Below are 115,343 nucleotides of genomic sequence, written 5' to 3' on the forward strand. Positions count from 1 at the left end.
TGTGGGCACATAGTTAAACGTTACGCCACCATTTGGCACGTTGGTCGATACGCTCTGTGTATCTTTTCGATATTCAAAACCAAAAGCTGAAGCAACGGCGCCTGCTGGAAGTTCAAATAAATCACCAGTAACAAATCCAGATACCGTTACCTGATCAATATCCGTTGTAATGGAAGGATTGGCGCGAATATAGTCTGCCGCTTCAGGTGTGATCGAGCCTTCGCCGAAAAGGTTGATTGGTACACAGCCTTGGCTACGTGCTTGCTCATCTTTACACTGAACCGTACCATCATCAAGGCGTTCAGCATTTAGCGCTTGTTTGACTCGTGCAACGTAAATTTCGTTACTGCGGGTTTGCTCTTGCTTAAATTTGCCGTAGCCAACAGAAACGTCCCACTCCCAGTCATTCCAAATATAACCACGTAACCCACCCCAAGATCTGATAGTTGTTCTCTCATTACTAGTGATTATATTTCCCACTTCGGTGAATAGCCGATCCCACTTCACGCCTTTGGAGCTAGCCTCTGCACGAATTGCTTCTGGCATATAGGGGTTATCATAAGGAATCCGACCTATACAGTCTGAGCCAAATTGACTGCTATTTGGATCATAGGTAACAATCGCATCACATTCATCCTCGCTTTCAGGCGACTTTACGTTGCGCGAGGTATTTCGGCTGTATTGCATTTGAAAGTAAGCTTCAGTACCCGAGTCAAACTCATACTCTGTTTTTACTGCCGCAGAGAGGTCTTTGTCCGGTACTCTCAACATAGTGAACTGGTTGATGTGGATACCATGGAGCTCTTCTTGCCAATCGTCGCGTAAGGTTGTGCCATCATACCAAAAACCTGAGTTTGGCTTAGTGCTACTTGACTCATCAAATACACCACCAGGGATAGAGTCGCTCAAACTAGTCCATTGTGATTTATCAATATCTTTCATGCAACGGTAAGCGCTTTTGGTATCTGGATCGTAGTTTGCTGTGAGCATTACATTGCACATACGATCATCATCATAATCCCAGCTATCTTGTTGCTGAGCACGTTTCCTGTCCCAGTAGCTCAATCCTTTTTCTTCGTCGTATGAGGTACTAATGAAAAGGTAGCCTCTGCCATCATGGTAAGTTGTGCCGTAGTCCGCACTTATTGTGTATTCCTGAGCGCCACCTTCGGTACTTTCACCGCCTCGGGCACTAAATGTTGCCCCTTCCTGGTCTTGTTGAGTAATAATATTAACGACACCTGCAATGGCATCGGAGCCATACGCTGCAGAAGCGCCTCCAGTGATAATTTCAACTCGCTCAACCATACCTTTAGGGATGGTTGATAGGCTGACATAGTTACCCGAATAGCTGTTGGATACGACTCTTCTTCCGTCGATCAAAGTCAGTGTTCGGCTAACACCCAATTCGCGCAAGTCGATAGTTGAAAGTCCGGTATTTTGCACACTGCTTTGCGAGTTACCATTACCGGTCCCCTCACTCACTTGGGGCATTTCTTCAAAAAGAATATCTGAAAGCGAACCTAAACCTGCATCATTTAGCGACTCGGCTCCCATTGTGGCGATAGGGGTTGACACTGAAAAGCTATCACGTTTGATGCGAGAACCGGTGACGACGATCTTTTCTAGTGATTTATCTTCATTTTGTGCTTTAACTACCGCATTATTTTGTTCAACTTGCTGACGGTCGATTTGTTGCTCTTCGGCAGTTGCCATATTGCTGCAGGCGAGCGCGATAGATAGGGCGAGTAATTTAATATTATTGTTAGGTGACACGGGAGTCCCTCTTTTTTAATTTCTGATTGTTGTTTATTTTTGGGGCTTGAAGAAAGAAGTACGTATCTTATTGTGCTGATTAAACTACAAAAAAGTACGGCTTCTCATTTTACCCATTGTGACTATCGCTAATGTTCACGCAATAAATTCGACATCTATTCTTTGACGTTTTTATCTCTATTTAATATCTATTGAAAAATAAGTATTAAATTCAATTATTTATATTGTTTTTTGAGGGTGGGAGTGAATTTCTATCATGATGTTTATCGCGTTAATTTTGTCTTTTGGTCGCTAATTTAGGTATGATTTACATCGTGTTTACTCATGGTTGGAAAAATGCAGCACAGCGCGACTTATCAGTTACTACATGTCAATATTGATCCGGTTGGGCATATACTATCCAGTAAAGGACAGGTATGTTGCGTGCAACCAAAATTTATTGAAGTGCTGACGGTACTAGCGCGTGCTTATCCGAACGTTGTTGCGAGAGAAGAAATAATAAAAGAGGTTTGGGGAGGGAATCTATTTGTTGGAGAGAAAGCACTTACCAATGCCATTTGGCATCTTCGCAAAACTTTCAAAGCACTGAGTAGCGCCAGCGAAGATGGGCGTGACAAGGAAGATTACGAAATAATAGAAACGATAAGAAAGTCTGGATATAGATTAAAGATTGAACCCATTTTTATAGAAGCCTGCGATACACCCACTAAGCAAAGCTCGACTTTATCGACGCAAGCAGTTGGTGTTGTGGCAATATTATTGATTGTATTTATTGCCTTTCTTTATTTTCAAGTTTTCCAGCCTAAGCAACAACTTGAAGAAGTAACAGACTTCCCAGGTCGTGAGTTATTTCCTAGCACCTCTCCGGATGAACGATACTTGGCATTTGCGTGGCGTAAGTTTGGGAGCCATGCAGGGTTATATTTAAAGAACTTACTGAAACCAGAAGCCCCTCTCAAGGCGCTAACTGATGGTCCTGAAAATGCATCCGTGTCAGTATGGAGCCGAGATAATCAAACTTTATTTTATATAGAGAAACATGCAGGGAAATGTACCATCAAGTCGTTACATGTAGTGACGGGTAAAAAGTCAAAAATAGCAAGCTGTGTTGCAGACATAACAACCGTTTTAACTTATTCCGCAGAGAAAAACCTCCTTGGATTTATCGCCAAGCAGCCAGCTGGTAACCCAAAAGTAACCTTATTGAATTTAAATGATAAAACAGCAACTGAGTTGGGCTGTGAGTTAGATTGTCAGGGGAGTGAGCTTGAGAGCATAGCTCTTTCACCCGACGCCAAGCAAATAGTGATTAGTCGAAACCTACCCAATGGGCTTGAGAATTTATATTTAAAAAGTCTAGAGACTGGGAAGGAAGTTACTCTACTAAGCGGGCATGACGATTTACGGGGAATAAGCTGGCATCCAACTGATGATTATTTAGTTGTATCATCAATTGAACATGGTGCTCGTACGGCATATAAACTGGCGCTCGATGGTAAAGTGTTAGGGACGCTACCATTTGATGGCCTAAGTTACCCAAGCTTTAGTCGTTCTGGATATTTGTATTTTCATGATTGGAATATTAATACCTCCATTATGAAGCTTGACCTTAATGCGCAAGTTGCCAGTTCACCCTTTCCACTACTACAGTCACAAACTAGTTTTCGTTATCCCAGTTACTCATCGGTATCGGAGCGTTTACTTTTCGTGTCCAATCAATCAGGATTTGATGAAATCTGGGTTTCTAATTTGGAAGGTGATCAACGAAAACAGCTGACTGCGCTTGGGCTACAGGCAATGCATCCTGCTTGGTCCCCGGATGGTACTAAAGCGATTTTCACGACAAAGTCACATAAAGGAAGTCAACTTCAACTTTTGGACATGGTTACTCAACAAGTGACACGGTTAGAAACAGGGCTTAAATATCACGGTAAACCCAGTTGGTCTCAAGATGGCAGCTCAATTTATATTTCTGATGGTAATAATGTATTTCGCGTTTTTGTTGATTCAAAAAGCGAACCCGTGAAGTTAACGGCGGGCACCACCGTAGTTGAACATAACGGGGTGTTGTATGTATATAAAAGCGAACCGCAAGAAATGTGGCGTATGGAGATTACAACTGGAGACAAAACGCTTTTATTTAAAAATGCACATTTGGCCTCAAGTGCAAGTTGGTCTGTTTCTGATTCAGGGCTCTATTATTTGTATGTTCAGCGTGGTGATTTTCGTATTAGCTATTTTGACTTTGCCAATAATGCGCACAAAGATATTATCCGAGTTCCAGAGCGCAGCTTTAGCCGAAGTCGCGGTCTTACATACATAGCAGAAAAACAATGGCTGCTATTTACCGGTTATGAAATCCCGCAAGTGGATATAAAACGAATCCAAATGTAGCACTAATAGTGACTTTTGGTTAAGTAACAAAATATAGGCATTTAGCCCTAATTTTAAGGACGTAAACAATGATTGAAGTTGGAAAAAAATTACCACATGCAGAGCTGAGCGAGCTCACCTCTGACGGTATGATTCATCATGAAGTAACGACACTTTTTTCAGGTAAGAAAGTTGTACTTTTCGCAGTTCCTGGTGCCTTTACACCAACTTGCTCAGCATCTCATTTACCTGGTTTTGTCGTGAATGCAGATAAGTTTTTTGAAAAAGGTGTTGATATTATCGCATGTATATCAGTAAACGATGCCTTCGTAATGAAAGCTTGGGGTGATGCACAAAATGCAGAAGCAATTATGATGCTTGGAGACGGCGATGCAAGCTTTACCAAGGCGTTGGGGCTCGAAATGGATACCGCAGCATTTGGCGGTGTGCGTTCGCAGCGTTACGCTATGATTATTGAAGATGGTGTTGTGACAAAGCTCAATGTAGAACAACCTAAGCAATTTGAAGTAAGTAAGGCTGAAGTCATTTTAGACGCGCTGTGATTGCAAAATTTAAAAGCTAGAGTCAAACAGCGAAGCAATCAGCCTGCAATCCGTAAATGATGCTTTAAAACTATATGCTCTAAGGTTGAAGCCAATTGTTTCATGACTCTTGCAACAACATTACCTTGTTTATATCACCAGATAAACCCCATGATATATGATGTTGGTAATCCAAACCTCAGGTTAAACACACTCCATAAATGGAAGAGTACGATATGAGGCAAAATGAAATTGGTTTAGTTATCGGAGAGTTTTCTGCAATGTCAGAGGTCGATAAGTGATGGGAAAGTCGGTTCATAATTTTGATGAGTGTGGTTACGTTCTAAAACCCAAGTTTATATCCTCCACTGAGCTTAATAAGATAAAGCAGGTTGTTTTAGCATTCCATCGAGCCTGGCAGAATGATAATAGTGACTTTTATCAAAATAAGGCAGTCAATTCTGCTTATCTTACCGCACCAAAGTATCTAGACGAACAGCAAAGGCTTGTCCTTTTTAAATTTATTGCCTCTGCTTCACTCTTTAAGCTCGCGTCAACGATATTCACGCGTGAGTTTGGGTTTATGAATACTCAACTATTCTTTAATCCCGTGAATGCAAGCCAACTAAATTATTGGCATCGAGATCCTCAATATCATTTAACCATTGAGGAGCAAAAACAAGCATTGTTGTTGGGGCCTGAAGTTGTTCATTTTCGGTTAGCATTGGAAGATGAACCAGGAATAGAGCTGATCCCGGGTACTCATAAACGTTGGGACTTACCTCAAGAGCTAAATGTCAGGTTAGAACAGGCAGGGTATCGAAACCATAACAATCTACCTAACAGTGAGGTTATAGCGCTAAAGGCCGGAGATCTTCTTGTATTTTCAGCCAATATGATACATCGAGGTGTGTATGGAAAAAATCGTTTAGCATTGGATGTGTTGCTATGTGAGAAGCGCCCAGAACTAATGACTTTTATGAGAAATGATTGCCTGCCAAATAGTATGCAGCTTGCTGAAGTAGATTACCCCAATTTATTTTCTTAGTTTGGTAAATAAAAATGAAGCTTTATATGAATGCAAAGCTTCATTTTTATCCATTGACACTATCTAGAACGATTTCCAGTTCCATACAAAGCTTGTGCGCATTCGTTAGTGTCTTTCCAAGTTCCATCTTTGTATAAAACTCGGGTTACGCAAGCTCTAGCATCTCTGAAACTACTCGAGTCTCTACCGTTATCTTTAAACTGACAGTATTGTGTTGTACCACAATCCCAAACGCCTGTAGCGGACGCACTGTAGTTCCATCTAACCTGCTCAATCGGTTTTGTCGATTGAAAACGGAAGCTTACAGTAGGCTTTGGTGACATAACATCATGAGTTACACACATATCTTGCCACTCTTGTGGGGTACTCGTAGGGCTAATTACACATTGTACACTTTCTGAGCTTGAGGCGTGGCCTGAAAAGACAGAAGTCGTGAGAAATAACAAGGCTGATATTGAAAATTTCATACGCATAACCCCTTAGAATGGATTGCTTGACTGCTTTGAGTAATGCCCATTAGCGCAATGGTTTGTATTTTCCCACGTCCCATCTTTATAAAGTACTTTTGTTACACAGGCCGAAGCATTGTAGAACAAATCGTTATTTTGTCTGCCATTATCGCGGAAGCTACAGTATGTACTGCTACCACAGTTCCAGCTCCCTGTAGCGGATGCACTATATGACCAAACCACATCTGCAACATCTTTGTCTGCAATGAATCTAAATGCAACGGAGGGACGGTCTGTGTTAGCCATCGCTGAACAGAAGTCGGGTTCAAAAAACTGTTGTGTACTAGTTCCACCGATCAGGCACTCAACGTGTGCTGCTTCAGCTTGCTGTGAGTAGGTAGTTGTAGCGAGTAAAAGTAGTGTGCTTGAAATTATCGTTTTTTTCATTTTTATATTCCTTATAATTCAAATTATTATTGGTTTGTGATGAGCTCTAGAACCTAGAACCTAAGTTATAAATCGCAGTTGCGCATTCGTTCATACTTTTCCATGTGCCATCTTTGTAAAGTACTCTGGTGACACACGCTGTTGCATCTCTCAAAGGTGAGCTGTCGAGCCCATCATCATAAAAAACACACTCAGTGCTTGGACCACAGTCCCATCTACCAGATAATGGTGTGCTGAAACGCCACGTCACATGCTCTACAGGTTTGGATGGTTCAAATTGAAAGCTTACGTAGGGTCTCGAGGATGTTACTCTTTGGCTCCCACAAAAATCGGGTTTCATTTCCTGAGGGGTACTCGTAGGGCTTACAGCGCACAGCACTTGATCTGCTAGTGCATTAGTCGAACAAATTGCTAATCCGAATAGAGCGGAAGTAAGTAATAACTGTTTTATCATTTTTTCTCTCCTTGTTTTTGTTTTGTTACATTTATTTTATTTTGTGTGCGATTGTCAATTTAACTTTAATTACATAAATTTGATTGGGTTGGTTTTTGTACTGAAAAGCGGGACTTTAGATTGAAAAATAGCCAGTTTAAAGATGGAGATAAATTTTATTGTGCTTCTTATTTAAATAGTAAATGATTGTAAATGGTCAAAGTTTTTTAACGATCAAGAGATGGCCTTAATGAAAGTGATTAGCTCGGGTTACTAATACTTGCCAAGCAAACAGCTTTAGTGCGTTTACTTTCAACTGCTCGTTTACTGTATGTAATGTGATTGTATCGATTTCTCTGATTTAAATATCAGTATGCTAGGTGTTTTCTAAGTGCTCTGGCTAGACAAAGATAAATTATGGGCCCGTTGCGTAGGCCCATATTTGAATTAAGCTGACGTTAGAAGTCGCATTCGTAGGATTGGGTAAGGCTTTCCCATATCGTCAGTTGGTGAGCGCTCATACACTTCAAAACCTTTAGCTTCATAAAAGCCGACGGCTTCGGGGTTTTGCTCATTGACATCAACAAACTGCACATTTTGTGTTTCAAGCGCAAAGTGAAGCAGCTCAGTTCCGACACCTTGTCCTCTGCATTTCGCCAGTACAAACAACATCTCGATCTTTCGGTCATGTATACCGATAAAACCGACGATATTCGCATCGCTATTTTTTACACAGTGCAGCGTAACGTTTGGAAACGCCTGTTCAATAATAATAGGTTTAAAATAAGCGATATCCGCCTCAGTGATAAAATCATGAGTGGCTCGCACAGAGTCTTCCCAAACAGCCAGTAGTTCTTGGTGATCGCTTGGTGTAACTGGACTTATCATCATTTTTCCTTTTGTTTAATAAAACAGTCCAAATGGGTAAAGCGATAAACAAAAGGAAGATTGGCCAGCGGGACGAGCATAACATACCCGATGCATGAAGGGTACAACGGGTATATTCAGATAAATTACTTGTATGTGGTTGTGTAGATAGTGCGCCCTTAACTATTCATCTAGTTGAAAAAATGCAACCTGATCGGTAAGTAGTTTGGCTTGATTTTCCATATTTCTACCTGAACGAGATGTTGTTTCAACCAGAGTAACGTTCTGCTGAGTAATATTATCCATTTGCGCGATGGTGGTGGAAACCGCAGCTATCCCTTCAGCTTGCTCTTTCCCAGCGTTATCTATGTCAGCCACCATTTTGCTCACCTCGGCAATTGATTGCATTAGCTCATCGAAAGTCGTGCCAGACTCGTATACAAGTTTGCTGCCTTGCGCCACAGCATCAACGCTATTTTTGATCAATGCTTTGATTTCACGTGCCGCTGATGCACTACGTTGAGCAAGGTTTCTTACCTCTCCGGCAACCACGGCAAATCCGCGTCCAGCCTCACCAGCCCGGGCTGCTTCAACGGAAGCATTGAGTGCTAAGAGGTTGGTTTGGAAAGCGATTTCGTCAATGACACTGATAATGTCAGAGATTTTCGTGCTGTAAGATTCGATTTTACCTACTGCGGCAATGGCATCATCAATCGATGCTTTACCTGAGTGTGCTTTTTCTCTAACAATAGTCGCTTTCTCTGCGGCATTGCTTGCGCTACTCGCATTCTTTTTAACCGTAGCGGTAAGCTCTTCCATAGTAGCGGCGGTTTCTTCTAAGCTCGCCGCTTGATTTTCAATGCGGCTATTGAGTTCTTCGTTGTTATTCGCGATTTGTTTAGCTACATCAAACACTTGCTCTGCACCGTTGTTTATGGTGTTAACTAAATCACTTAATTTGTCGAATAATCCGTTCATCGCTTGTTGCAGCACCGAGAACTCGCCACCTAAGCGGTGGGTGATCCTATGTCTTAAATCACCTTGTTCCATTGCCAAGATAGCATCTTTAATATGTTCAACCGCTTGTTTTTGTTCTGTGATATCCGTTGCATATTTAACGACTTTAAAGGGGCGGCCTTGTTGATCGAGGATAGGGTTATAAGACGCTTGGATCCATACCTCTCGACCTTGTTTTGCCAACCTTAAGTATTGTCCTGAGTCGAACTCACCTCGGTTGAGCTTTTGCCAAAATTGCTGGTATTCAGAGCTAGTGGCTTGTTCGTGTGTAGCAAAAATACGGTGATGTTTACCTTTGATTTCGTCAAGTGAGTACCCCATCGTATCTAGGAATGACTCATTGGCCCATAAAATAGTACCATCCATTGCAAACTCAATGACGGCTTGTGACTTACGAATGGCTTGAAGCTGACCATCAAAATCAGCAGCAGTGGCCTTTTGCTCGGTAATGTCCGTTGCGAACTTAACGACTTTTATCGGCTTGCCTTGCTCGTCTAAAATTGGGTTGTAGGTGGCACTAATCCAGATTGCTTTGCCACCTTTGCCGAAACGGTGAAACTCTCCGGCTTCAAATTGGCCCTGTTTTAAACGCTGCCAGAATGCTTTGTATTCACTGCTTTGCGCGTAAAAGCTGTCGACGAACATGCTGTGATGCTTGCCAATGATTTCTTCTTTCTTGTAGCCCATAACAGACAGGAAATTTTCATTTGCTTTTAAAATATTACCTTGCAAATCAAACTCGATAACAGCTTGCGAGCGATTGATGGCTTTGAGTTGTCCGGCAAAGTCGAAAGACGCCAGTTTTGCTTGAGTAATATCGGAGGCATATTTGACGATTTTGTCCAACTGGCCATTTTCGTCATAGATGGGGGTATACGTTGCTTGGATCCACAGAATGTTTCCTGATTTGGTTAGGCGTTTAAACTCACCTGATTGATGTTTACCTTGTCGTAAAGCGTGCCAAAAGTCTTGATATTCGCTGCTCTCAGCTTCTTCTTGTGCCACAAAGAGTCGATGGTGTTGACCTTGTATTTCACTTAATGTGTAACCAACCGCATTTAAAAATAGCCTGTTTGCAGTCTTTACGTTGCCGTAAGGGTCAAACTCAATAACGGCTTGAGTTTGTTTGATGGCATCAACTTGCCCTTGAAAGTCAGCGGCTTTTGATTTTTGTGCGGTGATATCTGAGGCATATTTTACGACTTTGATAGGTCTATTGTGTTCATCAAAAATTGGATTATAAGTGGCTTGGATCCATATCGTTTTACCTGATTTTGTTTGCCTTGCGAATTCACCTTCAAAAAATTCGCCATTATTTAAGCGTTGCCAAAATGCTTGATATTCCTCACTGGCTGCGTAGTCATCCTTAACAAACAGACTGTGATGCTTGTCTTGTATTTCTTCTAAGCTGTATCCCATAACGGACAAAAAGTTGTCATTCGCGCTCAGCACTTTACCGTGCATGTCGAACTCAATAATCGCAAAGGACGCTGATAAAGCTTGTAAATTTGCACTCATGTTGGCAATGTTGGTGAGGTAATGACCGATGTCAGTCGCAATAACTAAAATTCTGCCTTCTTGAGTACGTGATAGCTCCAGTAACAACTTCTTCGGTTTGTTGTCATTCGCTGTATTGAAAGAGAGCTCAACCTTTGCATGTGCTTGGTGCTCAAGTTTAGCTAGTCCACGCTTAAGTACGGCGGCATCTTCTGAGGTGTGACATATAAAAGCGAGTGACTTCAGCTCGTGGGTAACTGGGTATTCGAGTAAACGGTTAAAGGCTGGACTAACCTGAAAAATATCTGTTTGATAATCCACTTCTAAGTAAGGGGTTGTTGCCTTAAAGTGTTGAAATAGCGCTGTATCTTGTCCATCTTGCTTTTTTGCTTTTCCCAAGCCAAACGTAATCATATATAAGCCACCCGTAGCGGTAAATTTTAACAATATTAACTATAGTAAAGTTGCTTAGGTCCGCCACAAAATAGCCGCAAAACAAGCATATAATCGTGCGACTTAAAGCAAATTACCATCACGGATAATAAGGGTATAGCCGTAACTCAAATGTCTTGGTAAAATCTTCGCCAATTTTTATAAAAACGAGCATTAAGATGGGCAGAGCATTTGAAGTCCGCAAAAACGCCATGGCAAAAACGGCGGCGGCAAAAACAAAAGTAAACTCAAAATACGGAAAAGAGATTTACGTTGTTGCTAAAAATGGCGGCGCAGATCCTGAAACGAACTTGTCACTACGTCGTTTAATCGACAAGGCAAAGAAAGATCAAGTTCCTGCACACGTTATTGATAAAGCAATCGAAAAAGCGGCAGGCGGTGCAGGTGAAGATTACACGCCAGCGCGTTACGAGGGTTACGGTCCAGGCAACAGCATGATCATCGTTGACTGTTTAACAGACAACATGAACCGTACTATCAAAGATGTTCGCTTACCGTTTACCAAAACTGGTTCAAACTTAGGTAACCCAGGTTGTGTGGCGCATATGTTTGACCACTTTGCAATCTTAGGATTTGCAGGTGATGACGACGAGTCAGTTTTGGAAGCGCTAATGATGGCTGATGTTGATGTTACTGACGTAGAAGTTGAAGACGGCCAAGTTTCTGTTTTCGCACCTCACACTGAATACTTCAAGGCGAAAACTGCACTGACAGAAGCGTTTGAGGGGATCACGTTTGAGGTAGACGAAATCACTTGGGTGCCGCAAACTCACGTAGAAATTGAAGATCCAGAAGCAATCGAGACATTCGAAAAGCTAATCAATATGCTTGAAGATGTGGATGACGTACAAAACGTTTACCACAATGCGATTGTTAAAAGATAAGCCGCTTATCGATATAGCGCATAAATAGTTAAGGCCGACATCGTTCGGCCTTTTTATTGCCTATGCTTTACACCTCGCAACATTAGTTTTTATCATGGCAACAGGAAACAATAATAGTAGCGTTTGCGAGCCAATATAGATGACCCAATTAACGTGCCTTGCAATGGGAAAGTAGCCATCCCCTTGGTTTGCGAACAGCCAAAATTGACCGATAATAGCATCCGCTAGCATTGCTAGGATAAAGCCGCTGGCAACTGCGAAGTTGGCTTTTTCGTTGAATTTAACGTTTTGAATAATAAGCCAAAAGCCAAATACGCCGAGCAAGGTCACTAATAAGCTATAACTTGCGCTCAACAGCAGGGAGTATTGGCTTATCGTGGGTAGGTACATCATTTGATAGCTAAGCGACGATAACGTAATAGACACCACAACCAATACGGTCGCGGTTGCTAATGTTAATGCAAATTCCCGCCTTAAAAACCGAATAAGCAGTCCGAGTAAAAGCCCATAACCAAGGGCAAAAAACCAAATAGAGTCGATCAAGTAGTCATGCTTTATGGTTTGATCTTGACGATGATAAAGCTCAAAGAAATTGAAGTTGACGATATCTCCGCAAGTACATAAGAGCAGGGCTATCCAACAGAGTTTTATGTCTTTGTGCAAACTGCTGGGGCTAGTAGCCAAGCTTGTTTTACGAACATGCCACCCTAATCGCAGCACAAGAAGTAGTACGGCTGATGGTAAAATCCATTGAAATAAGGCTTGGTGACTTTGCCAAAGTGGGCTGCTGCCAAGCAATGACGTAACCGTTGCAATGCCAAGTAAAAGCAATGTGATAGGTTTATAGTGGACGGTTTGCAGTATATTATTCACAGTCATTCCTTGTTGGCAATTATGACAAGCTGTTTAGAGGCTCGTTTTTCACCTTATGCAAAGTGTAATAATTATCTGCGTAATTGCCTCTTGCTGTATCAATTTACAGTACAATCATTTACAGTATTTGTCTTGCAGATCTATTACATTGCTACTTTTTATAAGGGTAACTCGTTCATGTCTAATCTTAAACTCAATATAGCGCTTTCATGCTCAGTTCTTGCATTGGCTTTTTCTGGGTTTAATGTCATTCAAACCAAATTAGCAACCTCTCCTGTGGCAACGCACGTGTATCAGAGTCCTACTCAACAGCCTCACTATAATGCAACTCAGTATACGCAGGGCACTCAGATTTCAACTGACGAGTCTGAACAAATTGCTCAGTTAATGGCTCGGATCAATAAACTTGAAACGAGGTTACAGGCGTTGTCGATGGAAAAATCAGATTTACTCTCTGAGCAGGCGCCGGATGAGTTTGAGTCTTTAATCTTCTCTTTGATAGAAAAGCGTGAACAGCAGAAAATCGACGAGATGAAAGCAGAAAACCCCATTTATGGCTTTTATGAAGACTTACCCGAAGACTACGAAATGCGGATAAAAACTGATCCTGAGTACGCAAGTCAAATCAGCAACGACTTAAAACAGAAAATTCTAAATAACAGTTTGCCGGCGGCAGAACGTTTAGCGGCAATGAGTCAGCTGCAAATGAACATGTTTATGCTAAATCGCAATGAATTAGAGCAATATGATTATCAAGCAGTAGAATCTATCCTCAATATGACGCATAACATGAGTGATGAAAAGTTGAGGCTACAGGCGCTTGAGCTTGTGTCGCGTACACCTATCGTTGATGAGCGTTTGTCACAATCGTTTGTGAAAATGTTAGAGCAAGAGCCTAATGATTACGTGAAAAGTCTCGCTGCAGAAGGGTTGATGTCACAGTACTTCCAGTCCGGCGCCGATCCAAAGCAGCAGCAAAGGATCGCACAAGATTTGCTGTCTCTCTACGAAAATGCATCGGATCCTAAGGTTAAAGCCATCCTCAAGAACTTGATGGGCGATGAGCGTATGCTAGAGGAGCTAAAGCGCCAGTCTAACGGCTGACGTACATTAAGGCTAACTGAGTGAGAAGCTGAGCTTTACCAAACTTTAGTACTTTTAGTAATAGTTGCACTTGGGTGTTCAGCTTAATCCTCGACTCTAGTTAATTAATACCGAAAATCAAGGAATGATAAATGCAAATCGTTGCACTTGATGCGAGTTTTCCATCGCTTGATACATTAATAGCAGAAATCGATGCGCTGATGAATTCGCTATACCCAGCTGAAAGCAACCAGCTATCGGCATTGCAAGAGTTATGCTCACCTACTGCGCATTTTATTGGCATTGTCCAGCATGACGAGATCATTGCTTGCGGCGCAATCGTCGAAAAGCATCATGATTGTCTCTATGGTGAGTTGAAAAGACTGTATGTAAAGCCAAATCATCGCGGTCTTGGTTTATCAAAAGCAATCTTGTCCGAGTTAATCGCTTTTGCAGATAATCGTCAATATCCACTGATACGGTTAGAAACCGGAGTTAAGCAACCAGAAGCTCTCAGGTTATATGCGCAGTTTGGTTTTATCGAAAGAAAAGAATTCGGTGATCACAAATCGGATCCGCTGTCTGTCTATATGGAGTTAAAACTTGGAAAATAAGCAGTTAGATATCGAATACGAAGTAATCAAGGAACATATCAATGAGTTTCCGACCCCCATCACGTTTAAACAAGGTGCGAGATTGACCGTTGGTGAAGAATATGAGGGCGAGGAGGGGTGGGACAATTGGTTTTTCTGTGAAACTGAGGAGCAAGTGTCTGGTTGGGTACCTGCTCAAGTGTTTCGCTTAGTCAATCCCAAACAAGGTGTTGCATTAATGGACTATACCGCTCAGGAACTATCGGTAGTTCAAGGTGAACACCTGTTGGGGCATAACCAACTCAATGGTTGGATGTGGTGCTCAAGTAAAAAGTCAGAGCTGCAAGGTTGGGTACCGCTTCGTAATCTAACACCAATCTAGCGGATGTTGCTTTTTAGCAACACCTCTCTTTTTTCTCTGCTACTTTTTTAAAATACTTCTGTTTTTCGTCAGTTTCCTGCTCACTCCGTCACTTTTATAGCAATTGCTTTGGGATGAAAACCTATTTTAATGTGTTGATTTTTAATTCTTTTTATTTGTTTTCTGATTTTTTAGGAAAGATAAGGAAAAATTTTCGATATTTTTATAAAAATTTTTTCTGGCGACTCTGCTCAATACCGAATGTGAATGATTGTCGCATGAAACTTAACCGCTTTGGGCTGCACTTACACCCTAATTTTTTAAGGTGTTGCTTTTATGCGACAGTTTAACTTATTGAAAATAAATAAGTTTTAATTTTATCTCGACATCTCCTGTTGCTAAATGGCAACAATCTCACTGAATCCATCCTTAATGAAAATTCATCTTTGTTTTTAACTTGTTGATTTTTATATTCTTTTAAACTTTGGCATCAAAGTTGGAATAGTTATCTCGAAAGCAAAAAACATTCGCTTCAACACAAACCAACGTAGAGAAGCAGAAACGACAAGTTTAGAAATATGAGAGGAACTGATTATGAAAACTTTAGCAATCGCACTATCAGCAGCTGTACTTTCTTTCGCATCAGTAGGTGCTCACGCAAACTCTGAGTTTGATAAATACGATGTTGATGGAGATGGTTACATCTCACTAGGCGAATCAAAAGCAAATCCAAATTTGATGGCGCAGTTTAAAGACCTTGACGCCGACCAAGACGGCCAATTAAGCCAGTCTGAGTTTGATAACTTTGAAGGCTAGTCACAAGCCGACGACATAATAGCAGAGTTTAAAATATACCCCAATTTAAGGAAAAGATTATGAAAAATGTATTAGCAGCACTATCTATCGCAGGTTTATCAATGGTTTCAGCATCAGCACTAGCTGGTGGCGATTTTGAAAAATTGGATACTGATGGCAACGGTTCAATCAGTGTAGCAGAAGCAAGTGTGAGCGCTTCATTAACTGAGCAGTTTGCAGATCTAGACACTAACGCAGATGGTGAGCTAAGTAAGTCTGAATACGCAAATTACGAAGGCTAATTTAGCACTGAGTTTAACAATGGGTTAGGCCACGTGCCTGACTCAAAAAATAACACAATTGAAGGATTAGATTATGAAAAACGTACTAGCAGCACTATCTATCGCAGGTCTATCAATGGTTTCAGCATCAGCACTCGCTGGTGGCGATTTTGAAAAACTAGATACTGATGGCAACGGTTCAATCAGTGTAACTGAAGCAAGCGTGAGCACTTCGTTAACTGAGCAGTTTGCAGACTTAGACACTAATGCCGATGGTGAGCTAAGCAAATCTGAGTACGCGAACTACGAAGGTTAATCGCTAGGTGGGCGTAGCGCCCACTGCCTTTAACACCATTACGAAAACGACAGAAGGATTGGACTATCATGAAAAACGTATTAGCAGCACTTTCAATTGCAGGTTTAACATTCGCTTCAGCTTCTGCATTAGCTGGTGAAGATTTCACTAAATATGATACTGACGGTAACGGCACTATCAGCATGACTGAGGCAAAAGTAAATCAGTCCCTTGCAGAGCAATTTACGCAACTAGACAGTAATGCCGACGGTGAGTTAAGCGAGTCTGAATTCGCAAATTACCAAGGCTAATCAAGCCGTCCAAAAGCAAATCATATTTAGGAAATTTTAGGAGCAGAATGATGAAAAATGTACTTATCGCACTATCAATCACAGGTCTAACATTGGCTTCAGCAAATACTATTGCTGGTGAAGATTTCGCAAGCTATGACACAGATGGCAACGGTGCTATTAGCATGAGCGAAGCAAAAGTAAATACAGCGCTTATCGAACAGTTTAAAGACTTAGATGTAAACGCTGACGGAGAACTAAACGAAACTGAGTTCTCTAACTTTAAAGGTTAATTTGCGACTAGAGCCGCAATGAGAGACGGGCATAGTGAGGAGAATGGCTATGAAACTTAGAACGGTATGTGCAACGACCATAGGTGTATTGGTGAGTACGATGGCACTGGCAGCAACCTTGTCATTTCAAGATGTAGACAAGGATAAAGACGGGCAGATCAGCCAGCAAGAAGCATCAGTATCATCAACACTACTTGGTCAGTTCGAGAAGCTAGATGCAGACAAAAATGGTCAGCTAAGTGCTTCTGAATTCTCTAACTTTAAAGGCTAGGAGGTCACAATGAAAAAGTTAGCAACAGCAATTACAGCCGCCACAGTACTTTTTTCCGGCTCAGCAATGGCAGCAGAATTTAACGATTTTGACTTAGACAAAGATGGTTTTATTTCTAAAAGTGAAGCGTCACTGTCAGAATCTCTTGCTTCAATCTTTGATAAGCTCGACAGCGACGGAGATGGCAAACTGTCTGAGAAAGAATTTAATCAGTAAGCAAGTGGCAATCCAAAGCGCCACGCCTCCCCAAGCTCGACTTTGTGGTCGGGCTTTTTTATTTCGAGCTACTAGACAGCTTAAGGTGTAGATAGGGAATGGATTAACTTAATTCATTCATTGATCCAACGAAGCTCGCGGATCCATTGCTGCATTTTAGGAAAACCTTGCTTTGGGCAAGTCATATCCCACGCACTGAGTAATGGGTAGCCGAATCCGTTTCCTTCCCTAAAAGCAATTACGAAGCTAGCGCTAGCGCCTTTATAGCCATCCTTATGTAATACGACCTCTAGAGGCAATCCAATATATTGGATGGCAGCAACCGACCAAGCAATGGCGGCCATTTCTTCGCCTTGCATGGCTTGTTTCTCTCGGCCATTTTTTAGGCCATTTTTATACACATCTTCATGAAGTTGGCCGCGGAATATTGGCTCGCATACGGCGATATGGCCAGCTTCGTGCAATATATCACCTGGATATCGCAATTTCTCATTATCAATATAGAGCGTGCCCATTACCGTTTTTAGACCCGGTAAAAACGTATTTTCCTCGACTTCATGAAATCGAAAAGGTAGCTGGATTTCGGTGAGAAAATCACAAATGCGTTTAGTATGCTCGTGCATGGTAATTCCTTTAATTGGCCAACTTACATTTTTAAGTGAGTTTAACCTAATGTTTCATTTGCGCAAATTACCATAAATTACAACTTATTATAGAGGTAGCTTGATCACCGCTAGCATTTCACCATCCTCTTCATTGATTCCAATTTCTTCAAAGCCAAAGCTCGCGTAAAACGCTTTTGCAACGGGGTTGCTCGGTACATAACAGATTTCTATGGTGGTAAGGTTTGGTGTCTGCTTGATTTCTTCGAGTGCGAGGGTGAGCGCTTTACGCCCAATCCCTTGTTGCTGAAATTGCTGATCAACCATAAAGCGCCAAATGGAGATGCGCTCTATACTCTCTTGTACCCACATTAGCATCCCAACAGCTTCATCATCTTGATAAATTGCGCGTGTGGTATAGCCATCATTAAATGTTGATTCCACGATGGAAAACATGTTGCAGGCTACCAAATCTTGCTGCTCAGGGCTGACATCTAAATCGCAAATGGCTTCGTAGTTTTGTTTATCAATGGCTCTTAGAGAGATATTCATCACGGCGTCCTTGTATTGTTATAGAAACACTATTTCAAATATGGTTGTTTTGGCAAGAGAAAGTTTGCTTTATTAGCCGCACAATCATTGACCGTTAAGCGCTTCTTCCCCACACTGGAAAGCACCTTCGGCTTTATGTCGTTTTGCCTAAAACAAGGACCTTGTGATGCAGCTTACCAGATTACTTAATATCTCCATTCCTATGATCCAAGCGCCAATGGCAGGTGTGCAAAATTGGCGCTTAGCGGTCGCAGCGACCAATGCCGGAATACTCGGTTCAATCCCTTGTGGGATGCTGAGTAAAGAGCAGGTCGTTGTAGAAATTGAGCATTTTAAAGCATATGCTTCAGGCCCATATAACCTTAACTTTTTTTGCCATGAGATGCCGGAGCCTGATCCTTATCAGCAAGACAAGTGGAAGAAAAAGCTGGCTTCATATTACGATGAGCTTGAGTTAACACCTACTGATGAAATGGGGATCTTAAGACGCCCATTTGATAGGGAAATGGCTGAGGCCATTGCGCCTTATAAACCTCCCGTGATCAGTTTTCATTTTGGGCTTCCTGATACTGAATTGGTCGAGCTCGTAAAATCGTGGGGGACGACTATTTTGTCTTCCGCAACGACCTTGGAAGAGGGAATATGGTTAGCTGAAAATGGTGCAGACATTGTGATAGCGCAAGGGATTGAAGCGGGTGGGCACAGGGCAACCTTCACCGAGACAAAACTTGAGTCTCAACTGCATACTCGACAATTGGTAACTATCCTTAGTGATGCGCTATCTGTGCCTGTAGTGGCTGCCGGGGGGATTGCTTCTCATCATGATGTTACTATGATGCACGAATTGGGTGCCTGTGGAACACAAATCGGCACTTGCTTCTTACTGTGTGATGAAGCAAGCACCTCTTTGGTACATCGTGATGCACTTAAATCACTGGCTGAGCCGTCTGCCGTGACCAATGTGTTTTCTGGTCGCCCTGCCCGTGGGATTGAAAATCGGCTAATGATAGATCTTAACTTCATTAACGAAGACGTACCGACTTTTCCATATGCATCAGCTGCTTTGACGCCATTGCGCGCTGCTGCTGAAAAGCAAGGATGCGGCGATTTTAGCCCCCTTTGGGCAGGCGTTAACCGCCAAGGTTGCATGGAAGTCAGTACACAAGAGATGGTAGAACATCTATGGAATGTTAAATAAAACATTTAAGTTAACAAATTTGACACATTTCGAGTTTATGCTCTAGCGTTTTATGACAAGGCCAACTCTGTTGTGCCTTGCTCTTTGTTACCTACGTAAGTCGATTATTTGCTTGGGTGACGTATTCGTTATGACAATAATAAACACGGAGTCGTGCATGAGACATTCTATTTTAACCGCAGCGTTATTTGCCTCTTTTTCATCACTGGCAACCCCTACTTGCCCAAGTATTACCGCATTAGAAACCCATTATGCTGCACCTAATATGGTCAAGCGTAGCTTTTCTAGCTCGTTTAACAAATACTTATCTTGGTTGCCGAGTTACCATATGGTGCACGATCAAGTAACCGCTGCCGGTGCTACAACTCAGATCACTGCTAAATTTGACTACGGTAGCATCACTCATAAAGACTTGGAATTCGAGTCGGTGGAGTTTTACTACCGTGCTGAGTCGGACACAAATTGGCAGTATCTTGGTGAGCAAACCACCAATGGCGATGGCAAGGCGTTTATCACCTTGCCCGAGTTATCGGCAGGGCAGTATCGTATATACGCAGGCGTACCAGCTGATGGCACCGGTGCACAAGGTTATGTCACGGTTGTTGAGCCAGGTACTCAAGCGGTCCTGTTTGACATCGATGGCACATTAACCGAATCCGATGCCGAGCAAATAGGCGACTATACAGGAATAGATCATGCCGACCCCAAAGATGGCGCCTATGATTTAGTTCGTCACTATCTTGATTTGGGCTATCAGCCCGTATTCTTAACAGCCAGAGTGTATTGGTATGCTAAAGGGACGCGCGGTTGGTTAAATTGGATGGGCTTACCGCAAGGCTTTCTACGCACATCACTCAGTAATGAAACCAGTTTGTTTAAAACAGCAGAATATAAAACTGCGGAGATTAATCGCTTAAAGGCGCAGGGCATTGATGTCGTTCGTGCTTATGGTAATGCCAAAACAGATGCTGAAGCCTTTATCAAAGCGGGGATCCCAGCTTCAGAGGCGTTTACTATTGGCTCTGATGCCGGGTATTACGGTACCACAGCTATTACCGGCAATAGTTACCAAGTGCATTTAGGTGAGCTCACAACTTATCCTCATGCTGACTGCTTGTAGACCTTACCCTCGATTGAATCTAATTTTTAGAAATTCGCGAAAGGAGCCGTATTTTGGCTTCTTTTGGGGGTACCCTGTGCGTGCTAACCTCTGGGCCTAGGTACTAACTTACACTGCCATTATTTACTTTTGTTTACGTAACATTCATCAAAATTTCATTTTTCACACTATTCTGGCTTGACCTCTGACCATTGTAATCTAAAGTTTATTTGTTACTAAATTGTAATAATTGGAGCAAGTACATGAAAAGGTTAATTCTCAGCGCCCTGCTTGGGTTGCTATCGATCGTTACCTCTCCCGCCCACAGCGGTGAGGAATTAGAGTATCCCGTGGTATTAGTTCACGGTCTGTTTGGTTTTGATAATCTGCTCGGAGTAGATTATTTTTATCGCGTACCACAAGTGATCCATGATGAAGGTGGGCAGGTTTATGTTGCAGAAGTATCATCAGCCCATAATTCAGAATTGCGTGGTGAGCAACTACTAGAGCAAGTTGCGTTGGTTCGAGCATTAACGGGTAAAGACAAAGTTAATTTAATTGGTCACAGCCAAGGTGCGCAAACTATTCGCTACGTTGCCTCAGTTAAACCTGAGTGGGTGGCCTCAGCGACTAGTATTGGTGGCGTAAACTGGGGTAGCCGTTTTGCTGATGTTGTTCGCGGTGGAGTAGACAATGGTTCATTTTCGGAGCAGTTTTTAGCGTCGCTTGCTAACGGCCTTGCGGGGTTGATTGATTTGCTATCTGGTAAAGCCACCGCACCAAAAGACGCACTCGAAGCACTAGGTGCTTTGACCACGGCTGGCACATTAGCATTCAACCAAAAATACCCAGAGGGTGTGCCAAGTCATTATTGTGGCGAAACGCAAAGTCTAGCGAGCAATGGCGTGCATTATTTTTCATGGAGTGGCAGCAAAGCATGGACCAACGTATTTGACCCCGCTGACAACGCACTTGCACTGTTCTCTCAAGTTTTTGATGAGGCCAACGACGGCCTAGTATCAGCTTGTTCTAGTAATTTAGGTCAGGTGATCAATAACCAATTCAAAATGAACCATTTAGATCAGGTAAACCACACCATTGGTATTCATCACTTGTTCGAAACAGACCCATTAACCGTTTATCGCCAGCATATTCGCCGCTTAAAAGGTTTGGCGCTATGAAAAAGTGGGGCCTTTTGCTAATCATTTTGACTATGCTGTCGCTGGTTTATATCGAGAGTGAACAGCAAGAGACGCCGCGTCATGTTCCCCGGTTCGCGGAGTTATCTGAGCTGAAAAATGATGCGCATAAGGTCCCACAACCCACAAGGAGTGCATCTGTAAGCGTACATTGTGAGACCATTAATAAACAGCATAAGCATCAAATCGACGATTGGCTTTTTGAGCTACAAAACCATAACCAAGCCGAGCAGTGGCAAGCTTATCTGGAATTATTACCACAATGCCTTCACGAAGTTGCAGGTCTCTACGTGCAATTTAAGCAGGCCTTAATTGATGTGGATACGCATCTTAATCTACTAGAACGTGTTGAGCTGCTACACGCACTGCAGCGGCAATTTTTTACGGATGAAGTGATAGCAGTTTGGTTTGAAGATGCTAATGCGTGGGATACTCAAGCTTTGAGTCGCTGGCAAATTTTGTCAGACGCATCTATATCTGAATCGCAAAAGCAGCAATTAATTGAGACGCATATCAGTGGGCTTCCAAAGCGTGAACAAGTGTTATTTCAAACCTCAGCCCAGTTACACACCCTAAACGCAAACTGGCAGCAAAAACACTATAACGAACTAAGTGCTGAATATGGCGATAAAGCCGCAACTCGTATACTTGAAGTCCAGAAGCAACAACAGCATTGGCAGCAAAAACTACAAAGCTTTATGCTGCAAAAGCAAAATATTCTAGCCGAGCTTGGTGATAGCCAAATCGCAAAAGAAAGAGTCGAGTTACTACTCAAACAAACCTTCACGGAGAACGAGCAAAAGCGAGTTGCTGTATTGGTTAAGTGATAATTTTTTAGTTATTGATAAGATGTATAGGCCGGTTACATGGAGCAGCCGAACCAGCAGCCATGAGCCCATCTTGATAACTGGTCAATACAATCAAACAAGCAGTAAAACATGAAAATTGAACCAAACCTGTGGCAGCTTTATTTACAAGTATATTTTCAACCGTTACGGCCAACCCGCTTTGATACACGGGGCGCTATCTTGAGCCTTTGGAATCCACATGGAAACGTACTTTGTGAAGATAAAAATCAGCGCTTATCACGATTTTGGCAAGGGGCTTTACAACGCGCAAATGTGCCTTATCAGTTGCTGTGGGGCGGTGATCAGCAAATGCAATATCGAGAGTTAAGTGTTTATATAAAGTGTGATTTAGCATCGGGGTTTCGGTGGGCGGCACGATTAAACCAATTGGGATTTTATTTTGTCGAAAATAATCACTTGCACCTCTATAACAGTAGCGATAAAGCACAAAGCGATGTGGTGACGGATAAGTTCGCATCTCGGCTTTGCTTTGTAGCATTGCCTAAAAATAACTCTGGATGTCTAGCTGCGCGAGGCGCTGTTTAGCCGTTTAATAACAGGGCTATCGATAAAGATAATGCTCAGTTGAGAGATCGAGTGAAGAGGCGATTCAATCAAGTTGCCTCACGCCGTTTCACCGATTTCTTCATCCACCAAGCTTTTTATTTCCTGCCTCACCCACTGGTGGATTGGGCTATTGTGATGAATGAGATGCCAAAATTGTTCAACTTGAAAATCGGCAGTGTGGAACGGTAAATCGGCTACCGTGATGTCATAACGTCTACTTAAATGAGTGACCAGACGCTTTGGTAAAGTGGCAATCAGATCCGTGTTAATCAATAACTCCGGCACCATCGAAAAATGTGGTAAAGATGCCACTACTTCTCGCTGAGCATCCAACCTTTTTAGCTCATGATCCATATCCGTTTTGCACAAGCCATTACCAGAAACGATGAGATGTCGGCTCTGGCAATAGCGCGCTAACGTCATAGGCTGATGAGCCCATTGATGCTGACAACACATTACTATGGCATAATTGTCATTAAATAAACGCTGTTTAAATACGTTGGTGGGTGTCTCATCTGTGGAATACAGTAATAAATCCGCCACCTTTTCCAAGTAGTCATGAAGCGGTATAAACGAGTTGTAAGACACAATTTGTAATTTCAAATTTGGAGCTCGCTGTTGCAAGCGCGCCAACAATTTCGGCACAATCATCATCATTTCGAAATCCAGCGCCCCTATAGTGAACACGCCCGAGTATTGCAGAGGGTCAAACTCATCATCCACCAACATATGACGAATAGTAGTGAGTGATAGCTCCAGTTCGCTACGAAGGCGCTCGCCTTTTGCAGTTAAACGGTACTCATTTTTCACCTTTACCAACAATGGATCACCAAATTGCTTTCGCAAGCGCATCAGGGCTCGGCTCACTGCTGGCTGGCTCATGTTTAATGCATGAGCGGCTTGACTAATATGCTTGTGGATCAACACCTTCTCTAAGATCGTTAACAGATTTAAGTCAATACTGCGTAGATTCAACTCAGGTACACCCATGCCATCACCGTATAAAATTATGCGTAAATGATCTACATACTATAACAAACATGCATTTTTGATATGTTTGTTTTTGTTTTATCTTTTTTTCATCTTATTGAGGAGAGAAAAATGAAACTACCCACCCTAGCTTTAACCCCTATTGCTGCTGCAGTGTTTACTTTTAATGTCAGTGCGTTAGGCCATGACCATAATAACCAACACGCGATTTTATTCCCTGGTGAAACGGCTCAAATCGAAGTTGAACCATCAGCAAAGCACTCGCTGAAAATCGGCCAAAAAATCAATAACCTTTATGAACGCCAGTTTGATGACAGTAAATTCACTGTACAGAAATTGGGTAAAAACACCTACTGGATCGGAGTAAATTACTACAACGCTACCGTTGTGGTGTCCAAAGACTCGGTGTTGCTGATTGACCCTCTTGGTGATGGTCGTATTGATGCGCTGTTTCGAGGTATTCAATCCATCACCAATAAGCCGATCACAGCTATTATGTACTCTCATTATCACCTAGATCATGTAGGTGGAGGTAATCAACTTATTGACTTAATTAAGAAAAATTACCCAAGGGTGGGGCGTGTCCGTGTTATCGCGAGTCAAACCGTTGCTGACAAGATCAACCTTCACGCTGAATTGAACGAAAACGGTGTGAGAACCCCTAAAGTTCCTGCACCAAATGAAGTGTACGATTTGAAAAGAGCTAGAACGGTCAAATTTGGCTCAATAAGGCTGAAGATGATGGCACCAGAAGGTTCTGGTCACACACCAGATAACACGATGATTCTAATTCCAAGCGATCGCGTGCTGCATTTCGCTGACATGATTAACCCTGATCAACTGCCGTTTTACAATTTCGCGGGAGCGGAAGATTTCCATGGTTACGAAGTGGATCTACAAAATCTTCTGAGGAAACCGCTCAGTAAGCACTGGAACTTTATTAATGGCGGCCATGGCAATATAGGCTCAAAAAAGGACGTAAAAGATCTGCTGGAATACATTGCTGATGTTAGAACGGAAGTCGGTAAACAATTAGAAGTTGCGCCCTACACCCCAATTTTTAGTGACGGCAACCACTTCGTTTGGTTCAAACGCTGGCAAGAAGAGATCATCAATAATGTGCATTCCGAGCTAGCGAACAAATATGGGCACATGTATGGTTTCGATTCAGGTGCGGTGGAAACCCACGCAGCCATCATTTTGGCTGATATGATTGATCATTAAGTTCACTCGGCGCGCTAAGCGCCGATTTTTTGTGCATCAACTAAATTGAAGAATCGGCTCTCTACCTGTTGCATAAAGCCAACTACCCATGGCCAGTAAGATAAATTATCAACCATATTTGTCTACCCGAGGGTCTCTAGTACCTGAAACTAATTTACAAATTGTCTGGTGAAAACACTGCGGGCATGTGGTGCGAAAACGCATGTTAGCTATATTTTGACCTTAGTAGATGTGCAGCACGAATAAAAAACAGGGCCTAAATCAGGCCCTGTTTGCGCTACTTAATTGGTTTATTTTAAGTCAAAGCGGTCTAGTTGCATTACCTTCACCCAAGCGGCGATAAAATCGTCTACAAACTTCTGTTTGGCATCGTCTGATGCATAGACTTCGGTAATTGCGCGAAGTTCAGAGTTAGAACCAAAGATTAAATCAACCGGTGTTGCCGTCCATTTTATCTCTCCAGTTTTACGGTCACGACCTTCGTATAAGCCTTCTTGCCCCTCTACTTTTGACCATTTAGTCGACATATCTAGCAGGTTAACAAAGAAGTCGTTGCTCAACTGACCTGGTTTGTCAGTAAATACACCGTGCTCTGCGCCTTTGTAGTTTGCGTCTAAGCTACGCAGGCCGCCTAATAGTACCGTCATTTCAGGTACAGATAAGTCCAGCATATTGGCTTTGTCTACTAACATTTCAGTTGGTGACATAAACGCTTCATCACTGTAATAGTTACGGAACGCGTCTGCCTTTGGCTCCAGATAGCTAAATGATAAGACGTCCGTTTGTGCTTGTGAGGCATCGGTACGGCCCGGTTTAAACGCTACATTTACTTTGTAACCTGCGTCGTTTGCGGCTTTTTCAACTGCTGCAGAACCACCTAACACAATCAAGTCGGCAATAGAGACTGCTTTTTTGCCAGCGCGCTTATTAAAGCGGGTTTGAATGTCCGTCAATGTAGCTAGCACTTTGTTTACTTCGTCAGGGTTGTTTACCTCCCAACTTACCTGAGGCTCGAGGCGTAAACGGCCACCGTTTGCACCACCACGCATATCAGTAACACGGTGGCTAGATGCTGCCGACCATGCCGTTCTGATCAGTTCTTGCTTTGTTAGACCTGAGTTCAAGATTGATTTTTTCAGTGCGCTGATGTCCTTGTTATCAATCATCTTGTAATCCGCTTTTGGAATTGGATCTTGCCAAGTCAGTACTTCGCTTGGTACTTCTGAACCCACATAACGGGCTCTTGGACCCATATCACGGTGGGTCAATTTGAACCAAGCCTTCGCGAACGCCAACTCATATTGCTTTGGATCTTTGCGGAAGCGTTCAATGACCTTACGATATTCAGGGTCAAATTTTAATGCTAAATCCGTGGTGAACATTATTGGTGCGTGGCGTTTACCTTCAATGTGGGCGTCTGGCACTAGGTTTGCCGCAGCTTTGTTGTCAGGGATCCATTGGGTCGCACCTGCTGGGCTTTTTGTCATTACCCAGTTGAAGTTCATTAGGTTGTCGAGATAATTGGTTGACCATTGAGTTGGTGTGACCGTCCAAGCCCCTTCTAAACCGCTTGTTGTGGTGTCTGCACCTTTACCCGTGCCGCATTTATTTTTCCAACCTAGGCCTTGTGCTTCAATCTCTGCTGCGGCTGGTTCTTTACCCACACAATCAGACGGCTTTTTCGCGCCATGTGCTTTACCAAAGGTGTGACCACCCGCGATAAGTGCGACCACTTCTTCGTCGTTCATGGCCATGCGACCAAATGACATGCGAATATCTTTTGCGGCAAGTAATGGGTCTGGTTTACCGTGTGGGCCTTCAGGGTTGACATAAATAAGTCCCATTTCAACTGCTGCCAATGGGCCCTTTAGTTTACCTTTTTTGTCACGACGCTCGTCTTTTAAGAAAGCATCTTCTGGCCCCCAATAAACTAAATCAGGTTCCCAATCGTCTTGACGGCCACCGGCGAAACCAAAGGTCTTAAAGCCCATTGACTCAAGCGCAACGTTGCCTGCTAAGACCATTAAGTCTGCCCACGATAGGCTACGGCCGTATTTTTGTTTAATCGGCCACAATAATCGTCTTGCTTTGTCTAAGTTCGCGTTATCAGGCCAGCTGTTTAACGGATCGAAACGTTGTTGGCCACCTGCCGAGCCACCACGGCCATCGTGTACACGATAGACCCCAGCGCTATGCCATGCCATACGGATCATAAAGGGACCATAATGACCCCAGTCGGCAGGCCACCAGTCTTGCGAATCAGTGAGTGTTTGCTCAATGTCTTTTTTGACTTGCTTAAGATCTAGTTTGCTAAATTCAGCGGCATAGTCAAAGCTTGCGCCATAAGGGTTGGATTCTGGGCTGTGTTGTCTTAATGGGCTTAGGTTTAGTTGTTCTGGCCACCAAAATTGGTTGGTTTTCGCTTCGCTCATTGCAGCAAAGCTCGGGGCTGATAGCGTTGTTGTTACTGCGAGCGCTACGGCAGACAACATCGTTCTAGATTTTCTATTCATGGGGTTTTCCCTCGTAATTAAAGTGTGTCTCAAACTGCGTGTTAAACTTTAGTTCACAAATTAAAAAGAGAAAATCCAGAAAAACAAATTGGTATGTTCGGAAAAATAAATCGATAAAAAATCTAACTTATCAAAGTGTTATATTTATTTTCTATAGCAAGAATATTTTTGAAGTAAAACTTTAATTTAGTCTTTTGCAATAATTGGCTTAAAACAGAAAGCTTGTAAGATCATATTGAATTTTGGTAGCTAGCTAGGTGCACAAAGATAGTGCTTAATAGTCTCGTAATTGTATTGGGTATGAAAAAATATACGGCGGAGTAATGAGTCCTACTCCGCTTTATTCGCCAATATTGAAAATAGCAATGGAACTTGATGCCCTTTACTCAATAACTGAAAGCCTTGTCCAGACACTGCCTCTAAACCTTCAAAGCAGTTATATGGACTAAAAGGGTGCTCATCGAAGTGGGTAATTGTAAGACCAGCTTGCATTAAGGACTGCATCACTTCGGCGATTGAGTGTGGCCAAGTCGCAATGGTTTGTTTGCTATCTTGGTGGTTTTCGGTATAGGTTGATTCTTCGCTAATATCAGGCTGAGTTTGTGGGAAATAAGGGTAACCCAAATGAAGGTCAATGCTTGGGTGAAACTCCACGAAACAAAACTGACCGCCGGGCTTCAATGCACGGGCAATAGTGGCAGCCCACTGAGATAAATCTTGCAACCAGCAGATGGTGCCATAGGATGCAAAGACAATGTCGAATTGTGTGGTATTCTCAAGCCCAAATTGCGCGATATCCTGACAGATAAAACTGGCATCAAGCCCAGTTTGCTGAGCCAATGTATTTGCTCGGGTAATGGCTTCTGTCGAAAAGTCGACACCTGTTACCTTAGCCCCCAGCCTTGCGAATGACAGGCTATCTAAGCCGAAGTGACATTGTAGGTGAAGCAGACTCTTGCCTGATACATCACCAAGTAGCTCACATTCAATGGGATTGAGCGAAGAGGTACCTTGCAAAAAGCGATTGACGTCATAAAACTCAGAGTCAAAATGTGCCTTGGCTCGTTCTTCCCATGCCGCACGATTGAGAGAGACATAATCCATATTGAATTCCCTATTTTTGTGGATTTTCTTTAACAATAAACAAGTTAGATAAATTAGTAAAGAAACCGAGGCAAGGCTGCCCCGGCTTGGTTGGGATCCCGTTTATTTCTTCGGATCGTGCTTGTCGAACCACCACTGAATATAAGCCACTTTGTTTAGCAGGTTGGATGGCCTTTTGGTGATTCCGTGTGAGGCATCTGGAATTCTGACCATAGCTGTTTCTACACCTTGTAGCTTAAGCGCCTGATAATACTGCTCGGTTTCTGAAATTGGTGTACGATAATCCGCTTCACCTGTCAGTAGCATGGTTGGGGTTTTTACATTACCCACATAGCTAATAGGCGAGCGTTTCATATAATGTTCCATGTGCTCCCATGGTTTTCCTGGGAACCAGTAGTCCGCAAAAAATGGATAGAAATCTGCAGTTAATACAAAGCTATACCAGTTAATCACCGGCTTTGCCACGACCGCTGCTGCGAATCTATCCGTGTGACCGACAGTCCACGCAGTGAGTACGCCGCCACCTGAACCGCCCGTAACAAACAAGCGGTCTTTGTCTATATAGCCTTCGCCAATCAGGTGATCGACACCTGTCATTAGGTCGTCAAAGTCATGGCTTGGGTAGTTATGGTGGATAGTTTGAGCAAACTCTTTGCCGTAGGAGTCGCTGCCTCGTGGATTCATGTAAAGCACGACGCTGCCTTGGGCGGCAAAAAGTTGTACTTCGGCGCTAAAATGTGGGCCATAGTTCGCAACTGGGCCACCGTGGATCTCAAGTACGAGCGGATACTTTTTAGATTTATCGAACCCAGGAGGGTAGGCGACCCAAGCTTGAATTGGCAGTTGATCATGTGTCGACTTTAGCCAAACTTCTTCAACTTTTGCCAGTGTTTTATCGCCAAGGGCATCTTCGTTAAGCTTTGTAATTGGTCTTGGCTCGCCGCGTTTTACAATTGCGACATCGGCAGGGCGCTGGGTATCTGCAAGTGTAAAAGCCACTAGTCCACGATCACTGATGGCATAGTCACCACCTGAATAGGGGCGACCAAAACTAACACTACCAATGGCATCCGTTATCTGCTCAAAACGCCCTTTTAGCGGCTGGTAGCCAAGTGTGGTTTTCCCTTCACTGTCGTAACTTACATAGACGCCACGGCTGTTGTCGGCCCAAGTGATAGAGGCAAGGCTTCTATCTAAATCGGCTGCATAGGTTTTGGTTTCGCCTGATTTGAGATCTTTGACATAGAGTAGGCTATTCTCGTAATTGGTTTTTTTATCATCATAACCAAGGTAAGCCAGATAGCGGCCATTAGGTGACACCTCTGGGTGATTATCTGGGCCAACTCGGTCAGTTACCGCTGTGATTTCAAGCGAGTTTAGGTCTAGCTTATAGACTTCGCTGTTGGTTGGGTTTAATTGGTTATCCTTGTGGCGATTAGCCGAAAAATACAGTGCCTTTGCGTCATCAGCAAAACTCAGTTCGCCGCCATGATCAAAGTTGCCTGAGGTTAACTGTTTTGCGTTGCCACCGTTGGCGTCAATTTTGAAAATATGATTAAAGCCCGGTTCGGTATAACCAGCACCGTCGGCGCGATAATATACCTCATCGATAAATACGGGTGGTTTTGCCCATTCTGCCCCCTTGGGTTTTCCTGTAACAGATATCGGTGGTGCCTTTTGGCTGGGAACAAACTGGCTAAAGTATAAGCTTTTACCATCTGGTGACCAATGTAGTCCTGATGGTCCATGAGCTAAATTGCTGATCTTGGCAATGGCACCGGTTGCTAACCATTTCACATAAATTTGGCTGCTACCGTCGCGAGTAGAAACAAAAGCGATGCGATCATTACTAGGCGACAGCACAGGAGAATAATCCATGTGCAATCCAGAGGTAACTGGCTGCATTGCATTGGTAGCAAGGTCTACAGACCAAATATTACCGACTTTTCTATCACTTTTGATATCCATGCGGTTGCGCACGAAGAAGACTTTGTCACCGTCATTGGTGATGTCAATTTGATTAGCATATTCAAGATTAAATATATCGGTTGGCTCAAGCGATGCGGCTTGCACAGCGCAAGCTGAGCTTGCAATAGCGACGCCTGCTAGAAAGTATTTCATGACTCATCCTGTTTCTAATTATCATTTCCACTATGCGCCATATTGCAGCTTAATCAACTCTTTGCGGTGAACAAATTAAAAATCTATAAAAAGTGCTTTACCTCAACTTAGCTTGCGGTTTTATCGTTGCCAGCAGTTAACGAAATTTATAATGAAGAGGATGATATGTACTTAGAACACGTAAATTTGGTAGTTAGCGACCTAGAAGAGGTGCTTCACTTTTATCGCGCCGCATTTCCTCACTGGAAAGTTAGAAGCAAAGGGCAAGGCGAGTGGTACGGCAAAGCACGAACATGGCTGCACTTTGGTGATGACTATCATTATATAGCGTTTAGCGATCACGGTGAGGGTCACAACAGAGCACTCGAAGGTCACCAAGTCGGCTTGGCACATTTTGCCTATGTGGTTCAAAGTATCGAGCGTGTCGTTAATAGGCTAACCGAAGCGGGTTATGCGGTCGATAAAGTCGGGGCGCAGCATCCACACCGAAAAAACGTTTACTTTATTGATCCAGCTGGATATGAAATTGAGTTTGTGGAATATATGAGTGATCTGCCTTCTGAGCGTAATAGTGATTAACTTGCTAAGAAGCGTAAGTGTTACCCATGTTATAGCTATAGCGAGTGGTTAGAATGAGGGAGATCTAGTGTTTTTAAAAACAAATGATCCGCCCTCATTTGGTGAGTACCGCTCTGTTATTACTTAAGCAACCCAAACTTCTCGTCATTTACCCACTCACCGTTAATTTGGAAGTTATGTTTTAGCGTGCCTTCAAGCTCAAATCCTAGTTTTTTGAGTAAATGGTGAGAGGCATGATTTCCTTGGGTAACGGTGGCGATGAGCTTGTGGTAATTACATTCGTGCAAGGCAAAATCAATGACGGCTTTAGAAGCTTCAAAGGCGTAACCCTTTCCTTGAAATTCGGGGGAAAGCATAAAACCTAACTCGGCCTGTTGAAATGGGGCCCACATACTTAAAAATCCGTGTAGCCCGATTGGGGTCGCTGTGGCCGTTTCTTCAATCACTAAGGTGAGCCAGGTGTTATCTTCTTTGTGCCACTGCCCAAGTCCGGCGCTTAAACCACGGTTAAACTTTTCACGCAGCGTAGCTTCATCGGTAATCTCACCGATGAAACGCATGACATCTGGTTGTTGATGAAGTTCTAACCATAGCGGCCAATCTGTATTAAGTATAGGTCTTAAGGTAAGTCTTTCTGTTGTGAGCTGCATGTAAAGTCCTTTCGCTTAGTTAACTTTCACTTATTAAACATGTACGGCCAGACTATCACAAATTATTGATTTATCACGTTTCTTATTTCTTCAATTAAGGCAATGCTCGCCTCGTTGTCACCGTGAACGCATAAGGTGTCGGCACGTAAGGAAAGTGACTTCCCACTTGCAGTTGTAACACTGCCTTGCTGGTGTAATTGCTTAACTTGCGCAAGTAGTGCTGATTTGTCATGTACTGCGCCCGCTTCAGAGCGGGGAGTCAGTAAGCCTTCATCGGTGTAAAGCCTATCGGCAAAGGCTTCAAAAATCAGTGATACGTTATAGTCGTCGGCGAGTTGTTGGTGACTTGCTTGTTGCGCAGTGGCTAGCACCATCAACTTAAGCTCACTTGGATAGTGTGAAATGGCCCTGATAACACAGCTTAATATCCTTTGTGACTTCATCATATCGTTATAAAGTGCGCCGTGTGGTTTTACATAACTTAGCGTCAAGTCTTGCACCTTTGCCATCCCTTCAATTGCGGCAATTTGGTAATGTAAGGTGTTGATGATCTCTTGCTCTGAGAGTTGCATTGAGCGGCGGCCAAACCCTTGGCGGTCTGGATAGCTTGGATGTGCGCCAAGCGTCACTTGATGCGTGTTGACCAGCTTTAGTGTTTGCTCGAGTACATCAGGATCTCCTGCGTGAAAACCGCAAGCGACATTGGCCATGTCGATATGCGGCATTACGTGTTCGTCTAACCCCATTTTCCAAGCGCCAAAGCTTTCACCCAAGTCGCAATTTAATAACATGCTTATTTCCTACTACGTTACTGCAAGCTCTAAATCTTGTCTATCTGTCACCAATAAATGGTGTGGACTATTCATAATACAAAACTCAGGTGCCGCTTTTGCTATGGCTAACTGAGCTGTTAGGCTGGAACCCCAAAAAACCGGAAGCTGCCCCTCTTTACAAATCAATGGCTCGCCAAAATTAGGCTTGCTAAGATCTTTGATCCCAACCTCATTAGGTTCACCAAAATGAAGTGGCAACGCATAGGGAAGTCGGCTCAGTGTTGCCGCTTGAATGGCACTAATAAGATTTTGCTTGGTTAATGGGCGCATCGCCAATATTTGATTCGCCTCGTACTTATCTACTGAATTGCAAGGCAAATTACTGATGTAGAGTGGTAAAGGCGTGGTTGGATTCGCCGATGGCGGGTTTATTCCATACTGCGCGAGTAAGTTATCAAAAGAAAGATAACTGGCAAAAGCAAAGGTAACTAAATCGTCGCGCCAGTGCTCTTCTATATTATGGCATTCTTGGGCGAGCTGGCCATGCTTTAAAATCTGATACTTGGGGAGGTGGTAGCGAATGTCTATATCTTTCCCCAAAGTGTCAAAGTTAAAATTACCCGGCTCGCTGGGCGGAATAATTAGCTTGCAAACAGATTGATTACTCTCACAAAAGCGAAAGAATGAATATGCTTCGCTTTGTGGCAAAATAATCACATTACATTGTGTGAACCCAGGCACGAACCCTTTAGTAGGGCCCGTATAATCACCATCCTTGATCAATTTTCTTATTGCATGTGGTGCACTTAAAGAAGCACTGGGATCCATAGATTCCTCCAATTAGTGGTTTACTGTAACAGGCAGTGAACCTTCCGCATTCGCTATTCCTAAAATCACTTTGGCCAGCGCCGTGTAGGCAGGCCCAGCTACTTTTTTATCATGATTTACGTCTACATTATAAGCATAACTTGCTAATACTGCGTTACTAAGAGGGCCAAAGGTACTAATTTCGTATGGTGCTCTTAGGCTGATAAATAGCTGCTTTTTACCCAGTTCCTGACCGTAGTGCAGTAATGCTTTCAGCGCCTCAGGTTGTACATTACGCGCCACCCCATGTTCTCGTAACTTTTTTACATCATCCATGCCGCCAATTTCTACCGCACTTTGTGGTGGGGATGCATGTGCGGCGATTATCACATCGGCCTGTTTAATTGCATCATGTGCAATGTTTGGGTCGTAGGCTTGTAGGCTTGTACAAGAAAGTGTGAGCGAGTTTTTGCTGTATGTTTGTAACGCTTGCTCCAGTGCAAAACATTTTTGTCTGTCAGGCATGATAAGGTGAACAACTTGTGCGTTATCTCTGAGCGGCAATACACCATCATTTTTTACTTCGGTGATAGCCGCTAGTGCAAGCTCTGCTTCTAAGCGACGATGGCTTGGATTACCCAGTGTTGAATTGGCAATGGCCAAAGAAGCGCTCGATTGTGGCAGCTTTGTCTTGAGCTTAGCGATACGGGCCATAGAACTGCTAAGTTGTGCTTGGTTTAGTTTATTGGTATCAAGCGCGTCGGCTAGCTGAGCCATATATTGCTCAAAGCGTTTGATGTCTGCACGATTGCGAATAGCAATAGGCATTAGCGCGATATCCACGCCGGCATTAAACGTTTCAATTGTAGCATCGACTGGGTTAAAAAAGTCGCTGATCCCAGCCATATCTAGCGCATCGGTGACGGTCACGCCTTGGTATCCCAACTCGTGTCTCAGTAGTTGTGTCATGATCTGATAAGACATAGTCGCAGGCCTTATCATGCTCTCACCTTGAGAGTTGACGACTTTACTGTTGTCGAGCGCCGGATATTGAATATGGGCAGTCATTATCATGCCAGGAGGCGATGCTTTGATTATCTCGGCAAAGGGCAATAAATCTTGCTGGTTAATTTTGTCGCGGTCGTGATCAACACGAGGTAGTCCCGTGTGGCTATCAACATGTGTATCACCGTGGCCAGGAAAATGCTTTAGCGCAGAGAGAACGCCTGCGGCCTCAAATGCTTTTACCTGAGCAAGACCTAATTTGGCGACCACTTTTGGATTTTCCGAGAATGAACGCACATTGATCACCGGGTTGTTCGGGTTGCTGTTCACATCTACCGTTGGGGCGAAGTTTACGTTGATCCCTAAGCTATTTAGCTCCTTTCCAATTGCGCTTGCCACTTTGGTTGCGTAAGTATCACCCTGTTTTGGATAGGTTGCTCCAATACTCATATTGCCGGTAAACGACGTTGCTTGTTCACGATTTATTCGCGCAACACGGCCACCTTCTTGATCTATGGCAATAAATAAAGGAAGTTGACTTTTACTTTGTTGTGCCGCACTTTGCAAAGCATTGGTTAGACTGACGATTTGCGCGGTGTTTTGCACATTTTCGGCGAACAAAATAGCGCCACCGATGTCATATTTACTAATTAATTCGGACAGCTCAGGCGGTAAAGTTGTCATCGCTGCTCTACAATCTCCACTTGGCCTTTTGCTTTCACCGCAGTAATAGCGGAAATCGAGCATAAGCTTTTGTCCAAGCATTTGCGAAGTGGTCAGTGGCACTTGTGCTGCTGTTGCGTGAGCTGAAGTGATGAAACTCATGAATGTGATAGTTCCTAAAGTAGTGAGCAGAGATAATAATCGCACAATCAATAATAAACGCTGAATAAAATTGCCTACACTTTAACACTGATTTAGAAGCGACTACAAAATGCTTTCTATTAGGCGATAACAGCATAAATGAAGCACAGATTTTAAAAGGAATAAAAAATGAACAACCATATAAACTATGTAGAATTAGCAGCAAAAGACTTAGTAGCAACACAAGCTTTCTTCGAGCAGGTGTTTGATTGGCAATTTGAATCTTACGGGCCAGATTATATTGCGTTTGCAAATTCAGGCCTTGATGGCGGCTTTTTCCGAGCCGATGTGTCTTCTAAACAAGCGCAAGGTGGAGCGCTCGTAGTGTTGTACAGCGATGAATTGGAAGCCGTGCAAAGCAAAGTAGAGCAAGCGGGCGGAGAGATAAGCAAGGCTATATTTGAATTTCCTGGCGGTCGTCGCTTTCACTTTATTGAGCCGAGCGGCAATGAATTTGCGGTGTGGTCTAAATAACTTGAGTTTAAAAATAATTAGTTGACATATTCCTTATTCAAACCTCAGCTTAAATAACCAGGCGATGTGCTGTAAAGCCCCTTTACAGCACACGTAAATACTGAAGTTTTGCTGCAATAATCTTTCGTTTTCAGAACAGATAAAAACTTGAATTCGTTGCTATTGTGAACAATAGTTATTAAACACTGATGCAAGCATCTTTTTGTGTTTGATACCTACTTACTGCGTAATCAGCCGATAGACTTATCTAACGAGTTTAGATTCAGCGTAGAAGTGCCGATAGTAAGGGCAATAATTGTACAAAACACCGCTAAACGCATCATCACCATACTTAGGTTTGAATAGGCAATGAGACGGATATTCTTAGTTGTTGGTATTTTACTCTCCTTAACCATGCTTATGGCCGATAAATTGGGCTTATTCTTACTGTCACCAGTGACTTTTATCATCATCATCGCTTTAGTTTTTTTGTTTGTAGCACTGCTTTGGTGGCAAGCTCAAGATACTAAAAAAATTATGGTTGATGATGACTCTACCGTGCCACAAGCGGTGTTAGACAGCGATGGCGTTATTCTACAAGCCAATGACCAAATGCAATCCATACTGGGTGTTGGCAGTACAGTAATAGGGTTAAAACTTGAAAATTTAATCGCTGTGAGCGGTAACATCCATAGTGAGGGCAAGAGTGGTGCAACAAGCATGTTCGAAGCGCTTGTTATGCAAAGTTATGGTAATTGCACGACTAAACACAGTGGCAAAGTTATTAGTCCTGTTGCTTTACCAATTAAAGTCGCGGATACCGTTACAGGGTATCTCTGTTATTTTAATTCTAGCAACAGAGAAAATCGCCTAGCTCAGGCACTAGAAGAAGAAAAGGAATTGCTCGAAGTGACGCTGAGCTCTATTGGTGATGGCGTGATCTGTACAGACGTAAATGGCGTGATCACTTATATTAATCCAGTCACAGAAGCCATTCTCGCGATGTTAAATGAAGAAGTGGTCGGGCGGCGATTTGATGATGTGATGTCTATGTATCACGAAGAAACCAAAGCTTCGGTGAATCAATTCCCTGAACTTTGCCTAAAGCAAGGCCATACCATTTGTTTACCTGAACTCACTTCCATCACCAATCATCTTGGTCTTACCTTTGCTATCCAAGATTCCTTCTCTCCTATTATAGCTAAAGATGGCAGCTACCTTGGCACTGTAATGGTCTTTCAAGATGTGACAGAGTCGAGATTAATGGCGAAAAAAATGAATCACCTTGCTCATCACGATGCATTAACTGGGTTACCCAATCGCTTATTGCTGCATGACCGTTTAGTGCAGGCTTGTAAACGAGCCAAGCGCATGAGTCACCAGTTTGCTTTGGTATTTATTGACGTCAACAAATTCAAAAAAATCAACGACTCACTGGGGCACGATTATGGCGACTTATTACTCAAAGAAATTGCGAGTCGATTAACTCAGCAAATTCGAGGGTGCGATACCGTTGCCAGAATGGGAGGCGATGAATTTGTGTTACTCATTGACGGGATCCAAGATAAAAAATATGTACGTAAGGTGGTGAGTAAAGTATTGAGTAGCGTTAATGGACAATATTGTTTGCGCCAAGTTAGTCTAAAAGCTACGGTGAGTGCTGGCGTTGCAATTTACCCTGATGATGGTGACAACACGGAAGCTTTGTTAAAGCATGCTGATACCGCAATGTATCGAGCTAAAAAAGCCACACAAACGGAGTTTCAATTTTATAACGCACGCCTAGATCACGAGTCGGAGCAGCGTTTAGTGCAAGAAAGTCGGATCATTCAGGGGTTAGATAATCGAGAGTTTATTCCTTATTACCAGCCTATTGTCGATGCGCATACCCGCAAGATTAAAAAACTTGAAGTGCTCGCAAGGTGGCAGCAAGATGAACAATTGTTGGTACCTGAAGACTTTTTTGAAGCGGCATGTGATGGCGATCTGATGGTAGAAATTGGGCAACAGCTCAGAGCACTGGCCTTTCAGGCGATGAAAACATGGTTTTACGAGTACGATAATCTCGTGGTTAGCTTTAATTTTTCGCTTGCTGAACTTACCAATAAAACCGTAATAAAAAACTTTATGGAGCAGGCTGCGCAACATCAGTTGCCATCTCGGCAAATTGAAATAGAAATCAAAGAAGTTGACCTGATAGAGCTACTTGATAAAGCACCGGAAGTGATGGCGGAATTAGAGCAAACCGGTATGCGGATCTCAATTGATCATTTTGGTGTCGGGCATACTAGCATGCTGTACTTGCAGAAGCTCACGTTTGAAACCATTAAAATTCCACCGGCTTTCCTTGCTACCCCTCAGTCGGTTGCCTCACAAAATGATATTGCAAAACTGATTGTACAGATGGCAAAGAGCTTGGATGTAGAATGTGTAGCGGTAGGTGTTGAGACCGCGTTGCAAGCTAAGTCTCTTAATCTCAATGGCTGTCACCTTATCCAAGGCAACCACCTTTTTGCTCCGGCCCCAGAGCCCGAGATCACCCCGATTCTCAGTACCCATATGAGCATAGAACGGCGAAGATTAGGTCAAAACTAAATTTAACGGTTTCTTTAATTGTACGCAAATTCAAGCCCCGAGTGCATCATCTGCTAAATGCATAACACTTTGTCGATGTCTGGATGAGAAAATATTAATATTCAGGATCGACTAACGAGGCGTACCTACACCTTACCGCCCAAATTGGTTAAATTTTAGGAGTGGCAACTACCCAGCGATAAGGAGGCATGACGCGGTGAAACATTGTCAATAAGCTCGATTTGAAACAGGCGCTTTTGTGGTGTTTGTGTAGTTGGTTTTATTTTTACACTCAAATTGGAATGTTTTGTAGTACGATCGTTTAGATCTTCAAATAATTCAACAAATTAAATTGGTTTCAGGATAAAATAAGATGATTTGGACTTGGTTGTTAACGTTTTTGACTTGTCCTGATCTAATTCTCATAAACTTGTATTTAGTTAAAAATCTAAGGCAGTAGCACGGAACTATAGTTTATTTTTTCGTTATTAATTTTCCAAATATATTGCATAAAATCCACTAGAACAACTAATGTCCTTTGTTTTTTCAAAACTTTCAATATTAATATAGTGATCTATTTTATTATCGAGTGTTGTTGAGTGCATATTTGAATAATTTATTGTGCAGATTCCCTCGTTAATTAATCTAATCCTTATCTTAGTCAGCTTAGGTGCCATCATTTTAACTATAAAACCAGCTTCCGATATCGCTTGATTATACTGGGAAATAGCTTTGGTTACTTCTTTAGCTTTTAGTGTACTTGAGTTATCATTTTTTATCAACATGTCTAGCCCAATGTGAACTCTACCTTTACCTGTTTTATTTAAATATGCTTTTGGATTCTTCTTATATAAATTTTCTGAAATTTCCATTTCTATATTTCCATTGTAATCAGCATTGAATTTACGCTCCCAATCAACTCCCTTTAAAGTTAGTATTAGTTCATTTTTATTAAGTTTTTGGTCTTCTGGTGTCAACCTTATTTTGAAAGAAAGTTTATTAAATTTTCTTAAATCTTGGTCGAATAACAAATTAATTGAAGTGGATTCAATAATTTGTTTATACTCAATGTGACCTTCATTGGCTCTTAATAAAAATGCAGATAGCAAAGTTGAAAATAAAATTATAAATTTAATCATTGATAACTCCGTTTATAAGTTTCCTAAATATACTTACTCCATTTGTTTTTGATAGTGAAGTGTCTAGTGATATTATTGGTAATGAGGGCTCTTGTGCTAATTCACACGCAATTTTAATTGCTGAAAATAACCCACCTAAATAGTCTATGTAACCCAATTCATGGCCTATCTTTGCATTTATAACTTCTCCATTTTCTAATATTTTCAACCTGTTAATGTCAATGGGTCTAAACTTCTTTATACTATCTATAAAGTTATCGTGGTTATTCTTTATAACGGTTGTGATAGAACTCTTCTCATCTTTATTAGTAGAAAAATAATTTAGAGAGTCTTTTTCAACCCCACTACTTACAACTTCATACTCAACCCCAAGTTGTTCTAGGAGGGAAGATATATTAAATTTCCTATATATCGCTCCCATATTTCCAATAAGAGATGAAGGAGAGGCTACTACCTTGTCACATGCCATCGCGATATAAAAAGCAGATGATAAAGCACTATCCGTTACAAGCCCAATAACAGGTATATCCAATTCTTGCTTAACAAACTGTAAACCTTCAACTAAACTCTCTGCTGCCCCTAAACTCCCTCCTGAACTCGAGATTCGTAAAATAATAGCTTTAATTTCATGGCTATTTGAAGGTAGCGCCCTGATCTTAAAAAGCATATTCAAAGTATCCTTTTCGGATACATTGTTCACTATTGATATCATAGCTATTGCCTTGTTCTTTTTTGATTTTTTTTTAAACATCTTAAATATTCACTATAAGATAAAATACAGCAATGTCTGTAAATATATGGATTAATAACGGTATGAAAAGTGAGCCTGTTTTCCTCGCAAGAAGAGTTAAAGTACAAGCATATATAAAAGTCATTGCAAAGCCAATATTTCCACTAGGAAATCCGAATTTATAATGAGCAATAGCAAAAGTGGAAGCTTGAATTAAAGTTGATAAGTTGAAACTAAAATTTAATTTTAATAGAGTTTCTTGGAAAACTCCTCTAAACAACCATTCTTCAAGAAATGCATTTGCAATTGAAAATAAAAAGGCAGTAATTAAAAGTTGTGTAAAAGGTAAGTCTGGGATCATCTTATTTAAAAGCTCAATATCAGAATTTGAGTTATAAGCCCATATAAATAAGGATGAAATAGATGTAAATAAAACTGCTCCTCCAAAAAAAAATCCTTTTTTTTGCTTGTAAATGGTGAAGTTCAAATAGTATTCTTTTTCTTCGCTAAAGTAAGTTATTACTACAAACGCCAAAAGTGGAAAAATTAAATGGATTGGCCAGGTGAAGAGGTGTGGGAAAAATATAACAACTGTATATTTAACTAAGATTATAACTGATATGTTTATCAATTTAGTTCTAAAAATAAAAGTTAATAGCGATGATGAAACAATGGTAATATAAATTATGGAGTAATTGTTTTTTGAAATATATAATGTTCCAAAAAAATCAACTATTAAAAAAGTGTAGGTTAAAAACAGCTCAAGCCGGTGATTAAGTTTCAATTGCGTCATTCATCTGCTCTTCAAAAATTTTATAGTAGTTTCTTTTCCTTTTTACCAAAAGTTCATGATTTCCAGATTCTATAAATTTACCTCTATCCATAACTATAATTTTATCAGCATGTCTAACTGAGGATAATCGATGTGAAACGATAATGACTAATTTTATAAATTTACTATTTTTAATTAACTTATAAAGTTCCTGTTCTGACTCAGAATCCAAAACAGCTGTAGCTTCATCTAAAATTAAAATTGGCTTCTTTGACAAGATAGCCCTAACAAATGCAACTTTTTGCTTCTGCCCTGTGGAGAGTGCGCAAGTTAATTTTTCATCATAGATATCTATGTTATTCTCTCCAAGCTTACTCAGCATGAGTTCAATCAAGCTTTCATCACACCTACCTGAAAGTGAAATATTTCGCTCTATACTGCGATTTAATAAAATTGCTTCTGATCCTAAATAATTGATAAAAGGAGATAGTTCAAAATATCCACTGCACGAACCGTTAAAAACGATACTGCCATCATTTGGTATATTACACCCTCTTATTAAATTCAATAAGGAACTTTTTCCAGAGCCACTTTGCCCAACGATAGAGTATATTTTATTTTTATTAAATTTGAATGATAAATTTTTAATGTGAAAGTCAGAGTTAGGATAAAAAAAGCTAACGTTTTCGAAAGTTATATTGTGTTCAAAATGTTTTATTTGAGTTTTTTCTACTTTAAATTCTTGAGATATAAATTTATTGATATTATCAAAAGAGCATTTTGCTCTCCTGATTGAGGAGTAGTTTGACGAAAATTGGTTGAACGATCTTCCCGCTAATAATATGTAACTAACAAATCCAATAATTGATCCTGTTGATATGTTTCCAATAGAAACTAAATAAGAAGATAAATTTATAAGTAGGACCAATAGGATTAAAGAAAATATTAACAACCCCCCTCCAAATACTGCCTGAAATTGATTTTTCTTGTAAAGAGCTATGAGTGAATTTTTTTGCCAATCAGTCATGTTGCGAATTTCACTATCTATCACATTAAATGACTGAATCAAATCAACTTTATTTATCAATTCTAAAGTTCTTTCTGTTGCCTGATTTGTTGTTTTTTGAAGAATTATTGTAAGGTTTTCAATCTTTTTCTCTAAGAAAAGATTTAATAAGGCTAATCCAGATATAGAAATTATGATTACAGCTGTTAGTGAAATGGAAATAAAAGAAAGGAATAGTAATGAAAAAAGCAATAGTGAAAAATTAAAAATAATTGGTATTATTGAATTTCCAATTGCTACAGATAGTATTGAAATATCATTCAAAAATATAGAGTTTGGTTTAGGTAGGTGATTCTCTCTATCAATTGGAGGCGTTTTTAACCACTTTTCTATGAACTCTATTTGGATTGAGGCTCCTATTTCACTCGATAATTTTGAAGAAAAATAGAAATTAATATTTGCGACCCCTCCCATAAATATAAGGTAAGTACATGCTACTAGAGATGTTCTCGTATCTACATAAGAAAAGCTTTTAGACATTAAAGACTGAAGAATGCTTGGTAAATAAAGCAGTAGCATGGCTAGCAAGAATGATGTAAAAAGGCAAATTATAAAAACCTCTTTTTGTTGAACGTATTTGCTTATAACATATCTAAAAAGCTTAGATGTCATTTTTAATTACCTCAACTTCGAGAGATTGAGCAAGCCTAATTTTATCAAGTAAACCAGCCCATCCACTATATTTATATGGTAATTCGCTGACTTTATTAAACATTTCAAAATCAAGTTTTTTTGAGATGACACCATAATCTTCATTTTTTAGCTTGTTATCTAAATAAACTGGTTTTCCAAACTCTGTAACATATTTGTCATCTTGTAAAAAAATATGAAACGGGAGGATAGTTGCATTAAATTTTGCAGCTAACTCAAGAATGCTTAACGGGAATACAGATTTCTGATTTGATATATTTGAGAAGACAAATCTGTTAGTTTGAGTAGGAAGACTATCTACTCTCATAGCAAGTATTTCATTTTTTTTCAGTGATTTAACAAGCTGTATTCCAACTCTTTTGCTATCAGCTTCGATTCCTGATATAGAATTACCAGAAACAATAGATAGTTTTTCATAAAATCCCACTTTATTAAGAATATCTAAAGCCAACTTAGGTTGTACGACCTTAATTTTACGATCTATATTTGAATTCTTTAGTAAACCTAAATAATGAACTGTAAATGAGTTTAATAGTAGTATTATCGGCTTATTTCGATTGTCGGCATCCAGAAAGTTTTCATACTTGTTATATCTGATATTATTTTGGCTCCAGACTTTAAGTTGCTCGATATCCTTTTCATGTAAAAAGCAGTTCAATACAACATTCTTTGCATCGTTAACCTGCAAACTCCAATAACCTTTAAAAGCCTTTAAACTTCTTAAACCAAGTAAAATTCGCATAGCTTCTAATGATTTTGGTGTACCTTTTTTAATAAACAAACTATCAAAAAACCAATAAGAACCAACAATATGTGAGACTATAGTCCAAAATGGTTTAGGAAGCTTACAGGCAATAATTGCCCATTTCGGTAACATTAGCGAAGTTGAATCATCCATAACTGCTCCAGAAATAGCGAGCATTACACGCTCGCTAGAGATATTAAATTTTTTATTAGTTTTAGTTCTCAGGATCTGGCTGAGGTGGTTGTGGTGGTTGTGGGAAGGAACAATTATCTCGACAAACACATGTTGCTGATGACGAAACAGACGTTAAGTTAGAGCCTTCTACTATAGAAGCTTTATCACCGTTAATTACCTTAACTTTTCGCTTCATATTTGAAAGTCTTTTTTCCATAATTTCAATCCTTTTCTTTGTGTAATAATAATTTTCCTTTAAGTCCTTTATTATGAACTTACAACAAAGGAATTTCAGGCTCTCATATAAATAAATATATGTCAACATCAATTTTGATCCTACTGTTTTAAGGGTGTTGGTGTTTTAAAATAGAAAATTACTAAAGCAAGTTTCCTATATTTCATAATGATTCTCTATATTTTTTTGTTTCTTAATACAATGTTTTTCAATATTCATACTTAGGAAGTAATTAGAAGAATCACTTCCTTTTAGGCTGTGTTTCCTTGTTTCATCACATTATCAACACACTCACTCCAATCACCTGAAAGAGGAGTTCTGCATTTCAATTAGTAAACTATCTAGTTCAGCTTTAGCTTGAACAGACCCTCATTTTTAGTGTGATTTACCAGTGCGCAAGTACAGAATGTTAGGGTAATTAAAGTAAATAATACTTTAATTTATGATTTTGTTATTGTGGATTTCACAAAGAATTAAGGTTGAAAAATCACTGAGTTCTGTATTTTTTACCTTATTTATGTGAATGTATTTTATGGACTGTTGAGAGTTTTTATGCTTCTTTTAGTTTGTTGCGAATAATTCTGTAAATTGAAATTGTAAAATGTTAGGAGGGTAGGGTGAAGTAATAACTGTTGGCGATTTTATTTTTTATCTCTTAGTATAAAAAAGTTGCCCAACTAATTTTATATTATTAAAAATATTTCAATAAACTAAGCGCCACAGGGTGAGAGCATACTTTGTTAACTACCATTAACCAAAAATAAGCTTTGCCCTGAATTCATCGTCAAAACTGGCGAACACACTTGCTACGTATCGAAACTTTACGTCCTGTGTGCTGTTTTACAAGTTGCGAACAACCCGTCTGAACAGCGCCATATTCTACGCCGAAATAGGCTTACTTATCTGGCAAGCCTCCTCCTTAAACACGACATCCAATACCCAATGCTGCTGGTTCTCGATGTGCCAATGGTGGCGGATAGCTTTTTGTAACATCTGTGCACCAGGCTCAACTGAAGTAACATAAAAGTGTGTGTCTATTTTTGTTGTTGAGCCGAACTTACTGTGCCTTTCGACGGCGACCAGCGAAGTGAGTCCAGGCCATTTTTCTCTTATCTCTTCAGGCAGATTGTTGGCCTTCAGCACATAAGTGATGCGTATTTCCTGACGTCCATGACCATTGCAGACTTGTACATCTTCAGGCAAGTTCATTTCTTCTTCGAAAGCTGTTTCAAAACATGAAGAGACTGCTTTATAAAGTGTTTTCTGATTTGCTTTGATCTGAACCAGATAGTCAGCCCCTCTTGAAATCAATGCTGAAAGTGTCGCTTTCTGACAACATAGTGCATCTAGTGTGACGATAGAATCCGAAATATCGAGCACATCTAATAAGGCCCTAACTGCCGGTATCTCATTGAACTTATTTTCTACCGTTCGCTGATACAAAGTTAAACCAGACTCGCAATCAAAAGCAGACACCAAGTGTAAGTTATCCTCACGCTTTTTACTGGCACCGCGCAGGGTTTTGCCATCAAACGCAATGATTGGCTTACCTGACTGAGACCGTTGCTCGTTGACCCAACTGAACGAGGCCAAAACCAACGAATCAGTCTCTACTGTCTTAAGAATTCGTGCAATGCTATGTCGCGTTGGAATACCGTGTTTAGATACTCTGAACTGTAGGAGCCAAGACAGCTTGCTGTGCCCAAACACTTCGATATCTTTCCAGCCTTCACAGCCGGATAACACCGCCGAAATGATAAGAAACAAGACATCAGTAAGATCATGATGTTGGTTAATAGAAGAACGCTTATCTTCAACAAGTTCAAGGTGGCTAAATAACGACATAGATGACAAGTAGATAGTGATAATGTGGGCGTTATTAGCTCGGTAAAAAGCTGGGTGTTAAAGCCTTTTTACAAAGTGTGATCCTACCGTGCTAAGCGCCAAACCTTAAACCAAAAATCATTTGGGTACAGAAATGTTTAAGTACGCACTAAAATTCGGTAAATCAATTTATCAAAAAAATATTCCTAAAACTTTCCCTTCGTTCGTTTATAGATTTACAGAGCTTCACTCACTTGCTCTGCCAACAACAAGAATGAAGGGAATACCATGAGCAATAATACATCTCGTTATAACAAACATCTTATTGCGCTTGCTATCAGTGGCGCGTTATTGGGTTCGCACACTGCGGTTGCACAAGCGAAAGAGACGCAAGAAACTACAGAAAAAAAGAAACTACTCGACCTTGAGCGAATTGTCGTGACTGGCAGCGGTGGGCGCGGCCAGACTAAATTGGAATCATCGGTCTCAATTACCACATTAAACGCCGAGCAGTTGGCGCGAGAAGCACCGCTAGGTACGGCGGATCTATTGGAAAGCGTGCCAGGCTTTTGGGTTGAAGATTCAGGTGGTGAAACCAACAATAATGTTGCGCCTAGAGGACTACGTGGCGGTGAAGGCTTCCGTTACATTGGCGTTGAAGAAGACGGGCTACCTGTGGTGTACGACGGCGTTTGGGTTGATTTTTATCAGCGTCAAGATATTACGATTGAACATATGGAAGCGGTTCGTGGGGGCACCTCAGGCCTACTGACCACAAATGGCCCCGCGGCGTTAGTAAACTTTATTACCCGTAAACCGGATGATATTGAAGAAGCGACGATCCGCTTAACTGCTGCCGATTACGGCATGTATCGCGGCGAGTTCTTTTATGGCGCACCCATTAGTGACAACTGGAAAATGTCGATAGGTGGCTCTTATCGTCGTTCTGATGGTGTGAGAGACACAGAGTTTACCGCAGATCACGGCGGTCAACTTCGACTCAATTTAGTGCGTGAATTCGATAAAGGCCAACTCACGCTGTCTGCCAAACACCTCAATGACCATACCACTTTCTTTGTGCCTATTCCGCTTAGAGATCAAAGCGACCCTAAAGGCATTGCTGGTGTTGACCCACAGCATGGCACCTTGATTGGTAATGGTCAGCGCTTTTTACACTATTTACAGCCTGATGGCAGCTATAAAACACGAGACCTTAAAGATGGGCAGCATACCAAGTTTAGTACCCTAGGCTATCACTTAGATTGGGAGTTAAGCGACCGTTGGCTACTCAATACAGCTGGCCGTTACTCACAGTTTGAAAACGACATGTATATTTTGCTTAACTTCGATAACTCGACGCTCGTCAATGCCAATACCCGACTTGGGCAGCAAGATGTGCAAAATATGCTGGACCAGTTTGCCAGTGATGGCGCCGTTGCCGCACGGTACCGATACGTCGATAGTGGTGAAATACTGACAGATGTTAGCAATTTAAACGGAAACGGCTTAGTCACCACAAGCTACCCGCTTTATTCGCGCTACGATGCTGAGCAGTTTGTTAATAAGCTCAATTTCACCTATGAAGGTGATCAGCACACGCTGACCATAGGGTGGTTATTTGCCTATGTAGATGCGGATTCCTTGCCAGTTGATAAATGGGAATCGCAGTTTTTAACGGAAGTAAAAGACAATGCTCGATTACTCGATATTGTTGCAGTTAACAGCAATCAGCAAGTGGTTGGTCAACTAACCGACCATGGCTCAACAGGTTATGCTCCTGGTTGGGGTCAGGCAACCGCTTTTGGTACCAGTACTTCCAACTCTTTATTTATTAATGAACAATATCAAGCAACCGATAACCTTCGTATTGACGGTGGTGTACGGATTGAGTGGTTGGAGCTAGATAGCACCGCCTCCGCAACCACATTTGCACAGCCTGTTGCGGGCGCTTTTGACAGCGCTGGTAATGACATAGATAACAATCTTGCCAACAATTACGTCGATATGCCGTCACACAAATTCCTGTCAAAAACTCGTAGCGAAACCGAAACCGCATGGACGGTGGGATTCAATTATACCTTCTCAGATGACGTGTCAGTATTTGGTCGTTATGCCGACGCCTTCGAAATGCCAAGGTTAATGAGCTTCGGTCAGAATATTCACTCTGGGGTTGATGCCGATTTTAATGACAGCGTTAATCTAACCTTTAGCGAGTTGGGTGCTCGCTATGCTGGTGATTCAATTGGCGCATCACTGACCTTGTTTAGAACTAAATTTAATGACTTAGTGGAACGTAATTTTACCGGCAGCGATGGTGAGGTGGCGAACCAAACCATAGATACAGTCACCGATGGTCTTGAGTTTGAAACAGTGTGGCAGGCGCATGACAATTTACAGCTTGAGCTGACAGGCGTGTTGCAAGACCCAAAAATGGAAGGATTTACCGGAGCATTTGCACATTGGGAAGGCAAGCAAGTGAAGCGCACACCCAAAGTGCAGCTTAGGTTAACGCCAACCTACTACTTTGACGATGGTGATATCTATTTAACTATTCACCATTTAGGGGAGCGTTACTCAGATGGGGAGAATAAGTTTGAGCTCCCTGCCTACACCACAATCGATATGGGGGTGAATTATCGCTTTACCGACGCGGTTGCGCTGCATGTGAAAGCGACAAATATCAGTGATGAGCTCGGGTTAACCGAAGGAAACCCGCGGGCCATCAACGATGTTCAAGCAGGATACGACTATTACTATGCTCGGCCGATCTTAGGACGCACCATCAGCGCCTCGCTGACGCTGAATTTTTAGGGCCTAATCGGGTTCACCTGAGTGCGCTTAGTTCATTGTTGCTTAACTTTTTGCTCAGCCCACTATGTAGCAAGTCGAGCGCCGTGACCAAAACTCACTCAGGGGAACAAAAATTAAATAGCAAAGGTCATTAGACCCTGTATTTCCCTTGCTAATTTGCACACTGCCCAGTGCTCATTAGTTCACTCAAGCCCGCTAAAAGCGGGCTTTTCTCAGGAAGTTATTTATGAACCAGAGTGTCTTTTATACATTTTTGCAAAGCAGTTTATTACTGTTTTCTTTGTTGCTCACACCACTTTGTGCAGCGCTACAGATCACCCCAAAACCACTGAGTGCTAGTGTTGGTAATGGTCACTTTAACCTTACCCATGACAGTAAAATTACCTTTAACCAGCAGCAAGCTCAAAGCGTTGCGCAGCAATTAGCGACCTTTTTACGCTCGCCTACGGGCTATCAGTTGCCAGTGTCTCAGGCTGATAGCACAACTAAAAATAGTATTGCCTTTAAGATTGTCGATATACCGCTATCTCAAGAGGGATATGCGCTGAGCGTGACGCCTGAAGGGGTTGAAATACAAGCGAATACTGCGACCGGATTATTTTGGGGGATGCAGTCACTGCGACAATTACTCCCTGCTGAGATAGAGTCGCGTATGCCCATCAATCAGGCGAATTGGGCAATACCTGCGGTAGAAATAAAAGATCAGCCCCGATTCTCATACCGTGGCATGCATTTAGATGTAAGTCGGCACTTTTTCGATGTGGCGTTCGTGAAGCGTTATATCGATTGGCTGGCGATGCATAAATTCAATGTCTTTCAGTGGCACCTAACCGATGATCAAGGCTGGCGAATCGCCATTGAGGCGTATCCTAAACTAACCGAGATTGGGGCAACACGGCCTCGTACCGTGGTTGGCCATACCTATGATTATCAACCACTGTTTGATAATAAAACGGTATCGGGCTTTTATACCAAGGCGCAAATTAAGGAAGTGATTGAGTACGCGCAGGCGCGACATATTGAAGTGATCCCTGAAATCGATATTCCGGGGCACAGCAGTGCGATGCTTGCTGCATATCCCGAGTTATCTTGCCACCAGCGCGCAGTAAAGGTACAGCCGCAGTTTGGTATTTTTGAAGATGTGTTATGTCCCCGTGAAGACGTGTTTGCGTTTCTTGCTGTTGTATACAAAGAGGTTGCCGAGCTATTTCCGAGCCAATATATCCACATTGGTGGTGATGAGGTGATAAAAAAGCAGTGGTTAGAAAGTCCCGAGGTGAAAAAGCTGATGCAACAGCATCAGTTAACCACACCTGAGCAGGTGCAAAGCTATTTTATTAAACGGGTCGCTAAAATCGTCCAAAATCTTGGTAAAACGGTGATTGGTTGGGATGAAATATTAGAAGGAGGGGTAGCGGATGACGCCGTGATCATGTCTTGGCGGGGCACGGAAGGAGGCATCCAAGCTGCAAAAATGGGCCATCAGGTGATCATGAGTCCTTATCAATATATTTATTTTGATGCCTATCAATCGCGCAATCTTGACGAGCCCAAAGCCATCCACGGGCTTTCAAGTCTAAAAAACGTTTATCAATATGAGCCACAGCCCAGCCACTTAAGCGCTGAGCAACAAGCCTTTGTTATTGGTGCGCAAGGTGCACTTTGGACTGAATATATAAAAACCCCTCGTCATGCTGAGTATATGCTTTTTCCGCGCTTGAGTGCGCTGGCCGAAACATTGTGGTCGGATAAAGCACAAAAGTCGTGGTCTGATTACAGCCAATATCGTTTACCCGCGCTTTTAAAACGCTACCAGCAGATGCACCTCAATACCGCTTATAGTAGCCATAAGCCTATTATTTCAAGCGAGGTTAACGGGCAGCAGCTCGTCGCCACCATCACCTCTGAAATTGCCGACACGGCTATTTACTATACCTTAGACGGCAGCGAGCCAACGCTACAATCGCAGCAATATCAAAAGCCACTAGTGATAACTGACGAAACGCAGCTTCGCGCCCGCAGTTATGTAAGCGATTTAGGGCAACTGGTAGGCGATGCGCGTTTAACGCTTTCACCTCATTTAGCACTTGGAAAAGAAATAACGCTTGCCTCGTTAGCTGCCGAAGGCTCTGCGACTAAGCTGCAGGATGGTCAATTTGCTTATGATCAATTTTACAGCGTTGAAGATTATGCGATTTTTTACGATACCGATCTTGAGGCGGTTATTGACTTAGATGCGTCAACGCAAGTACAGCAGGTTAAGCTGGGCTTTGACAGCGGGCGACATAGACAACTGCACCCGCCAACACATATTCAAGTGCTGGGTTCAAGCGATAAACGGCAGTGGCAAACGTTAGCTGAGGTTAATAATCCGCGTGGGCCCATGTCGGTGTTGTCGTTTGCTCCTGTAAGTGTGCGCTTTTTAAAGGTGGTGGCCATTAATAGTAAGCAATCTGACGATATTCAAATCCCCAAACTTCCCCTGTATATCGATGAAATAGCGGTATATTAATCACACCAGCCCTAATACTAAATACGTAATTAGGGCATTATTTATGATTCCATTCCCAACTTCCTCGGCTCAAACGTTTACATAGATAGAGTGGCAGCAGTACGCGCTCTATCCGAACAATAACAATATTTTAGGAGCCAACATGTTTGCAAAAAAACAGATAATTACTGCCTCACTGTCAGGCTTAGCCTTGTTGACTGCGAGCCACTATAGCGTCGCACATCCTCACCCAGATAACTTAGCATTACGCTGGCAAGTCGTGGATCATGGCATTGGAGAGAATATCTTTCTTGGCAGTCTGACGATTACTAATAATGGTCTTGAGCCATTGGGTGAGTCTGGCTGGGCGCTTTATTTTAGCTCGGTAAGGCCGCCTGCAAGCGTACTACCAGACTCAGATCCAAATGGTCAGTATGCGCGCCAGCATATCGCCGCACAGAATCTAAGTTTAGAAAATGCCGATGACGCAAAAAGTGGTGATTACTTTGTACTTAAGCCCACAGCGGGTTTTGCCCCCATTCAACCCGGTGAGTCTCGTACTATTGAAATCGTTGCACAGTATTGGCAAATGCTGAAAAACGACTCACCGTCGGGTTTTCACATTAGCTACAATAATCAAGCGCCTCAAGCTGTGCTGGTGGACGTGATGATGGACCCAAGCGATCCAAAACAAACAAAGCAAGCGGTTAACGATAATATGCCGGTGCAAACGTCCGCCATCCGATTCGCCGAAAACAGCGCGACGCACATGACATTGCCGCTGAAAAATCGCTTGGTTCCTCAGCCCCATTCAGTGGTCACACCGAATGATGAATTCTTAACTTTGATGAGCCAATTAACCAGTATTTCAGCGCCAGCTTCATTGGCGAAAGAAGCCTCCTTCTTACAAACTGCGCTGCGCGATATTCTGAGTGGCACATTTGCGATTAATAGCACTGTGCAAAATGGCCCGAACCTTATCAAGTTGCAGCTAGACCCAAATCTCGATACCAATCAAGACAATCAGCCGGACTCAAGTGGTTATAAGCTTGAAGTCGATGCATTCTCGGGGATCACCATTACCGGAAGTGACGCCCAAGGGGTGTTTTATGGTATTCAAACACTTCGTCAGATGATCCCCACCGCTGTGTATAAAACGGCTAAAAACTCAGCCACTTTGTCCGACAATGCCGTACTACCCGCTAGCACTATTTTGGATGCACCACGGTTTGAATATCGAGGCATGATGCTGGATGTGTCGCGTAATTTCCAAAGCAAAGAAACGGTATTTAAGTTGTTGGACTTGATGGCATTTTACAAGTTAAACAAATTTGAAATTAACCTTGCCAACGATGAAGGTTGGCGACTAGAAATTCCCGGTATTCCTGAACTCACGGAGTTTGGGGCAAAGCGGGGATATGACCTGAGCGAAAGCACGATGCTGCATACTTTCATGGGAGCTGCCAATGGTCTTGCACCAGGAGATGGGATTGAAAATAAGCCCACGGATGAAACCGCAGCAAACTTAGGCACCGCGCCTAGCTATCAGGGCTTTGAAATTGCTCAGCAAAACTTTCTCGGTAAAGGCTGGGGCTACTACACGGTGAATGATTTTAAAGAAATTCTTCAGTATGCCGCTGACCGTCATATTGATGTGATCATCGAATATGATTTTCCAGCCCATGCGCGCGCAGCAATCAAAGCGATGGAATATCGCTACAACAAATACAAAGATAGCGACCCAGTTGAAGCAAATCGTTTTAGATTGATTGATCCGCTCGACCAGTCGCAGTATTACACCCCACAATTTTATACCGACAACTTTGTGAACCCGGCGCTTGAGAGCACTTTTACTTTCCTCAACCATGTGGTGAAAGAAACACGCGCCATTTATGATGCTGTACCCGATGCAACATTGACTCGGCTACATGGCGGTGGTGACGAGCTGCCGCATTTAGGCCCGAATGAATGGTGGGCGCAATCTCCAGCGGTCGATCAAAACCCAGCTACGGCGGGCAAAACCGATGCAGAGTTGTTTGACTACTTCTTTTTACGCTGGAAGCAGATAGTCAATCAGCATGGTTTTGATATGGCAACTTGGGGCGATGTGTTATCGCACAATGGTACGGGTAATGTAAGTTACGGTGAGATATTCCCCGTGTTTTGGAATAACGTGTGGGGTTGGGGCAATGAGCATCAGGCCTACAAATTTGCGAACCAAGGTCTCAAAGTCGTGCTGGCCCATGCGACAAACTTGTATCTTGACCTTGCGTATAACAAACATCCTGATGAAATAGGCTATCACTGGGCAGGTTACACAGATACCAAAAAGGCGTTTGAATATCGTCCGTTTAATATTTACGCCAATGCTGAACGTGACAAGCTAGGCAATCCAGTGCCGTGGGACCCAAAATGGGTGTTACTGAGCGAAGCGGGTAAACAAAATGTTCAAGGTATTCAGGCGCAACTATTTGGCGAAAACCAAAAGTCACCAGAAATTCTTGATTATATGACTTTCCCGAAATTACTGGGTGCCGCTGAGCGTGCATGGGTGCAAGATATGCCAGCGCAAGGCGCAGCGACTACCGAGGCTTGGCACACCTTTACCAACACTTTAGGGCAATATGCTCTACCACTATTGGACTATTACCAAGTGGTCGATATTAATGCTCAAATACCACAGCAGGTAGGGGTAAATTATCGTATTCCATTACCTGGAGGCGCGATTGAAGGCGGTAAGTTAATCGTCAATACCCGGTTTGTTGGCATGGCTACGGAGTATTCGGTTGACCAAGGCGCAACATGGCATCGCTATGAAGGGCCTGTGACATTGACCGCGTCATCTAAAGTACAACTTAGAACGGTGAGTGATTCGGGCAAGGTAAGCCGAGTCGCAACGGTTAATTAAGCAAATTGATTTAAGCAACGCCAGCGAACCTACTCATTTACGGGTTCGCTGCACGCTAACACAAATGGAAGAGTAGGATGCGTATTCATGCCACCGTTATTATCTTTTAAGCGTAAAGCCGTTGATACCACTACGGCAGCTGCAAACGACGACCTTGCACGTCGTCAGCAGGTAGAGGAGTTGTTTTTAAAACAACAGCAAAAGCTGATCCGCCACATTATGGGCAAAGGGTTAGACAAACGAGAGGCGGAAGACGTTGCCCAAGAGGCGTTTGTGAAATTGCTTGGACTTGAGCAGGATAATGTCAGCAACTATATCGCCGCGTACTTGTATAAAATTGCAACCAATTTGGCCATTGATAAGCTGCGGCGTAAAGCGCGTAGCCCGTTTGATGACCGTGAGCACGATAGCGATCAAATGCCACAACCTTACGCAAGTGCTAACCCTGAACAAAACCACCACAACCAAGAGCTACTTAAAGAAATGGAAAAGTCTCTCGCAAGCTTACCCGACAAATGTAGGCTGGCTTTTTTATTGTATAAAATACGTGGTCAAAGCTATGAGGAGATAGCTTTGACCTTACAGATATCCCCAAGTATGGTAAGAAAATATGTATTACGTGCAGTTCGTCATTGCTACCAGCAGTTACAGCATGAGCTTTGATCATGAGTGTTAAGGATATAAACATGATTCCATTATCTGACGATTTAGCAATAATTGAAGAACAAGCCGCTGATTGGTTATTAGTCTTAGACGAGCAGCAGATCTCACCTCATGACAGCACTCAATATCCACAGCCGCTAAACGCTTGGCTAGCTGAAAATCCGCTACACAGTGATGTGTTCAACAAAATGTTGGAGCTTTGGACGCTTTCAGCCCAACTTGACGATGACTATGTTACTCAGCAGTTTGCACAGCTGGATGCACAAAACGCCACGGCTGCAACAGTCATTAAACCACAATCCAAACGCCGCGCTCAGCCTTGGTATCTTGCGATTGCCGCGACTTTGCTGCTGGTTGGTTTGGTGACTTTTATGGCACCAGAGCAGCCACTACAGCAAGCACCTGTTGCCATTGCGAAGCCAGCACCAGTCGATACAGTGTACAGCGAGTTCTTTCAAACCAAGGTCAATGAGCATCGCACCATTACGCTTGATGATAATAGTCAGGTTGATTTAGGGGCCAATAGCCAATTGGCTGTTCGCTACAGCAACACTTCAAGAGAACTACTGTTGTACCAAGGTGAGGCGCTGTTTAGCGTGAGTAAAGACAAGCAGAGACCGTTTATCGTGCGCTACCAAAACAGCCAAGTCGAGGCGTTAGGCACGGTGTTTAATGTTCGCGCCAATCCGGCTTCAATTAGAGTCGATGTGCTTGAGGGCCGTGTGGCTGTGACTCAGCAACAAGCAATCAAATTGACCCAAGGGCAAGCGGTAGAAGTTACACAGCAAGGCGAAGTTACCCGTAGTAAAGCCCAAGGTGAAGCGTTGACCATGGCGTGGCAAAAAGGCTACTTAGTGTATCAAAACGCAGAATTAGGCAATGTGCTTAATGATGTGTCGCGATATAGCGAAATCAAAGTGAAGTTAAGCGATCAACGCCTAGCAAAACTGACCTACAACGGCACCTTTTTAACCACTGAAATAGGCGATTGGCTCAACAGTTTAGAAAAAATTTATCCGATCACTGTGATGCAAAAAGGCGAGGAATACACCCTAATCGCGAATTAGCTAAAAGTGTCATAGCAAAGTCACAATATAAGTGGTACAAAGTTTATACAATAATAAATACATTGATTTAAACTATGTTATTCAAGCTATTAATCCCGCTGTTAGCGTGGTTAATATGGTTTGGTGGCGTTGCATTTGCTACCACGGATCATCAATTTAACTTGCCTAAAGCGACTTTGCAGCAGCGTTTACTCGATATTGCTGCGCAAAGTGGCTGGCAGTTAAGTGCAGCCGAAATTCCAGATAACATTAGCGTTGAGCAGATAACTGGCCGCTACACCCTCGAACAAGTCTTGCTCACCAGCTTTCAACAAGCCGCCTACAACTTTTCCCTAGACCCAGAGCAGCAGCGTATTTTTGTGACTCCTAAAAAACTTGAGTCTGCACAACACTTTGAGCGCATTATCGTAACGGGTGTAAGCGGCAAAAACCGTAGCATTTTAAACTCGTCTATTTCAATCACTCAGCTTGCAAGCCTACAACTTGAAAAACAAACACCGTATTCCAGTGCAGAAGCGCTTAAAAATATCACCGGCTTTTGGGTTGAAGACTCGGGTGGCGAAACTAACAATAATGTTGCGCCAAGGGGACTTAGAGGCGGCGAAGGGTTTAGATTTATCAGCCTGATGGAAGATGGTTTACCCGTGACCTATGACGGTATTTGGGGGGACTTTTTTTTACGTCCAGACTTAACCCATCAAGCCATTGAAGCGGTGCGGGGCGGCAGTAGCGGTATTTTTACCGTGAACGGGCCTGCGGCAATGGTGAACTATATCGGCAGGCGAGGCTCAGAAAATCCTTTTAATTTAGTGAAAGTGAGTCAGGGATTGAGCTATGACTACACTCGTTTTGATGGCGTATTTAGCGGAGCGTTGAATGATGAATGGTTTTATACGGTAGGCGGGTTTTATCGTACTTCCGACGGTATTCGGGAGCCGGGCTATCAAAGCGATTTAGGGGGACAGTTGAGTGCGCGCATGAGCTGGTTAACCGATGCATTTGAGCTTGATTTTAGCTATAAACATTTAAACGATAAAACCAGCTTTTACGCGCCTTTAGTGATGCAAAATAGCGGCGAAATTCGAGAGCTGGCGAGCCTGCCTTATGACGATGGAACCCTACTGAGCGACGATCTCAGGTCGCTCACCTTCTTCACTCCGGAAGGACGCGTGCAGCGTGACCTAGAAGACGCTCAGCAAACACGCCTAAATAGCTACACTTTACTATTTAATACGCCGCTTTTTGAACACGTTAACCTGAGCAATCGTACGCGATTTTCAAGCCTAAACAATGATTTGTATACCTTAATGAATTTGGGCAACCAAACCATAGTCGACGCCACAAGCCGATTACAACACGCCGATATCACCGAATTTAAACGTCATTTTGCAAATAGCGCATTGCGTCCTCGATACTTACGTTATTCAGATAACACCTTAGTTGCCAACCCCGCAACGCTTAATGGTAATGGTCTCGTGACCGCTAGTTATCCTTTATATTCACGTTACAAGCAACAGCAGCTGGTAAATCATTTTAGTGTGGACTATCTCGACGCGCAGTGGTCACTGACCCTCGGTCATATTTACGCACGAAGTGATTTCGATGAGTTACCACTAGATAAATGGCTTGGCGCATTACTAACGGATGTAAAGCATCAACCCGAGCGACTGGACATCGTACTGGTTGATGGGCAAGAAAATGTGGTTGCCAATTTTACCGAGCAAGGCTTTTTATCTTACGCCGGTCCTGTTTATTTAAGCGGTAGCGGCTTGTCTCAATCACATTCGCTGTATGCCAATATAGACTGGCAGCTCACTGAAAACCTTAGAGTTGACTTTGCGCTGCGTAACGAACATCTGAATCTCATCAGCACGCTACTAGAGGGGGGAAAGTCATACACGGACTCATCAAAAGCCGCTTATTCTCACTATCTCCCGGCTGCCACTTTACGTGATTCCTTTACGCAAAATGCGCTCAGCATTGGTGCAAATTACCAAATCGGCGACGCTATGGCGATATTTGCACGTTATTCCGACGCCTTTGAAATGCCACGGCTCATTAATTACGGCAATGGCCGCGGGTGGGCCAAAAGTGAAGAGGAGCGCGTACAACAAGACTTTGGCCAACCTATTCGCTTGGCGTTAGGTGAGGTTGGACTGCGTTATCAAACCGCTGATTGGCAGTTTAGTGGCGCGTTATTTGAGACCAAATTTGATCCGCTCCCACTTACGGTATATCGCGGCGCGGCTACGACTCAACAAGCCGTTTCAATCAATACCCAAACACGAGGGTTGGAGTTCGAATTTGACTATCAATATAGTCCGGCTTTGCAATTTAGAGCGATAGGTGTGTGGCAAGACGCTGGGTTTTATGGCATTCCCAAGCAATTGCCACAAAGCGAATTTAATGGCAATCAAATAACACGCACGCCGGAGTTACAACTACGACTAACGCCGGAATACAAAGCAGGACCTATTACCGCGGCTATCACCTGGTCGTATGTTGGTAAACGCTATTCTGATATCGCTAATCGTTTTGCCTTACCAGCCTATCAAACATGGGACTTATTTACCGAGTTGGCAGTTAATGAACAGCTCAGCGCACAGCTTGAGGTTAAAAACCTCACCAATGCTATGGGGCTAACTGAGGGCAATCCTAGGGATGATTTAAGCCACCAAGAGGCTATCTTTTATACTAGACCCATTTTTGGTCGCACCATCAAACTTTCGTTAAGTTATCAGTTTTAAGCGACACCGCTATTATTCGAGCAATTCTATTCCTTGACTTAAAGTGAACTTGAAGTTGTATGCTCCTCTTAACCGAATGACAGTGACCAAACGATAAGAGGCAGAGGCAATGCAAAATAGCTTAGATAAAATCGTCAATGACATAAAAGCCAACTGGAGCGGGCTAAATTCAAGCACCACAGTAACTGTACGTGAATTGTTAAGCGAACTTACTCAGTCTCCACCGCACGAGCCTTGGCTTGCGAGCATTATGCGTGAAAGACTAGCATCAAAAACACTCTACCAAGACCCTGAATATGGTTTTATGCTGCTAGTCCATGCAGAAGAAAAGGGCACGTACCGCCCGCCTCATGATCATGGCGCAGGTTGGGTATTTTATGCTGTGCAATCTGGCGAAATGGAAATGACAACTTACAAACCCATCACCACAGCAAGCGGCGAAACCCACCTCGTATCCCGAGGAACAGACACGCTCAAAGCCGGCGATTGCCGAGTGTTTCTACCCGGCGATATCCACGACACCCGCTGCTTAACAGATAACTTCGTTCAATATCGTTTAACCAGTTGTGACTTCAAAGAAGAGAAACGCTCAGGACGGATGATCCAGTATTTGAGGGAGGTGTAGTGGTTTGCCAAAACTCGAGGCGATAGTGGGTTTAATTGTCGTTGCTGATATTTAATCATGCAGTTTTGAAGGGGCTATAGCTGCTAAAAGCGAGGAACAGACGGTCGATCTAACTCATTCTTGGGCAAAAACATGTTAGAGCCTAGGGTCGACTTTGTGCCAAAGCCAGTCCGGCAACGTGCGCTTGTTAAGGCTCGGCACCACCTTCAGGTTCGATTGATTCAGGCGACGAGTCATCATTATCAGTAACAAGGCCAATGAGAAACTGAACTGGCTTTGTAAGTGCCTTATGTACTTTTAATACTTTAGCTGTAAAAGAGTCGACTTTATCTATCAGCTTACCTAGTCGTTCGATAACATCAGGCTCCGAAGCAGCCACACTTGATAATTCACCCTGATTGGTTACTACCATACCTATGGTTGACTGGAGAGACTGTTTAAGGCCTTTTGCACCATTAATTTTATACATAGAAAGTGCCGTGCGTAAGCGTTCTATCTCTTCTAGAAGGGTAATCCTTATTCCTCCGTCCAATGAGCTACTTAGAACTGCGCTAAATAGTTCATCTATTAGCTTAGTGACTTGCGCTAAGTCTTCGTCTTTCAGCTGTTCTTCATTGTAGATCGATGACAAAAGTTCTGAGCAAAATTGGAGTCTTGTCATTACCCCATCATTAAGCTGCTGCTTTTGTGCTTTCCAGGTTGTGTTAAGTTGTAGAGGAAATATAGCCCTTTCAATTTGCGGGAATGATGATAGGTACAATTCTTTGTTTACACCTTCATTCATGCCGATAAGTCTCTTCACCTCTTCTCCAAGCTGATATACCTCAATTACCTTTCTAGTAATCGTGGAGTCATCACTTTCATCTTCGTCTAGAACCTGAGCCCACACTTGACGAACTTTTAGATCATCTCCTTTGCTTTTCGCTTTACGTAAAATCTCGTAATAACGACCAGCTGGATTATTGATATCTATCACTTTATCTCCTTAGTGATTCGAAAGGTTTAACATTTTAGTATTTATGCGACACGCAGTTTGTGTTGCATAATCGCTTGTTGGACTGAGTCGCTACCTGCTCGGTGTGTCCGAGTTGGTGTTGTTTATGCGATGGCTTACTTAGAAAAAGTAGGCTTTTTGGAGGTTCTCACTTTCCTAGCTAGTGTTATGTAAGCTTTCCGTGCATCGCTCAGCGCTTATTATGTATTCATTACACCTAAATTTGGCTTGATAAGCAATTATATTTTTTACGCATACTGAGGCCGCTAGCCTGAGCAATTAAGCAGGTTAACTACTTGATTTTACACAGCAGTCCTAATCAAACATACCCTCCTTGGCTAATATCAAAGCGCATCCATGCGCTTCTCGTTCATTCTTTTTAAACGACGAAAAAGAACGAACCAAGAAAACGTCGCCCCAGCATCACACTCAATCCTCAAATCCTAAGCCGATATAGTGCAACCGCCTTGTATGGCACATCCATGATGCCAGACAAGACTTGGCCGACATCCTGTCGGCACATTGCATATCGGCTTATGCTTTTCGGGTGTGATGGAGGGGGAATCGCGCTGTCTGTTAGTTCTGGTTTTATCTCCTGAAGCAGCTAAGTCGCTTACAAGCACCACAAGAATTTATCAGCGCCTTGTGTCTCCCTCATCACACCCGAAAGTAAAGTGCCAATGAGTCATTTCAACGCATGGATGCGTGAAAAGCTGTGACAGGGCCAAGGATGGCCCTTACACAGCGGTGACGTTCATATTGGCAATTTACTTGAGGAGTCAGTGTGATGTCGGGAGTGCCCTTTCTTTTGCATACTTGTTCTTTGGGCATCAAAGAAAAGTATGTCGTAGCCCATGGATGGGCGTCGAAACCAGTCAGGAGGACGGGCTGACTTAACTCATCGTCTCGAGTCTTTTGGAAAAATCACCTTCCATGGTACGTATCAAAGCGCATCCATGCGCTCCTCGTTCATTCTTTTTAAACGACGAAAAAGAACGAACCAAGAAAACGTCGCCCCAGCATCACACTTAATCCTCAAATCCTAAGCCGATATAGTGCAACCGTCTTGTAAGGCACGTCCATGATGCCAGACAAGACTTAGCCGACATCCTGTCGGCACATTGCATATCAGCTTATGCTTTTCGGGTGTAATGGAGGGGGAATACGTTGCTTGTAAGATCTTCTACGATTTTTATGATGAAGCTGTTTGCAAGGGTTATAAAAGCTATCAGCATAGCCTCCTAATTAACAGCCTAAATCGTTTTGTGGGAGGCGGTTCACCCGCCGAGAAGTTACGCTTTTCGGGCGTGGTATTGACCGTTGTTTCTGGTTTTATCTACTAAAGCAGCAAATTTGCCTGCAAGCACCAAAAAAGCTCTCAGCACCGTTTGCCTCCCTCATCACACCTGAAAGTAAATTGCCAATGAGTCATTTCAACGCATGGATGCGTGAAAAACTGTGACAGGGCCAAGGATGGCTCTTACACAGCGGTGACGTTCATATTGGCAATTTACTTGAGGAGTCAGTGTGATGTTGGGAGTGCCCTTTCTTTTGCATACTTGTTCTTTGGGCATCAAAGAAAAGTAAGTCGTAGCCCATGGATGGGCGTCGAAACCTGTCAGGAGGACATATTAGCCTTACCCTCCATGGCTCGTATCAAAGCGCATCCATGCGCTCCTCGTTCATTCTTTTTAAACGACGAAAAAGAACGAACCAAGAAAACGTCGCCCCAGCATCACACTCAATCCTCAAATCTTAAGTTGATATAGTGCAACCGTCTTGTAAGGCACGTACATGATGCCAGACAAGACTTAACCGACATCCTGTCGGCACATTGCATATCGGCTTATGCTTTTCGGGTGTGATGGAGGGGTAATTGCGCTGTCTGTTAGTTCTGGTTTTATCCAGTAAAGTAGATGATTAGCTTATAAGCACCACAAAAACGATCGGTGTGAACTCCTAATTAACAGTCTAAATCGTTTTGTGGGAGGCGGTTCACCCGCCGAGCAGTTATGTTCTTCGGGCGTGGTATTGACCGTTGTTTCTGGTTTAATCTACTAAAGCAGCAAATTTGCCTGCAAGCACCAAAAAAGCTCTCAGCACCGTTTGCCTCCCTCATCACACCTGAAAGTAAATTGCCAATGAGTCATTTCAACGCATGGATGCGTGAAAAGCTGTGACAGGGCCATGGATGGCCCTTACACAGCGGTGACGTTCATATTGGCAATTTACTTGAAGAGTTAGTGTGATGTTGGGAGTGCCCTTTCTTTTGCATACTTGTTCTTTGGGCATCAAAGAAAAGTATGTCGTAGCCCATGGATGGGCGTCGAAACCAGTCAGGAGGACGGGCTGACTTAACTCATCATCTCGAGTCTTTTGGAAAAGTCACCCTCCATGGCTCGTATCAAAGCGCGTCCATGCGCTTCTCGTTCATTCTTTTTAAACGACGAAAAAGAACGAACCAAGAAAACGTCGCCCCAGCATCACACTTAATCCTCAAACCCTAAGCCGATATAGTGCAACCGTCTTGTAAGGCACATCCATGATGCCAGACAAGACTTGGCCGACATCCTGTCGGCACATTGCATATCAGCTTATGCTTTTCGGGTGTGATGGAGGGGGGAATAAGTTGCTTGTGAGATTTTCTACGCTTTTTACGATGAAGCTGTTTGCAAAGGTTACAAAAACTATCAGCATAGCCTCCTAATTAGCAGTGCGGATAGCTTTGTGGGAGATGTATGGACTCCTCCCCCTTATCGGGAGCAAGAGAAAATAAGTGACCCCATCACTATAGTAATTAGTGGTGGGTGTCAGCGATTTGCTTTTAAGCGACCATAGTCAATTACACGCTAAGGACAAACCACATCAGAAACGATATCAATGTTGATTTGTGTCTTTGACATGATTATTTCTTCTCCACGATAATTGCAGTGATTGTTGTATCACCAACATTTTTAACTTGATGTTCCCATTGGTCATGCCACATCACGTAGCCATCCGGGATCTCCAAGGTCATGTCTTTTTCACTCGTTGTTATCGTCGCCTTGCCACCTTTTTCGAAGTAAACAGTCTCAGCATTGTGTTTATGCCAGTTATCCTGTTCCCCTGGTTTGAGTGTCATTTTAAGTACAGTAACCTCTTCGTTCTCTAGCAGTAGTTGATATTGGTTTGGAGATGCAATGTGTGCAGCCTCGACCTTCTTGTCTTGTGCAAACGCATTTCCAAACAATAGGACTGAAGTAACAGCTGTAAATACAACCTTTTTCATAGGAATTCCTATTTATGCATACCACGAATAGGGTAGTTGTTTGCAGGATTTCGTATCCAACCTAAGCCACTAATCAATGACTGAAGTTCAGGTCTTACAAACGGGTTGTTTGAAATATCTACTACGTGAACTTTTCCTTCATTATTGACAACAAATAGCCCCGGCTCAGCAAATGGATGATCAGTTTCTTCAGGCGATCTTGGATCTGATATAAACAACCCAAGTTCTTGCATTTGTTCAACAGTAAGACCGTATGCGATAGGGAAAGTCACATTAAGTCTTTCCATATGACTTTCGAGTTGTTCTTTACTGTCACCAGAAACGGCTATCAAATCTACGCCTGTTTGAGCGAGTTGGTCTTTCGCACTTTCTAACTGGTTTAAGTAGCGAGTACAAAGTGGGCAATGCTGCCCTCGGTAAACAACAACCATCTTCCAATCCAAACCATTTTCAGGCGTAGACAACTTTTTAATATCACCATTTAGAAGTTTGGTTTCAATTGCAGGAAAGTCTGAACCTGCATGAAGCTTATTGGTATAATCAATGCTCATGACTGTTCCTTAAAAATGCTTGTTAATGTGCGTTTCGAAACGTTTGAAGTCGTTTTCAACATCTGCGTTTTTCATCACATCAAAGCACGCAAATGTTTCCATTGGCTTCATTCCAAAGAACTTGAAGTTCATGTGCATAGGGAACATTAAATCGTCGATTGATTTCCCATCGAAGAATTCTTCTGGATCATTAAAGGCTTCTTCCGGCGCATTAAAGGTGAGAGACATCATGTATTTGGTGTTGGTTAACGTGCCGCCCTTACCATAGTTTTTCTTTGGTGATTCTGCTGTGCGACCGTCGCCAACACATAAAGCTCCTCCCATGCCTGCTGTGTATACTTCATCCATATACTTTTTGAATGACCAAGACACGCCCATCCAATTGCTTGGTGTTTGCAAAAATACAATGTCTGCCCATTGATGAAGTGCTAATTGCTCCTCCACATCGTACCCGTCACTCATTGTTACTACGCGCGTGTTATAACCTTTATCTTCCAGCATGGTTATTGCCTTATCAATCAAGGCTGCATTTAGCTTACCTTCAGAGAATGGGTAATATTGGTGGGCATTAATAATTAATACGTTTTTAAGATCAGTAGTGCTCATAAAACAACTCCAAACTAAATTTCAGCAAAAATAAGTAAGAGAGACACTCTCCTACTCAATCAATGTGTGGTATATTTTAGTAACCTGATTTAAGTTATCAATTAGTATACTTTTAGTAACCTAGTTGTTTTTTAGGAAAACTGATGGAAAGTGTCGTAAAAACAGACAGTAAAGGTAGAAAAAAAGTTTTAAATGCATGCACTGAACCCTGTGCTATCGAAAAAGGCATGCGTTTAATTGGCGGAAAGTGGAAAGGTTCCATTATTTATCACCTTAAAGATGAACCTGTAAGGTTTAATGACTTAACCCGTATGCTTGGCGGTGCCAGCAAAAAAATGGTCGACCAACGCCTAAAGGAACTAGAAAGTGAAGGGATGGTTCGTAGAAAAGTGATAAGTGACAGACCTGTCGCTGTAACTTATGAATTAACCGATTTTGGCAAAACCGCACTGAGTATTTTAGATGAACTCAGGATCTGGTCAGAGTCCCATCAAATTTAACAGTAGCTACTTTGAATTATTTAGCACAGCCCAATGCAGATTCTTATTTTGGAAATCTGCTTGGCGATTTTGGCGGAACAAGGCATGTAAAAAACTTGCCACTCACAGTGAAAAAGGCATTGGATAATCATTATCTAGTCGATAAATTTATAGATAACCATACAAAAATAACTGATGCAAAAATAACTGACACCCATCACAATTAGCAAGCGGCGATTGCCGAGTGTTTCTACTTGGCGATATCCACGACACCCGCTGTTTAACAGATAACTTCGTTTAGTATCGTCTAACCAGTTGTGACTTTAAAGAAGAGAAACGCTCAGGACGGATGATCCAGTATTTGAGTGAGGTGTAGTGGTTTGCAAAAATTCAAGGCGATAGTGGGTTTAATTGTCGTCGCTGACATCTAACCATGCAGTTTTGAAGGGGAGTTATGGCTGCTAAGAGCGAAGTTGAGACTGTCGGCGCTCTTCTTGGGAGAGTCTTCGATGCTGCATAGCAGACGTTCAACTAACTCATTTATGCTATAAAATCCGTTAATATAAATGAACTAAGGGCCCGATTTGAGCAATGAACAGGCATTCAAAATATCCCTTCGTGTAGTTCATTTAGGCATGGGCTTACATTTTCAAAAAACGACCAATTTCACACGGGTTTTCAATAGATGGTCAGTATGACTAATTAGTGGTCATATTGAGTACTCTAGTCGAAAATGAGAATGTTAACATTATGAAATTATTGGTTTTTATGTTGGCGCAAACCTTGCTGTCTCAAGGTTTCTTTAATTTCATTATGGATTAAAAAATGAGAAACCTCGGATATTTTTTGTTTTTACTAATTTTTGCGTCAGGTTGTACTACAAACAATAGAGACCAAAGTCACACTCTCAACGAAGAAAAACACCAATCAAATGACGTTACTATTGTAGAAGAGGTCGTTTTTGAAAGCGAAGGTGTACAATTATCAGGGAGCATGTATATACCTAAAGATGCACGAGCAGCAGTAGTACTAGTGCACGGCTCTGATCCTGTCCCACGAATGACTAAGTTAGCACAGTCACTGGCTAAGAGAGACTTACTAGTTTTGACGTACGACAAGCGTGGGGTTGGTGAATCTGGTGGCGTTTACGTAGGACCTCAGGTGGGAACCAATAATATAAGTGTTGATAATTTAACTTTGCTTGCGAAAGATGCAAGTGCTGCGGTAGATGTGGTTCATGGCTATGACAAAGAGTTATCGATTGGACTTATTGGCGCGAGTCAGGCTGGCTGGATTATTCCAATTGCCGCACTCAATAATCAATCAGTAGAGTTTATGGTTCTCTTCAGTAGCCCTACAATCACAACTCTGGAACAACTTAGGTTTCAGTTTTATACAAATGGTAGAGAAGACTTTTGGAAAACTCATACTGATGAAGAATCGCGTGAACATACTTTAAATGATCCTGACAGATATGATTTTAAAGCAACGGACCCGAAAATTTCTTTGAATTCTTTATCGATACCTGGGCTCTGGCTCTTCGGAGAGCAGGACATACAGGTCCCAGTCAAAATGTGTATCGAGCAACTGAATAGGATGAAAGCTAAAGGCAAGCCTTTTGAATATGTATTATTTCCATCGCTGGGCCACAATACTAATAAAGCAGAGCCTCTAGATATTGCGATACAATGGATAAAGCAAAATAATTTTTCCCACTAATTCGCAATTGTTGTTTTGCTGATGTTGATCAAACAGAAGAGCGTAGTTAACTAATGGCTCAAATGTGACGAAGCGGCTATGCCGAGCGTCACTGAGCTCTCTTGCTGCTAGGTCGACTTTATGAGCACCCTAAATGAATCTCCGCTTCTGACAGTTCAAGTTTAGACTTGTCCAGTTTAACGGATATCGATGTTTAACACCGGCCCAAACCTTATACGCTACCTTCTGATTCTATGACCAAAATTCTCGCCTCGCCACGAGGATGGGCAACATGCTCAGTGCCAATTGACGCATAAAAAATATCACCAGTTTGCAATAGGGCTGATTGCTCAACGCCATTCTCTTTGTAAAACATGTCAACCTCGCCATCTAACACGACAAAGACTTCTTCACCGTCATTAACATGCCACTTATAAGGCTGATCAGTCCAATGCAGGCGGGTTGTAATACCATTCATATTGGCGATGTCTTTTGCGCCCCAAGCGCGTTGTGCAGTGAATGTTTTGCTTCTAATTATTTCCATGATGCTTCTTATTTTTGAATTGCTAATATTCTCAAATTTTTACGTTTATAGGCTTTGTTGCGTTTGATGAATAGACTGTTACGTAAGGTAGTACTCAAAAAATCAAGAGCAGTATATTGCTTGGTGCTTTATGCAATGTCCAGTTAAAGGGCTCACAAACTATAAAGTTATTTTATCCAGCATAAGCGCAAATAGTGTTAGACTTCACTGTGATCAACTGAGCGATCGTTTTATCCTCTTTCTCATTGGCTAATGCCACTTTGGCTTTAAATTCTGGTGAGTGGTTTCTACGCTTTCATGTCATGGGCATACAAAAGCACTAATGTACCACCTTGTTTTTTGGCTAGTTAGTTGCTGCTTGAACACTGCAGGATAACCTTTTTCTAATAGAACACTTTCGGCCAGTTTTTCTAAAGCATTAGCTTGGACTATTTCATTTTCACTACGTCTAATTGCATAACCTGAGATTCTGTATCCCGATCGAGCATTTACGGACGAAAATAGCTCTCTAACCCTGACTCTGCCTTTTGCTCCTTCCATCTCAAGTTGTTGCTTTATAAACTCTGCTTGTTCTTTAGCGCTAGCTCCAGATGTCGAACACCAAAAGATATCATAATCCCAATCTTCCCAATCAAAAGAAGGTTTAACGCTTCTGTCTGTTCTTAAATTACTATCTTCTTCTATTTGAAATTCTTTCTCTTTTGCAATTATTTTTGCAGTTTCTTGCTTGATCATTGGTGTCCCGCCTGCTTCTAAAACGCCTAACAAGCGGCTTCTTAATTCACCATCCACCATAACTAAAACAAACTGCTTCGCTACTTCCTGCTTTCGCTCGTTTTTTTCTTCTAAAGATAGCTGAACGAGATCATAAATTTTGAAATTAAATTCTCGTTCGGCATTTATCCTCTCACGCTCATCGCGCGCCTCTTTAATTGCAATATCTACGGCAGCAACCTGCTCCTTCAACTCTCGATCTAAATTTGAGACCGAAAAATTTAAAATAGCTACCATCGCAGCTATTGTGACCGTAATGAGAGGTATAAAAACGTTTTGTAAAAATGCACTAAAAGATTTCCAATTCACCTTAAAATCCTCCAAAAATCCCAAATTCTTATAATGGGTTCTTATTTGCGTCCTTTCGAATATCCAATCCTGACGGTACTCTTATTGGCACTTGAATACACCGAGTCAATTAGTTGAGTCAAGGTTATGCTTGTTGTCGGTTGCTTCGACCAAACACCGTAAAGCAAATATAGCCACTCTTTCGTAGTTCCGCTGTCATTCGTGCCGACGAAACTTAATTTATTCGTTTTCGGTCGTAGTAGTCTGGTTGTGCACAACGAAAATATTACCGAATTCATTTCGGTGAGTGCAGGCCTAATCGATTGCCTTCTGTATCTAAAAATAACGCGAAGAAGCCGATTTCGTCTGCATGTGGGGTTTTGGGGGTCAGTATTTTCCCACCGTTTTCTTCTACTTTTGATAGCACTCGTTGTAGGTCTTCACCTGCGTTTAAATACAGAGTAACGCCAGTGCTGGAAGGAGTGTAGCCTTCGCCTTGAACAATCACACCTACGGTAGACTGCCCCTCGTACGGGAAGAGTGCCATTGTCATTTCAGATATATCTATGGTTTCAATGGAGACAGCAAAAATGCGGCCGTAGAATTTTACGGCGCGCGTTATGTCGGTTGCTGGAATTTCAAAAATTGATGCGAAGCTGTGCATGTTGTCGTCCTTATTTTCTATGTGTGTCGGCTAGCTATTGGTGACTAGGCTGGACTCGTTTAAGGTTCAACGAGTTCGACTTTAAGATAGCGTGGGGAGACAACAATTAATTGTAAAAAAGCGACAGGACTATTTATAGAAAAGCCGTGAAAGCGTCATGCTTTCGTCATCGAGAAACGCTCGCGGGTTTACCCCCGTGAGCGCTTTAAAGTCCTTAATAAAGTGAGACTGATCATAATAATTGCTTTTGTACGCGATGTTAGTGAGGTTGTCTTCACGATTTATGAGGAGTGTTAAAGCGCTTTGCAAGCGTACAAGTTTACTTAAATGTTTTGGACTAATACCGACAAGGTCTAAAAACTTCCGCTCTAGTTGGCGCCTTTTATTGGGACTTGATTTGGTGATTGCATTAACCGATATATCGCCATTTTGTGCAAAGATAATGTCTACCGTTGTTTTTATAATGTGCTCAATTGTCCGCGGGTCGCTAAGCTTGTGAAGGAGAAAGGCCTCTAAAATCTCAATCCTTTGGCTTGTGTTTCGCGCTTGGATGATATCGCTTTCAAGCTTCGCGGCCTCATCGTGCTTAAATAATTCGTAAATCGATGTTTCCTTATTTATTAAGTTTTTTATAGGTTTCGAAATAAAGTGGGAAAAGGCATAAGGAAAAAAGCTGGCTGCAAAGGTGTGAACGTATCCGGTTGGTTGAATATAAAAAGGTGAAACGGTTTGTCCAAGCACCATTGCGCGCGGTTGCAGTATGTAGTCATGTTCTGATGTATAGCGCTTAATATCGTCGCCCAATATAAAGGCCAGTTCAATGCAGCCGTCGGGGACAATGCGTTGCTTTGCGGCACCTTTATCTGCAGTAATCTCCAGTGTCCAAAAGCAATTGATAAATGAAGATAAATTTTCACAAGGGAAAAATGTTTTGTAATCCATAAAACCTCCGCTTCTAGCTATGGACGGTTGAAGCTTACAGCAAATAAAAACTAAGACTCTGGTAAATTTTGCAACCGTTTTATGGTCTGCTTTTTAGACGCGCTTTACCTGCTACTGGCCTTTATTGATATGCTTATTTATCCAATCTTGGTAATAAGATACACGTGTTAATACTGCGGTTGAACCGTATTTGCCTAAAGTAAATTTCCAAATCACCCTCAATTTCTTTCCACGCTGCTAATCCAACCAATACCGGTGTTGAGCCTTGATAAATGATTGCTGCGCCGTTGCTATATCCAGCTAAAAAATAAGTGACACCCATCACAATTAGCAAGCGGCGAAACCCACTTCGTATCCCGAGGAACAAACACGTTCAAAGCCGGCGGTTGTTGAGAGTTTCTACCCGGCGATATCCACGGCACCCGCTGCTTAACAGATAACTTAGTTCAATATCGTCTAACCAGTTGTGACTTTAAAGAAGAGAAACACTCAGGACGGATGATCCAGTATTTGAGTGAGGTGTAGTGGTTCGTATAAACGCAAGGCGATCGTTGGTTTAAGTGTCGTCGCTCAAATCTCGGTTGTTCAACAGCTCGTTTTAGAGCCGAAGGATGGCTCTGTGCCAAAAGCTGACGGCGGGCATCTATATCATGCACGGTGCAAAACTTGACCCCAGGTCTCAAAGCTCTGTAGATTTTTAGCTATCACTGAGAATGTATTAACTGTTTTTGCTAGTAAGCGACAAACCATATTTAGTGAGTTTGCGATACAAGGTGCGGCTACTGACACCAAATTTAAGGGCCAGCTCTTCGGTGCTACCTTGGAAATGTTCGATCGCTTTTTTTAAGTAGCTTTGCTCGGCCTGCTCTAACGATATTACATCAAATACCTTGTCATAATTCAGTTGTGCTAAATCTGCGTTAGGCTTTGCTGTATGCTGCAAATTAGCTGTGTTTTCGAAAGGGATGTCGGTGTCGTAAATGACATCGTCATCGGCCAAAATAGCTGCTTGTAATACAATACTTTTTAGCTCTCGAATATTACCGGGGTAGGCATATTGCGCGAGCTTTTTAAGTGCCGCTTCACTGAATTGTTTGTCTTTAAATTCAGAGTGTTTTAAAAAGAACTTAGCTAATAACGCGATGTCAGCTTGACGGGCTTTCAGGGACGGTAAATTTATCGGGAAAGTGGCGATCCGATAGTATAAATCTTTTCTAAACTCGCCTTTTTCAACCATTTCTAACAGGTTTTTATGGCTTGCACAGACTAATCGAAAGTCTGTGCGTTTTTGTCTTAGGCTGCCAACCGCACGAAAGCTTTGTGTTTCAATTAATCGCAGCAGTTTTACTTGCATATTGAGTGGTACATCACCAATTTCATCAAAAAACAAAGTGCCACCTTCAACAATTTCGACCAAGCCTTTCTTTTGGCTTGTGGCGCCAGTAAACGCGCCTTTTTCGTGACCAAATAACTCAGACTCAAATAACTGCTCGGGTAAGCCGGAGCATTCAATTACAATAAACGGTTTATCTTTACGCCTACTTGCATCGTGCAACGCGCGAGCAACTAACTCTTTACCTGTGCCGGTTTCGCCTTGTAATAATACCGAAATTTCGGTTTTGGCAGCGCGGTTTACTTTATTGATTAGTGCTTTAAAGGCGTCAGACTGACCAAGCATTTTATTCTTTTGCGCTTTTACTGAGGCAAAATCGATTTTATCGAGGATCTCAACAAAGCCCATTAATATATCGTTTTCGTCAAAAATAGGCTTCATCACAATATCGCAATATTGCTTACCTAAATGGGTATCGTGAATATGCACGACACTGGTTGGCTTATTGGTTTTTTTGCACTCTAGCATGGGGCAAGCTTCACCCATCTGATCGCAGGGTTTACTGGCCTTATGCGATATGGCAAAGCAGGTACTTTTACCCAGCTCAATCGGTGTTTGATAGGTATCACGATAGGCGTTATTCACTGCCACAATGACATAGTTTAGGTCAATAAAAATTGCTGGTTTATCAATAATATTGATTAAACCTTGGATCACCGAATTTGCCATATCGCACACTTGCCCAAGTTAGTTCGTTACCGTTTTACTAAAAATGAGTGTACTGTAAAAAAATAACCGTGACAAAAATGTCTTCACATTCAATTTGTCTGACAAAAATGTCGATTGGTAAGTTTATCTTTATCGAATGAATTTTTGAAATGTAAAATTAACTATTAAAAACAATGCATTATTTATTTTTTGACTATACCCAAGATTGGTATGTTTTCTGCCATATCAGGAAGTAACCTAATCTAAAGGAGTTCGAAATGAATGAAGCATTGGTCGAATTGTCTCGTTGGCAATTTGCACTCACCGCCATGTTCCACTTCATATTTGTACCGCTGACCTTGGGCCTGAGTTTTATGCTGGCCATTATGGAATCGGTTTATGTGATGACGGGCAAAGAAATCTATAAGACCATGACTAAGTTTTGGGGAAAGTTATTTGGTATTAACTTCGCCCTAGGTGTGGCAACGGGTTTAACGATGGAGTTCCAGTTTGGTATGAACTGGGCATATTACTCGCATTATGTGGGTGATATTTTTGGTGCGCCATTGGCAATTGAAGGGTTAATGGCGTTTTTCTTAGAATCCACGTTCGTTGGCTTGTTCTTTTTTGGCTGGGATAAAATGTCAAAGGTCAGGCACCTTATGGCAACCTGGCTTGTGGCGTTAGGCTCTAATTTTTCGGCGCTTTGGATCTTAATTGCCAATGGCTGGATGCAGCACCCAGTAGGTGCAGAGTTCAACTTCGAGTCGATGCGTATGGAAATGACCAGTTTTGCTGAGGTGATGTTTAATCCCGTTGCGCAAGTTAAATTTGTGCATACGGTTTCTGCAGGTTATGTAACAGGCGCAATGTTTGTGTTAGCTATTTCAAGCTATTACCTTTTAAAACATAAGCATATTGCCTTTGCGCGTCGCTCATTTGCGATTGCTGCAAGTTTTGGTTTAGCGTCAATTTTATCGGTGATCGTGCTCGGTGATGAAAGTGGCTATGAGCTTGGCGATGTACAAAAAGTAAAACTCGCGGCAGTTGAAGCCGAATACGATACCCACCCAGCACCTGCACCATTTACGCTTTTTGCTATCCCCAACGATGAAAAAGAAAAATCCGAATATGCGGTGCGCATCCCTTGGCTGATGGGCATTATCGCGACGCGCTCGCTTGATGAAGAGGTGATGGGCATTAAAGAGCACAAAGTGCTGCATCGTGAGCGTATTTTATCTGGATTGATTGCTAAAAATTTACTCGATACCGTGCGCAGTGGTAACGCAACTGAAGCGCAAATGGCGCTGTTTGAAGCACATAAAAAAGACTTGGGCTATGCCATGTTATTAGAGCCATTTACCAATGACTTTGTCAGCCCAAGTGAAGAAGCCATCGAAAAAGCGGTAAATTACAGCATTCCACCTGTTGCACCACTTTTCTGGAGTTTTAGAATAATGGTGTTCTCGGGCTTTATTATGCTATTCGTTTTTGCCGCTGCATTTTACTACAGCACTAAACATCAAATCACCAAACCTAAATGGTTGTTAAAACTGGCGCTGTTCTCTTTACCTCTGCCTTGGATTGCCTCTGAAGCGGGTTGGTTTGTCGCAGAGTTTGGTCGCCAGCCGTGGTCAATTGCCGAAGTGCTGCCTGTGCATGCTTCGGTATCAAACTTAAGCGTGGGTGAAGTGTGGTTTACCTTAATTGCTTACACCAGTTTTTATGCGGTGATGTTTGTTATTGGCTTCTACTTGATGAAGAAATACGCCAAAAAAGGGCCTGTACCAGAGCAACAAAGCACGCCTTTCGATGGCAATGCGCAACTATCGGCTGAAGGAGCACAATCATGATTGATTATGAATTTTTACGCTTAGTGTGGTGGGGTTTAGTAGGTGTATTGCTGATTGGCTTTGCCATTACCGACGGGTTTGATTTAGGCGTGGGTGCACTGCTTACGTTAGTTGGAAAAAGCGATGAAGACCGTCGCGTGATGATCAATACAATCGGCCCTCATTGGGATGGTAACCAAGTGTGGTTTATTACTGCTGGCGGCGCAATTTTTGCGGCGTGGCCACTTATTTATGCAGCGGCATTTTCGGGGTTTTATATCGCTTTAGCGCTGACACTCATTGCCTTATGGATGCGCCCAATAGGCTTTGACTATCGCAGTAAATTGCCGAATAAAACCTGGCGCACAGCATGGGACTGGGCGCTATTTTGTGGCGGTTTAGTACCTACGCTTATCTTTGGTGTGGCGTTCGGTAATTTACTACTAGGCGTACCATTTGAGTTTGATAACACCTTGCGTCCGACTTATACCGGCAGCTTCTTTGGCTTGCTTAATCCGTTTGCCATTTTAGCAGGAGTGGTATCGGTCGCTATGTTGTTGACTCATGGCGCTAACTGGTTGCAACTTAAAACCGAGGGGAATTTACTCGCGCGCGCGCGCATTGTGTCGTTCTATTTGTCATTAGTGACTGTGTTGCTCTTTATGTTAGCGGGTGTGGTAGTTGCCAATATTGACGGTTATGTGATCACCTCAAGTGTTGATCCTTTAGCAACATCAAACCCACTGACCAAAACGGTTGAAGCGGTATCGGGTGCGTGGCTAAACAATTACAGCACCTACTCGTGGATGCTAATTGCCCCTGTACTTGGCATTTTTGCGGGGCTTGGCTCAGCGTGGTTTAGCAAGCAACAACGCGGTGGCTGGGCGTTTTTAATGTCGTCATTGATGATGGCGGGCATTATTTTAACAGCAGGCGCTGCCATGTTCCCGTTCCTTATGCCAAGTAGCAGCATGCCAAACGCGAGTTTGACAGTGTGGGATGCCACATCGAGTTATTTAACGCTCAAAACCATGTTTATCGTTGCCTGTATTTTTGTGCCAATTGTATTGAGTTACACCGCATACAGTTTTTATGTGATGCGTGGACGCATTAAAGCGCAAGATTTAGATAAACCACACACAATTTATTAAGGAGTGGCTTATGTGGTATTTCACTTGGATTTTAGGTGTTTTATTAGCATGTTCTTTCGGCATTATTAATGCGATGTGGCTAGAAGCCACCGAAGACATGGACAGAGACGACACAAGCGATGATTAAACACAATCACGCAGCAACTGGTGACATGGAGGTCGCCGCTACCGAGTTGTTACATAGCCAGCAGCAAAAGGTAAAAAATGCGCTGATGGGTGTTTTAGTACTCAAAAGCAGTACCTTTGTATGCCAGCTGGCGGCTTTCGCAGCATTTAGCTTTTTAGTGGCCAGATTGCTCGCAAGTGATGCAAATACTCTGGTAATGAGTCATTTCTTTAGCGCCAAAGCAGGCTATGAGTGGGCGCTTAATTTATTAGCTGGGGCGTTAGTTTCAAGTTTAGTGCTGAACCTTTTTGCTCATAACCGCCTAATGGCATTACAAGCAACCAGCTTAGCCGATTTAGAAGCGCAATTACATGGCGCTTTTAAGCAAGGGCAGCACGCGTTAGTTCGTCAACATAGTCATTTTTACTGGCAGCAACTAAGCACCGAGCACCTTCATGCGATGTTGAAATTTATCAGTGAATTTCAATTGCAAAAATGGCTTGCGGTGGTTACGCCTTTGTTATTGCTTGGCGTGATTGCTTATGTGAACTGGTTTGTATTTATTATTTTATTAGTCTGTTTGCCTGTGGTGCCGCTGTTTATGATCATCATAGGCAAAGGGACAAAGCACTTACATAACACCTATTTTGTGGCATTTGAGCGTTTAGGCAGTATGTTTGCCAATCGCTTGAGCAATATTGAATTGATCAATGTATTTTCTGCCAGAGGCTCTCAAACACAGCGCCTTGAGCAAAGCTCAAACACGCTTAATTCCAGTACTTTGAAAGTGCTTCAAGTGGCTTTTTTAAACCAAACTGTTTTAGATTTTTTTTCGACGCTGTCGATGGCGCTAATTGCCGTTTATGTCGGGTTTAACCTATTAGAAGAGATAAACTTAGGGCCCAAACTGGTGTTTGCAGATGGGTTATTTTTACTCATTGCTGTGCCTATGGTGTTTAGCGAACTTAAACAGTTAGGCAATTTATACCATCAAAAAGCCGCAGCCCAAGTTGCGGCATCAGAGCTGGCTAGTGTGCTTTGTAACAGTCAAAAAAGTTCTGATATATCACTTTCTCCTAGCATTGATTGGCATGACTTTCAGGTCGTTAATACGGCGGTTTTTGCAAAGCATTTATTTGTTGAACGTGGCCAGCATATTTGGTTAAGTGCTCCCTCAGGTGCTGGGAAAACACTGTTATTTGAAGCGCTTAGCAAACAGCGCCAAGCAAGCCACCAAACCACACAAAAAGTGGCGCTGCTGACACAATCTCCCTGTATTTTACGCGGCACTGTGCGCGACAACTTAACGCTCAACAGACCAATCTCTGATAAAGCGCTTTTTACAATGTTAGAAAAAGTTGAGCTAATGGCTTGGTATAAAAATTTAAAACAGGGACTTAATACGCCTATGGACGAGTGTCCGCCACTTTCTGGCGGTGAAAAACAGCGCTTGAGTTTAGCAAGGCTATTATCGTGCGATGCCGACCTTTATTTACTCGACGAACCCACTGCGTTTTTAAGTGACGCGCAACATTTGCGACTCTGTCGTTTAATTGAAACGGTTCTAAAAGATAAAACCGTTATTTGGGCATGTCATAAGCCGCAGTCACAGCGCTGGTTTAGTCATATTTGGCACATCAACGAGTTTGGTGAGGTGCTTTGTCATGCAAACTAATACATTAAAAACCAACTTCTTGGCGCTGCTACTGAGTGTGGCTTATAGCCTAGCGGCAATGGGGTTATTGCTGGTTTCAAGTTGGTTTATTGCCGCGGCAAGTGTGATGGGCAGTAGCTTAAATTACATGTTACCCGCCGTTATTATTCGGGCCTTAGCGCTTATTCGAATTGCATCTGGCTATGCGGCACTATTAGTTGGTCACAGTGGCTTTTTTAAATCGTTACAAGCCAAACGAATGACGCTATTTGCAACAAGTTTGAATAACTTAAGCTTGCTTGAACAGGTTAAAAACAGCGCGCAGGTTGAGGCAATGAGCACCACCACAGAGCAACAAGCTGCGCTTTGGATTGCTTGGGTAAACCAAAATGCTGCGATGTTTATTACCTTACTGTTGTTAAATGTTAGTGTTTACTTGCTTACTCCAAGTCATCTTATTTATGTGCTGTGTGTAACGATTGCTTTTATTATAGTTTATGCGCTGCTCATTGTGTTTGGCTTAAAACAAGCGGTCAAAATTGCCAAACAAAAAGAGCGCTTTGTCACTGTATTTGACGATAAGTTACACAGCTCACCGCTTTGGCATCTTCAAACTGAGCTGTTAGACAACCAATTTGCATCAACCTCTAAGCTGTTAAAAGCGCAACAAACACAGCAAAAGGCGATGTTTTACGGCCAACTCTGTTTACAGCTTTTCGCCATTTTAGCTTTATATCTGCTTTTTAAGCAGTATGCTGGCGCGGCATCGCAAAATGCATTGTTTATTTTAGTGCCCATGTTATTGCTAAGCATTAACGATTGGCTGGGCAAGCTACTGCAATCGCAAACAGGGCTGGTAGATTTTATTCAAGCCAAGCAAGATAATGCTAAAAAAGCTGTCGCAAAGACTGTCGATAAACAGGCACAGAAGCAAGCACAATCATCGTCACCAAAAATTACCCGACATAGCCAAGCAATTCATACGCTGAGCCTCGATAATGTAACCGCTTGCAGCGTGCAACGATTTCCCATTTCAATCGAAATAAATAATGCCGGTTGCTATTTATTTGAGGGCAGCTCTGGGACTGGTAAGTCTTCCCTATTAAAAGCAATTGCGGGACTACAGCCATTTCAAGGCAGCATCTCGTTTAACCAAGGCAACATCGTCCAACAATTAGGCAAACTACACGAGCGCATTGTGTACTGCGGGCAATCATCACCCGTATTAGATGGCACCTTAGCTGAAAACCTTTCTTTAGGTCATGAAATAGAGCAAGACATACAAAAGCAGGTACTCAATGACGTTAATCTGTCTTACCTAGGCGCATTAACGCAATGGCTAGGCTCGGGTGGCAGACAGCTCTCTGGTGGCGAAAGACAGCGGCTTAACCTCGCACGAGCGTTATTATTTAAGCCCGATGTGGTGCTACTGGATGAACCGTTTGAAGCGCTCGATAATTACAATATTTCACTTATGGTTAAGCTTATCAATCAGTTGAGCAAAACCGGTATCGTGGTGATTGCTAGCCATATTGTGCCGGATACACTAACGCTTAATCAGCGTATTGATATTGAGAATATCCCCTTGCTTTCGAAGGAAAATGGCTCGGAGGAAAAGTGCTATGGCTGAGTCATTAGGTGTAATTGAGATAGTTTATGATAACCAGCTAATTGCTTATCTGATTAGAGATACGTTAACGCCTTATTGTGCGGTGATTGCATTGGGTATTTCTGATCAGAAAAAACACGAATATATGGTTGAGCGACTTGAAAACTGCCCGTGCGAAATACAGTGGTGGCTAATCGCCCGTGATGCAAGTTTACAACTAAGTTGGGTTAACAAGTTAGAGCAGCGATTTACAGGGCAATTGATGCTAGCAAAAGCGTGTTTAATAAATACACCAAACAATGCCGCGTTAGATTTAAGTAATAGTGACACGCTTGAGCATAATGAAATACTGCACTTAGGCCATTTGATGCTCACGATTCAATATATCAAAGCAAATAGCCTGAAAGTATCGCTACTTGTTTGTGACAACATGGTGTTTTGTCTGCCATCAAATGCACTACAGCTTTCATCCACTTGCATGGGCAATGTGCTTAAACAAAGCAACATCAAGTGGGATAAATTTAGTGAAATTTACAGCCCTTCCTTCACAGTAAGTCGGCCTTTATCGACTTCAAAACTTACTTTTTGGCAACTCGAAGCACGGCTAAGCCGTAATAACTTAACCGACACTTTAAAAAACTAGCTAGGTAAAGAAAATAAGTGACATATATGGACGCTCAGCTGCAGTCAAGTAATACTCATCCAACAAGGTTGTGTTAACAGCCTTGTTGCTTCTTTTATTTATCTCTCATTTACTATTTGTATGTATTGATAAACAGTCACTTTGAGTCACCCTAAATAAGGTGCTGCTCTGACATATATTCGGGCTTAACTGACTTTCAGCGCCCCTAATGAGTTTCGAACCTAGCCACCCAAAAAGTAGAATACACCCACGCGGCATTGAATGCCTTGCCTATAACGGGTTTAACTAGGTAGGTTTGACCTTTTGTTCATCGTTATGTTTACAGCAATGAGAATATGGCTATCAAGGGCTCATAAACACCCACTCGGGCTCGAGGCCCTTGTCACGACCGGGCTCCTTGATAGCCATAATTTGAGTCATGATTGCGCCTCACTTTGTGTATATTGGGCTTTATAAGGTTCATTTCTTTGTAGCAATATCCACATTAAGCGAGCCAATCGGTGGGCCGTGGCCACCACCGCTTTATTTTTACCGCGACGTTCTACCAATGCGTTGATCCATTTGTTTAAATCATCCTGCTTTTTGTGCGCATGATTGACCACTGTACGGGCACCATGAATGAGTTGTTTTCTTAGATAACGATCACCTCGTTTGGTGATCCCTCCCATCTTATTGGTTTCACCCGAAGCATATTGACGTGGTGTGATCCCAAGCCACACAGCCAACTCCTTTTTATTAGAAAATGCTTGCCCTTTATCTATTGTGGCACTCAATGCCGATGCGTTGATAATCCCAATTCCGGGGATGGATTGGATAATTTGAGCAGCTTGGCTCTGTTCATTAAACTGCTTAAATTGTGCCTCTACATTTTTAATATTGGCGTCTAACTTTTGCATTTCTTCATAAACGTCTCTGAGGAGTAGATTTAAAGCTCCATGTAAATTACGGTTGAGCAGATCAGCAATGGTTGCACGAAAAGACTTTAAGCTCTTCTTGATGACGATGCCAAATTCAAGTAACAAACCACATGTTTGGTTGATGCAGGCGGTTCGATTATGTATGAGCCGTTCCCGATAGCGATGTAGTGCTAGGGTTGCTTGTTGATGCTCTGTTTTTACAGGAACAAAGCGAATGTTAGGTCGAAGGCTCGCTTCATAAATCGCCATACAATCATTTTTATCGTTTTTATTGCCACGGACAAAAGGGGTAACATGTTGCGCAGGGATAAGCTGAACTTGGTGCCCAGCTTGTAAGCAGTACCGCCCCCAATAATGAGACGTTGACCATGATTCCATAACAACATTACAAGCAGGTAATTGGGTCAATGTTTGCAAGAGCTTTGCTCTATCTAACCTTCTGGAAAAACATTTATTACCTTGCTTACCTGAGTTGCAAAGTTCAAGGAATGAACCAAAAGCTAATATAGAAAAGTTAGCGTTTATCTCAACCAACTCATCTGAACAAACCCTACATTGTAACTTCTGTAACCGTAGAGTTTGCGAAAGAGCGTGTAGGCCATTTCTGTCACCAGCTTTCGATCATCTACATTTGTTAGCTTCAACGCCACAATTTCACCTATGTGATTGACGATCAAATGCAGTGTAAATCTAAACGATCAGACCATGGTGCCTTTGCTATCCTGAGCAATGCTTTCAAATACCTTATTTCTCTTGGCGCGAATGACGTGACAGACCCTCGCAATAGGTTTCAACTAACTTATTCACGCTCGTTTCTTTTGGTCGAATGAACTGGTCAGGAAGTGAGCTATTCGTTCCTTTGATTTTTTAAATTCTTATCCGAAGTCAAGATTAAGTTAAATTGGCTAGGCTTAACTTATGACTCTATTGCTGGATAGTACTTATTAAGCCAGTCTAATTCTGCTAACTCTGAGTAATCTTGTTGCAACGTTTGCTCTCTAGTTTGATGTCTAAAGTTTCTTTTTAGACTTATTAAGTAGCTTGAATACATTTTTGCAACGCGTTCCATTGAGTAGTTGTTTTCAGCCCATTCTCTACAATGTTTTGAAGAAATTTTATCTATATTTTTGGTTGCCCAGTAAAACTGCTCTTCGTTACGACACCTAAACCCTGTGAGGCCATGTAAATTATTTTCTGGAATGCCGCCCCAATCACTAGAAATTACAGGTGTACCACTCAACATGGCTTCGATCATAACGCCCCCAAACACTTCAAGAACAATAGTTGGCAGAAAGAGAGCTTTGGCCTTTTTAAGTAAATGCTTTCTTTTATTTAAATCAGCATAACCCACAAACTCAACATGGCTTGGAATTGTTTTATAACTTAGGTGATTGATATCTCCCGGACCTGCGACAATAAGCTTAGCGTTGGCTTTTTTCGTTGCTTCAACAGCTATTACTAAACCTTTATTGGGATCCATCCTACCAAGATATAAAAAATAGTTATCTTTAGCTTCACAGTATTCGAAATCATCACAATCAAAATAGTTTGGTATTACTGCGTCGTAACGTTTGGGATGTGTTATCCCCAATTGACCGTAAACATAGCTCATATGAGCATATGACTCGAATATTTTAAAAGGAGCAAAACATCCCTTGCCATCGTAGCCGATGCCTGGTTCTATGATGAAACATTTTTCCTCGAACATGGATACCGCTTCTTCCATACTATTACCCCAAAAGCATAAAATAGCGTCTCCAGCTTCAACTCTAATTTCTAGTTCTCGTTGAACATTTTGTTTAAATTTATGATGTCCAATGTGCTGTGATTGCAATAACTATCTTGCCAACTTTTACCGCCGTATGCTTTAGTTAAAATGTCGTCGGTCATCACAGTTACATGTTCATGGCAGTCAACCTCTGATCGTTCATGACCATAATGAATGATCTTAAAAAAAGGTTTCATCATTTTGCAGAACTTGACGACTTTTTGCGTGAAGGCGCAAAACAGATAGTCCTGATTTGTTGTTACGGTATGAGGGGGGGCTAGTACATGCAATATCATTTGTGTTCTTCCATTATTTTGTTGTTTTTATTGGATTTGAAAGTTCTTAAAGATAGAAGGTGAAAATTTGCATGGTAAATCTGCAGAAAATTCTTTCCCTTCAACAGTTAGGACACCTCTCGTAGAGCATGACTTATTATAGCTATCTAAAAGCAAATATCCGTCGCTTCGAATATCCAGCGAATTTATCTTTTCGATGTATCCGTTTGCTTTTTCGAAACTCGATGGACAACTGGAATGTTGGTATATTCTTACTCGCTCTTCGCGAGTTTCGAATGAAAAAAAGCCATCACATGCCGACGTCATAAAATGCCTAAAAATTGCTTTTTTTAATATGTGGTTAGGAGTGGATTTATTAATTATTATTTCACCGATTAGCTGCTGATAGCTTTTTATTATCGCTTCTTCGGGTGGGGGAGTTGAGTTGCCAGAAGTGAGCGCACCTAACGCCGTTTTACTTTCAGGAGATATATTACTCACAAAGTGATTGAGACTATTTTCTCGAGTGTTAAGAAGTTTTTGTCGCCAGTAGTGAAAAAATTGTTTTTCCCCAATTAAGTGATGTAAAAATGCGTGTCCGCAGCTATAGCGGCCCGGCCAATACTGCGTTCCCGGTATTACCTTATAGCTATGCTCAAGCGAACAGGTGAGCTTTTGAAGATTATTTTGTGTGTCAAACTGCTCCCTATCGATGAGCTTTAAATTGAGCTTGGCTATATTTGCTGCGAATTCAGCACCACCTTCGCTAAGCCAGTGAGGTTCATGACTGTCATTACTTGTCCAAATATGGAATACTTCGTGAGCGATAAATTGTTCTAGGTGTTGAGCAATAGCAGGGCTAAAGTTGAGGTAACGTTTACCACCAAACCTTAAGACAAAAGTGTTACCATTATGCACCCCGCCATCATAAAAATCAGACTCTGGACTCTCGAAGCTTGCAACAATGGTTAACTTTTTATCATTTGATAGTGCTAATTCTTTACTGTAATAACTGTGAAACTTTTTGAAATTTTCAGTTATCAGATCACTTAGCCATTGTGGTAGATTATCATTGAAGATGAAGTTGAATTTACTTTTCTTACTGACGAGCACTGATTCTTCGTTAAAGTTAAATATTAAAAAGTTATTTTTCTTCTCTACACTTACCAGTTTTTTGTCTTTTTCTGCGAAAAAAGTGATGCAATTTTCTTCTAAACTTTCCCATTCGTCATCTGGCTTTATTTTCATTGCAATTGGAGTGATTGCGGTCATGAATACGCCATGAGAGTCTCCTAAATTCACGTATGGCGCGTATGTTGCGTTAATATACTTATTTAAGGGGGATAGAAGGAATGAGGTAGTTAAGTCTTTCTCATTCATTAGAACTATGTTACTACTATGATGAGCTATATTTTCCCTCTGGTTAATATTTAAAAATGCAGATTCTGTTTCTTTCGATGCGTTGAGTTTCAATGCAGTGTAAGGTTTGCTAGCTCGATATTCGACCTGCAATCCTTTTGGGCTTTGTTTAAGTATTAATTTTACAGGAAAAGTACAGCTCTCTTTTGCGAAACTAGAGAATGAAAGTATCATCGAACTAAAAAATATAAAAATCTTAATCATTTTACTTCCCTTCTATAATTTTAAGGATTTCATCTTTAGGATAGCCATTGGAGACTAAATGCTGAGTAATTTCAAAATATAATGCACTTATTGCCTCGCAAAACACGGATGGGTTATTAAACCCGTTGTTTTTACTGTATCTATTTTCTAAGTCTCCGCCTCTGCAGAGCTTCTCCCATACACAGTCTTTACAGCCTTCAGGTGTTTCTTTGTAAATTTTATCTATCTCTTTAAAAATTTCGTGTTCCAAAAATGATCTTAATGTGGTTTCTTTTACGTTGCTTGTTGGCGCCATTTTTCGCCATTCACTCGTTGGAATGAATGAATCATCAATGGTTATCGTTCCATCTGATTGAATACAAATTATTTGATTGTTTATTATTTCTTTTCGATCATATGGTCTATTGTCTCCTCCTTCCCTCTTTTGAAATATTCTAAATTTGTCTTCAATTTGACGTGTTGAAAAATTATTAGTTTCTCTCCAAAGATTAAAAATATCGATCACTGCTTTTTTATAATCATTGATTGTTGTATTGTTAGGGAATGGGTCGTCATGACTTATATCTGGGAATAAGAAGCTTAAATTTTTTATATTTAAATCTTCAACTAAGTGCTCAGTGATTTTTTTATAGTCAAAGGTGCCATTTAATACGCTAATGACACCAGGCTGAGTAAGTCGTCCTTCGGAGGCCGCCTTGGTTATAAGTTCAGTGCCCGCCTTTATTTTGTCATAAGAGCCTTTACCATTGTGGTCGATTCTGAATTTATCATTGAAGCTCTTTGGGCCATCAATACTTAAGCCTGGACGCACCTGATATTTCTCGAAGAGCGTAATCCACTCTTCAGTAACTAGAGTTACATTAGTTTGTACTGATAACTTCAACTGGGTATGCTCAGACAGCCCTTTACTTAGTTTTTCACATAAATCTGAAAACTTTTTAAGCGGGAGCATCAAAGGCTCCCCACCATGTAAAGCTATCTCGATAACAGAAATCTTTATTTCTTTTAATGAACGAAGGAGGAAGTCAATTAAGTCATCAACGGTTTTGCCTGAAATTAATGCAGGTCTATCTTTGTAAGAATCATCGCCACCAAAAAAATAATAGCAATATGTACATGCTAAATTACATCTTTCAGATACTTTTAATATAACCTGCAATCTATCTATAGACTTTAGCATTATTATCTCTTTCTATTTTTAGGCTAAAAGTAGCCCATGCTTTTGCATTACATGGGCATAGATTTATACTTATGAACAGCGCTGGCTGTAACTTCCAGAACCTTGAGTGTAACCACTCCCATCATTTCTCTGGTCGTAACTTCCTCCATTTTGTCCATAGCCAGGATTTGAGCCACCACACTGGGCGTAGTTTCCACCTGAAATGGAAGGTAATACTTCAGGCTCTAGTAGCTTAGTCACTAGTGGGCTTTCTGTTACCTTTCCCTCGTGTTGTTGTAGTTGGTTGAATAAATTACTTTTTTCTATCATGAGCTTTCCTTGTAAAAGATTGTTATTAATATCTCGAATTACAGAAGTCTATGTCTGGAGGCATTACTTCGTAATTCACTCGTAGTGACGTTGTCATATCAATCAGCTCTTATTGGCCTTAAAAGTTAATAATGTTTACTTTTGTACCTTAATGCTGAACTTTTAATTTATCAGTACGTAAGTTAAATGAAACTATCTAAGTGGGTAGTTTTGAGGCGACCAACTTTTGCCAAATGGTTATAGCTGCTGAGGAGTTGCGAGTGATGCTGTTGCGCCGAAAATTGTTTGATGTATACCGCTTCAGATAACAGTTGCTATCAATGTGAAAGTAAATGAAGGTTGTTTTTATTGAGATGAAAGCATTTGAATGTTAATGTTGAGTTTAAAGGTAATTTTTATGTGATCAAGGAGGTGGGTGTGTCTTGCTGTTTTTCTAAATTATCAAGCCGAGAGCGTGATGTATTACTACTTTTATTATCAGGGAAGTCCTATAAAGACATTGCATTTGAGCTGCATGTTTCATCAAATACCGTGAAGTTTCATTGTGGAAACATTTACGACAAGCTGGGTGTTGCCAATAGAAAAGTGCTGTCGGCTAGGTACTTTAGACATGATGTATTGGAGCAGAATGAGGCTGTAAATGATAAACTACAATACAATGACGCCAAAGAGCCTATCATTTAGCTTGCTATTGTTTATTAAAGCTCAAAGGGAAGCAGAGACAAGCTTAAATTTAACAAAGACTTGTCACTACTTGGCAAACCATTCCTGTAAGCTTTTAGTCGCAGTGGCTGTTTTATCACAACGATCAACATACCTTATTACCTTCGTAAATTTAGCAACCGCCTTATGGTTTGCTTTTAGACGCGCTTTACCTACTACTGGCCTTTATTGATATGCTTATTTATCCAATCTTGGTAATAAGATACACGCGTTAATACTGCGGTTGAACCGTATTTTCCTAAAGTATAATTTTCCAAATCGCCTTCAATTTCTCTCCATGCAGCTAATCCAACCAATACCGGAGTTGAGCCTTGATAAATGATTGCTGCGCCGCCGCTATCTCCTGAGCCTATAGTGCCTTCTAACGGTAGCGCATCGGCTCCTTGTTCGAAGGTAAATCTGAGCCAGTGTGCTTTTGCTTCTGTGATCACGTTGTTGTAAACATGCATTTGATAGTCGTCTTGAGTGAAAGCCCAATCTGAGAAAAATTTGGTGACTTGATACCATGCATAGGTAGTTAGACTTGGTCCTTCAGAGTCGTGCTCTTCACCCGTTATCCCCGTTCCGATAGCGCCGCGACCAAACCCAGTTATTTCCATGCCTAACTCCTCATTTCCCTCATATATAGCGATGGGTTGAATGTGTGTCACAGGCTTACTTAAGCGAATTAACGCAATGTCTTTGGCGTTATTTAGCTGCTCCATAAGCGGTGCCGGGTCGCCTTCACTCCAATCACCTTCTACCTTTTTGTAATCCGGGTGAATAATGATTTGTGCGATTTGATTTTCAACGCCATGTACCATGATAGGTTTGTCTTGGTAGTCATACATAAACGTATAAATGACGTGAGCTGGTGCCAATAACCAATGCTTATCGATTAACACCGAACCGCCTTGAAATGGCATATCAACATAAAACTGCGGAATGCTGTTAACCTTATACAAGTCAGGGTCAACATCATGTCTTTTGACAACCGCATGGTTCTGAAAAGAGGTAAACATGAGCAAAAAAATGGCAAGGTATTTCATCATTATTCCTTATTTATTATTATTTCCAAAGTGGCCAATAAATCATCATACTGAAACTTTCTTTTCAATGCATCAATAAATGTACCTGTTTTATACTACGCTCTCTCCCTCAAAAATATCTGCACGCTCACCAAATTAAAATAAATAAAAACAAATGGTTATTTTCATGCTATGACGCCAAAAATAGTGCAAATTAGTTGGGAAACATGATTGATAAGAAATGTGACTGGTGCAATCAAGTTTGTGAGGTAACAGCATTAAGGTAAAGCTAATTTACTTGCTCTAGGCTAGGCTATTTGCCGTTTATGCAATCAAAAGCGAGTTGCTTGCAAGGAGATGTCTGAAAGCTAAACTGCTTTGCGGCAATCACATAAAATAAATTGAAAGGAACAACGCATGATAAGGATGATATTTGCAACTTTTCTATTGCTTTGGGGCATGCAGGTTAGCGCTCAAGAGCTTATCTTATCGAAGGTCGTCAAGTTAAAGGTTGACTCACCTATCACTATTGCGCATGTGTCTGAAACGTTAGTGTTAGCGTTTAAAGACAGTAAATTACTTCACGAAACTTTAGATCCGCAAAAGTTTGTACCTGCTGTTGATTTATCTGGGCATGAACATCAATTTATACGGAGTTTGTTTGAGGTCGATTCAAGAATGAACTTGCCTGCTTGGCTCCAGGTACTTTCAGAAGAGATCGCAAGCACCTATCAAATACAGAATGTCCAACAAAAATCTATTCAAGAAATTACGATATTTAGTAGTTACAACAAAGAGGAAACACACGGGATAGTGTTTGTTCTTGAAGCGCAAGTAATTCATAAAATAGAGGTTTTTGGACAACAATCACAGTTTCAAAATGTGATAAATAACATAGCGACAAGGTTTTAGGGAGCTAATAATCAAAGTGCTGTGGCGGAGAGCCAATCACTGCTGCTCAGCACGTTAAGTTACACGCTTTCAATTCGCTAAAACTATCTAAGGCTTTGCTGTTGATCCAATTAATCCAGTTAAGCCAATCAAGCTTCAAACCCAACCACACTCTTGACCTCAAGTTCACTTGAAGTAGTACAGTCACCTCTTATTAGCATGGCGCAATGGTAGGAGTGGTAACGCATGTTAGAAGATACGGTAAATACAGAGGATCAAACTGCGCTGGGAGCCGGACAAAAGCGGGTGTTGTTCAGCTTGGCTGTGGTACTCATTTTGCCAACGCTTGGCATGAGTAGTATCAATGTCTTGTTGCCAACACTTGCTGAGGAGTTTGGCGTGGGGCAGGCATTGGTGAATTGGGTCGTTGTGGCATATTTGCTTTCGCTTACCGCGTTTATTCTTGGTGCTGGCGCTGTTGGAGATAGCGTTGGCCGAAAAAGGGCACTTCGCATTGGGATCAGCGTCTTTTGTGTGGGCTCCATTGTCGCTGGGCTGAGCGTAAACCTTTGGATGTTGATTGCTGCTAGGCTGTTCCAAGGCATTGGTGCTGCGCTGTTATTATCTCAAGTATTTGCACTGGCAAGCGTTGCGATGCCAAAGCGTAAAGTTGGACTTGCAATGGGGCTACTCGGTACTACCGCTGCGATTGGCACGGCACTGGGGCCATTGCTAAGTGGCGCAATGCTAGAGTGGTTATCATGGCAGTTCACTTTTTGGTTGATGATATTGCTTGGTGGTGCAGCTTACTTTTTAATAGCAAGATTTCTGCCTGATGATGTCGCAAATCCACCTGAGCTACAACGTTTTGATGTTATTGGAAGCGTGTGGCTGTCGGCGTCATGCCTATTTTATGTGTTGGCTATGCCATCGAGTAGTTCGTTTAGTCTTGTCTTGCATAGCGTATTTTTCTTATTTTCAGTGGCTTTTATCTACTGTTTTGTACAAAGCCAAAAGCGTGCTCAATTTCCACTTGTGAGTTTGGCTTTTCTGAAACACAAGCTACGCAACACCTCGTTAATCGTGAGCTTTATAGTTGACGCCATCGCGATGTCGACATTAGTTGTCGGGCCTTTTTATCTCACTTATGCGTTAGGGCTAAGCCCGGTTACGGTTGGTCTTATTGTGTCTATCGGGCCTTGTATTGCTGCTGTCGCTGGTTATCCGTCAGGCGAGGTGGTTGATCATTTTGGCATCGCGTTTGCCATGTTTTTGGGCTTGCTGATGATCCTCATTGGAACAATTAGCTTTGCAATCCTACCTTCATTATTTGGACTTTATGGCTATGTTGTCGCGTTATTTGTGTTAACTCCCGGAAGGCAGTTGTTTCTAGCGGCTCACCATACCTTTGTGATGACGACAGTAGCCGAAAAAGAAAAGGGCATGGGATCAGGGCTCATTAATTTATGTAAAAACTTAGGGCTAATGACCGGAGCCTCATTACTTGGTGGTGTATTTAGCGTGTTGTTGCAGGTCAAGAGTGCGACCTTGGCAAGCTCTGCACAGCTGAATATGGCATTTTCAATGACCTTTTTACTCGCCGCACTGTTTATTTTGGTCTCGCTCGTTGCCGTATTTGTGATTAGCCGAAAGCAAGCGTTTTAAAAGTAAAATGCGTATTTCGAAAAATTTTTTCCTCCTTTTTTCAAACTTAAGGTTTTCTTAATTTTCGCTTTTTAAAGTTTTTACATCAGAACGGGAAAGGTGTGAAAACGATGGGCGAAGCACTACAAGCAACAAACTCACAAAGTCGTCTTAGATGGGCAAACAAGACTTGCGGTGCGCGCGCTGAATTGGAGCACGCTATCCACAGTGGTTTTGCCCATGCTTTTGGCGCTGATATTCATGAGTATTATCCCCTTTTAAGCCATTTAAACTACCGCCAAAGCGATTGCTTTTTAGGTCTTAGATTTGCAGCCAAAGACGCATTATTTGTGGAGCAGTACCTTAACCGTGCGGTAGAGCTGTGTCTCTCAACGGTTTCAGAACGTAATCATATCGCAGAACTTGGCAATTTGTTTTCAACAGGCCGAATGGCAACGTTAAGCCACTTCATTGTACTGACTCAAGCACTGCTTGAGAGTGACATCCGCTACTTGGTGTTTACGGCAACCAAACAAGTGCGTGCATTGATGAAGTTATGCCAAGTCGAGGTTAACAAGATTTCTTTGGCACACGGCACTATCGCCTCAGCCAAAGATTATGGCAGCTATTACCAATGTGCTCCCATGGTTTGTTCGGTCGATTTACATCAAGCCCAGCAGGTGATCACAAACACTGAAATGTATCAACACTTACTACAAGGACTCGAGGTGGAAGTCGCGAGCTTAAAAGAGGCATTTTTATATGTGTGATTTCTTAAAAAAACTGCCACATCAAGACAGTGATGTGATTTTACAACAAGGGCAAACTCGTCTCACTTTTGCTGAGGTAAAGTCTTACACGCAAGCATTGGCTGAGCGCTTTATTGTGATGAGTGGCGAGAGTGTTGCGGTCTCTCTAGACAACTCTATCGCTTGGTTATTGGTAGATTTTGCACTATTACAAGCGAATAAAGTGTCTATTCCAGTACCTCATTTCTTTACCACAGCGCAAGTTGAACACACCCTTGAGCAGTCAAAAGCAAACTGGTTGATCAGCGATACCAAGCTTGAAAATAGCGCTGAATATTCGGTGTTAGATGTCTATGGTCAAGCAATCTATGTATATCAAACTAGGTGTGAAAGCACGGGAATCTATTTTCCTAAAACGCAAAAGATAACTTATACCTCAGGTTCAACAGGCGAACCAAAAGGCGTATGTCTGTCGGTTGAAAACCAGCTTGTCGTGGCGAGCAGTTTATGCGAAACCATCGCACTTAATCGGCCTAAGCACTTATGTTTATTGCCGCTACCTGTGTTGCTAGAAAACATCGCGGGTGTGTATGCGCCGCTACTGAGCGGTGGCATGGTTGAGGTAACCGAGCTTGCGTCGCTAGGCTTTTCGGGCAGCCAATTGCTGTATCCACAAAAGTTGCTGCAAAAGATAAGTGAAGTACAACCAAATAGCTTAATTTTAGTGCCTGAGCTGCTGCGTTGCCTGCTAAGTGCCACGCAGCAAGGGTGGCAACCCCCTGCAAGTTTACGCTTTATTGCGGTCGGTGGTGCGAAAGTTGACACTGAACTGCTACAGCAAGCTAAACAGCTGGGCTTACCTGTGTTTCAAGGGTATGGGCTTTCCGAGTCGGGGTCTGTTGTTGCATTGAATACTGGTGAGCAAGATGGCAGCGTTGGTAAGTTACTGCCTCATATTCAGGCACGTATTGTGGCAGATGAGTTAGAGATCAAAGGTAATAACTTTTTAGGTTACTTAGGCGGCGAAGCGATAGCCCAAGATGCGTGGTTAAAAACCGGCGATAGAGTGTCCAAGCGTGAGCAGCATTTTGTCATCGAAGGTCGGCTAAAAAATCTTCTGATCAATAGCTTTGGACGCAATATTTCTCCCGAGTGGCCGGAGTCCGTTTTGCTTGCTTATGTACCTTTACTGCAATGCGTGGTGGTGGGTGATGGCAAGCCATTTTTAACGGCGCTTATTTACACCCCGACACAACTAACAGCTGCTGTGATTGATAACGCCATTGAGCTTGCCAACCAGCAACTCCCTGATTACGCCCAAATAAAATGTTATGTGCGCGTAGATGAAGCCTTTTCGGTAGGTAACGGCATGCTTACCGCGAACGGGAGACCTAAACGCGACGTGATTTTAGTTAATTTCGCGCAGCAAATTTCAGCGCTTTACTCCCAGAATCAATACGAAGCGGCAGAGCCCGTAGCTTCGGTTTAAAAGGAAAACGACAATGAGTAACTTTTACCAAATCCTACAATCCGAAACGGAACAAGCGCGCCAATATCTTCTAAGCGCACCCATTATTCATGATGTTTTTCATGGTCAGATCACCAAAGGCCAATACGTTTCATTTTTACAGCAGGCGTTTCATCACGTAAAGCACACAGTACCACTCCTTATGGCGTGTGGCGCAAGACTAGATGACAGTAAAGAATGGTTGCGAGAAGCGATAGGGCATTACATCGAAGAAGAAATGGGACACCAAGAGTGGATCCTTAATGATATTGCCGCCTGTGGTGTGGATAAAGAAGTAATACGTCATAGCATGCCAAGCTTCGCAACTGAAATGATGGTGTCTTATGCGTACGACAGTATCGCTCGTAAACATCCATTGAGCTTTTTTGGCATGGTTAATGTGCTTGAGGGCACTTCCATCGCACTTGCCGATGATGCAGCTCGTCAAATTGCGAAGAAACTTGGTCTGCCTTGTAGCGCATTTTCCTATTTAACATCTCATGGCGCGTTAGATGTTGAGCATATTGACTTTTTTGCAGGGCTGATGAACAAGATCAGCTGTGAAAAAGAGCAAGCGATCATTATTCACAGCGCTAAACAGTTTTATCGCTTGTACGGCGACATATTCCGCAATATTGAAGCGGTGCCTGCAGGTGTTGAATTTGCGGAGGTAGGTTGATGAAAGCAACAAAACTTGCCGTTATCACCGGGGGATCTCGGGGGATCGGTCGGGCCATTAGTAAACAGTTGGCCATGCATAATTGGCGTTGTTTGCTGATTGGTCGAGACAGCGAAAAATTAAAGCAGGTGATAGCAGGGTTATCCGGAGAGCACGATTATCTTGCTTTGGATATCACCGCTGAGGACGCTGCGACACAAATCGCGAGAAAAGCGGCGACTATGGGTGGGGTTGACTTACTCGTCAACAACGCGGGCATTAATACCATGGCTGGGTTTGCTGAAATTTTACCAACTGACTTAAAAAAGCAGATGGAGACGAATTTATTAGCGCCCATGCTAGTTAGTCAAGCCTGCTTACCACAACTGATCTCAAGTCATGGCACCATAGTTAACCTAGGTTCAGCGTTTGGTTCTATCGGCTTTCCATATCAAAGCAGTTATTGCGCAAGCAAGTTCGGTTTGCGTGGTTTTACAGAGGCACTGACGCGGGAACTCTATAACCGAGTAGCGGTTAAATATCTCGCGCCACGCGCAACCACAACTGAAATGAATGACGACCGCGCGACAGCTGTAAACCATGCACTCGGCAATCAGATGGACTCGCCAGAGATCGTCGCACAAGCCTTTATGAAATTGCTCCATAGCAACACCAAACGTGCTGCCATTGGTTTTCCCGAAAGGTTTTTTGCGAGACTTAATGGCTTGTTACCAGAGCTCGTTGATAACGCATCAATCAAAAAAGTGAAAACCATCCAAACCATTTTTTCCACTAAGGAGTCATTACGATGAACGCACTAAAAACCTTGTTAGCTTCAGCAACAATACTGATATTCAGTCAAGGTGCTTGGGCTGCATTTGACGATGATCTTAGCCAAGTCCAAACTAAATGGGCAACGGTAAATTATGAAACTGAGGGCGATGCCCAAGAAAAAGCATTTGAAGAGCTGGTTAAGCAGTGCGTGGCATTTGTTGAACAATATCCAGATCGCGCAGAAGCTTACATCTGGCGTGGTATTGTGCAGTCGAGCTTTGCAGGAGCGAAAGGTGGCTTAGGGGCGCTTGGTCTTGCCAAAGATGCAAAAGCCTCATTCGAAAAAGCCATTGAACTTGATAAAAACGCACTGTCTGGTTCTGCATTAACTAGTTTAGGCACGCTCTATGCTCAGGTCCCAGGCTGGCCAATTGGGTTTGGCAGCGATAAAAAGGCGAAAAAGCTGTTCCAAGAATCATTAGCGATCAATCCGGCAGGAATTGATGTAAACTATTTCTATGCACAGTTTTTATATGACGAACGTGATTATAGTGCCGCACTTGCGCACTTAAAAAAAGCGCAGAATGCGCCAAGCCGTCCGGGTAGAGAAAAAGCCGATGAATACCGTCAAGAAGAAGTGGCACAGCTACTGGCTAAAGTCGAAAAAAAGCTAAAAAGAAGGAATAAATGAGGCTATTACTTGTAGAGGACGATGAGCTACTGGCACAGGGGCTCATCGCATCACTCAAAAAAGAAGGGTATGCCATTGAGCATGCGTCGACGCAAAGACAAGCAATCAGTTTTGTTGAATCTGGTGAATTTGAGCTGGTGGTGCTTGACCTAGGTCTACCCGACGGAGATGGTTTAGCGGTACTCAGGGCGCTAAAAAAAACCAAATCGCAAACCACTGTGCTCATTCTAACGGCGAGAAATAGTCTTGATGATAAAATTGCAGGGCTGGATTTAGGGGCTGATGACTATTTGGCTAAGCCGTTTGAGCCAAAAGAACTGTTTGCGCGTTTACGGGTGATTGGTCGACGCTTCACCAAACAAGTGAGCAGCACCTTGAGCTGCAACGATGTCGTGTTAGATCTTGCCAGTCACGAGGTGCTTGTCAGTGGTAGCGCTCAAGAATTACCTCGTAAAGAATATATGCTACTCAAGGCGCTGATGGAAAACAGTGGCCGTGTGCTGTCTAAAACTCAGTTAGAATCTAAGCTCTATGATTGGGGAGAAGCTTTGGGCTCTAATGCTATTGAGGTGCATATTCACCACCTCCGCAAGAAAATGCCCGACGGATTTATCAAAACGCTGCGTGGCATTGGCTACGTGGTTGGCAAGGGGGCTTAGTGGGCACGAGAAGCTCGCTTGGAGGTGCTTCAATAACGAGAAAGTTGACCCTAATTTTAGTGTCAGCTTTGGTGCTGACTGCATCCATGGCCCTGTTACGGGGTTATCATTCCAGCATGGCGATGGCACAAGCACAATTAGACAGCCATTTAGAGTCCATCGCAACACTCGTTAATGCTCAAGTTACTGCGACTACCTTGCCCAGTGCTGCGGGTAACAACGCATTTTACTTTTTAGTGCTTGAACACAATCAAGTTGTTGCGGGCAGTGAGCTACTTGTTAAGTACAAGAACAAACTTAAATATCATGCTGGGTTTAGCACCCAAAATGTGGGGGCGACTAGACTCAGAACCTTCAGTGAAGCGTTTGGCGAAAGGCAAATACTGGTAGCAGAGCCGGTACAAAAGCGTTTTGCACTTGCTGAAGGCATGATTGTCTCCGCAATGACGCCATTGGTGGTGATTATGCCGTTTCTTGCGGTGTTTATTGCATGGATTATTTATACGGCGTTAAAGCCTTTACGAGATCTTTCTAAAGAGCTTAAACGACGTAACCCCAAAGACTTTACACAGTTGGAAGTGCAAAGCGACAAAGCTGAAGTGGCAATCGTTATCGCGACGCTAAATGACCTCTTTCAAAAGGTTGAGGTTGCGTATCTCAAAGAGCGTTATTTTGCTTCCGATGCCGCTCATGAGTTAAAAACGCCGATCGCAAGCTTAAAAATTCATCTGCATAATTTAACGCACGATACTAAGCATCCCAGTGCCACTGCTATGTCAAAAGGGCTTGAGCAGCTAAACCATGTGGTTGAACAAATGCTGACGTTAGCGCGTACAGAGCCGGAACTGTGGCATAAGCAATTTGCGCAGCAAGACTTAGTGGCATTAACTCAAGACTTGATTGCTAACTGTTACCCGAGAATTGAACAAAAATCACAAAATATCAGCTTAGAAGCGTCAGAAGCGACCATAGAGGGCTGTGAGTTCACATTAACCACATTATTTTCTAATCTAATTGGTAATGCTATTAAATACACGCCAATTGAAGGTGACATAGAAGTAAAAATTCAGCAGCATGCGCAGCGGGTTGTATGGCAAATCGATGATTCGGGTTGTGGTATGTCGGATGCGGAAATAGAACGAATTTTTGACAGATTTTATCGCGTTGGTGGAGATAAACACCCTTCAGGGGAAAAAGGGGCAGGTTTAGGAATGGCGATAGTCAATCATATAATTGCAATTTACCATGCAGATATCTCTTTTGCTCGTAGTCATTTAGGCGGGCTTAGAGTTTGTGTAAATTTACCGAGGGGGCTGGATGCTAAGGACTAAGGTCTCTTCGCTGTCTTTCGCGCTTGGTTTGCCTTTGGCGACCTGTAGTTTCGCCTTGTGGGCGGAAGAAAGTTATACCATTATTCTTAAAAATCATTTGTTTACACCTGCACAAGTTGAGGTTCCTGCAAATCGTAAAGTAAAGCTCATCATCGAAAATCAAGACCCTCAGGTTGAAGAGTTTGACAGTTTTGATCTTAATCGTGAAAAAGTGCTCTTTCCGAACCGTAAAAGTGTGATTTATATCGGCCCGCTAGCACCCGGTGAATATAGTTTTTTTGGTGAATTTTCACCAAATACAGCACAAGGTATCGTTATCGTGAAGGAGCCAAACAATGCTTCTTAATGCGGTGGTGGTGAGCGTGAACCAATTATTACCAGTAACTGTACTTTGGGTACTATTAGCACAATGTACCAATGCTGCTTTACCACTTAAAACGACACTCATCGCGTTGAGTGCGGGGCTAGTCGGCTGTTTTGGCATATGGTTTTTGGGTGGAGAAATAGCCTCGAGTTTTGATTATCGCGGGTTCGAGTTATTGCAAATAGGACTGCTACTCAGTTTATTTTGCTTAATGATTGCAACAAAACGCACCGGACGTACGGCACTTGCTGCCTTGGCCTTTGGATTAGCCGTGGTACTGTATTTGCACCATTTGGCAAGCTTTGCGTTCTCTTACTCAAAGCCAGCGGATGGTCAAACCCTCGCTATTGGCACCTCGCTCGGTGTGGGGATCTGTTTGAGCTTTTCTATTCTACTCTTCTTTTTCCTTGATTGGTTGAAGAGTAAGCACTTACCTTGGTTGTTGCTATTGTTATTGGCTTTACACGGTGCGAGTAAGGTGTCGATTGCATTGGACTTGGCGCTTCAAGTGGACTTAATTAGTGCCGCCAGACTTGAAATTGACTTGCGACAAATTGTGGACGAACACAGTGTTGTTGGTCGAGTGCTAAGAGTATTAGTGGGGTATGAAGCAACACCAAATGCTGCGACGCTTGCAGGGTTTGGAGGCGCGTTGATTACGTTCTTGGGATGTACATATTGGAGAACAGCGCATGCGAAATAATGTTTTACTCGCGCTGCTGGTGAGTTTCTTTGGGATTGTAGCGTTTAGTGCAAAAGCGGATGGTATGGTGGTGGACAAAGTTTATCATCCATACGTTTTACCGCTTGAACGTGAGTTGGAGTGGCGACTACTATCTCGCCAAACCGAGCAAGGGAATGTGTTGGCACAGCGTTTAGGACTTGGTTGGAGCCTCACCGAGACAATGACCATCGAAGGTTACGCAATAGGTGAGCGTGACGATGAGGGCAATTTTGACTTGGCAGCTTACGAGCTAGAGTCGCGGTGGCAATTTGTAGAGCAAGGGCGCTACTGGGCGGATATAGGCATGTTGTTCGAGCTTGAAAAACGCCATAAATTCGATGCCTATGAAGCTACCGCAGGGTTTTTATTTGAGAAGGAATTTGGCCGCACGAGCCTTACCATGAATGCATTTTTGGTGAGGGAGTGGGGTAAGGACATTGAGGATGAATGGGAATCTGAGTTTAGAGCGCAACTGCGCTACCGCTTGTATAGTGCTTTTCAGCCCGCAATTGAAGTCTATGTCGGAGAAGACTTTTTTGGTGTTGGTCCGGGTTTTATCGGATTGCATCGATTCGAAGGTCAAAAACAGCTGAAATGGGAAGCGGGTTTTATTTCGGAGATCAGCCAATCCGGCAAAGATCATAGCTTTAGACTCGCATTGGAATTTGAGTTTTAAGCGCCGCTTTTACTTTGTTTAAATAAAGGGGAGATGCAGCAAAAATGTCATTAGCTTATGGTGCATCTAGCTGCTAACTTTAGAGTCGAACTATAGATATCAAGGAAACGATATGTATCGCACGCTAACTTTATTGGGGTTGTTGTTCGTTAATAGTGCTTATGCACAGATTGCGCTTGAACGCGATATTCAAGAGCACATCGTGGTTGCGAACAAAGTATCTTTGCAGGTTTATCATGTTGCGGGCAATGAACCTGCCGTTATTTTTGAAAGTGGCTCTGCAGCGCCTGCCATTTATTGGACACCAGTAATGATGGGTCTCGCGCAGCAAGTACCCAATGCATTGGTGGCCTATAACCGTGAAGGTTATGGCAAAAGCGAGCTTAGCCGCAGAGCTTATAGTATTGATACGGATAATCGTAATCTTCGTGAAGTGTTGAGAACGCTTGATATTCGGCCGCCATTTATTTATGTCGGTCATTCATACGCATACTATGTAATGCAAAACTACATCACCTATTATCCAGATCAAGTTGCAGGCTTGTTATATGTTGACCCTGTGACCGTTTACTTCATCGATAAAACCCATGCCTTAGCGCAGGATAAGCTACTAAAACCCTTGAGTACTCTGCCAGAAAATACCTTCGGTGAAGCTCTGCGCCGGGAAACTCAAGCGCTAAGTGAAACCGTTGCGAGTGTTCGGGCGCATCAAGCACCTGATCATATACCGTGTCGTGTTATCGTTGCCCAAAGACCATTTGATCCAACTCAGCGCGATGTTAAAGCATGGCGAGAAGGACAAGAAGCGTTGGCATCACATTGTGATTCTGAGCTAATTATAGCCAAGGGGAGTGACCACACGGTACCTATGAATGCCCCGCAAGTGGTTGTCGAGCAAGTGGTGCAATTAATTCGGGAATTAGAGTCAAAAAAGCCTCTCTAGCTTTATGAATATTTTATTGCAATCTCTATTATTTACACAGGGTTAGGGGAATAATGTGTTTAAAAAATAGGGTGTTGAAAAAGCCGTGAAAAAAATATTGATATTTGTCATTAGCAAGTCATATTGATGATTAAAAATACATTGACTTAGGGCGGAATCCCTATATGATGTTCATAGACAGAATTTGAGTCAGTGTTTTAAAATCTCCATTACGTTGTTGTATAAGTGTTTGCTTGTAGTAGTACCGTCCTGAAGTTTTATCCACTCTACAAATTTAGGTCTATGCGCCCACATGGGCATAGCTCATCAATGCGCAGCATTGGTTTTTGTTTTTATATCAGGATTAGTATTATGTCTAACACTCTTACAGGTACCGTTAAGTGGTTTAACGAGTCTAAAGGTTTTGGTTTCATCGCTCAAGAAAATGGCCCTGACGTGTTCGCACACTTCAGCGCAATCAAAGGTGACGGTTTCCGTACACTTGCTGAAGGCGAGAGAGTAGAATTCACAGTTACTGACGGCCAGAAAGGTCCTCAAGCTGAGAACATCGTTAAGCTTTAATCGCTTAATTGATGAAGAAAAAGCAAGCTAAGGCTTGCTTTTTTTGTGCCTAAAATTTTGCTATTTGCTCCCTCGGGTTGAGTGAATAATGAACAAGCTTGTATAGCGCGGCTAGACAGATTAACCCCTCAAATTAGCATTGTATTTCTGTGTGTCTTGGCGAGATGTTCAAGCGTATTGATCGCCGAAGCATAAATCTCTCGCGATGTTTTATTGAGCCCGCCGCTAGCTGCTGAGATTTCAAATGTACGCTTCATATCACCAAGTAAATTGATTTTTTCGTGAGGATTTTCAGTTATTGATATTGGCGCGCCGATAGCCATCATTTGGCCTGAATCAATAAATCCTCCTTCGAATAGTTCTCGGGACATAGCCCGTACTTCCGCAGCTGAAATGTTGTGAACGTTGTAGTTAGAGGCAATAGTTTGCCAATTATGTTCGGCACAGTTTGCGGTTTGGCTAATGGAGACTCGGGTGTCTTTCTGTACTGCCTGAGCCTCTTTTGGTTGATGCGGGCTATGGCTGCTATAAGTTTCTGGTGATCCAACCTCCTGGGTTTGGCTAACAAGCATAGGTAATCCTTTAGATGATGAAATGTAGATCAATAATTGAGCAATTATCGTGCCGCAACATTTTGGGTAGCTGTTCTGTATTCAATAGCGAGTTAAAGAAGAATATAGAGGGTGCTCCACTCACTTTTACAGTATCATATGTCCATGATACACAGTCTTAAAAGTGATACGGTTAATTATGTCTTTACCACCTTGCCCCAAGTGCAATTCTGAATATGTTTATCAAGATCAAAGTCAGCTAATATGCCCTGAATGTGCTTACGAATGGGATCCAAACGCGACTGCTACCGAGGACGACATTCAAGTAAAAGATGCCAATGGCACACTATTAGTGGATGGCGATAAAGTCACTGTGATTAAAGATCTTAAGATTAAAGGCAGCTCACAAGTCATTAAGATTGGCACCAAGGCTTTGGTAAGGCGTGTGCTGGATAAAAAAGACCACGAACTTGACTGCAAGGTTGATGGCGTAGGTGAAATGATGGTTACGGCGAAATTTGTGAAAAAAGCAAATACTTAAGTGGGTAAGTGCTTGAAGTTTATTAAGTTTTAAAGTTGCTCCAGTGGGCTGAGGGTGGTGCCAAATCTTGTGCCAATAACATGAGTATATCTTTCAGTTGTACGAATATCAGTGTGGCCCAAAAGCTCCTGAACAGTTCTGATATCGGTTCCGTTGATTAATAGTTGTGTTGCAAACGTGTGTCGGAAAGTATGAGCTTTAACTTGTTTTGGGATATTGCATTGCTTAACGGCGCTCCTTAGCTGTTTTCTAAAAGCGGTTTCGTGTATGTGATGCCGGCAAATATAGCCATCATGGGGGTGCTGACAGCGAGTAGTGGAAGGAAAAAGGTACTGCCATGAAAGATCTTTAGCTGCATTTTTATATTTTTTGATAAGAGATACAGGCAAAGATGTAAAACCAAAGCCCGCTTTTATATCTTGCTGATGTACCATGGTTGCATATTCGATTTGCGCCGTTAATTGCGAATGCAATGACTTGGGCAGCAGCGTATATCGGTCTTTTTTGCCCTTTCCTCTAAATACAAATAGAGTGCTATTAGTAAAGTTGATATCTTTTATTCTCAGGTGTAAGGCTTCGTTTATTCTGAGCCCACAACCATAAAGAAGAGATGCGACTAATTGATACTTGCCATGTAGCTTAGAGATAATCATCATTGCCTCTTCATGAGTTAGTACACATGGGATTGCTTGCTCTTTTTTAGTTAGCGTGTATTTTAACCCTTGAATTTCCCGCTGTATCACATAGCGATATAAAAAAATAAGGGCACACAACGCTTGGTTTTGCGTTGCGCTACTAACTTGCTTGTTGACCGCAAGGTGGTTTAAAAAACGCTCAACTTCTTGATTGCCCATTTGCTCAGGGTGCTTTTTATCATTAAACAAAATGTAGGACTTAATCCAAAATAGGTAGGACTTCTCTGTTCTGATGCTATAGCGTTTTGTTCTAAGCTCTAGCCTAACAGACTCTAAAAATGGTGATCTAGGCATTTTGAATCCTTTGTTCACTGTTTATTTATACAGTTATAAGTGACAGGTAACAAAATTGCAAGGTAAGCTGCCTAATGTTTTAAGAAAAGATCAATAACGAGAAATAAAAAGGCTCGGATATCTCGTAAGTGCCATTTAAAACTGAGTATTTTTAATATGTTAGCTATTTGCAACTTGTTCTTAGCGAGCCAATTTGTGGCTCGGATAAGTCCCAACTCGTTTTTTCAGGTAATTTGCATGTTGAAATGACAAAGTTTGGCTGGTAACTTACTAAAAATATTAAATAAAGTTAGCTTGAATGTTGTATTCATTTCTCTTGTGGATAAGTGAGATATTCAGGAATTCATGCTAATAAGCTGTTATATGGCAATCGAGGTTAAGTGTTGGATTCAAGTTTAAGTAAAGATGCTTTAGCTCACTTGGAGGTTATGACTCAAGTAACCATGTATCTTCGTTCGATCGGTTTTAAAACGAGAAGTCCTAAAAGTTTTACGTTGTTTGGTCTTTTTAAACGGGCAAGCACTCTAGACTCAGAGCTAGTTGCAGATTTAATGGATGCAATTCACAATACTCCAGCTCAAGTTTCGAAACCATTCTGCCCAACAGAAGAATATATAAAAACTTACTATCGCAGTTTTGATCTTAAGCATCCAAATTCAATTTCTTTAGAAGCAATATTTAAAAATTACATTGATGATTAAGCCATATAACAATCAGTTTAAAAGCGGACAAAATTCAGTTGGCTGGTTTCGCTCCGCTTCACATTATAGCCAACCAAATTTTGCTTTTTAACTGAGGCGTTAGCTATATGTTCAAGTATCTTTTATTAATTCTAATTCTGGGAGTTTCATTCATGGCGTGGTCAGAGGAAACATGGTCTGTTGGCGAAGCCACAATTCAAGGAAAACCTGTCGTTTATAAGTTCATGAATGATTTTCCTGATGATAATACTCGTTCAAAAATGGAGTGGCTGACTGTAGTTTCATGGAAGTATGATGGCTCTACTAATAACGGGATGCCTCCAAAGCATGTGAATGAACTCATGATCAAACTTGAAGATGGCCTTGAAACAATCAAAGGCCGCGAAGAGCTCTACTTCGACGTATACTCAGCGACAGGAAATGATCTTAAAGAGTTTGTATTTTATATCGCAGATAGGGAGATATTCATGAAACAGTTTAATGAAGCCTTATCTGGTCATGAAGTTTATCCTATCGAGGTTAATTTCTATCAGGATAAAGAGTGGAGCGATCTTAAAAAGCTTCAGGCTGATTTCGGCATATAGCTAACAAACGCTTAAACCAAGGACGCAAAACAGCAGGCTGCGCTCCTTCGTCGCTAATTTTAGCCTGCTATTTTGCGCCGGTTAAGCGAGGCGTTAGCACTACAAGGATGTACTGAGCATGCCAGAAAGATTAGAACTCACAAAAAATGCACAATTCTATATACCAAAAAACGCCATTGATGACTCGATCATAAATGATATTCTCGGTGCTGCAGTCGATAATATGGATACGGGTGCTCAGTTTGTTGTTGACCTTTTCAGAGCTGATAAGAGAGTTGATGAATCAGATTTAGAATATAAATGCTCAGTTAGAGTATTCCCTTCTGTAAGACCCGTATATTTTATTGATGAAGAGCTCGAAGATAGGGTATATGCATTTATTATATTGATCGAATATCAGAATTATTTGGCAATTTTTAAGAAAAGTTGCGCAAATATATCCGAGTTATTAAAAGAACATTTTACCCTTGTTGATAGTAGGGATTTGACAAGCACATTTGGCGACAACGATGTTGAGTTTCAAAAAATTGCTTTAAGAAATATGACTATTTCAGATAGGGCAATGAGAGCAAGGTCTTATGAAGCTGCAGATTTAAAGGGACTACTTTCGACACACTCTGCAGGAAGGTCAATTCCATTTTATTTAAAGTTACGTCAAGGCGCTATCACAAAAACAATTTCTGGAACTGGGCGATTAGTTGAGTCTTCTCAAAGAAAGTCCCTCGATGAGATAGCTGTTTGGGTGAAGGAGCAAGTTGAGCTTATTGAAAACCCTTCGAACGATAATAACTTCCTAGATTCTTTTGCTAAGAAAGTAGAATTAAGTGATGTTCTAAACGCATGCGAACCTAATGCAATTCTTGTGGAAAGTACTCCGTTACAGGAAAGAATTGAACGGGACGGACTGACTTTAAAATATAAGACAGCTAGAGGTTTAAATGTAGTTATTTCATCTCGGATTAAGAACAAGCTTTTTGCAGGCCTTGAAAGAGTTTACGAACTTGACTCAGAGTGTAAGGTTATTGGAAGAGAAAACTGTACACGCCTTAGAAAGAATGAAAAAAGCTTAACATTGACATCGAAGGCTTTGACAAAGTTTCGAGTAATCGAAAACGGAAAGGAAGTAACCTTACAAAAATTTATCGTGAAAAATGGTTACTATAGCGTCACATTCACTGACCCTAAATACATGTACTTTATGGGGGCATGCTTTGAAGATTCATCAGGAATTTCTGAGATAAATAGTATCTTAGAAATAATGCATCCTAAAACTGAGATGCCTACAGTAATTTCTGAAAAAGGTGGTTTTACTAATGCAAGTACTGCGTTTGATGTTGACTCAATGTTTGGTGTAGTTGAGAGCTTACATCAAAACGACGATTATATATTCTGTGATGATTTGGGTATTGAATGGGCTGATCACATTACATTAAACCGTTCCGAATCTAATATAAGCTTCATCCATTCTAAACATGGCAGTCCTAGCACTTCAGCAAGCAACCTTCATGATGTAGTTGGTCAAGGAATTAAAAATCTGGGAAATATGTATTTTACTAAAGAGCAGATGCTCGAAAGAATCAATGGTAAGTTCTCGGATACATACTCAAATAGTGGTTGCAATACTAGTATTGCTAGAATTAGAAAAGGTGACCCAGCTCAAGCCGAAGGCTATCTTGATGGATTGTTAAAAGATTACAAGCTTCACCGGAAATGTATTCTAAGCTGTTCTTTTATATCAAAGTCTTCTGTGACCGCTGAATTTTCTAAGATACAACGTGGTGAATCAGTGCCGGGACACATTATTCAATTGCTCTGGATTATTTCATCATTTGCTCATGCTGTTAGAGATATGAATGCAATACCAATAATATACTGTGCAGATTGATAGTGCTAACAAACCACTGCACTCGGAAATTTTACTCGCTTCGCTCCCAAAGTTCCGGTGAGTGGGGCGTTAGCAATATAAGGAAGTAACGTGCCATCTCAGGCTTATAGAAAATTCATACATAATGTTGTTGATGTTGATCGACTAATTTCTTCTCATCGAGCATTACATTCAGGAAGCCAAGGACGTAAAGGGCTTGGACACATAACACGAAGTGGGGTTGTTATGCTTTGTGCTGCATGGGAGCTGTATGTTGAGGATTTGCTCATAGAATGTTCTAAGTATTTGGCCAACGAAACCTTTAAACCTCTAGACCTACCCACCCCAGTTAAGAAACATTTGGCTAAGAGGATTCGTGAAAACAAAAATGAACTAAAGCTATTGGAGCTTGGAGGTTCTGGCTGGCGCAATGTATATATTACTTATTGCCAAAATGAAGTCCGTTCAATCAACACACCAAAAACCACAGTCTTAGAGCCAATATATGAGAAATTTATTGGTGTAAGTGACCTATCTAATTTTTGGAGTGTTGGGGGGCAATACATAACTGATTTTGTCTCTGTTCGTGGTGATATTGCTCATAATGGTAGGTCAGCACCTTATGTGAACTTATCCGACTTGGTGCAATACAACGATTGTATAAAATTAACAGCGAAAGAAATGGATAACCAAATTTGCACCTATGTATTTAACTTGGTTACGGCTACCGTCCAGCCTTGGAGAAAAATTCCATGAAAATTGCTAACAAGCGCATGTTGTCGGACTGGCTTTCCGCTGCGCTCCAAACCAGCCGCAAATGCGGGCGTTATGGCGCAGGGCAAAATTCAGCTAAGGGAATTAGATGAGTAATAAAGTGAAAGTAGCCTTGAAATGGCTCAAAGAACTCTTGGATTCTGAGGGTGTTGAGTATCAAATTGTCGGTGGGCTAGCTGCAACGATTCATGGTGGCAGTCGTGAAATCGCTGATATAGACCTTTATATCCACAACTCCGACGCAAATAAGGTCTTAGCTCGCGTATCGCAGTTCATATCTAAACCGTTAAGTCATTATGCAGAGTACGGTTGGGATCTAGAGTATTTCCAGTTGGTTTACCAAAATCAGAAAATTGAAATCGGTTTATCTCAAAATACGAAGATACAGTCGGCTCTAGATGGCTCTTGGCATGAGCTTGAAATCCACTTTTCAGAGTCAGTGGTAAAATACTATCAAGACATCGAACTGCCAGTTATTCCAGTACATCATCTCGTAGAGTATAAGCGAATATTGGGTAGGGAAGTTGACCTAATTGACATACAAGAACTAGCTTTGAGTTCAGCGCCATAACAATAAACCAAAGACACCCACTGTTGTGGTTCAATAAATCCGGACACTACTTTAGGTGGTATCATTACCACCTTACACTGCTGCGTCAAATACGGCTGTCAAATTTGATCAATATCTAAAAATCAAATCTGACAGATTAACAGTCAGCCTTGTCTAAACTAGGCTTATATTTTTTAGACTAGATTTCTGCAGCAACCACCGAAATCTCAACAAGCAATGCATCACGGGCCATGCTCGCTTCTACGCAAGCGCGAGCTGGTGCATAACCTTCAGGCACCCATGCATCCCATACCTCGTTCATTTCTGCAAAATATTTCATGTCTTTAATATAAATTGTCGCAGAAAGAATGTGTTTGCGGTCGCTGCCTGCTTGAATAAGTAGCTCATCAACTTTCTCAAGCATGGTTTCAGTTTGTTCCTTAATTCCTTGTTCTGCGTCTTTACACACTTGGCCACATAAATAAACAGTACCATTGTGTTTTACAATACGGCTCATTCGTTGTTTGGTGTCAATTCGTTCAATCACTGTTTTTCCTTTCTAATCGTTACTGTAATCGGCAGGTTTAGGCTGAAATGTTATCTCTTTTTTATAAGATGAGCTACTTGCTTGGTATTGGTTTTGTGAAAAGCATCGATGGTTAATTGCTACCTACACAAACCAAGATGCGTGAGAGTATTTTGAACTAAAGCAATTGGGTTTAGCTACAGCTCTAAAACGCGTCGGTAAGCTTCTGTTTTACTTATCTTAGTAAATGCACTACGTAGTCTCTCAACGATCGCTAACGGAAGCTGGTTGTTCGTTGCAAGGTAACCTTTTACCGAGAGTGCTTCCACATCGTATAAAAAGGTAAAGTGGTCGGCTGGAAGGTTAAGCTCCGAGGCCATGGTTTTGATATAACGCGGGTCATCAATCACTAAATCAACACGGTTTGTGACGAGTAATTCATATGACTTTTCGATGTCGCTGGTTTGAACAAAGTTAAACCCGAGTGCTTTAAGTGTGCCTTCTGCGATATCACCACGCTGAACCGCTATTTTGTATTGCCTGGCATCCTCAAGTGATTGAATTTTTATGTCCTCGCGATAGCGATTGGTAACAAAACCTAAATGAAATACAGCAACAGGACCAATCCAATGAAAGCTGTCTTCTCTCGCGGGGGTCTTTGCGATGCTATAAATTAAGGTATGTTTGTCATGCTGCGCTAATTTAAAAGCTCTAGCCCAAGGGTAAATAGAAAACTGTCCCTCGAGTTCAGCTGCTTTTAAAATCGCTTTGACCAGATCGGTACTTGAACCTGCAACTTGGTGGTTTTCTATGGTTTGATTGGGTGGAGAAAGTTCCGTAACAACCTGCAATTTAGCCCATAAGGGCAACGGGCTATTCAGCAAAATAAAAAGTAGTAGACGTCCAACAACAGCATTCGTCATTACTAAACAACTCCACACGTTAATGCGTTAATCTATATTTAGCATAGATGGATTTTATTTTTCCGTCATTAACCATTCGTCGCAAGGCGATATTTATTTCCGTTTGTAGCTCAGTTAGATGAGGCTGCAAGCGCATATGTACGGGTAATCGGCTTATTTCATAGCAAGACTGAAATTTGCGATACTTTGGTTGTTGTGAAATATAGTAGTCTGCTGTCACCGAGCCAATCATGATGTAGTCTAAACGCTCATGTTCAAGCTGTGCGAGCAGTTCTTTCTCCGATACATTTTCATAAACTACGATCTTGTCTTCGCCCAAGTGCGCTTCAAAATTATCGTAACGATATCCTCTTACTTTGCCGACCAATGCGCCGTAAAACTGCTCAGGCCTATGCTTGCCTACACAGCGAGATTGATACCCAAGCAGTACTTCGGTTGAGAAGGCATAGTCGATGCTGTAAATCCCCGGAACGTCTGCTTCGGCCCGCCATACTTTATTGATCCCAGGTTCAATATCTATTTTTCCTTGGTCGAAATAGCGCTGTCCTCTGGCGACAGAGAGCGGCATAAACTCAAATTGGTGTGAAGTCAGTTTTGCCAACTCTTGAAAAATGTCGACAAAAATACCTTTGGGTTTTCCCTGTTCTTCAAAATAGTAAGGAGGATTAGCACCATGATAGACCAGTACGGTATAGATCTTCGCCTGCGCTAAGCCGCTTATTAGCAGCAGGGAAAGTATTACTATTTGAAAACACCGCATCGTAATCTTCAGGCTAAAGTAAAGGTATCTTCATAATATGCATGATTTTTAAGCGATGCAATTAATCCTTTCCTGATACCGTATCGAGATAAATACACCAGACTGATTAGTTGTCACAAGCTATAAATATGGTGAATACTACTTATATTATAAATTGTCGACAATTTATAGTCTGGTTGGTTGACGTGCGCGTCAACCAGCACTATATTGTCTACAACTTAAATTACTAAGACTGGCTAACTAATGATGAGCTTTTTTGACGAGCAAGCGGTTACTTCTTCTGATAAAGCATTCTTTCGTATGCGTAAGGAAATTGTAGAAGGGGAAATAGCGGCAGGTTCTAAGCTCAGCGAAATGGAATTGTCGACAAAGTATGAGGTCAGCAGAGCGGTTGTTCGCGAGGCAATTAATCGCTTGGAGTCATGTCACTTAGTTGAACGTAAAGCTAACGTAGGGGCGCGGGTTGTTACTCTCACACCGGAAGGGTTAATGGAGCTTTATCAGATCCGTGAAGCACTAGAAGGGATGGCGGCAAGGCTTGCAGCACAAAACATGACTGACAGTGAAATTCAAGACTTAGAAGGTTTGTTGTCGAGTCAATTCGATGAAGTCAAAAACCAACATTCTTATTATCAAGAAGCGGGCGATCTCGATTTTCATTACCGCATTATTCTTGGCAGTAAAAATGCGAGTCTTATCTCTATGCTAGTCAATGGACTTTACCACTTGGTACGTATGTATCGTGTGCAGTTAGGGATGGCCGGTCCCCGCGTCACCACGGCATTTGACGAGCATAAACATATCGTTCGTGCGATCAGTAACCGCGACCCAGAACTGGCAGAAATACTGATGCGTCGACATATTCAATATTCTAAAAATAATATCGCAACCAAGTTAGCAAGCAATCAATCACATTTTTAAGAGAGAGCATCATCATGAGCGCAGGAAAAAAATTTCGTGAAGCATTAAAAGCCAATAAACCGCTTCAAATCGTAGGCACTATCAACGCATATAGCGCTATGATGGCAAAGAAAATCGGCCATCAAGCTATCTATCTTTCTGGTGGTGGCGTCGCTAATGCATCTTATGGTTTACCTGACTTAGGAATGACATCTCTAAATGATGTAATTGCAGATGTAAGTCGCATTACCTCGGCTTGTGATCTACCTTTAATGGTCGACATTGATACTGGATGGGGCGGCGCTTTCAATATCGCAAAAACCATCCGAGATATGGAAAAAGCAGGTGCCGCTGCGGTACATATGGAAGATCAAGTAGCGCAAAAGCGTTGTGGTCACCGTCCAAATAAAGAAATCGTGTCGACAGAAGAAATGGTTGACCGTATTAAAGCAGCAGTTGATGCGCGCACCGATCCTGACTTTTTCATTATGGCAAGAACAGATTCGTTTGCACAAGAAGGGCTAGAAGCGGCAATTGAACGTGCAAAAGCTTATGTTGCAGCAGGCGCTGATGGCATTTTTGCAGAAGCGGTACAAACTGAAGAACACTATCGCGCATTCAGCGAAGCACTTGATGTGCCCATCCTAGCGAATATCACTGAGTTTGGTAAGACAGAACTTTGGAACAAAGCTGAGCTAGGTGAGTGGGGCGTAGACATGGTGCTTTACCCATTGAGTGCGTTCAGAGCGATGAACAAAGCGGCGGAGCTGGTATATCAATCTATCTTAGAAAACGGTGATCAGAAAGCGGTACTCGATAACATGCAAACCCGTATGGATTTGTATGATTACCTTGGCTATCACGATTATGAGCAAAAGCTCGATGCATTATTCGCCGAAGGTAAAAATAAGTAAAAAATTAAAGCTGTTGAGGGTTGCTCAGCAGCACAAAATATCAATACCCAGCAGGTAAAAAATTCAGGAGACAATAATATGGCTAAAGTACTAAGTGGCGCGGGCTTACGTGGTCAAGTAGCAGGAAAAACAGCACTATCAACGGTAGGTAAGTCGGGCTCAGGTTTGACTTATCGTGGCTACGATGTAAAGGATCTAGCTGAAAATTGTCAGTTTGAAGAGGTGGCTCACCTTATCCTTAAAGGTAATTTACCAAATCAAGCTGAACTAGACGCTTATAAAAGCGAGCTAAAAGCAATGCGCGGTTTGCCGCAGGCATTAAAAGAAGTATTAGAACGTATTCCTGCTGACGCACACCCAATGGACGTATTACGTACGGGTTGTTCAATGCTTGGCAACCTTGAAGGTGAAGCAAGCTTTGATGAGCAAGGTAAAGTAACCGATCGCATGCTAGCAAGCTTCCCAAGCATTATTTGTTACTGGTATCGCTTTAGCCATGATGGCGTTCGTATTGATGTGGAGACGGATGACGACTCAATCGGTGCACACTTCTTACACTTATTGCACGGCGAAAAACCAAGTGAGCTACATGAGCGTGTGATGCACGTATCACTTATCCTTTATGCAGAGCACGAGTTTAACGCGTCGACCTTTACAGCGCGTGTTTGTGCCTCAACGCTTTCTGATATGCATTCATGTATTACTGGTGCAATTGGTTCTCTACGTGGTCCACTTCACGGTGGCGCAAACGAAGCGGCAATGGAAATGATTGAGCGCTTTGAATCTGCGGATCACGCAGAGCAAGAAATGATGGGCATGCTAGAGCGTAAAGAAAAGATCATGGGCTTTGGCCACGCTATCTATTCAGAGTGTGACCCTCGTAACGAAATCATCAAACGTTGGTCTGAAAAACTAGCGGCAGATGTGGGTGATACGGTACTTTACCCTGTGTCTGTACGCTGTGAAGAAGTCATGTGGCGCGAGAAAAAACTATTCTGTAATGCCGATTTCTTCCATGCATCAGCTTATAACTTTATGAAGATCCCGACTAAATTGTTCACACCAATCTTTGTTATGTCACGCTTAACTGGTTGGGCTGCACACGTTATGGAGCAGCGTGCAGATAACCGTATCATTCGTCCATCGGCGGAATACACCGGCGAGGAGCTACGTCCAGTTCCTGCCATTTCTGAGCGTTAATCGAACACTGTTCGAATCTATTCTGGCGGTCGCCATGGCCGCCTGTTCTCCGTCACCGATTGTTGGAAGTTGTTATGAATACTCAATTCCGTAAACGTTTACCTGATTCTGAGCTTTGCTATTACGATACAAAAGAAGCGGTAGAAGCCATCAAACCAGGTAGCTACGAGACTTTACCTTACACCTCACGCGTCCTTGCTGAAAACTTAGTACGCCGCGCTGAGCCTGAAAAACTCAATGATTATCTTGAACAAATTATCGAGCGTCGTCGCGATTTGGACTTTCCGTGGTTTCCTGCTCGTGTGGTTTGCCATGATATTTTGGGTCAAACTGCGCTAGTCGACCTTGCGGGTTTGCGTGATGCTATCGCTGAAAAAGGCGGCGATCCGGCTAAAGTCAACCCAGTCGTACCGACTCAACTGATTGTGGATCACAGCTTGGCAGTAGAGCACGCCGGTTATGAAGAAGATGCATTTGAGAAAAACCGCGCGATTGAAGACCGTCGAAATGACGACCGTTTTCACTTTATCAACTGGACCAAAACGGCATTTAAAAACGTTGATGTGATCCCGCCAGGCAACGGTATTTTGCACCAAATCAACTTAGAAAAAATGTCGCCAGTTATTCAAGCGCGCGACGGTGTTGCCTTCCCTGATACGCTTGTTGGCACCGACAGCCACACGCCACATGTTGATGCACTCGGTGTTATTGCCGTTGGTGTGGGTGGTCTTGAAGCAGAAAGCGTGATGCTAGGTCGTGCGTCCTACATGCGATTGCCGGATATTGTTGGTGTTGAAATCATTGGCAAGCGCCAACCGGGGATCACCGCAACGGATATCGTACTGGCGATCACTGAGTTTTTACGTAAAGAGCGCGTCGTTTCTAGCTACTTAGAGTTCTTTGGTGAAGGTACGCAAGACCTTAATTTAGGTGACCGTGCGACAATTTCAAACATGACACCAGAGTATGGCGCAACCGCGGCCATGTTCTACATCGATGAGCAAACCATTGATTATTTGAAGCTCACAGGCCGTGATGACGAGCAAATCAAGTTGGTGGAAAAATACGCTAAGCTGACAGGGCTTTGGGCTGATTCTTTACAAAACGTGCAGTACGAGCGTGTACTTAAGTTTGATTTGTCGACGGTGACGCGTAATATTGCCGGTCCTTCAAATCCGCATCGCCGCGTTGCAACTAACGACCTTGCTAATCAAGGTATCGTTAAAGAGATTGAAGCGCCAAAAGATGGTTTGATGCCAGATGGCGCGGTGATCATCGCTGCTATCACCAGCTGTACGAATACCAGTAACCCACGCAACGTAGTTGCCGCAGGCTTGCTAGCACGTAATGCCAATAAATTAGGCCTTGCTCGTAAACCTTGGGTGAAAACGTCTTTTGCACCGGGGTCAAAAGCGGTACGTTCTTATATGGAAGAGGCAAAGCTCCTACCTGAGCTTGAGCAGCTCGGTTTTGGTGTTGTTGCCTTTGCTTGTACGACTTGTAATGGCATGAGTGGCGCACTTGATCCGAAAATTCAACAAGAAGTGATTGACCGTGATTTATACTCAACGGCAGTGTTATCGGGTAACCGTAACTTTGACGGTCGAATTCACCCTTACGCAAAACAAGCCTTCTTAGCTTCACCACCGTTGGTTGTGGCTTATGCAATTGCAGGCACCGTGCGCTTTGATATTGAAAATGGTGTTTTAGGTCGCGACCAAGAGGGCAATCCAGTCACGCTTAAAGATATCTGGCCAAGCGATGAAGAAGTCGATGCGGTGATCAAAGAAAGCGTAAAACCAGAGCAGTTCCGCGCCGTTTATGAGCCAATGTTTGACCTCTCGGTAGACTATGGTGAAGACAACGACCCACTTTATCAGTGGCGTCCAACGAGTACCTATATTCGTCGCCCTCCATATTGGGAAGGGGCACTCGCGAGCGAGCGTACCATGAAAGGCATGCGTCCATTAGCGATTTTAGGGGACAACATCACGACTGACCATTTATCGCCATCGAATGCGATTTTAGCAAGCAGTGCGGCGGGTGAATATCTGGCCAAAATGGGCTTACCAGAGGAAGATTTCAACTCATACGCGACACACCGAGGTGATCACTTAACGGCGCAGCGTGCGACATTCGCCAACCCCAAACTGTTAAACGAAATGGTGGTAGAAAACGGTGAAGTAGTACAAGGTTCACTGGCGCGTGTTGAGCCTGAAGGCAAAGTCACCAGAATGTGGGAAGCCATCGAAACCTATATGGAGCGTAAACAGCCGCTGATCATCGTTGCTGGCGCAGATTACGGCCAAGGCTCGTCTCGTGACTGGGCTGCAAAAGGTGTGCGTTTGGCTGGAGTTGAAGTTATCGCAGCAGAAGGGTTTGAGCGTATTCACCGTACTAACTTAATCGGTATGGGTGTACTACCGCTTGAGTTTAAAGCGGGCACGACCCGAAAAACGCTTCAGCTCGATGGCACAGAAACCTATGACGTTGAGGGGGAACCGGCACCAGGTGCTACATTAACTCTCGTAATTAACCGTCAAAGTGGTGAGCGTCTAGAGGTGCCTGTGACTTGTCGATTAGATACCTTTGAAGAAGTGTCTATTTACTCTGCAGGTGGCGTGTTACAACGCTTTGCTCAAGACTTCCTCGAAGCGGAAGGCGTATAACCATGAGTCAATTTAAGCCGCAAATTAAAATTCCCGCCACTTATATGCGTGGCGGCACCTCTAAAGGGGTGTTCTTTAATTTAACAGATTTACCCGAGTACGCGCAGCAACCGGGTGAAGCGCGAGATAACTTGCTGCTACGTGTGATTGGCAGCCCAGATCCCTATGGTAAACATACCGATGGCATGGGCGGTGCAACTTCTAGTACCAGCAAAACCGTGATCTTAAGTAAAAGCGACAAAGCCGACCATGACGTGAATTATCTTTTTGGTCAGGTTGCTATCGACAAACCATTTATTGATTGGAGCGGAAACTGTGGCAATTTAACGGCTGCGGTGGGGGCATTTGCAATCAGCAATGGCTTAGTCGACGCGAATAAAGTGCCAGAGAACGGTGTTGCTGTCGTTAAAATCTGGCAGGCGAATATTAGCAAAACCATAGTGGCGCATGTTCCAATCAGCAATGGAGAAGTGCAAGAGACGGGCGACTTTGAACTGGATGGCGTAACTTTCCCAGCAGCAGAAGTGGTGGTTGAGTTTATGGATCCAAGCGACCCAGATGTTGATATGTTTCCGTCGGGCAATCTCGTCGATACGTTAACTGTGCCTGATGAAGGCACCTTTGAAGTGACCATGATAAGTGCCGGGATCCCAACGCTTTTTTTCCGTGCTTCTGATTTAGGTTATGAAGGTACAGAGTTACAAGAAGCAATTAATGGAGACCCAGCTGCACTAGAGCGATTTGAAAAGATCCGTGCTTATGGCGCAGTTAAAATGGGTTTAATAGGTCATATTGACGAAGCGAAAGTTCGCCAACATACCCCAAAAATTGCTTTTGTTGCACCTGCTAAATCTTATGCTGCGTCGAGCGGTAAAGCGGTGGAAGCCAATACCATCGACTTAAACGTTCGCGCCTTATCTATGGGTAAGTTGCACCATGCGATGATGGGAACTGCCGCTGTGGCGATAGCAACCGCGGCGGCAATTCCTGGCACTCTAGTTAACGAAGCCGCTGGTGGTGGTGATCTTAACTCCGTGACCTTTGGACATCCGTCAGGCACCTTAAAGGTTGGCGCTGAAGCACTGCAAGAGTCTGGTCGTTGGCAAGCTAAAAAAGCCGTCATGAGCCGCAGCGCTCGCGTGCTAATGGAAGGCCGAGTTCGCGTCCCAGAGGCGTAGCTCCATACTAAATTAAAGGCTCTGTTCCCAAGAGCCTTATTCTCTACATAAGAAAACTCCCGAGTTGTTGCTTGGTCGTTAAGGTGTGCCTGTCATTCGGCTTTTTCTTTGATTTCCACCATGCAGACTTGAAATTCATAAGGACGATATGATGTTTGAAGCTTTACTTTCTGTGGCAATCACAACCGCGGTGTTGCTTGGTTCACCCGGTCCTGCGCCACTTGCGCTGGCTGCAACGGGGGCGAGTCAAGGTGTTAAAAAAGGCTTCCCATTCTTAGCAGGTATTTTGACAGGATTGCTTGTTGCGGTGATCTTTGCAGCCACTGGAATTGCAGGGTTACTGGTGAGTCAGCCTCAGGTGACGCTTGTACTCAAATGGCTTGCAGCCGCCTAC

Annotated in this window: 106 protein-coding genes and 3 pseudogenes (2 of these 109 running past the window's edge); 66 read left to right on the forward strand and 43 right to left on the reverse strand. The window is 42.4% G+C overall.

Annotation, left to right across the window (positions count from 1 at the left end):
• A protein-coding gene (locus ABMY45_RS03920; RefSeq protein WP_349288436.1) for a TonB-dependent receptor crosses the window boundary here: on the reverse strand, nucleotides 1–1,776 show its 5' portion. Its footprint begins 1,260 nt before the window's first position; the window shows 1,776 of its 3,036 coding nt (coding positions 1–1,776); it begins with the start codon at nucleotides 1,774–1,776; its stop codon lies off the left edge, out of view.
• Between the two features lie 336 nt (nucleotides 1,777–2,112).
• On the opposite strand from ABMY45_RS03920, the gene ABMY45_RS03925 reads away from it, so the two are divergent.
• The 3 genes from ABMY45_RS03925 (at nucleotide 2,113) to ABMY45_RS03935 (ending at nucleotide 5,739) form a co-directional block, all read left to right on the forward strand.
• Nucleotides 2,113–4,170, forward strand: coding sequence for a winged helix-turn-helix domain-containing protein (locus tag ABMY45_RS03925; protein ID WP_254605785.1), 2,058 nt, complete (start codon nucleotides 2,113–2,115; stop codon nucleotides 4,168–4,170).
• A 68-nt stretch (nucleotides 4,171–4,238) separates the two neighbouring features.
• Nucleotides 4,239–4,712: a peroxiredoxin gene (locus ABMY45_RS03930; protein WP_010603902.1), complete on the forward strand. Its 474-nt coding sequence runs from the start codon at nucleotides 4,239–4,241 to the stop codon at nucleotides 4,710–4,712.
• A 280-nt stretch (nucleotides 4,713–4,992) separates the two neighbouring features.
• The gene (locus ABMY45_RS03935) at nucleotides 4,993–5,739 is read left to right on the forward strand and encodes a phytanoyl-CoA dioxygenase family protein (RefSeq protein WP_174169645.1); all 747 of its coding nucleotides are present in this window, start codon (nucleotides 4,993–4,995) and stop codon (nucleotides 5,737–5,739) included.
• A gap of 59 nt (nucleotides 5,740–5,798) precedes the next feature.
• Here ABMY45_RS03935 and ABMY45_RS03940 read toward each other — a convergent pair whose 3' ends face one another.
• The 4 genes from ABMY45_RS03940 to ABMY45_RS03955 all read right to left on the reverse strand — a co-directional run bounded on the left by ABMY45_RS03940 (nucleotide 5,799) and on the right by ABMY45_RS03955 (nucleotide 10,863).
• Complete coding sequence (locus ABMY45_RS03940) at nucleotides 5,799–6,206, reverse strand: hypothetical protein (RefSeq protein ID WP_174169644.1); 408 nt, start codon at nucleotides 6,204–6,206, stop codon at nucleotides 5,799–5,801.
• A 12-nt stretch (nucleotides 6,207–6,218) separates the two neighbouring features.
• Nucleotides 6,219–6,635 (reverse strand): hypothetical protein, encoded by a 417-nt coding sequence (locus tag ABMY45_RS03945; RefSeq protein WP_010603900.1) that lies wholly within the window; start codon nucleotides 6,633–6,635, stop codon nucleotides 6,219–6,221.
• 880 nt (nucleotides 6,636–7,515) lie between these two features.
• On the reverse strand, nucleotides 7,516–7,956 hold the full coding sequence (locus ABMY45_RS03950; protein ID WP_206471839.1) for a GNAT family N-acetyltransferase: 441 nt from the start codon (nucleotides 7,954–7,956) through the stop codon (nucleotides 7,516–7,518).
• Between the two features lie 162 nt (nucleotides 7,957–8,118).
• On the reverse strand, nucleotides 8,119–10,863 hold the full coding sequence (locus ABMY45_RS03955) for a PAS domain S-box protein (protein WP_349288437.1): 2,745 nt from the start codon (nucleotides 10,861–10,863) through the stop codon (nucleotides 8,119–8,121).
• Between the two features lie 197 nt (nucleotides 10,864–11,060).
• On the opposite strand from ABMY45_RS03955, the gene ABMY45_RS03960 reads away from it, so the two are divergent.
• Nucleotides 11,061–11,786 carry a YebC/PmpR family DNA-binding transcriptional regulator gene (locus ABMY45_RS03960; RefSeq protein WP_010375669.1) on the forward strand — a complete coding sequence of 242 codons (726 nt, stop codon included), beginning with the start codon at nucleotides 11,061–11,063 and terminating at the stop codon, nucleotides 11,784–11,786.
• A 60-nt stretch (nucleotides 11,787–11,846) separates the two neighbouring features.
• Here ABMY45_RS03960 and ABMY45_RS03965 read toward each other — a convergent pair whose 3' ends face one another.
• Complete coding sequence (locus tag ABMY45_RS03965; protein WP_349288438.1) at nucleotides 11,847–12,659, reverse strand: hypothetical protein; 813 nt, start codon at nucleotides 12,657–12,659, stop codon at nucleotides 11,847–11,849.
• Nucleotides 12,660–12,836: 177 nt separating this feature from the next.
• Here ABMY45_RS03965 and ABMY45_RS03970 point away from each other — a divergent pair, with 177 nt between their 5' ends.
• The 10 genes from ABMY45_RS03970 to ABMY45_RS04015 all read left to right on the forward strand — a co-directional run bounded on the left by ABMY45_RS03970 (nucleotide 12,837) and on the right by ABMY45_RS04015 (nucleotide 17,137).
• Entirely contained in the window at nucleotides 12,837–13,763 is a 927-nt protein-coding gene (locus ABMY45_RS03970; protein WP_102058280.1) for a hypothetical protein, read from the forward strand.
• A 131-nt stretch (nucleotides 13,764–13,894) separates the two neighbouring features.
• Nucleotides 13,895–14,356 carry a GNAT family N-acetyltransferase gene (locus ABMY45_RS03975; protein ID WP_206471762.1) on the forward strand — a complete coding sequence of 154 codons (462 nt, stop codon included), beginning with the start codon at nucleotides 13,895–13,897 and terminating at the stop codon, nucleotides 14,354–14,356.
• Complete coding sequence (locus ABMY45_RS03980; protein WP_211865281.1) at nucleotides 14,346–14,717, forward strand: SH3 domain-containing protein; 372 nt, start codon at nucleotides 14,346–14,348, stop codon at nucleotides 14,715–14,717. Before ABMY45_RS03975 ends, ABMY45_RS03980 begins: the two co-directional genes overlap by 11 nt.
• A gap of 573 nt (nucleotides 14,718–15,290) precedes the next feature.
• Nucleotides 15,291–15,512, forward strand: coding sequence for a calmodulin (locus ABMY45_RS03985; RefSeq protein ID WP_010375679.1), 222 nt, complete (start codon nucleotides 15,291–15,293; stop codon nucleotides 15,510–15,512).
• A gap of 59 nt (nucleotides 15,513–15,571) precedes the next feature.
• Entirely contained in the window at nucleotides 15,572–15,793 is a 222-nt protein-coding gene (locus tag ABMY45_RS03990) for an EF-hand domain-containing protein (protein ID WP_010603892.1), read from the forward strand.
• Between the two features lie 73 nt (nucleotides 15,794–15,866).
• Nucleotides 15,867–16,088 carry an EF-hand domain-containing protein gene (locus ABMY45_RS03995; protein ID WP_010603891.1) on the forward strand — a complete coding sequence of 74 codons (222 nt, stop codon included), beginning with the start codon at nucleotides 15,867–15,869 and terminating at the stop codon, nucleotides 16,086–16,088.
• Nucleotides 16,089–16,156: 68 nt separating this feature from the next.
• Nucleotides 16,157–16,378 carry a calmodulin gene (locus tag ABMY45_RS04000; protein ID WP_017218753.1) on the forward strand — a complete coding sequence of 74 codons (222 nt, stop codon included), beginning with the start codon at nucleotides 16,157–16,159 and terminating at the stop codon, nucleotides 16,376–16,378.
• A gap of 50 nt (nucleotides 16,379–16,428) precedes the next feature.
• Nucleotides 16,429–16,650 (forward strand): EF-hand domain-containing protein, encoded by a 222-nt coding sequence (locus tag ABMY45_RS04005; RefSeq protein WP_010375683.1) that lies wholly within the window; start codon nucleotides 16,429–16,431, stop codon nucleotides 16,648–16,650.
• Between the two features lie 49 nt (nucleotides 16,651–16,699).
• The gene (locus ABMY45_RS04010) at nucleotides 16,700–16,921 is read left to right on the forward strand and encodes a crotonobetainyl-CoA--carnitine CoA-transferase (RefSeq protein ID WP_010375684.1); all 222 of its coding nucleotides are present in this window, start codon (nucleotides 16,700–16,702) and stop codon (nucleotides 16,919–16,921) included.
• 9 nt (nucleotides 16,922–16,930) lie between these two features.
• Nucleotides 16,931–17,137, forward strand: coding sequence for an EF-hand domain-containing protein (locus ABMY45_RS04015; RefSeq protein ID WP_349288439.1), 207 nt, complete (start codon nucleotides 16,931–16,933; stop codon nucleotides 17,135–17,137).
• A gap of 113 nt (nucleotides 17,138–17,250) precedes the next feature.
• Here the strand turns inward: ABMY45_RS04015 and ABMY45_RS04020 are convergent, their stop codons facing one another.
• Both ABMY45_RS04020 and ABMY45_RS04025 read right to left on the reverse strand, forming a co-directional pair.
• Nucleotides 17,251–17,760 carry a hypothetical protein gene (locus ABMY45_RS04020; RefSeq protein ID WP_206471765.1) on the reverse strand — a complete coding sequence of 170 codons (510 nt, stop codon included), beginning with the start codon at nucleotides 17,758–17,760 and terminating at the stop codon, nucleotides 17,251–17,253.
• An 87-nt stretch (nucleotides 17,761–17,847) separates the two neighbouring features.
• Complete coding sequence (locus ABMY45_RS04025) at nucleotides 17,848–18,291, reverse strand: GNAT family N-acetyltransferase (RefSeq protein WP_349288440.1); 444 nt, start codon at nucleotides 18,289–18,291, stop codon at nucleotides 17,848–17,850.
• A gap of 166 nt (nucleotides 18,292–18,457) precedes the next feature.
• Here ABMY45_RS04025 and ABMY45_RS04030 point away from each other — a divergent pair, with 166 nt between their 5' ends.
• The 5 genes from ABMY45_RS04030 to ABMY45_RS04050 all read left to right on the forward strand — a co-directional run bounded on the left by ABMY45_RS04030 (nucleotide 18,458) and on the right by ABMY45_RS04050 (nucleotide 23,181).
• Nucleotides 18,458–19,489, forward strand: a complete 1,032-nt coding sequence (locus tag ABMY45_RS04030) for a nitronate monooxygenase (protein WP_227388054.1) — start codon at nucleotides 18,458–18,460, stop codon at nucleotides 19,487–19,489.
• Nucleotides 19,490–19,646: 157 nt separating this feature from the next.
• A complete protein-coding gene (locus tag ABMY45_RS04035; RefSeq protein ID WP_206471768.1) occupies nucleotides 19,647–20,609 on the forward strand; it encodes a phosphatidylinositol transfer protein in 963 nt (320 codons plus the stop codon).
• Nucleotides 20,610–20,851: 242 nt separating this feature from the next.
• The gene (locus ABMY45_RS04040; RefSeq protein WP_174169637.1) at nucleotides 20,852–21,769 is read left to right on the forward strand and encodes a triacylglycerol lipase; all 918 of its coding nucleotides are present in this window, start codon (nucleotides 20,852–20,854) and stop codon (nucleotides 21,767–21,769) included.
• Nucleotides 21,766–22,614: a lipase secretion chaperone gene (locus ABMY45_RS04045; RefSeq protein ID WP_102058287.1), complete on the forward strand. Its 849-nt coding sequence runs from the start codon at nucleotides 21,766–21,768 to the stop codon at nucleotides 22,612–22,614. The genes ABMY45_RS04040 and ABMY45_RS04045 overlap by 4 nt, the downstream gene beginning before the upstream one ends.
• A 111-nt stretch (nucleotides 22,615–22,725) precedes the next feature.
• Nucleotides 22,726–23,181, forward strand: a complete 456-nt coding sequence (locus tag ABMY45_RS04050; RefSeq protein WP_206471770.1) for a hypothetical protein — start codon at nucleotides 22,726–22,728, stop codon at nucleotides 23,179–23,181.
• 78 nt (nucleotides 23,182–23,259) lie between these two features.
• Here the strand turns inward: ABMY45_RS04050 and ABMY45_RS04055 are convergent, their stop codons facing one another.
• Nucleotides 23,260–24,192: a LysR family transcriptional regulator gene (locus ABMY45_RS04055; RefSeq protein WP_206471771.1), complete on the reverse strand. Its 933-nt coding sequence runs from the start codon at nucleotides 24,190–24,192 to the stop codon at nucleotides 23,260–23,262.
• A 111-nt stretch (nucleotides 24,193–24,303) separates the two neighbouring features.
• On the opposite strand from ABMY45_RS04055, the gene ABMY45_RS04060 reads away from it, so the two are divergent.
• On the forward strand, nucleotides 24,304–25,416 hold the full coding sequence (locus ABMY45_RS04060) for a VarG family subclass B1-like metallo-beta-lactamase (protein ID WP_206471772.1): 1,113 nt from the start codon (nucleotides 24,304–24,306) through the stop codon (nucleotides 25,414–25,416).
• 290 nt (nucleotides 25,417–25,706) lie between these two features.
• On the opposite strand, the gene katG is transcribed toward ABMY45_RS04060, so the two are convergent.
• The 3 genes from katG to ABMY45_RS04075 form a co-directional block, all read right to left on the reverse strand.
• Nucleotides 25,707–27,929 carry a catalase/peroxidase HPI gene (gene katG / locus ABMY45_RS04065; RefSeq protein WP_235368462.1) on the reverse strand — a complete coding sequence of 741 codons (2,223 nt, stop codon included), beginning with the start codon at nucleotides 27,927–27,929 and terminating at the stop codon, nucleotides 25,707–25,709.
• Between the two features lie 330 nt (nucleotides 27,930–28,259).
• Complete coding sequence (locus ABMY45_RS04070; protein WP_206471774.1) at nucleotides 28,260–29,033, reverse strand: class I SAM-dependent methyltransferase; 774 nt, start codon at nucleotides 29,031–29,033, stop codon at nucleotides 28,260–28,262.
• 102 nt (nucleotides 29,034–29,135) lie between these two features.
• Nucleotides 29,136–31,154 carry a S9 family peptidase gene (locus tag ABMY45_RS04075; protein WP_349288441.1) on the reverse strand — a complete coding sequence of 673 codons (2,019 nt, stop codon included), beginning with the start codon at nucleotides 31,152–31,154 and terminating at the stop codon, nucleotides 29,136–29,138.
• 165 nt (nucleotides 31,155–31,319) lie between these two features.
• Here ABMY45_RS04075 and ABMY45_RS04080 point away from each other — a divergent pair, with 165 nt between their 5' ends.
• The gene (locus ABMY45_RS04080; RefSeq protein ID WP_174169629.1) at nucleotides 31,320–31,733 is read left to right on the forward strand and encodes a VOC family protein; all 414 of its coding nucleotides are present in this window, start codon (nucleotides 31,320–31,322) and stop codon (nucleotides 31,731–31,733) included.
• A 119-nt stretch (nucleotides 31,734–31,852) separates the two neighbouring features.
• Here the strand turns inward: ABMY45_RS04080 and ABMY45_RS04085 are convergent, their stop codons facing one another.
• From ABMY45_RS04085 to ABMY45_RS04100, 4 genes are all read right to left on the reverse strand, one after another.
• Nucleotides 31,853–32,383, reverse strand: a complete 531-nt coding sequence (locus ABMY45_RS04085) for a GNAT family protein (protein WP_102058294.1) — start codon at nucleotides 32,381–32,383, stop codon at nucleotides 31,853–31,855.
• Nucleotides 32,384–32,445: 62 nt separating this feature from the next.
• Nucleotides 32,446–33,174 (reverse strand): 5-oxoprolinase subunit PxpA, encoded by a 729-nt coding sequence (locus ABMY45_RS04090; protein ID WP_206471776.1) that lies wholly within the window; start codon nucleotides 33,172–33,174, stop codon nucleotides 32,446–32,448.
• 12 nt (nucleotides 33,175–33,186) lie between these two features.
• Entirely contained in the window at nucleotides 33,187–33,984 is a 798-nt protein-coding gene (locus tag ABMY45_RS04095) for a DUF1445 domain-containing protein (protein WP_206471777.1), read from the reverse strand.
• 12 nt (nucleotides 33,985–33,996) lie between these two features.
• Nucleotides 33,997–35,793, reverse strand: a complete 1,797-nt coding sequence (locus tag ABMY45_RS04100) for a glycoside hydrolase family 3 N-terminal domain-containing protein (RefSeq protein ID WP_349288442.1) — start codon at nucleotides 35,791–35,793, stop codon at nucleotides 33,997–33,999.
• A 168-nt stretch (nucleotides 35,794–35,961) separates the two neighbouring features.
• Here ABMY45_RS04100 and ABMY45_RS04105 point away from each other — a divergent pair, with 168 nt between their 5' ends.
• Nucleotides 35,962–36,306 carry a VOC family protein gene (locus ABMY45_RS04105; RefSeq protein ID WP_010603872.1) on the forward strand — a complete coding sequence of 115 codons (345 nt, stop codon included), beginning with the start codon at nucleotides 35,962–35,964 and terminating at the stop codon, nucleotides 36,304–36,306.
• 348 nt (nucleotides 36,307–36,654) lie between these two features.
• Complete coding sequence (locus tag ABMY45_RS04110; RefSeq protein WP_349288443.1) at nucleotides 36,655–38,880, forward strand: EAL domain-containing protein; 2,226 nt, start codon at nucleotides 36,655–36,657, stop codon at nucleotides 38,878–38,880.
• A gap of 467 nt (nucleotides 38,881–39,347) precedes the next feature.
• Here ABMY45_RS04110 and ABMY45_RS04115 read toward each other — a convergent pair whose 3' ends face one another.
• The 6 genes and pseudogenes from ABMY45_RS04115 to ABMY45_RS04140 form a co-directional block, all read right to left on the reverse strand.
• Entirely contained in the window at nucleotides 39,348–39,998 is a 651-nt protein-coding gene (locus tag ABMY45_RS04115; RefSeq protein WP_239420958.1) for a hypothetical protein, read from the reverse strand.
• Nucleotides 39,991–40,749 carry a S49 family peptidase gene (locus tag ABMY45_RS04120; RefSeq protein ID WP_349288444.1) on the reverse strand — a complete coding sequence of 253 codons (759 nt, stop codon included), beginning with the start codon at nucleotides 40,747–40,749 and terminating at the stop codon, nucleotides 39,991–39,993. Before ABMY45_RS04120 ends, ABMY45_RS04115 begins: the two co-directional genes overlap by 8 nt.
• A gap of 1 nt (nucleotide 40,750) precedes the next feature.
• Nucleotides 40,751–41,521: a CPBP family intramembrane glutamic endopeptidase gene (locus ABMY45_RS04125; protein ID WP_349288445.1), complete on the reverse strand. Its 771-nt coding sequence runs from the start codon at nucleotides 41,519–41,521 to the stop codon at nucleotides 40,751–40,753.
• The gene (locus tag ABMY45_RS04130; RefSeq protein ID WP_349288446.1) at nucleotides 41,502–43,178 is read right to left on the reverse strand and encodes an ABC transporter ATP-binding protein; all 1,677 of its coding nucleotides are present in this window, start codon (nucleotides 43,176–43,178) and stop codon (nucleotides 41,502–41,504) included. The genes ABMY45_RS04125 and ABMY45_RS04130 overlap by 20 nt, the downstream gene beginning before the upstream one ends.
• Nucleotides 43,168–44,115, reverse strand: a complete 948-nt coding sequence (locus ABMY45_RS04135; protein ID WP_239420944.1) for a hypothetical protein — start codon at nucleotides 44,113–44,115, stop codon at nucleotides 43,168–43,170. The genes ABMY45_RS04130 and ABMY45_RS04135 overlap by 11 nt, the downstream gene beginning before the upstream one ends.
• 1,006 nt (nucleotides 44,116–45,121) lie before the next feature.
• Nucleotides 45,122–46,216: pseudogene (locus tag ABMY45_RS04140) on the reverse strand (ISAs1 family transposase).
• A gap of 267 nt (nucleotides 46,217–46,483) precedes the next feature.
• Here ABMY45_RS04140 and ABMY45_RS04145 point away from each other — a divergent pair.
• The 7 genes from ABMY45_RS04145 to ABMY45_RS04175 all read left to right on the forward strand — a co-directional run bounded on the left by ABMY45_RS04145 (nucleotide 46,484) and on the right by ABMY45_RS04175 (nucleotide 59,507).
• On the forward strand, nucleotides 46,484–49,006 hold the full coding sequence (locus ABMY45_RS04145) for a TonB-dependent receptor (protein ID WP_349288447.1): 2,523 nt from the start codon (nucleotides 46,484–46,486) through the stop codon (nucleotides 49,004–49,006).
• Between the two features lie 226 nt (nucleotides 49,007–49,232).
• Complete coding sequence (locus tag ABMY45_RS04150; RefSeq protein ID WP_349288448.1) at nucleotides 49,233–51,518, forward strand: family 20 glycosylhydrolase; 2,286 nt, start codon at nucleotides 49,233–49,235, stop codon at nucleotides 51,516–51,518.
• Between the two features lie 142 nt (nucleotides 51,519–51,660).
• Complete coding sequence (locus tag ABMY45_RS04155; RefSeq protein WP_349288449.1) at nucleotides 51,661–54,405, forward strand: family 20 glycosylhydrolase; 2,745 nt, start codon at nucleotides 51,661–51,663, stop codon at nucleotides 54,403–54,405.
• Between the two features lie 87 nt (nucleotides 54,406–54,492).
• Nucleotides 54,493–55,068 carry an RNA polymerase sigma factor gene (locus tag ABMY45_RS04160; RefSeq protein WP_045988918.1) on the forward strand — a complete coding sequence of 192 codons (576 nt, stop codon included), beginning with the start codon at nucleotides 54,493–54,495 and terminating at the stop codon, nucleotides 55,066–55,068.
• 23 nt (nucleotides 55,069–55,091) lie between these two features.
• The gene (locus ABMY45_RS04165; RefSeq protein ID WP_349288450.1) at nucleotides 55,092–56,135 is read left to right on the forward strand and encodes a FecR domain-containing protein; all 1,044 of its coding nucleotides are present in this window, start codon (nucleotides 55,092–55,094) and stop codon (nucleotides 56,133–56,135) included.
• A 74-nt stretch (nucleotides 56,136–56,209) separates the two neighbouring features.
• Complete coding sequence (locus ABMY45_RS04170; protein WP_349288451.1) at nucleotides 56,210–58,882, forward strand: TonB-dependent receptor; 2,673 nt, start codon at nucleotides 56,210–56,212, stop codon at nucleotides 58,880–58,882.
• A 109-nt stretch (nucleotides 58,883–58,991) separates the two neighbouring features.
• Entirely contained in the window at nucleotides 58,992–59,507 is a 516-nt protein-coding gene (locus tag ABMY45_RS04175; protein WP_039496335.1) for a hypothetical protein, read from the forward strand.
• 187 nt (nucleotides 59,508–59,694) lie between these two features.
• On the opposite strand, the gene ABMY45_RS04180 is transcribed toward ABMY45_RS04175, so the two are convergent.
• From ABMY45_RS04180 to ABMY45_RS04195, 4 genes are all read right to left on the reverse strand, one after another.
• Nucleotides 59,695–60,483, reverse strand: a complete 789-nt coding sequence (locus tag ABMY45_RS04180; RefSeq protein WP_349288452.1) for a hypothetical protein — start codon at nucleotides 60,481–60,483, stop codon at nucleotides 59,695–59,697.
• Nucleotides 60,484–63,406: 2,923 nt separating this feature from the next.
• Nucleotides 63,407–63,769 (reverse strand): hypothetical protein, encoded by a 363-nt coding sequence (locus tag ABMY45_RS04185; RefSeq protein ID WP_017217776.1) that lies wholly within the window; start codon nucleotides 63,767–63,769, stop codon nucleotides 63,407–63,409.
• Nucleotides 63,770–63,777: 8 nt separating this feature from the next.
• Nucleotides 63,778–64,320 carry a peroxiredoxin-like family protein gene (locus ABMY45_RS04190; protein ID WP_017217775.1) on the reverse strand — a complete coding sequence of 181 codons (543 nt, stop codon included), beginning with the start codon at nucleotides 64,318–64,320 and terminating at the stop codon, nucleotides 63,778–63,780.
• Nucleotides 64,321–64,329: 9 nt separating this feature from the next.
• Entirely contained in the window at nucleotides 64,330–64,926 is a 597-nt protein-coding gene (locus ABMY45_RS04195) for an NAD(P)H-dependent oxidoreductase (protein ID WP_017217774.1), read from the reverse strand.
• A gap of 143 nt (nucleotides 64,927–65,069) precedes the next feature.
• Here ABMY45_RS04195 and ABMY45_RS04200 point away from each other — a divergent pair, with 143 nt between their 5' ends.
• The 3 genes and pseudogenes from ABMY45_RS04200 to ABMY45_RS04210 all read left to right on the forward strand — a co-directional run bounded on the left by ABMY45_RS04200 (nucleotide 65,070) and on the right by ABMY45_RS04210 (nucleotide 67,124).
• Nucleotides 65,070–65,426, forward strand: a complete 357-nt coding sequence (locus tag ABMY45_RS04200) for a helix-turn-helix domain-containing protein (RefSeq protein WP_017217773.1) — start codon at nucleotides 65,070–65,072, stop codon at nucleotides 65,424–65,426.
• Between the two features lie 11 nt (nucleotides 65,427–65,437).
• Nucleotides 65,438–65,608, forward strand: a pseudogene (locus ABMY45_RS04205) (DUF479 domain-containing protein); the annotation flags it as partial.
• 622 nt (nucleotides 65,609–66,230) lie between these two features.
• Nucleotides 66,231–67,124 carry an alpha/beta hydrolase gene (locus ABMY45_RS04210; protein ID WP_349288453.1) on the forward strand — a complete coding sequence of 298 codons (894 nt, stop codon included), beginning with the start codon at nucleotides 66,231–66,233 and terminating at the stop codon, nucleotides 67,122–67,124.
• Nucleotides 67,125–67,335: 211 nt separating this feature from the next.
• Here ABMY45_RS04210 and ABMY45_RS04215 read toward each other — a convergent pair whose 3' ends face one another.
• The 5 genes from ABMY45_RS04215 to ABMY45_RS04235 form a co-directional block, all read right to left on the reverse strand.
• Entirely contained in the window at nucleotides 67,336–67,647 is a 312-nt protein-coding gene (locus ABMY45_RS04215) for a cupin domain-containing protein (RefSeq protein WP_039496348.1), read from the reverse strand.
• A gap of 300 nt (nucleotides 67,648–67,947) precedes the next feature.
• Entirely contained in the window at nucleotides 67,948–68,730 is a 783-nt protein-coding gene (locus ABMY45_RS04220; protein ID WP_211865255.1) for a hypothetical protein, read from the reverse strand.
• A 274-nt stretch (nucleotides 68,731–69,004) separates the two neighbouring features.
• Nucleotides 69,005–69,373, reverse strand: a complete 369-nt coding sequence (locus tag ABMY45_RS04225; protein ID WP_206472352.1) for a VOC family protein — start codon at nucleotides 69,371–69,373, stop codon at nucleotides 69,005–69,007.
• 129 nt (nucleotides 69,374–69,502) lie between these two features.
• Complete coding sequence (locus ABMY45_RS04230; RefSeq protein WP_206472353.1) at nucleotides 69,503–70,315, reverse strand: response regulator transcription factor; 813 nt, start codon at nucleotides 70,313–70,315, stop codon at nucleotides 69,503–69,505.
• Between the two features lie 718 nt (nucleotides 70,316–71,033).
• Nucleotides 71,034–72,377, reverse strand: a complete 1,344-nt coding sequence (locus ABMY45_RS04235) for a sigma-54-dependent Fis family transcriptional regulator (RefSeq protein ID WP_174169605.1) — start codon at nucleotides 72,375–72,377, stop codon at nucleotides 71,034–71,036.
• Nucleotides 72,378–72,634: 257 nt separating this feature from the next.
• Between ABMY45_RS04235 and ABMY45_RS04240 the strand changes: the two genes are divergently transcribed.
• Genes ABMY45_RS04240 through ABMY45_RS04265 form a run of 6 tightly spaced genes read left to right on the forward strand, consistent with a single transcriptional unit; the run spans nucleotide 72,635 to nucleotide 79,351 of the window.
• Nucleotides 72,635–74,209 (forward strand): cytochrome ubiquinol oxidase subunit I, encoded by a 1,575-nt coding sequence (locus tag ABMY45_RS04240; RefSeq protein ID WP_349288454.1) that lies wholly within the window; start codon nucleotides 72,635–72,637, stop codon nucleotides 74,207–74,209.
• Entirely contained in the window at nucleotides 74,206–75,339 is a 1,134-nt protein-coding gene (gene cydB, locus ABMY45_RS04245; protein WP_349288455.1) for a cytochrome d ubiquinol oxidase subunit II, read from the forward strand. The genes ABMY45_RS04240 and cydB overlap by 4 nt, the downstream gene beginning before the upstream one ends.
• Nucleotides 75,340–75,349: 10 nt before the next feature.
• On the forward strand, nucleotides 75,350–75,466 hold the full coding sequence (cydX, locus tag ABMY45_RS04250; RefSeq protein ID WP_010603848.1) for a cytochrome bd-I oxidase subunit CydX: 117 nt from the start codon (nucleotides 75,350–75,352) through the stop codon (nucleotides 75,464–75,466).
• The gene (locus tag ABMY45_RS04255; RefSeq protein ID WP_227388077.1) at nucleotides 75,459–77,120 is read left to right on the forward strand and encodes an ABC transporter transmembrane domain-containing protein; all 1,662 of its coding nucleotides are present in this window, start codon (nucleotides 75,459–75,461) and stop codon (nucleotides 77,118–77,120) included. Before cydX ends, ABMY45_RS04255 begins: the two co-directional genes overlap by 8 nt.
• The gene (locus ABMY45_RS04260) at nucleotides 77,110–78,729 is read left to right on the forward strand and encodes an ATP-binding cassette domain-containing protein (RefSeq protein ID WP_227388078.1); all 1,620 of its coding nucleotides are present in this window, start codon (nucleotides 77,110–77,112) and stop codon (nucleotides 78,727–78,729) included. Before ABMY45_RS04255 ends, ABMY45_RS04260 begins: the two co-directional genes overlap by 11 nt.
• The gene (locus ABMY45_RS04265) at nucleotides 78,722–79,351 is read left to right on the forward strand and encodes a hypothetical protein (protein WP_349288456.1); all 630 of its coding nucleotides are present in this window, start codon (nucleotides 78,722–78,724) and stop codon (nucleotides 79,349–79,351) included. Before ABMY45_RS04260 ends, ABMY45_RS04265 begins: the two co-directional genes overlap by 8 nt.
• Before the next feature lie 416 nt (nucleotides 79,352–79,767).
• On the opposite strand, the gene ABMY45_RS04270 is transcribed toward ABMY45_RS04265, so the two are convergent.
• The 6 genes and pseudogenes from ABMY45_RS04270 to ABMY45_RS04295 all read right to left on the reverse strand — a co-directional run bounded on the left by ABMY45_RS04270 (nucleotide 79,768) and on the right by ABMY45_RS04295 (nucleotide 85,423).
• The gene (locus ABMY45_RS04270) at nucleotides 79,768–80,802 is read right to left on the reverse strand and encodes an IS110 family transposase (protein WP_349288457.1); all 1,035 of its coding nucleotides are present in this window, start codon (nucleotides 80,800–80,802) and stop codon (nucleotides 79,768–79,770) included.
• Nucleotides 80,790–81,044, reverse strand: a pseudogene (locus tag ABMY45_RS04275) (transposase); the annotation flags it as partial. The pseudogene ABMY45_RS04275 and the gene ABMY45_RS04270, both read right to left, overlap by 13 nt.
• Nucleotides 81,045–81,184: 140 nt before the next feature.
• Nucleotides 81,185–82,102, reverse strand: a complete 918-nt coding sequence (locus ABMY45_RS04280; RefSeq protein ID WP_349288458.1) for a glycosyltransferase — start codon at nucleotides 82,100–82,102, stop codon at nucleotides 81,185–81,187.
• Between the two features lie 257 nt (nucleotides 82,103–82,359).
• Nucleotides 82,360–83,934, reverse strand: coding sequence for a hypothetical protein (locus ABMY45_RS04285; protein ID WP_349288459.1), 1,575 nt, complete (start codon nucleotides 83,932–83,934; stop codon nucleotides 82,360–82,362).
• Between the two features lies 1 nt (nucleotide 83,935).
• Nucleotides 83,936–85,114, reverse strand: a complete 1,179-nt coding sequence (locus tag ABMY45_RS04290) for a radical SAM protein (protein WP_349288460.1) — start codon at nucleotides 85,112–85,114, stop codon at nucleotides 83,936–83,938.
• 69 nt (nucleotides 85,115–85,183) lie between these two features.
• Nucleotides 85,184–85,423, reverse strand: coding sequence for a hypothetical protein (locus ABMY45_RS04295; RefSeq protein ID WP_010603836.1), 240 nt, complete (start codon nucleotides 85,421–85,423; stop codon nucleotides 85,184–85,186).
• Nucleotides 85,424–85,822: 399 nt separating this feature from the next.
• Here ABMY45_RS04295 and ABMY45_RS04300 point away from each other — a divergent pair, with 399 nt between their 5' ends.
• A complete protein-coding gene (locus tag ABMY45_RS04300; protein WP_349288461.1) occupies nucleotides 85,823–86,107 on the forward strand; it encodes a LuxR C-terminal-related transcriptional regulator in 285 nt (94 codons plus the stop codon).
• Nucleotides 86,108–86,301: 194 nt separating this feature from the next.
• Here ABMY45_RS04300 and ABMY45_RS04305 read toward each other — a convergent pair whose 3' ends face one another.
• Entirely contained in the window at nucleotides 86,302–87,177 is an 876-nt protein-coding gene (locus tag ABMY45_RS04305) for a trypsin-like serine protease (RefSeq protein WP_238536683.1), read from the reverse strand.
• A gap of 393 nt (nucleotides 87,178–87,570) precedes the next feature.
• On the opposite strand from ABMY45_RS04305, the gene ABMY45_RS04310 reads away from it, so the two are divergent.
• From ABMY45_RS04310 to ABMY45_RS04375, 14 genes are all read left to right on the forward strand, one after another.
• A complete protein-coding gene (locus tag ABMY45_RS04310; protein ID WP_349288462.1) occupies nucleotides 87,571–88,065 on the forward strand; it encodes a hypothetical protein in 495 nt (164 codons plus the stop codon).
• A gap of 225 nt (nucleotides 88,066–88,290) precedes the next feature.
• A complete protein-coding gene (locus tag ABMY45_RS04315; RefSeq protein ID WP_227388082.1) occupies nucleotides 88,291–89,709 on the forward strand; it encodes an MFS transporter in 1,419 nt (472 codons plus the stop codon).
• Between the two features lie 110 nt (nucleotides 89,710–89,819).
• A complete protein-coding gene (locus ABMY45_RS04320) occupies nucleotides 89,820–90,458 on the forward strand; it encodes a thermostable hemolysin (RefSeq protein WP_349288463.1) in 639 nt (212 codons plus the stop codon).
• On the forward strand, nucleotides 90,451–91,926 hold the full coding sequence (locus ABMY45_RS04325) for an AMP-binding protein (RefSeq protein ID WP_349288464.1): 1,476 nt from the start codon (nucleotides 90,451–90,453) through the stop codon (nucleotides 91,924–91,926). Before ABMY45_RS04320 ends, ABMY45_RS04325 begins: the two co-directional genes overlap by 8 nt.
• A gap of 13 nt (nucleotides 91,927–91,939) precedes the next feature.
• Nucleotides 91,940–92,623: an iron-containing redox enzyme family protein gene (locus ABMY45_RS04330; RefSeq protein WP_349288465.1), complete on the forward strand. Its 684-nt coding sequence runs from the start codon at nucleotides 91,940–91,942 to the stop codon at nucleotides 92,621–92,623.
• Nucleotides 92,623–93,414, forward strand: a complete 792-nt coding sequence (locus tag ABMY45_RS04335) for an SDR family oxidoreductase (protein WP_349288466.1) — start codon at nucleotides 92,623–92,625, stop codon at nucleotides 93,412–93,414. Before ABMY45_RS04330 ends, ABMY45_RS04335 begins: the two co-directional genes overlap by 1 nt.
• Nucleotides 93,411–94,067, forward strand: a complete 657-nt coding sequence (locus tag ABMY45_RS04340; protein ID WP_239422071.1) for a hypothetical protein — start codon at nucleotides 93,411–93,413, stop codon at nucleotides 94,065–94,067. Before ABMY45_RS04335 ends, ABMY45_RS04340 begins: the two co-directional genes overlap by 4 nt.
• Entirely contained in the window at nucleotides 94,064–94,726 is a 663-nt protein-coding gene (locus ABMY45_RS04345) for a response regulator (protein ID WP_239422070.1), read from the forward strand. Before ABMY45_RS04340 ends, ABMY45_RS04345 begins: the two co-directional genes overlap by 4 nt.
• Nucleotides 94,726–96,057, forward strand: a complete 1,332-nt coding sequence (locus tag ABMY45_RS04350; protein WP_349288467.1) for an ATP-binding protein — start codon at nucleotides 94,726–94,728, stop codon at nucleotides 96,055–96,057. Before ABMY45_RS04345 ends, ABMY45_RS04350 begins: the two co-directional genes overlap by 1 nt.
• On the forward strand, nucleotides 96,044–96,403 hold the full coding sequence (locus tag ABMY45_RS04355) for a cupredoxin domain-containing protein (protein ID WP_010603824.1): 360 nt from the start codon (nucleotides 96,044–96,046) through the stop codon (nucleotides 96,401–96,403). Before ABMY45_RS04350 ends, ABMY45_RS04355 begins: the two co-directional genes overlap by 14 nt.
• On the forward strand, nucleotides 96,393–97,124 hold the full coding sequence (locus ABMY45_RS04360) for a hypothetical protein (RefSeq protein WP_102058325.1): 732 nt from the start codon (nucleotides 96,393–96,395) through the stop codon (nucleotides 97,122–97,124). The genes ABMY45_RS04355 and ABMY45_RS04360 overlap by 11 nt, the downstream gene beginning before the upstream one ends.
• On the forward strand, nucleotides 97,114–97,821 hold the full coding sequence (locus ABMY45_RS04365; protein WP_174169585.1) for a hypothetical protein: 708 nt from the start codon (nucleotides 97,114–97,116) through the stop codon (nucleotides 97,819–97,821). Before ABMY45_RS04360 ends, ABMY45_RS04365 begins: the two co-directional genes overlap by 11 nt.
• A gap of 112 nt (nucleotides 97,822–97,933) precedes the next feature.
• Complete coding sequence (locus ABMY45_RS04370) at nucleotides 97,934–98,764, forward strand: alpha/beta hydrolase (protein WP_239422067.1); 831 nt, start codon at nucleotides 97,934–97,936, stop codon at nucleotides 98,762–98,764.
• Nucleotides 98,765–99,115: 351 nt separating this feature from the next.
• Nucleotides 99,116–99,325 carry a cold shock domain-containing protein gene (locus ABMY45_RS04375; RefSeq protein WP_010603820.1) on the forward strand — a complete coding sequence of 70 codons (210 nt, stop codon included), beginning with the start codon at nucleotides 99,116–99,118 and terminating at the stop codon, nucleotides 99,323–99,325.
• A 128-nt stretch (nucleotides 99,326–99,453) separates the two neighbouring features.
• On the opposite strand, the gene ABMY45_RS04380 is transcribed toward ABMY45_RS04375, so the two are convergent.
• Nucleotides 99,454–99,897, reverse strand: coding sequence for a hypothetical protein (locus ABMY45_RS04380; RefSeq protein ID WP_237117032.1), 444 nt, complete (start codon nucleotides 99,895–99,897; stop codon nucleotides 99,454–99,456).
• A gap of 178 nt (nucleotides 99,898–100,075) precedes the next feature.
• Between ABMY45_RS04380 and ABMY45_RS04385 the strand changes: the two genes are divergently transcribed.
• Nucleotides 100,076–100,417: a zinc ribbon domain-containing protein YjdM gene (locus ABMY45_RS04385; protein WP_010603818.1), complete on the forward strand. Its 342-nt coding sequence runs from the start codon at nucleotides 100,076–100,078 to the stop codon at nucleotides 100,415–100,417.
• Nucleotides 100,418–100,446: 29 nt separating this feature from the next.
• Here ABMY45_RS04385 and ABMY45_RS04390 read toward each other — a convergent pair whose 3' ends face one another.
• The gene (locus ABMY45_RS04390) at nucleotides 100,447–101,406 is read right to left on the reverse strand and encodes an integron integrase (protein ID WP_128731828.1); all 960 of its coding nucleotides are present in this window, start codon (nucleotides 101,404–101,406) and stop codon (nucleotides 100,447–100,449) included.
• 383 nt (nucleotides 101,407–101,789) lie between these two features.
• On the opposite strand from ABMY45_RS04390, the gene ABMY45_RS04395 reads away from it, so the two are divergent.
• The 5 genes from ABMY45_RS04395 (at nucleotide 101,790) to ABMY45_RS04415 (ending at nucleotide 105,900) form a co-directional block, all read left to right on the forward strand.
• Complete coding sequence (locus tag ABMY45_RS04395; RefSeq protein ID WP_188249475.1) at nucleotides 101,790–102,107, forward strand: hypothetical protein; 318 nt, start codon at nucleotides 101,790–101,792, stop codon at nucleotides 102,105–102,107.
• A 152-nt stretch (nucleotides 102,108–102,259) separates the two neighbouring features.
• Nucleotides 102,260–102,691: a DUF695 domain-containing protein gene (locus tag ABMY45_RS04400; RefSeq protein WP_349288468.1), complete on the forward strand. Its 432-nt coding sequence runs from the start codon at nucleotides 102,260–102,262 to the stop codon at nucleotides 102,689–102,691.
• A 118-nt stretch (nucleotides 102,692–102,809) separates the two neighbouring features.
• A complete protein-coding gene (locus ABMY45_RS04405; protein WP_349288469.1) occupies nucleotides 102,810–104,576 on the forward strand; it encodes a hypothetical protein in 1,767 nt (588 codons plus the stop codon).
• 90 nt (nucleotides 104,577–104,666) lie between these two features.
• Nucleotides 104,667–105,311 (forward strand): HEPN domain-containing protein, encoded by a 645-nt coding sequence (locus ABMY45_RS04410; protein ID WP_339144999.1) that lies wholly within the window; start codon nucleotides 104,667–104,669, stop codon nucleotides 105,309–105,311.
• A 106-nt stretch (nucleotides 105,312–105,417) separates the two neighbouring features.
• A complete protein-coding gene (locus ABMY45_RS04415) occupies nucleotides 105,418–105,900 on the forward strand; it encodes a MazG-related protein (protein ID WP_088532871.1) in 483 nt (160 codons plus the stop codon).
• Between the two features lie 178 nt (nucleotides 105,901–106,078).
• Here the strand turns inward: ABMY45_RS04415 and ABMY45_RS04420 are convergent, their stop codons facing one another.
• The 3 genes from ABMY45_RS04420 to ABMY45_RS04430 form a co-directional block, all read right to left on the reverse strand.
• Nucleotides 106,079–106,426, reverse strand: a complete 348-nt coding sequence (locus ABMY45_RS04420) for a RidA family protein (protein WP_235368831.1) — start codon at nucleotides 106,424–106,426, stop codon at nucleotides 106,079–106,081.
• Nucleotides 106,427–106,602: 176 nt separating this feature from the next.
• The gene (locus ABMY45_RS04425) at nucleotides 106,603–107,328 is read right to left on the reverse strand and encodes a transporter substrate-binding domain-containing protein (protein WP_010603815.1); all 726 of its coding nucleotides are present in this window, start codon (nucleotides 107,326–107,328) and stop codon (nucleotides 106,603–106,605) included.
• A 19-nt stretch (nucleotides 107,329–107,347) separates the two neighbouring features.
• Nucleotides 107,348–108,088 (reverse strand): transporter substrate-binding domain-containing protein, encoded by a 741-nt coding sequence (locus ABMY45_RS04430; RefSeq protein ID WP_217448611.1) that lies wholly within the window; start codon nucleotides 108,086–108,088, stop codon nucleotides 107,348–107,350.
• A gap of 246 nt (nucleotides 108,089–108,334) precedes the next feature.
• Here ABMY45_RS04430 and ABMY45_RS04435 point away from each other — a divergent pair, with 246 nt between their 5' ends.
• The 6 genes from ABMY45_RS04435 to ABMY45_RS04460 all read left to right on the forward strand — a co-directional run.
• Nucleotides 108,335–109,009, forward strand: coding sequence for a GntR family transcriptional regulator (locus ABMY45_RS04435; RefSeq protein WP_193554574.1), 675 nt, complete (start codon nucleotides 108,335–108,337; stop codon nucleotides 109,007–109,009).
• 14 nt (nucleotides 109,010–109,023) lie between these two features.
• Nucleotides 109,024–109,902, forward strand: coding sequence for a methylisocitrate lyase (gene prpB, locus ABMY45_RS04440; RefSeq protein ID WP_349288470.1), 879 nt, complete (start codon nucleotides 109,024–109,026; stop codon nucleotides 109,900–109,902).
• A gap of 78 nt (nucleotides 109,903–109,980) precedes the next feature.
• The gene (gene prpC, locus ABMY45_RS04445) at nucleotides 109,981–111,102 is read left to right on the forward strand and encodes a 2-methylcitrate synthase (RefSeq protein ID WP_017217742.1); all 1,122 of its coding nucleotides are present in this window, start codon (nucleotides 109,981–109,983) and stop codon (nucleotides 111,100–111,102) included.
• Nucleotides 111,103–111,176: 74 nt separating this feature from the next.
• Nucleotides 111,177–113,771 carry a Fe/S-dependent 2-methylisocitrate dehydratase AcnD gene (acnD, locus tag ABMY45_RS04450; RefSeq protein ID WP_349288471.1) on the forward strand — a complete coding sequence of 865 codons (2,595 nt, stop codon included), beginning with the start codon at nucleotides 111,177–111,179 and terminating at the stop codon, nucleotides 113,769–113,771.
• 2 nt (nucleotides 113,772–113,773) lie between these two features.
• Entirely contained in the window at nucleotides 113,774–114,949 is a 1,176-nt protein-coding gene (gene prpF, locus ABMY45_RS04455; RefSeq protein ID WP_349288472.1) for a 2-methylaconitate cis-trans isomerase PrpF, read from the forward strand.
• A gap of 148 nt (nucleotides 114,950–115,097) precedes the next feature.
• A protein-coding gene (locus tag ABMY45_RS04460; RefSeq protein ID WP_239422051.1) for a LysE family translocator crosses the window boundary here: on the forward strand, nucleotides 115,098–115,343 show its 5' end (the start). The gene runs 354 nt beyond the window's last position; 246 of the gene's 600 nt are visible here — the first part of the coding sequence; the start codon lies at nucleotides 115,098–115,100; the stop codon falls past the right edge of the window.

This window comes from Pseudoalteromonas sp. XMcav11-Q, from assembly GCF_040104525.1.
Taxonomy (GTDB): domain Bacteria; phylum Pseudomonadota; class Gammaproteobacteria; order Enterobacterales; family Alteromonadaceae; genus Pseudoalteromonas.

Excerpts from the sequence above, each read along its gene's own strand:
- ABMY45_RS03925 (WP_254605785.1), top strand. The coding sequence starts at position 2,113 with ATGCAGCACAGCGCGACTTATCAGTTACTACATGTCAATATTGATCCG.
- ABMY45_RS03930 (WP_010603902.1), top strand. The coding sequence starts at position 4,239 with ATGATTGAAGTTGGAAAAAAATTACCACATGCAGAGCTGAGCGAGCTC.
- ABMY45_RS03935 (WP_174169645.1), top strand. The coding sequence starts at position 4,993 with ATGGGAAAGTCGGTTCATAATTTTGATGAGTGTGGTTACGTTCTAAAA.
- ABMY45_RS03940 (WP_174169644.1), bottom strand. The coding sequence starts at position 6,206 with ATGAAATTTTCAATATCAGCCTTGTTATTTCTCACGACTTCTGTCTTT.
- ABMY45_RS03945 (WP_010603900.1), bottom strand. The coding sequence starts at position 6,635 with ATGAAAAAAACGATAATTTCAAGCACACTACTTTTACTCGCTACAACT.
- ABMY45_RS03950 (WP_206471839.1), bottom strand. The coding sequence starts at position 7,956 with ATGATAAGTCCAGTTACACCAAGCGATCACCAAGAACTACTGGCTGTT.
- ABMY45_RS03955 (WP_349288437.1), bottom strand. The coding sequence starts at position 10,863 with ATGATTACGTTTGGCTTGGGAAAAGCAAAAAAGCAAGATGGACAAGAT.
- ABMY45_RS03960 (WP_010375669.1), top strand. The coding sequence starts at position 11,061 with ATGGGCAGAGCATTTGAAGTCCGCAAAAACGCCATGGCAAAAACGGCG.
- ABMY45_RS03970 (WP_102058280.1), top strand. The coding sequence starts at position 12,837 with ATGTCTAATCTTAAACTCAATATAGCGCTTTCATGCTCAGTTCTTGCA.
- ABMY45_RS03975 (WP_206471762.1), top strand. The coding sequence starts at position 13,895 with ATGCAAATCGTTGCACTTGATGCGAGTTTTCCATCGCTTGATACATTA.
- ABMY45_RS03985 (WP_010375679.1), top strand. The coding sequence starts at position 15,291 with ATGAAAACTTTAGCAATCGCACTATCAGCAGCTGTACTTTCTTTCGCA.
- ABMY45_RS03990 (WP_010603892.1), top strand. The coding sequence starts at position 15,572 with ATGAAAAATGTATTAGCAGCACTATCTATCGCAGGTTTATCAATGGTT.
- ABMY45_RS03995 (WP_010603891.1), top strand. The coding sequence starts at position 15,867 with ATGAAAAACGTACTAGCAGCACTATCTATCGCAGGTCTATCAATGGTT.
- ABMY45_RS04000 (WP_017218753.1), top strand. The coding sequence starts at position 16,157 with ATGAAAAACGTATTAGCAGCACTTTCAATTGCAGGTTTAACATTCGCT.
- ABMY45_RS04005 (WP_010375683.1), top strand. The coding sequence starts at position 16,429 with ATGAAAAATGTACTTATCGCACTATCAATCACAGGTCTAACATTGGCT.
- ABMY45_RS04010 (WP_010375684.1), top strand. The coding sequence starts at position 16,700 with ATGAAACTTAGAACGGTATGTGCAACGACCATAGGTGTATTGGTGAGT.
- ABMY45_RS04015 (WP_349288439.1), top strand. The coding sequence starts at position 16,931 with ATGAAAAAGTTAGCAACAGCAATTACAGCCGCCACAGTACTTTTTTCC.
- ABMY45_RS04020 (WP_206471765.1), bottom strand. The coding sequence starts at position 17,760 with ATGCACGAGCATACTAAACGCATTTGTGATTTTCTCACCGAAATCCAG.
- ABMY45_RS04025 (WP_349288440.1), bottom strand. The coding sequence starts at position 18,291 with ATGAATATCTCTCTAAGAGCCATTGATAAACAAAACTACGAAGCCATT.
- ABMY45_RS04030 (WP_227388054.1), top strand. The coding sequence starts at position 18,458 with ATGCAGCTTACCAGATTACTTAATATCTCCATTCCTATGATCCAAGCG.
- ABMY45_RS04035 (WP_206471768.1), top strand. The coding sequence starts at position 19,647 with ATGAGACATTCTATTTTAACCGCAGCGTTATTTGCCTCTTTTTCATCA.
- ABMY45_RS04040 (WP_174169637.1), top strand. The coding sequence starts at position 20,852 with ATGAAAAGGTTAATTCTCAGCGCCCTGCTTGGGTTGCTATCGATCGTT.
- ABMY45_RS04045 (WP_102058287.1), top strand. The coding sequence starts at position 21,766 with ATGAAAAAGTGGGGCCTTTTGCTAATCATTTTGACTATGCTGTCGCTG.
- ABMY45_RS04050 (WP_206471770.1), top strand. The coding sequence starts at position 22,726 with ATGAAAATTGAACCAAACCTGTGGCAGCTTTATTTACAAGTATATTTT.
- ABMY45_RS04055 (WP_206471771.1), bottom strand. The coding sequence starts at position 24,192 with ATGGGTGTACCTGAGTTGAATCTACGCAGTATTGACTTAAATCTGTTA.
- ABMY45_RS04060 (WP_206471772.1), top strand. The coding sequence starts at position 24,304 with ATGAAACTACCCACCCTAGCTTTAACCCCTATTGCTGCTGCAGTGTTT.
- katG (WP_235368462.1), bottom strand. The coding sequence starts at position 27,929 with ATGAATAGAAAATCTAGAACGATGTTGTCTGCCGTAGCGCTCGCAGTA.
- ABMY45_RS04070 (WP_206471774.1), bottom strand. The coding sequence starts at position 29,033 with ATGGATTATGTCTCTCTCAATCGTGCGGCATGGGAAGAACGAGCCAAG.
- ABMY45_RS04075 (WP_349288441.1), bottom strand. The coding sequence starts at position 31,154 with ATGAAATACTTTCTAGCAGGCGTCGCTATTGCAAGCTCAGCTTGCGCT.
- ABMY45_RS04080 (WP_174169629.1), top strand. The coding sequence starts at position 31,320 with ATGTACTTAGAACACGTAAATTTGGTAGTTAGCGACCTAGAAGAGGTG.
- ABMY45_RS04085 (WP_102058294.1), bottom strand. The coding sequence starts at position 32,383 with ATGCAGCTCACAACAGAAAGACTTACCTTAAGACCTATACTTAATACA.
- ABMY45_RS04090 (WP_206471776.1), bottom strand. The coding sequence starts at position 33,174 with ATGTTATTAAATTGCGACTTGGGTGAAAGCTTTGGCGCTTGGAAAATG.
- ABMY45_RS04095 (WP_206471777.1), bottom strand. The coding sequence starts at position 33,984 with ATGGATCCCAGTGCTTCTTTAAGTGCACCACATGCAATAAGAAAATTG.
- ABMY45_RS04100 (WP_349288442.1), bottom strand. The coding sequence starts at position 35,793 with ATGAGTTTCATCACTTCAGCTCACGCAACAGCAGCACAAGTGCCACTG.
- ABMY45_RS04105 (WP_010603872.1), top strand. The coding sequence starts at position 35,962 with ATGAACAACCATATAAACTATGTAGAATTAGCAGCAAAAGACTTAGTA.
- ABMY45_RS04110 (WP_349288443.1), top strand. The coding sequence starts at position 36,655 with ATGAGACGGATATTCTTAGTTGTTGGTATTTTACTCTCCTTAACCATG.
- ABMY45_RS04115 (WP_239420958.1), bottom strand. The coding sequence starts at position 39,998 with ATGATTAAATTTATAATTTTATTTTCAACTTTGCTATCTGCATTTTTA.
- ABMY45_RS04120 (WP_349288444.1), bottom strand. The coding sequence starts at position 40,749 with ATGTTTAAAAAAAAATCAAAAAAGAACAAGGCAATAGCTATGATATCA.
- ABMY45_RS04125 (WP_349288445.1), bottom strand. The coding sequence starts at position 41,521 with ATGACGCAATTGAAACTTAATCACCGGCTTGAGCTGTTTTTAACCTAC.
- ABMY45_RS04130 (WP_349288446.1), bottom strand. The coding sequence starts at position 43,178 with ATGACATCTAAGCTTTTTAGATATGTTATAAGCAAATACGTTCAACAA.
- ABMY45_RS04135 (WP_239420944.1), bottom strand. The coding sequence starts at position 44,115 with ATGGATGATTCAACTTCGCTAATGTTACCGAAATGGGCAATTATTGCC.
- ABMY45_RS04145 (WP_349288447.1), top strand. The coding sequence starts at position 46,484 with ATGAGCAATAATACATCTCGTTATAACAAACATCTTATTGCGCTTGCT.
- ABMY45_RS04150 (WP_349288448.1), top strand. The coding sequence starts at position 49,233 with ATGAACCAGAGTGTCTTTTATACATTTTTGCAAAGCAGTTTATTACTG.
- ABMY45_RS04155 (WP_349288449.1), top strand. The coding sequence starts at position 51,661 with ATGTTTGCAAAAAAACAGATAATTACTGCCTCACTGTCAGGCTTAGCC.
- ABMY45_RS04160 (WP_045988918.1), top strand. The coding sequence starts at position 54,493 with ATGCCACCGTTATTATCTTTTAAGCGTAAAGCCGTTGATACCACTACG.
- ABMY45_RS04165 (WP_349288450.1), top strand. The coding sequence starts at position 55,092 with ATGATTCCATTATCTGACGATTTAGCAATAATTGAAGAACAAGCCGCT.
- ABMY45_RS04170 (WP_349288451.1), top strand. The coding sequence starts at position 56,210 with ATGTTATTCAAGCTATTAATCCCGCTGTTAGCGTGGTTAATATGGTTT.
- ABMY45_RS04175 (WP_039496335.1), top strand. The coding sequence starts at position 58,992 with ATGCAAAATAGCTTAGATAAAATCGTCAATGACATAAAAGCCAACTGG.
- ABMY45_RS04185 (WP_017217776.1), bottom strand. The coding sequence starts at position 63,769 with ATGAAAAAGGTTGTATTTACAGCTGTTACTTCAGTCCTATTGTTTGGA.
- ABMY45_RS04190 (WP_017217775.1), bottom strand. The coding sequence starts at position 64,320 with ATGAGCATTGATTATACCAATAAGCTTCATGCAGGTTCAGACTTTCCT.
- ABMY45_RS04195 (WP_017217774.1), bottom strand. The coding sequence starts at position 64,926 with ATGAGCACTACTGATCTTAAAAACGTATTAATTATTAATGCCCACCAA.
- ABMY45_RS04200 (WP_017217773.1), top strand. The coding sequence starts at position 65,070 with ATGGAAAGTGTCGTAAAAACAGACAGTAAAGGTAGAAAAAAAGTTTTA.
- ABMY45_RS04210 (WP_349288453.1), top strand. The coding sequence starts at position 66,231 with ATGAGAAACCTCGGATATTTTTTGTTTTTACTAATTTTTGCGTCAGGT.
- ABMY45_RS04215 (WP_039496348.1), bottom strand. The coding sequence starts at position 67,647 with ATGGAAATAATTAGAAGCAAAACATTCACTGCACAACGCGCTTGGGGC.
- ABMY45_RS04225 (WP_206472352.1), bottom strand. The coding sequence starts at position 69,373 with ATGCACAGCTTCGCATCAATTTTTGAAATTCCAGCAACCGACATAACG.
- ABMY45_RS04230 (WP_206472353.1), bottom strand. The coding sequence starts at position 70,315 with ATGGATTACAAAACATTTTTCCCTTGTGAAAATTTATCTTCATTTATC.
- ABMY45_RS04235 (WP_174169605.1), bottom strand. The coding sequence starts at position 72,377 with ATGGCAAATTCGGTGATCCAAGGTTTAATCAATATTATTGATAAACCA.
- ABMY45_RS04240 (WP_349288454.1), top strand. The coding sequence starts at position 72,635 with ATGAATGAAGCATTGGTCGAATTGTCTCGTTGGCAATTTGCACTCACC.
- cydB (WP_349288455.1), top strand. The coding sequence starts at position 74,206 with ATGATTGATTATGAATTTTTACGCTTAGTGTGGTGGGGTTTAGTAGGT.
- cydX (WP_010603848.1), top strand. The coding sequence starts at position 75,350 with ATGTGGTATTTCACTTGGATTTTAGGTGTTTTATTAGCATGTTCTTTC.
- ABMY45_RS04255 (WP_227388077.1), top strand. The coding sequence starts at position 75,459 with ATGATTAAACACAATCACGCAGCAACTGGTGACATGGAGGTCGCCGCT.
- ABMY45_RS04260 (WP_227388078.1), top strand. The coding sequence starts at position 77,110 with ATGCAAACTAATACATTAAAAACCAACTTCTTGGCGCTGCTACTGAGT.
- ABMY45_RS04265 (WP_349288456.1), top strand. The coding sequence starts at position 78,722 with ATGGCTGAGTCATTAGGTGTAATTGAGATAGTTTATGATAACCAGCTA.
- ABMY45_RS04285 (WP_349288459.1), bottom strand. The coding sequence starts at position 83,934 with ATGATTAAGATTTTTATATTTTTTAGTTCGATGATACTTTCATTCTCT.
- ABMY45_RS04290 (WP_349288460.1), bottom strand. The coding sequence starts at position 85,114 with ATGCTAAAGTCTATAGATAGATTGCAGGTTATATTAAAAGTATCTGAA.
- ABMY45_RS04295 (WP_010603836.1), bottom strand. The coding sequence starts at position 85,423 with ATGATAGAAAAAAGTAATTTATTCAACCAACTACAACAACACGAGGGA.
- ABMY45_RS04305 (WP_238536683.1), bottom strand. The coding sequence starts at position 87,177 with ATGATGAAATACCTTGCCATTTTTTTGCTCATGTTTACCTCTTTTCAG.
- ABMY45_RS04310 (WP_349288462.1), top strand. The coding sequence starts at position 87,571 with ATGATAAGGATGATATTTGCAACTTTTCTATTGCTTTGGGGCATGCAG.
- ABMY45_RS04315 (WP_227388082.1), top strand. The coding sequence starts at position 88,291 with ATGTTAGAAGATACGGTAAATACAGAGGATCAAACTGCGCTGGGAGCC.
- ABMY45_RS04320 (WP_349288463.1), top strand. The coding sequence starts at position 89,820 with ATGGGCGAAGCACTACAAGCAACAAACTCACAAAGTCGTCTTAGATGG.
- ABMY45_RS04325 (WP_349288464.1), top strand. The coding sequence starts at position 90,451 with ATGTGTGATTTCTTAAAAAAACTGCCACATCAAGACAGTGATGTGATT.
- ABMY45_RS04330 (WP_349288465.1), top strand. The coding sequence starts at position 91,940 with ATGAGTAACTTTTACCAAATCCTACAATCCGAAACGGAACAAGCGCGC.
- ABMY45_RS04335 (WP_349288466.1), top strand. The coding sequence starts at position 92,623 with ATGAAAGCAACAAAACTTGCCGTTATCACCGGGGGATCTCGGGGGATC.
- ABMY45_RS04340 (WP_239422071.1), top strand. The coding sequence starts at position 93,411 with ATGAACGCACTAAAAACCTTGTTAGCTTCAGCAACAATACTGATATTC.
- ABMY45_RS04345 (WP_239422070.1), top strand. The coding sequence starts at position 94,064 with ATGAGGCTATTACTTGTAGAGGACGATGAGCTACTGGCACAGGGGCTC.
- ABMY45_RS04355 (WP_010603824.1), top strand. The coding sequence starts at position 96,044 with ATGCTAAGGACTAAGGTCTCTTCGCTGTCTTTCGCGCTTGGTTTGCCT.
- ABMY45_RS04360 (WP_102058325.1), top strand. The coding sequence starts at position 96,393 with ATGCTTCTTAATGCGGTGGTGGTGAGCGTGAACCAATTATTACCAGTA.
- ABMY45_RS04365 (WP_174169585.1), top strand. The coding sequence starts at position 97,114 with ATGCGAAATAATGTTTTACTCGCGCTGCTGGTGAGTTTCTTTGGGATT.
- ABMY45_RS04370 (WP_239422067.1), top strand. The coding sequence starts at position 97,934 with ATGTATCGCACGCTAACTTTATTGGGGTTGTTGTTCGTTAATAGTGCT.
- ABMY45_RS04375 (WP_010603820.1), top strand. The coding sequence starts at position 99,116 with ATGTCTAACACTCTTACAGGTACCGTTAAGTGGTTTAACGAGTCTAAA.
- ABMY45_RS04380 (WP_237117032.1), bottom strand. The coding sequence starts at position 99,897 with ATGCTTGTTAGCCAAACCCAGGAGGTTGGATCACCAGAAACTTATAGC.
- ABMY45_RS04385 (WP_010603818.1), top strand. The coding sequence starts at position 100,076 with ATGTCTTTACCACCTTGCCCCAAGTGCAATTCTGAATATGTTTATCAA.
- ABMY45_RS04390 (WP_128731828.1), bottom strand. The coding sequence starts at position 101,406 with ATGCCTAGATCACCATTTTTAGAGTCTGTTAGGCTAGAGCTTAGAACA.
- ABMY45_RS04400 (WP_349288468.1), top strand. The coding sequence starts at position 102,260 with ATGGCGTGGTCAGAGGAAACATGGTCTGTTGGCGAAGCCACAATTCAA.
- ABMY45_RS04405 (WP_349288469.1), top strand. The coding sequence starts at position 102,810 with ATGCCAGAAAGATTAGAACTCACAAAAAATGCACAATTCTATATACCA.
- ABMY45_RS04415 (WP_088532871.1), top strand. The coding sequence starts at position 105,418 with ATGAGTAATAAAGTGAAAGTAGCCTTGAAATGGCTCAAAGAACTCTTG.
- ABMY45_RS04425 (WP_010603815.1), bottom strand. The coding sequence starts at position 107,328 with ATGACGAATGCTGTTGTTGGACGTCTACTACTTTTTATTTTGCTGAAT.
- ABMY45_RS04430 (WP_217448611.1), bottom strand. The coding sequence starts at position 108,088 with ATGCGGTGTTTTCAAATAGTAATACTTTCCCTGCTGCTAATAAGCGGC.
- ABMY45_RS04435 (WP_193554574.1), top strand. The coding sequence starts at position 108,335 with ATGAGCTTTTTTGACGAGCAAGCGGTTACTTCTTCTGATAAAGCATTC.
- prpB (WP_349288470.1), top strand. The coding sequence starts at position 109,024 with ATGAGCGCAGGAAAAAAATTTCGTGAAGCATTAAAAGCCAATAAACCG.
- prpC (WP_017217742.1), top strand. The coding sequence starts at position 109,981 with ATGGCTAAAGTACTAAGTGGCGCGGGCTTACGTGGTCAAGTAGCAGGA.
- acnD (WP_349288471.1), top strand. The coding sequence starts at position 111,177 with ATGAATACTCAATTCCGTAAACGTTTACCTGATTCTGAGCTTTGCTAT.
- prpF (WP_349288472.1), top strand. The coding sequence starts at position 113,774 with ATGAGTCAATTTAAGCCGCAAATTAAAATTCCCGCCACTTATATGCGT.